This is a genomic window from Sulfitobacter sp. R18_1, from assembly GCF_017743915.1.
GTDB lineage: Bacteria > Pseudomonadota > Alphaproteobacteria > Rhodobacterales > Rhodobacteraceae > Sulfitobacter > Sulfitobacter faviae.
In genome coordinates, this window is record NZ_JAGHRG010000003.1 from 170785 (window position 1) to 286127 (window position 115343).

The following is a 115343-nucleotide window of genomic DNA, read 5'->3' on the forward strand; positions in this document are numbered from 1 at the left end:
AACGCCGATCTGGGGCGCGAACGGCTGGCTGGTGCCGCTGGACGACCTCAGCGAAGACTATGACGCAGACGATATCCTGCCCGCCATGGCCGGTGGTCTGAGCCACGACGGCACGCTTTACGCGGCACCCTTCTATGGCGAAAGCTCCATGATCATGTACCGCACTGATCTGATGGAAAAAGCCGGCATGGAAATGCCGAAAGACCCGACATGGGAATTCATCCGCGAAGCCGCCGCCGCCATGACCGATCGTGAGAACGACATCAACGGCATCTGCCTGCGCGGCAAGGCCGGTTGGGGCGAGGGCGGTGCGCTGATCACGGCGATGTCCAACTCCTTTGGCGCCCGCTGGTTCGATGAAGACTGGAACGCCCAGTTCGACACCGAGGCATGGGCCAATACGATCAACTTCTACAAAGACCTGATGGATGAAAGCGGCCCAGCGGGCTACGCCTCCAACGGCTTCAACGAGAATCTCTCGCTCTTCCAGCAGGGCAAATGCGGCATGTGGATCGACGCCACCGTGGCGGCGTCCTTCGTGACCAACCCCGACGATTCCACCGTGGCCGACAAGGTTGGTTTTGCGCTGGCACCGGACACGGGCCTTGGCAAACGCTCCAACTGGCTCTGGGCATGGGCGCTGGCAATCCCGGCAGGCACTCAAAAAGAAGATGCCGCGAAAGAGTTCATCGAATGGGCCACCTCAAAAGACTATATCGAGATGGTCGCCGAGAACGAAGGCTGGGCGAACGTCCCTCCCGGTGCGCGCAAGTCGCTTTACGAGAACCCCGAGTACCAGAAAGTGCCCTTCGCGCAGATGACGCTCGACTCGATCCTCTCGGCTGATCCTGAGAACTCCACCGTCGATCCGACGCCTTACGTCGGTGTTCAGTTCGCCGCGATCCCAGAGTTTGCAGGCATCGCGACCGACGTGAGCCAAGAGTTCTCTGCCGCCTATGCCGGTCAGCAGACCGTCGAAGAGGCACTTGAGAAGGCACAGGACCTGACCAACGACGCAATGGAAGCTGCTGGCTACCGCTAAGCCGCTGCTTCTCCGGCACAAAGGGCGGCGGGCACCGCCGCCCTTTTCCGCCTCACCACCTGATATGATACCCTTCACCTAAACGCGGCATCCGCCGCCTGCAGAGGAGATGTGCCCGATGGCTACCCAACATTCCCGATCAGCGGCACGCCTGATGATGGCCCCTGCGGTGGTCTTGCTCCTAGGATGGATGCTCATCCCGCTGACCATGACGCTCTATTTTTCCTTCAAGAAATACCTGCCGATGCGCGGCGGTGATCTGGGCTGGGTGGGGTTCGACAACTATGTGCGCTTCGTCACCTCCAGCTCTTTCTGGCCTTCGGTGATGACCACGCTGGTCATCGTTGGCGGTGTGCTGGCGATCACGGTCTGCCTCGGCATCCTGCTTGCCCTTCTGTTGAACCAGCCGATGTGGGGTCAGGGCTTTGTCCGCATCCTCGTCATCGCGCCCTTCTTCGTCATGCCCACCGTGTCGGCGCTGGTGTGGAAGAACATGTTCATGGACCCGAACTATGGTCTCTTCGCGCATCTGTGGGAGTTCTTTGGCGCCACCCCAGTGCAATGGATGAGCCAAGCCTCGCTCTCGTCGATCATCATCATCGTATCCTGGCAATGGCTGCCCTTCGCGACGCTGATCCTGCTCACCGCGATCCAGTCGCTCGACCGCGAGCAGCTTGACGCCGCCGAGATGGACGGCGCGCCGGTGACCAAACGTTTCGCCTATATCACCCTGCCGCATCTGGGCCGCGCGATCACCGTGGTGATCCTAATCCAGACGATCTTTCTCTTGTCGATCTTCGCGGAGATTTTCGTGACCACGGGCGGGGCCTTTGGCACCAAAACACTGACCTATCTCATCTTCCAGCGCGTGCTGGAAAGCCAGAACATCGGCCTCGGATCGGCGGGCGGTGTCTATGCAATCATTCTCGCCAATATCGTTGCCATCTTCCTGATGCGCATCGTCGGCAAGAACCTGGACGCCTGAGGAGGAGACATCATGGCACGCGCAGTCACCAGACAACGCAAGATCGTCAACACGGCCCTCGCATGGGGCATCGGTTTCCTGATCTTCTTCCCCATCCTTTGGACCATCCTTACCAGCTTCAAGACCGAAGCACAGGCCATCGCCGATCCGCCGATCTTCCTCGGTTTTGATTGGACGCTGGCGAATTACGAGGCGGTTTTGGAGCGGTCCAACTACGGGCGCTTTCTGTGGAACTCGATCATCATCGCCGGGGGCTCGACCGTCCTTGGCATCCTGATCGCGGTGCCTGCCGCGTGGTCGATGGCCTTTGTGCCCGGCAAGCGGACCAAAGACATCCTGCTCTGGATGCTCTCGACCAAGATGCTGCCCGCGGTGGGTGTGCTCTATCCGATCTATCTGCTTTGCATCCAGTTTGGCGTGCTCGACAGCAAGATCGCTTTGGTCATCATCTTGATGCTTATCAACCTGCCGATCATCGTCTGGATGCTCTACACCTACTTCCGCGAAATCCCCGGCGAGATCTTGGAAGCGGCACGGATGGATGGGGCAAGCCTGCGCGAAGAGGTGCTTTACGTCCTCACACCCATGGCGATCCCCGGCATTGCCTCCACCCTGCTGTTGAACTTCATCCTCGCATGGAACGAAGCCTTCTGGACGCTCAACCTCACCGCGGCCAAAGCGGCACCGCTCACCGCCTTCATCGCGAGCTATTCCAGCCCCGAAGGCCTTTTCTACGCGAAACTCAGCGCGGCCTCGACCATGGCCATCGCGCCAATCCTCATCCTCGGCTGGTTCAGCCAGAAACAACTCGTCAGCGGCCTGACTTTCGGCGCAGTCAAGTAAGCAAGGGACAGTCACATGGGACAAATCAAACTCAATCAGGTTTCCAAAAGCTTCGGCGATGTGGAAGTCATTCCGCCCCTTGATCTGACCATCGAAGATGGCGAGTTCACGGTCTTTGTCGGCCCCTCGGGCTGCGGGAAATCGACCCTGCTGCGGCTGATCGCCGGGCTGGAAGACATCACCTCGGGCCATATCGAGATCGACGGCACCGATGCGACCCATGTGCCGCCCGCGAAACGGGGCTTGGCGATGGTGTTCCAGTCCTACGCGCTTTACCCGCATATGTCGGTGCGCAAGAACATCGCCTTTCCGATGAAGATGGCGGGCGTTCCGGCGGAGGAACAGCAGCGCCGGATCGAAGCTGCGGCCAAGGCGCTGAACCTCACCGACTATCTTGACCGCCGTCCGGGCCAACTCTCGGGCGGTCAGCGCCAGAGGGTTGCCATTGGCCGTGCCATCGTGCGCGAACCTTCGGCTTTCCTTTTCGACGAGCCGCTGTCGAACCTCGACGCCGCGCTGCGGGTAGGTATGCGTCTTGAAATCAGCGAGTTGCACAAGCGGCTGGCCACGACGATGATCTACGTCACCCACGATCAGGTCGAAGCGATGACCATGGCCGACAAGATCGTCGTGCTGCGGGCGGGCCATATCGAACAGGTCGGCTCCCCGCTTGAGCTTTACTACAAGCCGCGCAACGAATTCGTCGCGGGCTTCATCGGCTCGCCCAAGATGAACCTGATCAAGGGCGCCGAAGCCGAAGCGCGCGGCGCGCCGACCATCGGCATCCGGCCCGAGCATTTCGACGTCTCCACCACCGAAGGCGCATGGGAGGGCACCATCGGCGTGGCCGAGCATCTGGGCTCGGACACCTTCTTGCACGTCCATGGCGTAGCGGGCTGCGACCCGATGACCGTGCGCGTGGATGGCGAATTGTCGGTCCGACATGGGGACAGGATTTTCCTGACCCCACAGGCGGACAAGCTGCACCGGTTCGACGCGCAGGGCCTTCGGGTCGAGTAATGCAAGCGGCAGGAATGACAGGCCGACCCCCGCACCCTATCCCCGGTGCGCGGCCCTTTAAGGACGTGGATCATGGATAAACTGGTAGACCTCTCGAACGCGACGCTGGGTGATCTCGACATCGCCCACCCCAGCTATGACCGCAGCGCCCTGACCCCCGGCATCGTGCATATCGGCGTGGGCAATTTCCACCGCGCGCATCAGGCGTGGTATCTGCACCGTTTGATGCAGAACGGCCAAGCGCATGACTGGGCGATCCTCGGCGCGGGCGTGCGCCCCTATGATGCGGCCATGCGCGAGAAGCTCTTGGCGCAAGACTGTCTGACGACGTTGATCGAACTCGACCCCGCGCAGACCTCTGCCGAGGTGGTGGGGTCCATGATCGACTACCTGCCGATCGAAGAAGGCAACGGCGCCCTGATCCGAGCAATGGCCGATCCGGCCATTCGCATCGTCGGGCTGACGGTCACGGAAAGCGGCTATTACATTGACCCGGTAAGCAAGGGGTTCGACGCGGCCCATGCGGATATCATCCATGACGCGGCGCATCCCGAGAGCCCGCGCACCGCCTTTGGGGCCATCGTCGCGGCCCTGCGGCTGCGCCGCGATGCGGGGCAGGGGCCGTTCACCGGGCTGAGCTGTGACAATCTGCAAGGCAACGGCGATATCCTGCGCCAAGCGGTCGTGTCGCTGGCGCGCATGTCCGACCCGGCGCTGGCCGATTGGATCGAGGCAAACGCCAGTTTCCCCAACTCCATGGTCGATTGCATCGCCCCGGCCACCGGCCCCGCCGAGATCGCGCAGGCGCGGGAGTTCGGCGTGAACGACGCCGCCCCCGTTACCCATGAAGCTTTCCGCCAGTGGGTGATCGAAGACGACTTCTGCGCGGGCCGCCCGGATTGGGATCAGGTAGGGGCGACCTTCTCGGACGAGGTGCACGCCTATGAGAAGATGAAGATCCGCATCCTCAACGCGGGCCATCAGGTCTTGGCCAATGTCGGTGAAGTGCTGGGGATCGAGACGATTTCCGGCACCATGGCGCATCCGGCGATCCGCGCGATGTTCCACCGCGTGCAGGCCGAAGAGATCACCCAGACGGTCGCCCCGGTGCCGGGCATGACGCCGCTGGCCTATCTCGACCTGATCGAACAGCGCTTCTCGAACCCGCGCATCGTCGATACCACCCGCCGCGTCGCCTTTGACGGCTCGGCGCGGCACACGGGCTTTGTCCTGCCGATCCTGCGGGATCAGCTGGTGGCGGGGCGCTCGGTTACTGGTTTGGCCTTGGTCGAAGCGCTCTGGGCGCGGATGTGTGCGGGCACGCGGGAAGATGGCACGGAGATTGCGGCGAATGATCCCATTTGGGACGCGTTGAAAGCCGTGGCGCAGGATGCGCGGGAACGGCCCGAGGCCTGGCTTGAGCAAGAGCGCCTCTACGGTGATCTGGCGCAAGCCGAGGCGTTCCGCGATGCCTTTGTCGCTTGGCTCTCGCTCATCTGGGACGCAGGCGCAGTCGCGGCGATTAACGCCTATACGCAGGCCGATGAAAGCAACGGTCGCGCCAGCAAGGTGGGCTGAGGGCTAACTCTGGTCGGGTTTCAAGAACCCGACCAGCAGCGCCGACAGGGCCACCATGATCGCCGCCGCGCCCAGCATCAAGGGCAGGCCGCCAATCTGATAGCTCAGCCCCGACATCAGCGTGCCCAAGAGCCGCCCGGCGGCATTGGCCATGTAGTAAAACCCCACATCCATCGTCACCCGCTCTGCCTTGGTGAAAGAGAGGATGAGGTAGGAATGCAGCGATGAGTTCACCGCAAAGACCGCGCCAAAGGCCAAGAGGCCGATCACAAGCGTCACGGTAAGCCAGCCCTGCGGCCCGTCGCTGAATAGCGCCGCCAGCGTCAGCGCCGCAGGCACGGCGGCAAGCGACCAAGCCCATCCCTTCGCGGCTGAGATCAGGTCGCCTGCCGGGCGGGATTTCGCGCGGAGCAGGCGTGGGGCGTAGATCTGCACCAGCCCGTAAAGTATCACCCAGACCGCCATAAAGGTGCCGATCATGAAGAAGGCCGCGCGGTTGCTTTCCTCCGTGCCATCCGAGAGGACCGCGTAGAAATAGATCGGGATGCCCACCACGAACCACACATCCCGCGCGCCGAAGAGAAACACCCGCGCCGCGCTGAGCCAGTTCACATTGGCGGATTTTGAGAAGACTTCCGAGAACTTCGCCCCCTTGCGGCCCTTGGGCAGGCCGGGCGGCATGGCGGTCAGCACGACGAGCAGGATCAGCGCAAGGATCGCGGCCATCCCGAGCACCGCCCAGACAAAGCCAAGCGTCGCCAGCAAAGCCGCGCCGAGCAGAAAGCCCAAGCCTTTGACCATGTTCTTGGAGCCGGTCAGCAGCGCCACCCAGCGAAACAGCCCGCCATCCTCAGCCGGGGCGAGCAGTTTGACGGCGGATTTCGACGACATCTTGGCCAAATCCTTGGCCACGCCGCTTGCACCCTGCACTAGCATGACGAAGACGACCGAGGCGCCAACCGCCCATGTGGGGTCAAGCTGCGCCAGCGCCAGCAGCGCCACGATCTGCAACCCCAGCCCGGCATAGAGCGTGGAGGCCAGCCCGAAGCGCGCCGCGATCCAGCCCGCGCAGAGGTTGGTAATGACGCCCGCGATCTCATAAAGCACAAAGAGATAGGCCAGCTGCACCGGCGAAAAGCCAAGCCGGTGGAAATGCAGCAACACCAACATGCGCAACGCACCATCGGTCAGCATGAAGGCCCAATAGGCCGCCGTGACCGCGATATAGGCCGAGAGCCCCTCGGGGCGGGTCGCGCTCTGGCTCACAGGCTTGCCCCGACCATCAGCGCCACATCGACCAGACGGTGGGCATAGCCCATCTCATTGTCGTACCACGCGTAGATTTTAACCTGCGTCCCGTTCACCACCATGGTGGAGGGCGCATCGACGATGCTGGAGCGCGGGTCATTGGTGTAATCGGTCGAGACCAGCGGGCGCTCCTCATAGCCAAGGATGTCTTTCAACTCTCCTTCGGCGGCAGCTTTGAACAGGCCGTTTACCTCTTCCACGGTCGTCTCCCGCTCCACCTCAAAGACACAGTCAGTCAGCGAGGCGTTCAGCAGCGGCACCCGCACCGCATGGCCGTTCAACCGGCCTTTAAGCTCGGGGTAGATCAGGGTGATCGCCGTGGCGCTGCCCGTGGTCGTCGGGATCAGGGAGTTCAGGGCCGAACGGGCGCGGCGCAGGTCTTTGGCGGGGCGGTCGACGATGGTCTGTGTGTTGGTCACATCGTGGATCGTGGTGATGGAGCCATGTTTGATCCGCAGCGCCTCATGGATGACCTTCACCACCGGGGCGAGGCAGTTGGTCGTGCAGCTTGCCGCCGTGACGATCCGGTGCCGTGCGGGATCATAGACATCGTCATTGACGCCATAGACGATATTGGCCGCATCCCCGTCTTTTACGGGGGCCGAGATCACCACCTTCTTCACCCCGGCTTCGAAATAGGGGGCGAGTTTCGCCTCGGTCTTGAAGACGCCGGTGCAGTCGATCACCACATCCACCCCGTCGAGCGGCAGCGCGCTGAGGTCACGCGTGCCGATGAAGGGCAGGCGGGTGCCGTTGATCGTCACGCTGTCGGCGTCATGGGCGAAATCGGCCTGCCAGCGCCCGTGCACCGTGTCGAATTCCAGCAGATGCGCGTGCATTTCCGGGTCGCCCACCGCATCGTTGATCCATGCAATCTCGGCCCCTTGATCCAGCAGGGGTTTCAGGGCGAGCTTGCCAATACGGCCAAGGCCGTTGATCGCGTAGGTGGTCATGCGGGAGTTCCTTCTTTGTCGGTTTGGCCAGCGTCATCCAGCGCCTTTTGCAGCGAGATACGGTCGAGCGAGCTAAGTGGCAGGCTGGTGAAGCCCAGCATCCGGTTGCGCAGGGTGCCATAGGCCTGCTGGAAAGCGAGGCTCTTTTCCGCGTCGGAGCCTTCCACCTTGACCGGATCGGGCAGGCCCCAATGGGCGGTGATCGGCTGGCCCGGCCATGTGGGGCATTCCTCATTGGCGGCCTGATTGCAGACGGTAAAGACGAAGTCGAAGGCAGGCGCATCCGCGGCCTGAAACTCAGAGATATGTTTTGACCTGAGGTGGGTCACCTCATGGCCCTTTTGTTCGAGCACTTCGACGGCGAATGGGTTCAGCTCAGACTGCGGGCGGGTGCCTGCGGAATAGACGTTGAACCGGTCCCCTGCGAGGTCGCGCAGGATGCTTTCGGCAAAGATCGACCGGGCGGAGTTGCCGGTGCAGATGAATAGGACGTTGAACTTGTCGTCGGTCATGGGGGCGTTTCCATCTGAAGAGGTGAGGGGGAGGCAAATTTCGGGCCGGCCACGGCAGCAGTCGTTCAGCAGGTAGCCGATGGTGTCCCGCGCGGCCTCGATATCGATCGCATAGCGCAGGGATGTGCCCTGCCGTTCTTGGCTCACCAACCCCGCCTGCATCAGCGCGCCGATATAGGTCGACAGGGTGTTGGGCTTGAGGCCGAGCGCCTGCGCCAGTTCGGTCGCGGGCACCCTGTCGGGGTAGCGGCGCATGAGCAGCCGAAACAGCGCGAGGCGCTGCGGATGGCCGAGGGTGGCAAGGCGGTTGGGGATTACTTGTTCCATAATTCATGAATTACAGAATTAATAAGCTTTGCGCCAGTGAAGTTTTTGTAACAGCGTCAAATCGCCTGCGCCCGTATCGCCCCTATCCGCGGCGATTCATCGAAACCTATAAATATTACCAGCTTTACAGATGCGCCCGGGCGCGCGCAGTCAAGAGGCGCCGGAAATTTAATCAAACTATAACAAATGCTTGAAGATCGCCGGCGCGAATCTTGCTATCCGAGTTTGCGGCTGTGCTGAATGGCCGTCAGACATAAGATGCGCGCTCAGGCTGACGCGACCTTTTGACAGGGCCTGCCATTTGGCTCTGTTTCGGTCCCCGCTTTCGGAAGCCGCGCCCCTGTCCGCTGTGTTGGACGATCGTGTTTTTGTAAGGGGCGCATTGGTTTTCGGGCGGGGGCCGCTTTATGCTCTGCACCGCTTCGCGGGCAGGCGGACGTGCCGACCTTTCATCGGGCGGCACTTTCGCTTGACCCTTGGTCATCGGGGCAAAATTGCAACGTTTTGGCCGGTTTCCCCTATTCCGAGAAATCATTCGACGGCGGGCATGTTCCCTCACTGGTTGAGGTGCCCTAACTGAATGCTCAGTTTTTAATCACATGAGCTTTTGAACGCCGCCCTATGGTGACACCGCTTTCCGACCGCTACCTCCTATTGAAAGAACAACGCCCCGACATCAAACCCGCCGAGATGTTGCAGGTCTTGGCGCAGGATATGGGGCTGAACAACCTGTCCTATCTGGGGTTTCACAAGACTGGCGCCAGTGGCAGTGATCCGGTCATTCACTCGACCTATGATCCCGCTTGGCTAACACGCTACCAAGAGGAAAACTACCATCTGATCGACCCGGTGGTCGACAAATCCCTCGAAGGCACTTTGCCGGTGGATTGGAGCGAGCTGCCCAAGGTCGACCGGACCACGCGCAATTTCTTTGGCGAGGCGATGGAGTTCGGCGTGCGCCAGAACGGTGTGTCGATCCCCATTCGGGACCACGCGCATGGCAAGGCGGTGCTGACGCTGAACTCTGACCTACGGATTCACGAGTGGCGCAAATACAAGCGCGGGATCATCGCCGATGCGATCTATCTGGGCTGTCTGATCCAAAGCGATATGGTGGCGGATATCGCCCCCGCCGCGCCGGGGCCACGGCTGAGCAACCGTGAGAAGGAAGTGCTGAAATGGGCCGCGGTGGGCAAAACGGCATGGGAGACGGCGCAGATCATGACGGTGGCGGCCAGCACGGTGAACCATCATCTGTATAACGCCTGCGCCAAGCTGGACGTGACCAACAAGACCCATGCGGTGGCCAAGGCGATCCGGGCGCAGATCATCACGATCTGACCGGGCGGGGCAGGGCTTGGCGGCGGCTTCGCCGCGCGGTAAGCCGCCTGCAACATAGGAGAGCGATATGGAACTGCGCGACAAACGTATTTTGGTCACCGGCGGCAGCGACGGGATCGGGCGCCACATCTGTTTGAAATTGGCGGAGACGGGTGCGCGGCTGGCCATTCTGGGCCGGGATGAGACACGTCTTCAGGCCGTTGCCGAAGCCTGCGAAGCCGCCGGCGCGGCAGAGGCAGTGGGGCTGACCTGCGATCTGCAAGACCCTTCGGCGATCGACCAGACCGCCGCGCAGGTGGTGGACCGTTTTGGCGGCTTGGACATCCTGATCAACAACGCAGGGATTTGGCACAAGGCAGGCCCGCTCGACACGATCGCGCCCGAAATGCTGCGAGCGACGGTGCAGACCAATTTGACCGGCCTCATGCAGATGACGCAGGCCACGCTGCCCGCGCTGCGCGACAATGACGAGGCGATCATCCTCAATGTCGTCTCCAAATCCGGTGTCGTGGCGCAGGCGGGGCAGTCGGTCTATACGGCCACGAAATACGGCGTGCGCGGCTTTACCGAGGTGCTGAAAGCGGATGAGGAAAACACCGGCGTGCGGGTTGGCGGGCTGTATCAGTCGGGCACCAACACCGGCATGTTCGCCAAGGCCGGAGAGGACGTGCCGAACCATATTTTCACCGAGCCGGATGATCTGGCCGATGTGGTGGTCTTTGTCCTGTCCCGCCCGCCGAAGCTTTGGATACACGATATCCGTATCGAACTCTAAGCGCGGGCGCGGCGCTCAGTCGGTGCTTTGCAACGCGCTTGGGGCGGCTTGCGGGGTGGTTTCTGCCCCGGCCCCGATGCCGAATTCGACATGGAAGGTCGATCCGACGCCGACTTCGCTTTCGTAAAATAGATCCCCCGCCATCTGCCGTGCCAGTTGGCGGGAGATATGCAGGCCGAGGCCGGAGCCTTGGGTCGATTTCTGCCCGTCGTCGTCAAGCTGTCCGAAACGGCCAAAGACCTTTTCCTCCATCCCCTCGGGAATGCCGCGCCCATGATCGCGGATCGAGACCCGCACGCGCCCGTTGTTGGTGGTCAGCGTGCCCTCCACCGTGTCCCCCACATTCGAGAATTTCACCGCGTTCGAAATCAGGTTGTCGACCACCTGCCGGATGGCAAAGGCATCGCCCAAGACCACGGCGGGCTGGCCGACACTGCCGATATCCAGCCGCACTCCGCGCTCATGGGCATACATGCGGTTTTCCTCGATGCTTTCGCGGAGCAGGGCAGGCAGGTCGACCGGCAGCCATTCAAGCGACAGCGCCTGCACCTCAAGCTTTTGCACCAGCAGGATATTATCGACCAGCCGCGACAGGCGCACCCCGTTGCGATGGGCAATGTCGAGCGAGGAGCGCAGCGGGCCTTTGATCTCACCCAGTTTGCCGCTGAGCGCCAAAGCCAGGCCGCCTTTCAATGAGGTCAGCGGCGTGCGCAGCTCATGGCTGACGACCGAGATGAATTCATCCTTGGCGCGGTTCGCCTCATCCGCCTCTCTCAGCGCCCGCTCTAGGGCCGTAGTGGTGGCGATCCGGTCGGTGACATCGACGAAAGTAACGCTCCAGCCGATGGCGGGGCCCGCGGGGGCGAGGGGGTTTTCAATGGGTTGAACGCGCGGCTCATACAGCCGTTCGCTACAGGTGATATGGGCCGAGCCGTTCTGCGCCATTTGTGCTTCGATCCCCGCGATCAGATCGTGGCCCAATGTCGGATCGGACAGAAGCCCGCTGCGCTTGGCCGCGGCGTTCGAGCGGATGACGCGGCGCCGCGCGTCCAATAGGATCAGCGGTTCGCTCATCGTGTCAAACAGGGTCGATTGCCCGACCGAGGGCATGTCCATTGTCTTGTTCGTGACCAGCAGCCACGAAAAGGCGAAGATGCCCAAGGTGAACATGAAGGCCGTCGGGTCAAGGCCGACGACAGTAAAACCAAGCAGCGCATAGGCCGCGTTCGCGCCCAATGGGATCAGCGTGATCACCACAAGCATCGTCAGCAGCGGCCAAGCGGCCCGTTTCGCGCGAAAGAACGCCCGGCCCAGCCAGATAAGCGTCGCCATCACGAAGCAATAGAGCACAGCAAGAACGAGGAAATACCCCGGCCCATGTTCAAAGGTGATCTGATCGTCGCCCGGCTGAAGCGCGGTCTCGGCGGTATAGATCAGGTGGTGCCAATCGTTCGTCGCGGCAAGGCCGAAGGCCGCAAGCGGCACGGCAATCAGGGCCAGAAGGCTCACCCATCCGCGCGACCGGCTGGAGGGGCCGACATATTCGAAGATAAAGAAAGACCACGCCACCGGCACCAGCCCATGCCCCAGCCACGCAAGCTGTGCCTGTTGCATCTGACAGGCGTAGGCGGGCGTTGCAGCTTCGGCCCCGACCATCATCAGGATCCAGATCATCCCCAAAAAGGTGAGCGCATAGTAAATTTTGCCATGGAACTCTTGGAACTTGAGCGTCCAAAAGGCGACAGCTGCGGCGATCGTGCTGACGGCGAGCACGGTCCAATAGACCGGGTCGAGCATCAGCCCTTGGAAACACGTTAGCATGGCGGAAATACCTATGAACCAAAATGAATGTGCGCAGACCAGCATTAAAATACGGCGCAAGTTTGGCGCTGTAGTGACGTATTATGGCCGGTAAATGCAACCCTTGGATGTGAATCACTCATTTTAGTACCGCCGTCCCCGCGGTTTGAATGCTGCGATTCCCCGCCCGGGCCGGGGCGAAAGGGCGCTTAGAGCGGGGATCGCGGCCCCTGCGGCGGCAGGGCAGGGCGGCGGTCTATCGGCTGGCGTGGCGCCTGCGCCCGTTGGGCCGGGCTGGAGTTTCATCAGATGAAATTACCGCCAAAAAGAACCCCCTCGAACACTGTTTCGACGCAATCCTTGCGCAACACTGGCCTCATTATCTTGAGGTTTAAAAATGCTGACTGTGGCTCATTCTATGCACTCGGACCACGATATGACGCTGGTCTTGCTTGCCGCGCTTTTGTGCGCATTCGGCAGCTGGGTGATCGCAAACCTTTACCGGCACGCGCTTAAACAAACGCCGCGACAGGCGTTGTTGTGGTATTTTCTGACCGCCGTGACCTCGGGCATCGCCATCTGGTGCACGCATTTCATCGCCATGCTGGCCTATCAGCCCGACGCGCCGGTCAGCTTTGATTTCGGGCTGACCTTCGCCTCGCTGTTGATCGCGATTATCGGGTCTACGGTGGGCATTTTGATCGCCGGGATGTTCCGCAGGCGGGTCACCACCGTAATTGGCGGGGTGATCTTGGGGCTGTCGATCTCGGCCATGCATTACACCGGGATGGTCGCCTATCGGATCGAGGGGGTCATCTTTTGGGACAAGACCTATCTCGTCGCCTCGGTTCTGCTGGCCATGGTGTTGTCGACCGTGGCTTTGTTCTTTGGTGCGCAAAATGGGAAATACGCCACGGGCAAGATGACGGGCAGCTTTGCGCTGGCGATCATCGGGCTGCATTTCACCGGCATGGCCGCCTTTCATGTGACGCCGACCTGTTTGACCGGCCATAGCAACCCGGATGAATTCAGATTGCTGGCGATGGTCATCGCGGGGACGGCTGCGATGATCGTAATGGGCGGGCTTTTCACCTATTTCATTGAAAACCGCACCCGGATGGAGAACATCGTCGAGCTGCGCCAAGCGCGGGATGAGGCTCGCGATGCCAGCCGCGCCAAGTCGGAGTTCATGAGTGTTCTGAGCCATGAGTTGCGCACGCCGCTGACCATCATCAACGGATATGCCAGCTTCCTGACCAACCTCAAAGGCCACACCATGGCCAAGCTGAAGCCGAACGAGCCGATCTCAAAGGTGCATTTCGATGAGTTGGGCGACCAGACAGAGCGCTACGGCGGGCGTATCAAATCGGCAGGCGACCATCTGTTGACGATCATTAACGAACTTCTCGACTATACGAGCATTGAATTGAATTCCGTCAAGCTCAACAAAACCACTTTTGCGGCGGGCGATTTGCTGGCCGAATTGGCAGAGCAATTTCAGGGGCTGGCCAAGGAAAAACAGGCGGTGCTGGAAATCGAATATGATGAATTCGACGTTTTCGCCGACCGCGGGCGCTGCAAACAGATCCTGATCAATCTCTTGGGCAACGCGCTGAAGTTCTCCTCGGCCTCCAGCATTCGCATGCGCGCCAAGCGGGTCGGCGATACATGCCGACTTGAGGTCGAAGACAACGGTTGCGGGATGCCGGCAGAGGATTTGCAGCGGATTTTCCAAGCCTTCATTCAAGCGGAAACAGCCAGCAAAAGCGCCGATGGCGGCACTGGTCTTGGCCTTGCGATCAGCAAAAAACTCACCGCCGCGCATGAGGGGGACATCCGGGTAGAGAGCACCGTTGGCATCGGGACGAAGTTCACCGTCGATCTGCCCCTCTGCGCCTCGGAAATCGCGGCAGAGGAAGCGCTTGTGGCCGCGTGATCGGCCCCTTCCCAATTCGGGGCGGGGCCTCTCCCTCTGAATACGCCCGTCGAGTAAGCGAATTTGCGCGGTCTTAATTCAATTGATGCGCTTTCGAGCACTGCGGCTTGAATTGGGATGCGAAAGCGACAATGGTCGGAAGAGGCGTCATTTATTCACCGGGGATGTCAAAAAAAGCGCCATTCATTCCCGGAATACATAGCTTATACAATTTTGCGCTGCCTACCGCCCTTCCTGTCTGGGCGCTTTGGCGCCGCTTAACTTAAATTAGTATCTCTTTGCTTTTATGTTCTAAATTATAGGACTACGGTAAATGCTAAAGATGATAAGTATTGGGAGGGGGGAGCTATGGGCGCGAGCAAATCGGCAAACGGGGGCGTGCCGAGATCTGCAATTTTTGCGGCGTCCCCCCATGGTTATCTTATTTTAGACACTGATTTGATCATCGTCGACGTGAATGACCGGTACTTATTCATGACCGGGTCAAAAGCGGAAGACCTTGTCGGGAAACATCTGTTCGACGCTTTCCCGGATGACCCTTCCGACGCGACGGCAGATGGCACCAATAATCTGGGCAAGTCGCTTGAGATCGTCGCCGCCACGGGCAAACAGCACCGCATGGCCGTGCAGAAGTACAATATTCCCATTCGCGACAGCGCCGACGGGGCCTTTGAAGAGAAATATTGGCAACCGTTGAACACGCCCGTGTTCGAAGATGGCAAGCTGGTCGCGCTGATCCACCATGTCGAGGATGTCACTTCGGAATTTATCGGTCGCCGTGATCAGGCGATACGGCTCAATCTGGCCAAGCAGGTGTCGGGGATCGGCTATGGTGAGTTGGATCTTGAGACGGGGACCGCGAACATCTCGCAGGAATTGGCCAGTCTTTTCGGCTATGCCGATACCGAGGGGACAATTCCCATGGCCAAGCTGTTCCGGCGTATCCATCCCGAGGATCTGGCGCATGTGAACCAAAGCTTGGGCGAAACGATGGCCAATGATGCCACCGTGAATGCCGATTATCGGATCGTCTTGCCCAATGGGGAAACCCGGTGGCTGAACACGCGCGGCGAAGTTCTTTTCGAACATGACAAGCCCGCGCGGTTCATCGGTGCCACGCTTGATCTGACCCATTCCAAGAAGCGCGAAGAGGTCTTGCAGAAGACCCTGACCGAGCGTGACAAGCTTCTTGAGCAGAAGGAAACACTGCTTGGCGATGTGAATCACCGGATCAAGAACAGCCTGCATCTGGTGTCGAGCATTCTGCGTCTCGAAGCCGCGTCGGTTGACAATGCCTCTGTGAAACACAGTCTGCAACAGGCTTCGCTCCGGGTGCATGCGGTAAGCTCCGTCCATGAACTTATCTATAAATCGCATAACGTTACCCATGTGGATGTCGGTGAATACATCCCGCAGCTTGTCGATTTCCTTTCAGCCAGCACCGAGACAGATAGCAAGCAGATCGAGACTGTCGTCGATGCGCAGTCGGTCATCGTGCCGACCGATTTGGCGATCAACCTTGCGCTGCTGATCAATGAGCTTGTGACCAACGCGCATAAACATGCCTTCGTCGCGCGGGAACAGGGCAGGGTTGATGTTCGTTTGCATCAAGAGGGAGCCCTTTTGACGTTAACGGTGTCGGACGATGGGATCGGCAACGCGGAGCGTGTAGGTAGGGTCGGTCTCGGTTCGAAGATCGTGGCGGGCATTGTCGACCAGCTTGGGGCGACGATGGATAAGAGGACAACAGAGCATGGTTATTGCGTTGAAATTGAGGTTCCCATGCCCGCCGGGTGATGCCCGGTGAATATTCTGATTGTCGAAGACGAATTCTTGATTGCCTTGGACCTTCAGATGCAGCTCGAACAGCTTCAACATTCCGTCCTTGGCCCGGTCAAGGATTTCGCGACCTGCCGGGAGGTGGTGACGCAGACCCGGCCCGATCTGGCCTTCATGGACCTGCGGCTCGCCAATGGCGATTCCGGTGAAGAGGTGGCGCAGTGGCTGCTGGCCGAACACAACATCCGCTGCGTCTTCATGAGCGGCAATCTGGACGATCTCACCCAGCAGCGGCTAAGCGCGCTTGAGCCTGTCGCCATGCTTGGCAAGCCGACCTTCCCGCACCTAATCGCCGCGGCGATCAAGGATTTTGCGCGCGCCTAGGTGTAGAGGGCCTAGGTGTAGAGGGCCTAGGTGCAGGAAAAAGTGGCGCTCCCTGAAGGATTCGAACCCTCGGCCTGCCGATTAGAAGTCGGCTGCTCTATCCAGCTGAGCTAAGGGAGCACTCGGCCGCTTATAGGGGCAAGCCTCGCCCTGCATCAAGAGGAACCCGACGCGGGCCGGGTGGGTTGAGCCGACATCGGACATATAACCCAAAGGAGGAAGCCATGTATCTGCGCAATATCCTACTCGGGGCCGCTTTGGCCACAACAGGCGCCGTGGCGGCGCAGGCCGAAAGCCATATGCAAACGGCGGCGACAGCTCAGGTCGCGGGCAATTCGAACGATATTTCAGGCAATGTTTCGCTGAACACGACTGCGTCGGGCCGCACCTTGGTCAAGATCGACGTGACCGGCGTGCCTGCGGGTACCCACGGCGTGCACTTGCATGAGACCGGTGATTGTTCGGCGGAGGATTTCAAATCCGCCGGTGGTCATATCGCGGGGGACCGCAAGCACGGTGTGCTGGTCGAAGGTGGGCCGCATCCCGGTGATATGCCCAATATGGCCGTGGGTGAAGATGGGGTGCTGGAAGCCGAAGTCTTTCTCGGCCTGCTCGATATTGAGACCATGATCAAAGATGATGACGGTGCGGCCTTCATCATTCACAGCGGCGCAGACGATTACGAATCGCAGCCTTCGGGCGACGCGGGTTCGCGTATCGCCTGTGGCGTGTTTGAGGCGTCGTGATTTGATGTGAGGTTTTGGCGCCTCCGTCCCGGGTTATCGGGGCGGGGGTGTCGATTCGATGTATAGAATAGGCGTGCAACGTAGGCTCTAAAGAAACGAGCGGCAGTCTTGTGGGGTGCAGCGATAATTAAGGGAGTTTCATGGTGCTACTGGAGAGAATTGAACTCTCGCACTCAGACTGACGCGCAGCGTCGGGCGTAAGTCGAGAGACCCGCGCTAATGCTAGACGTTACATATCTGGAAAAAAGGAAGGTTAATGGTGCTGCTGGAGAGAATTGAACTCTCGACCTCTCCCTTACCAAGGGAGTGCTCTACCTCTGAGCTACAGCAGCGCCGTGGGCGGGTGATTAGCCGCAATCGAAAGGGGGTGCAACCCCTGATCTGGACCCTTCTTGCCCCCTGCGCTAGATAGGCGGCATGGCAAAGCAAAACGCCCCGGAAAAGAACGCGAAAACACCCTCTGCGCGGGAGGCGCGGCTGAAGGCTGCGCTCAAGGCGAATATGGCGCGGCGCAAGGCGCAGGCGCGCGCGCGGGCCGAGGATGTGGCGCAGGATACAGGCAATGGTCCCGAGGGGCCGGAAAAGGACAGCTGAACGATGGATTCCATTCTGGTCAGGGGCGGCGGTGCGCTCAACGGGCAAATTCCCATCGCGGGTGCTAAAAACGCCTGTCTGGCGCTGATGCCCGCCACATTGCTGAGCGAAGAGCCGCTGACGCTGACCAATGCGCCGCGTCTGAGCGACATTCGCACGATGACGCAGCTTTTGCAGTCTCTCGGCGCCGAAGTGGCCGCGATGCAGGACGGCAAGGTCATCACCATGGCAAGCCATGGGGAGATCAATACACGGGCCGAATATGACATCGTGCGCAAGATGCGCGCGTCGAATCTGGTCTTGGGGCCGCTTTTGGCGCGGGAAGGCCATGCCGAAGTCTCGCTCCCCGGCGGATGCGCGATTGGTGCGCGCCCAATGGACATTCACACCGACGGTCTGGCCAAGATGGGCGCGGAGATCGACCTGCGGGACGGCTATCTTTATGCCAAGGCGGCGGGCGGCAAGCTGAAGGGGGCGGTGATCGACTTCCCCTTCGCCTCTGTCGGGGCGACCGAAAATATCTTGATGGCCGCGACCCTTGCCAAGGGGACGACCGTCATCAACAACGCGGCGCGTGAGCCCGAGATCGTCGATCTGGCGGATTGTCTGCGGGCCATGGGCGCGCAGATCGAAGGCGATGGCACGTCCAGCATCACCATTCAGGGCGTCGACAGCCTGCATGGCGCCACCCATAAGGTCGTGACCGACCGGATCGAGCTTGGCACCTATATGCTGGCCCCCGCCTTCTGCGGCGGTGAGGTCGAGCTTTTGGGCGGGCGAATCGACCTGCTGGAGGCATTTTGCGAAAAGCTCGACGCGGCGGGTATCGACGTGACCGAGACCGAAGCGGGCCTCAAGGTCGCACGGCGCAACGGGCGGATCTCGGCAGTGGATGTCACCACCGAGCCGTTCCCCGGCTTCCCGACCGATCTTCAGGCGCAGATGATGGCGCTGCTCTGTACGGCTGAAGGCACCTCGGTCCTGGAGGAGAAGATTTTCGAGAATCGTTTCATGCACGCGCCAGAACTGATCCGCATGGGCGCGCGGATTGATGTGCAGGGGGGTACGGCCAAGGTCACCGGGGTCGAAAAGCTCAAAGGGGCGCCGGTTATGGCGACCGATCTGCGGGCGTCGATTTCCCTCATCCTCGCCGGGTTGGCCGCCACTGGGGAGACTACGGTCAGCCGGGTCTACCACCTTGATCGCGGCTATGAGCATGTGGTCTCCAAACTGCGCGGCGTTGGGGCGGATATCGAAAGGATCAGCGACAAATGACCGAAGATGCACGTTTCGAAGATGGCCGCGAAGCGCCGTTGAACCTTGGTGCTTTGGATGCCGAGGATCTGACGGTGATCGCCTCGCTGACCCAAGACGCGGTCTTTCCCGCCTCCGAAATGCGCTGGCACCGCGCGGGCGCGCGCTTTGCGCTGCTGCTAAACCGGCTGCGGCATGAGGATACGGGGGCGGCGCGTCATGCGCCCGAACGGGTGCAATCGGTGCTGATGTTCAACAACGTGCAACGTGTCGCCAGCCAAGGTGTGCCGCAGGGCGATGCCGATACGATTCTGTCGCTGCTGGATATCGCGTTTGAAGAGGGCGACGCGCCCTCGGGCCATGTGACGCTGACATTGGCCGGAGACGGCGCGATCCGGCTGGAGGTCGAAGCGCTGGAGGTGACGCTCAAGGATGTGACCCGCCCCTATGTCGCCCCGTCCAAGAAACGGCCCGTTCACCCTGAGTGACGCCGCCGCATGGCGGGCAAGGATCGCAAGATGCCTGAACTGAAACAGAATAGATTTACCCGGGGCCGGATCACCGCGCTGTTGACCGAGATGTCCGGTTGGGCGCTGATCCTCTTGGGCTGCGTCTTGGGCGCGGTGCAACTCATCGCGTCGCTCTCTGTCGCGACTTTGGTGGTGCCGCTCGCGTTGGTCTCGGGCGGTCTCTCCGCCATTTTGGTGGCGCAGGTGGCGCGCGCGATCTTCGACAATGCCCAAGACACCCGCGCCATGCGACTGGCGCAGCGCTCCGCCCCCGCTGCCACCTCTAAAACCGCGGGCCTACGGGCCGAGCCGAGCCTGCGCCGCCCGCAGGCGTCTTAACATTTTCGGGCCAGCCCTGCGCGGCGGCCCCTCTACGAAAGCTTGAACCCATGCCCGTCACGCTCGATGCCTCCGCTGCCGATTTCGAAGCGGCTTTTGACAAACTGCTGAACGCTAAACGCGAGGACAGCCCCGATGTCGATGCCGTGGTGGCCGAGATCATTGCCGATGTGCGCGCCCGCGGCGATGCCGCCGTGATCGACCTGTCGCAGAAATTCGACCGCGTGACCCTGACCGCCGAAACCCTGCGCATCAGCGCGGAAGAGGTCGACGCCGCACTGGCCGAAGTCTCCCCCGAAGACCGCAAGGCGCTGGAACTCGCCGCCGACCGCATCCGCGCCTATCACGCCCGGCAATTGCCCGAGGATGCGGAGTGGACCGACCCCGATGGCGCGACCTTGGGCTGGCGCTGGACGCCGGTTTCCGCCGCGGGCCTCTATGTGCCCGGCGGCTTGGCGAGCTACCCGTCTTCGGTGCTGATGAACGCGGTCCCGGCCAAGGTGGCGGGGGTGGCGCGTCTGGCGATGGTCGTGCCGACGCCCGATGGCGTGCTGAACCCGCTTGTGCTGCTGGCCGCCCGCATCGCCGGGGTGGATGAGATTTACCGCATCGGCGGCGCGCAGGCCGTGGCGGCGCTGGCCTATGGCACCGAAACGATCCCCCCGGTGGACAAGATCACCGGCCCCGGCAACGCTTTCGTCGCCGCCGCCAAACGCCGCGTTTTTGGCAAGGTCGGCATCGACATGATCGCGGGGCCATCCGAGATCCTCGTCATCGCCGATGGAGAGAATGATCCAGATTTCATCGCCCTCGATCTGCTCAGCCAAGCCGAACATGACGAGAGCGCGCAGAGCATTCTGATCACCACTGACCCCGCCTTTGCCCGCGCGGTGGAAGAGGCGGTTGAGAAACGTCTGCTTACCCTCGAACGCCGCGCCATCGCGGGCGCAAGCTGGCGCGACAATGGGGCGATCATCACCGTGCCGGACCTCGACGCCGCCGCCGCCCTCAGCAACCGCATCGCGCCGGAGCACCTTGAGCTTTGCGTGGCGGACCCGAAGGCGCTGTCGGACAAGATCACCCATGCTGGGGCGATCTTCCTTGGCCAATGGACGCCCGAGGCGATTGGCGATTATGTCGGCGGGCCGAACCACGTGCTGCCCACGGCGCGCTCGGCGCGTTTCTCCTCTGGCCTGTCGGTGTTGGATTTCATGAAGCGGACGACGCTGGCGCAGATGTCGCCCGAGGCGCTCAAGGCCATCGGCCCCGCGGCAGAACGGCTGGCCCAGTCCGAAAGCCTTGAGGCGCATGGCCTGTCGGTCACCGCGCGTCTGCGCAAACTCAACGACTAGGGCAGGGGGCAGCGCTGCTGCCGCCTGCGCGCTCTCGGTCTTGCCGATGCTTCTGACGTATCGTCAAATGCGCTGACGGGGCGCAATCGCGGGCGCGCGTGCTCTCGCGCATTGCCCCCTCCCCACCGCTGCGCTATCCACGAAAGGGTATCGCCAGCAAAAAGGATGCGCCGATGACCCGCATCACCCATATCGCGCTTGATGACGCGAACATGCCGCCCCCCACGCCCGAGATCGATCAGGAGCGTAAGGTGGCCATGTTCGACCTGCTGGAAGAGAATAGTTTCATCCTGCCCGAACGCGAAAAGGGGCCGGTGCCCGAAGGGCCTTACCATCTGTCCCTGTCTATCCGCGACAAACGTCTGGTCTTTGACGTGCAGACCGAAGCGGCTGAAAAGGCAGCGGAATTTCACCTCTCCCTCGGCCCCTTCCGGCAGGTGGTGAAGGATTACTTCCAAATTTGCGAAAGCTATTTTGAAGCGGTCAAGAAACTGCCCCCCAGCCAGATCGAGACGATCGACATGGCCCGGCGTGGCATTCACAACGAAGGCTCCCGCGTGCTGCAAGAGCGGCTCTCGGGCAAGGCCGAGATCGACACCGACACCGCGCGGCGGCTATTTACCCTGATCTGCGTTCTGCATTTCGGCGGATAAATGACGCAGGTGCTGCCTCAATCCGTTCTCTTCTGCTGCGATCATAACGCCGTCCGCTCCCCCATGGCCGAGGGGTTGATGAAGAAGTTCTACGGCACCGGCACCTATGTCCAATCCGTTGGCGTCAAGAACGATATGGAGATTGACGGCTTCTCCATCGCCGTGTGCAGGGAGCTGGACGTGGAACTCGACCGCCACCGCAGCCGCAGTTTCGATGAGATGGAGGAATGGGGCGACGATCTGGGGTCATTCGACCTTGTGATCGCGCTTAGCCCTGCCAGCCAGCGCCGGGCGCTGGAACTGACGCGGTTCTATCATCTCGACGTGGAATATTGGCCGATCCTTGACCCCACGGGGCTGGGCGAGGGGCGCGAGGCCAAGCTCACCCAGTTTCGCGCCGCCCGCGATCAGATCGTCGGACGGCTGATTGACCGTTTTGGCCAGCCGCTCAGCCAAGACTGAGCAATCAGGTGTTGGAACAGGCCGCCGCGGCGCTTTGGCCGAAGGCTTTCCATGTGCTCCAGAAAGCGTTCTCGCTTTTGTTGTCGGATTGGCGCATTTCCTGCAAACGGTGCGGGTCGCGGAAAATCTTGGCACCTTGGCGCTGGTCCGAGCGCGAAAGCGTCTGATCCGCCACCGCCTGCACACAGCCGCAGCGCGCATGGCTGGAGCCGCGGCGCCCATCGGCCAGACAGGCCTTTTGGATCGGCCCCGTGGCGAAAAGAACCGGTGTGGGGGAGAAACGTCCTACGGCGGCATCGCTGGAATAACGTGTGCCGCCACAACCCGCCAAGATGGCGAGCGCCATCAAACTTGCAACTGTCCGCATTGATTTGCCCTATTGTTCTGGACCATGGGGTTTTCCCCTTGTCGGCCCGATCTGCTCTGCCCGTCATTATGCCGCAAAAGGGGGCGTCGCGCAATTCTCCATTGGGGGGCTGCGCCCTTCGACCCGCGATAAAGCGCCGTGACGTGCGGGCAGGGGGCATGGGCGCGTTCATGGCCAATTGACGCAGCCGCGGCTCTGCGCCATATCCCCTTGCATGACACCGCTTGAAAACATCCGCAACTTCTCCATCGTGGCGCATATCGACCACGGCAAATCCACGCTGGCCGACCGGTTGATCCAACTCACCGGCACGGTCGCCGAACGCGACATGCAAAGCCAGCTTCTGGACAACATGGATATCGAGCGGGAGCGGGGCATCACCATCAAGGCCAACACCGTCCGCATCGAATACCCGGCGAAAGACGGCAAGACCTATGTGTTGAACCTGATCGACACGCCCGGACACGTCGACTTCGCCTATGAGGTCGCGCGCTCCATGCAGGCGGTCGAGGGCTCGCTGCTGGTCGTGGACGCCACGCAGGGTGTCGAGGCGCAGACGCTGGCCAACGTCTATACCGCCATCGATGCGGATCATGAGATCGTGCCGGTGCTGAACAAGGTCGACCTGCCGGCCTCCGACCCCGACCGCGTGCGGGAACAGATCGAGGATGTGATCGGCATCGACGCCTCTGAGGCCTGTCTGATCTCGGCCAAAACCGGCGTCGGCATCCCGGACGTGCTGGAGGCCATCGTCAACAAGCTGCCCGCCCCCACGGGCGGCGACCCCGACGCGCCGCTCAAGGCGATGCTGGTGGACAGTAAATACGACCAATACCTTGGCGTCATTTGTATCGTGCGCATCGTGGAGGGCACCCTGAAGAAGGGCGACCGCATCCGCATGATGAAAACCGGCGGCACCTATGACGTGGACGACGTGGGCGTCTACCGGCCCAAGATGGTCGGCGTCGACAGTCTCGGCCCCGGCGAGATCGGCTATCTCAACGCCTCGATCAAACAGGTTCGCGACACCCGCGTCGGCGACACGATCACCCATGAGAAGCGCAAATGCGAAACCGCACTGCCGGGCTTTAAGCCTTCCGTGCCGGTGGTTTTCTGCGGCCTCTTCCCGGTCGACGCGAATGACTTCGAGGACATGCGCGAGGCGATCGAGAAGCTCGCCCTGAACGACGCCTCCTTTACTTACGAGATGGAGACTTCCGCCGCGCTTGGCTTCGGCTTTCGCTGCGGCTTCCTTGGCCTTTTGCACCTTGAGGTGATCCGCGACCGGCTTGAGCGCGAGTATGACATCGACCTCATCACCACCGCGCCTTCGGTGATCTATCACGTCCACATGAAGGATGGGGAGATGCAGGAGCTGCACAACCCTGCCGACATGCCCGACATGACGCTGGTGGACCATATGGAGGAGCCGCGCATCAAGGCGACGATCCTCGTGCCCGACGACTACCTCGGCGACGTGCTGAAGCTCTGCCAAGACCGCCGCGGCATTCAAGAAGACCTGACCTATGCCGGTTCGCGGGCGATGGTCGTTTATGACCTGCCGCTGAACGAGGTGGTGTTTGACTTCTACGACCGGCTGAAGTCGGTCACCAAGGGCTACGCCAGCTTCGACTACCAGATGATCGGCTACCGGCAGGACAATCTGGTCAAGATGCAGATCCTCGTGAACGATGAACCCGTCGACGCGCTCTCAACCATGGTGCACCGCGACCGCGCCGAGATGCGTGGCCGGGCGATGGTGGAAAAGCTCAAAGACCTGATCCCGCGCCACATGTTCAAGATCCCGATTCAGGCGGCCATCGGCGGCAAAGTGATTGCGCGCGAGACGCTTTCGGCGATGCGCAAGGACGTGACGGCGAAGTGCTACGGTGGCGACGCCACGCGGAAGAAGAAGCTGCTGGAGAAGCAGAAGGCCGGTAAAAAGAAGATGCGCCAGTTCGGGAAGGTGGATATCCCGCAGGAGGCGTTTATTTCCGCCCTAAAAATGGACAGCTAAAAGCTGGCCATTTTTAGGGCGCGCGGTCCCCAAAAACACCCGTAGGGTGCGTGCTCCGCACGCACCTTTCCAATCGCACCACCGCCCGCAAAACATACCGTCAACGCACGCGCCGCCCCGCATACAGAGGTGCGTGGGGACCACGCACCCTACGGGTCCGCATTTCGGTGGATGGACGACAGAGGCCAATCTTCCGGGTTTTCGACGTACCCGTGCTTGACGGGATTGTTCCAACAATACCGGACATGCGCGTCGAAGTCGCGTCGATCCCGAATGTGGTGCTCCCAGAAGCGGCGCTGCCAAAGGCCGCGTTCGCCGCGCCTTTCATGGCTCGACCGCGTTGCGCCTTTTGGCAAGACCCTTGAAAACCGCGCCTTGATCAATCGCCAGCGCAGCGAGTGATCGCAGTCGCCGGGAGGCAGGGTCCAAACGCAATGTAGATGATCCGGCAGCACCACGAAGGCGTCGATCCGGAACGGCCGTTCTGCCTTGGTTTGGCGTATCGCCATGCGCAGAAAATCTACGTGCCGGACCAGCAGGTCCGACCGGCGGTCGGCTAGGTTGACGGTGAAGAAGATGGTCGCACCGGCAATGCGGGGACGGCGATAGGAGGACATCCGTGGAGGTTGCCGCCAGGTGGTAAAGGAATGGTAAACCTCGTGCCAAACCCCCTCGGGGTTTAGCAGCGCCTGAGCCTTCCCAACCAGTGTACACCGCCCCCACCATATGCGACCCTGCGCACCAAACACTACAGGATCCCCACCCATGACCAGCCCCTGCATCCTCTGCGTCGCCATCACCGGCTCCGTGCCCACCAAAGCCGCCAACCCCGCCGTGCCGATCTCGATCGCCGAGCAGGTCGAGTCGACCCACGCAGCCTTCGAAGCCGGGGCGTCCATCTGCCACGCCCATGTGCGCAACGAGGACGAGACCCCGTCCTCGGACCCCGAGAGGTTCGCGCGGCTGATGGAAGGCGTGCAAAAGCACTGCCCCGGCATGATCATCCAGTTCTCCACCGGCGGGCGTTCGGGCGCGGGGCGGGAGCGGGGCGGGATGCTTTCGCTGCGGCCCGACATGGCCTCGCTCTCGGTCGGGTCCAACAATTTCCCGACGCGGGTTTACGAGAACCCGCCGGAATTGGTCGATTGGCTGGCGTCGGAGATGAAAACCCACGCGGTCAAACCCGAGATCGAAGCCTTCGATCTCAGCCACATCCACAAGGCCGCCGAGATGAACCGTGACGGGCGCATTCCGGGCCAGCTCTATGTGCAATTCGTCATGGGCGTGAAAAACGCCATGCCGGTGGACCGTGAGACCTTTGATTTCTATATCCAGACGCTCAACCGCTTGGCGCCCGATGCGCAGTGGTGTGCCGCCGGGATCGGGCCGAACCAGATCGTGCTGAACGAGTGGGCCATCGCGGCGGGCGGTCATACGCGGGCGGGGCTCGAGGACAACGTGCGGTTGGACCGTGAGACGCTGGCGCCCTCCAACGCGGCGCTGATCCAGCGCGCGGCGGATCTCTGCGCGAAATATGAGCGCCCCGTTGCCACGGCTGCACAAGCGCGTGAGATTCTCGGCCTGCGCCCCTCATAGGCTTGCCGCATGGCGGGTGCCGCGTTGAAATGCGGGGCGGGGCCGCTATGTCCCGTTCCAGCAACCAACAGGAGCCTGAAATGACCCAGACCCGCCGCCATTTCCTTGCCACCTCCGCCGCCGCCGCTGGCGTCGTGACCCTGCTGCCCTTCGCCGCCCGCGCCGCCACGCAGAGCGGCGATACCTTCGACACCGACGCAGGACCGATCACCGTACACCCCGTCGATCACGCCTCCATCGTGTTGGAGACGCCAAAGGGCGTGATCTATGTCGATCCGGTAGGCGAGCCCGCGCAATACAGCGATTTCCCGGCGGCGGATCTGATCCTCATCACCCATGAGCATGGCGATCACTACAACGCCGATACGCTGGCCGCACTGGCAGGCGATGACGTGCAGATCATCACCAACCCCGCCGTGTTCGACATGCTGCCCGAAGCGCTTGCCGCCAAGGCCAGCAAAATCGCCAATGGCGAGAATACCGAGTTCAACGGCCTGCCGATCAACGCGATCCCGGCCTATAACACCACCGAAGAGCGCAAGAAGTTCCACCCCGAGGGGCGCGACAACGGCTATATCCTCGGCTTCGACGGTTTCCGCGTTTATATCTCGGGCGATACCGAAGACACGCCCGAGATGCGCGGGCTGACCGATATCTCGCTGGCTTTCGTCTGCATGAACCTGCCCTTCACCATGGATTCCAACGCCGCCGCCTCGGCGGTGGCCGAGTTCAAGCCCGCTTACGTCTACCCCTATCACTTCCGGGGCAAAGACGGCGGCACCCAAGACCCGCAAGAGTTCGCCAAACGCGTCGGCACCGATGTCGAGGTCAAATTCGGCGACTGGTATTAAAGTTCAGCGGCCATGTCCTGAGCGGGCGTTGTCGCCTTTTCTACGGGCCGCTTGATCCGAGCAGCCGATTCCGGGGTGGAGTGGGGCTGTTCCACGCCTGCACCATCCTTCGGGAAATTTTCCCTTAACAAATTCAATAGCCTAACCGCTCTCCCTGCCGATGGCCGAAGTTTCGCTTGATCGCCTTCGGTCCGCGGACTAGCGTGACCTGCGACAAATGCGAAACAACGGTTCGCATTGCGAAACAAGTCTCTGGGAGGAGCCGACATGACAATTTTCAAACACCTGAGCTGCGCCGCAGCTCTGGCGCTGGCTGGTGGCGCGGTAAGCGCTGAAACCGTGTTGATTCATGGGGAAGCCGGGCCGAACCGCGGTGCGCGCGCGCAGGCGTTGCAGTGGTTCGCCGATCAGGTTGCCGAACGGTCCGAGGGCGATATGCGTCTCGACATCCAGTGGGGCGGGGCGCTTTTCAAAGCCAATGCTGCCGTGCAATCGCTGGCCGATGGCGTGGCCGACACCGGCTCGGTCATCGCGGTTTACTACCCGCAAGAGATGGCGGGCTACGGTATCGCCGACCTGCCGGTGAACAACCCCGACGCTTGGGTCGGCATGCGCGCCACGGATGAGCTGATGCGCAGCAACGAAGCCATTCAGGAAGACCTCGCCGACAAGAACCTCGTCTACATCGGCACTTGGACCACCTCTCAGGTGAACATCGGCTGCAAGGGCGGCGCGATCAAATCCGTCGACGACATTTCGGGCAAGAAGGTCCGCGGCGTGGGCGCCTATGGCAAGGTCTTTGGCGAGCAGGGCGCGAATATGGTCAACATGTCGATCTACGACGCCTACCAAGGTCTCGACACCGGGCTGATCGACTGCTCGCAGGGCTACAGCTATGCCGTCGCCGCGCTGAAACAGGCCGAGGTGATGGACAGCTACACGATCCTTGATTGGGGTCAGGTCGGCGGTCTTGGCATCTTCATGAACAAGGACATGCACGACAGCCTGACGGAAGAGCAGCAGGAGACGCTGGCCGAGGTTGGCGCGGACATGGCCGATGAATTCGGTCGTCTGATCACCACCGCCAACGAAAAGGCCATCGCCTCCATGAAAGAGCAGGGCGTCGAAGTCATCACCCTGCCCGAAGAAGACCGCGCGAAACTGGTCAAAGCCGGTGAGAAGTTCCTTGACGAATGGGTGCAAACGGCAAGCTCCGCCGGCCTGCCCGGTGAGGAACTGCTCGAAGAGTACAAGGCGCTCATCGCCAAATACACCGAAGAGCGTGACGCCAATGGCTACCCTTGGGACGCCGCCGGTAACTGATCGCTGACACTGGGGAGGGGCAGCATATGTTGGTAAATCTGGAGAAAATCCTGTTGGGACTGGGGGCCTTGGCGGTGATCGCCTTGGGGGTGTTGATCACCTCCAATGTGATCGCCCGCGCGCTCTTTGCCAGTCAGGTGCCCGATAGCGTGACCATGGTGCGAGAGCTCATGGTCGCCGCCATCCTGTTGCCCCTCGCCGCCGCCACCGCGGCCCGTGCCCATGTCTCGGTCGCCTTCGTGACCGACCGTTTCCCCGAACGCGCGCGTTCGGTGCTGATCGTTGCAGGCTCTGCCATCGGGATGCTGGCGCTGGCGCCTCTGATCTATTCCGGCGGGCGCGAATTCCTCTCCGTGGTGGAGAAGGGCAGCTTTTTCTATGGCGACCTGAACCTGCCCAAGTGGCCGGGGCGGTTGTTGTTCCTGATCGGGATGATCGCGACTTTCTTGCGGCTGGCCGAGCTGACATGGCGCGACGGGCGCACCGTGCTCGCAGGCGGCGTCGTCTCGGATGAGCAACATCATGCGGCTGACCTGATGGTTGAAGAGGACTTGCGCTAATGGATGCTTCGACCATCGGAATGATCGCCTTTGCCGCGGTGCTGATCATGTTGGCCCTGCGGGTGCCGATCGCCTTCACGCTGGCCTCGGTCGCGACCGTCGCCACCTTCTTCATCTTCGCCTTCCGCACTGGGACTTTCATGCCCGAGCGCGCGATCAAGGCGACCACTTCGATGGTGTTCTCGAACTCCTTCGACCTTATTCACTCCTACGATCTGTCGATGATCCCGCTCTTCGTGGCGCTTGGACATATCGCTTACCGCGCGGATATCACGACGAAAATCTACCACGCGGCCAAGGTCTGGCTGACCAAGCTGCCGGGTGGGGTGGCCATGGCCTCTGTCATGGGCTGCGGTGGGTTTTCCGCGATCACCGGCTCGTCGATCGCCTGCGCCTCGACCATGGGCAAGATCTGCACGCCCGAGATGCTGCGCATGGGCTATGACCCGCGCCTCGCCACCGCCTCGGTCGCGGCGGGGGGCACGCTGGGCTCGCTCATTCCGCCTTCGGTGCTGTTCATCATCTACGGCATCTTCACCGAGACCTCGATCTCCTCGCTCTTCCTCGCGGGTGTTCTGCCGGGGCTGCTGACGCTGGCGGGCTTTGTGCTGGTCATCGCCGTCTGGGTCTGGCGTGATCCATCGGTCGCCCCCTCGACCGACCAGCGCTACAGCGCCGGGGAGCGTTGGACCGCAGCGCTGGAAAGCTGGCCCGCGCTGCTGCTCTTCGTGCTCATCATCGGCGGCATCTACGGCGGCATCTTCACCGCGACCGAGGCCGCAGCCGTCTGCGTCGTCTCGGCCACGCTGATCGGTTTCGCGCAGAAAAAGCTCGACTGGGCCGGTCTTTGGGCCGCGGTCAAGGAAACCTGCGTGCAGACCTCCGCCATTTTCCTCATCGCCGCCTCGGCCAAGATCTTCGTGGCCTTCGTCGCGCTGACCGGCGTCGCGGGTACGATTGTGGGCTTCGTCTCTGACGCGCAGATGTCGCTGGTGGTCCTGATGCTCTGCATCGCGCTGATCTACCTGCTCTTGGGCATGTTCCTTGATCCCATCGGCATCATGGTGCTGACCCTGCCGCTGATGATCCCGCTGGTCGAAAGCTATGATCTGAACCTCATCTGGTTCGGCGTCGTGGTCATCAAGCTGCTGGAGATCGGCCTGATCACCCCGCCCGTCGGCCTCAACGTCTTCGTCATCGCCAACGTGGTGGGCCGCGAAGCGCCGATCGACAAGATCTTTGCCGGGATCACGCGCTTTCTCAGCGTCGACGTGATCGTGCTGATCCTGATCATGTCCTTCCCAATGATCTCGCTCCTGATCCCGATGGCGGCGCGATGAATCAGGCGGCATCCGATACCGGCACGGACCGCAAGTTCGCCAATACGCTGGCGCGGGGGCTTGGCATTCTGCGGGCCTTTCGCGCCAGCGACAGCGGGCTGAGCCATGCCCAGATTGCCGAGCGGACGGGGCTGCCGAAACCCACCGTGTCGCGGCTGACCTATACGCTTTGCGAGTTGGGGTATCTGGCGCATGGCGGGCGCAACGACAAGTTTCGGCTTGGGCCTGCGGCGATTGCGCTCGGCTCCGTCGCCTCTGTCGCGGTGAGTTTCGTGGATATGGCGTCGGATGCGATGCAGGAACTGGCGGATGAGACCCGCACGCTGGCGTTGATCGCCGTGCGCGATGGCGACCGGATGATGCTGGTACGCACTTGGCGGCCGCGCACGGCCTCCACGATCTGGCTGGAGCCGGGGCACCGCATTCCAGTCTATGGCTCCTCCTCGGGTCTGGCCACGCTGGCCAGCCTTGACGAAGACCGTTTCGAAGCGCTGGAACCCGATGACCGGCTGCGCGATTTCCGCCGTGAGGGCTATGAGCAACTGCTGGCGCAGGGCTTCGTGCTGGCCCCGCCTGACACCCGCTATGCCCGCAATGTAAACGCGGTCAGTGTGCCCTATTACGCCGGTGAGTTCGGAGAGCCGGTGTCCTTTAGCTGCGGCGCGCTGCCGGCGGACTTGCCCGACGACCGCATTCTGTCACAAGTGGGGCCAGCCCTGCGCGACGTGGTCAGCGGCATCGAACAACGCACCGGACGGGCGCCCGCCCTGTCACGGCGCGGATAAAGACAAGGAGACATCACATGACCGACAAGATCGCCTATTCCCGCCACGATGACATCGTCGTGCTGCGCATCGAAAACCCGCCCGTCAACGCGCTGAGCCAAGCCGTGCGGCAGGGGCTGGCGGACGGCATGGACCGCGCCGAGGCCGAGGACGGCGTGCGCGCCGTGATGATCGTGGGCGAGGGCCGCGCCTTTATCGCCGGGGCCGACATCACCGAGTTCGGCAAGCCGCCGATGGAGCCGCATCTGCCCAACCTCTGCAACCGCATCGAAGCCTCGCCGCTTCTGGTCGTGGCCTCCATGCATGGCGTGAGCCTCGGCGGCGGTCTCGAAGTGGCGCTTTCTACGCATTACCGCATCGCTCAGCCCTCGGCCCGCGTCGGCCTGCCCGAAGTGCACCTTGGCCTCATCCCCGGCGCCGGTGGCACCCAGCGTTTGCCGCGCCTGATCGGCGTGGAGCCCGCGCTCGACGCGATCACCACGGGCCGCCACATCAAGGCACCGCAGGCGCTGGAGATGGGCATCCTCGACCGCGTGGAGGAGGGTGATCCGCAGGAGGTTGGCCTCGCTTACGTCCGCGAGTTGCTCGACAGCGGTGCCGAGCGCCGTCCGATCTGCGAGATGCCCGCGCCCGCGCCCATCGACTGGGACGCCGCCTATGAGGCGGTGCTGAAGAAAGGCCGCGGCCAGATTTCCCCGGCCGAGGCGGTGCGCGCCGTGCAGGCAGGTGTCGAAAAACCCTTCGAAGAAGGCATGAAGGCCGAGCGCCGCATCTTCTCGGAACTGATGAACACCGACCAGCGGCAGGGCATGATCCACGCGTTTTTCTCCGAACGCGCGGTCAGCAACCTGCCGGAACTTAAAGGCGTCGAACCGCGCGCGCTGAAAGCCATCGGCGTCATCGGCGGCGGCACCATGGGCGCGGGCATCGCCACGGCGGCCCTGCTCTCGGGCTTTTCGGTCGTGCTGATCGAGATGAAGGAAGAGGCCGCCAAGGCCGCGCATGAGCGTATCTCCGGCAACCTCCAAGGCGCGCTGAAACGAGGCAAGATCGATCAGGCGAAGTTCGATCACCTGACCGGCACCGCGCTCACCGTCTCCACCGAATACGACAGCCTGCGGGATGTCGATCTGGTGGTCGAAGCGGTCTTTGAGGATATGGACGTGAAAAAGGACGTCTTCGGCAAGCTCGACGCGGTCTGCAAGCCGGGCTGCGTGCTGGCCTCCAACACCTCCTATCTCGACGTGAACGAGATCGCCGCCTCCACCAAGCGCCCCGAGGACGTGATCGGGCTGCACTTCTTCTCGCCCGCGCATGTGATGAAACTGCTCGAGGTCGTCGTCGCCGACAAGACCGCGAAAGATGTGGTCGCCACGGGTTTTGCGCTCGGCAAGGCACTTGGCAAGGTCAGCGTTCGCGCGGGCGTCTGCGACGGCTTCATCGGCAACCGCATCCTCGCCACTTACCGCACCGCGGCGGATCATATGGTGTTGGACGGCGCCAGCCCCTACAAGATCGACGCAGCGCTTGAGAAATTCGGCTTTGCCATGGGTCCCTTCGCCGTGGCCGACCTCGCCGGGCTCGACATCGGCTGGGCCACGCGCAAGCGCAAGGCGGCGACACGCCACCCCGAGGAGCGCGTGCCCACCTATATCGACCGTCTCTGCGAACAGGGCCACTTCGGCCAGAAGACCGGCGAAGGCTATTACATCTACGAAAAGGGCAAGCGCGGCGGCACGCCGAACCCGGAAGTCACCCGCCTGATCGAGGAAGAGCAAAAGGAACGCGGCATCACCCCGCGCGAGTTCACTGACGCCGAGATCGTGCGCCGCTACATGTGCGCCATGGTCAACGAGGCCGCCAAAGTGCTGGAAGAGGGCATCGCCAAACGCCCGCTCGACATCGATATGACGCTGCTCTTCGGCTACGGCTTCCCGCGCTACTGGGGCGGCCCGATGAAATGGGCCGACATTCAGGGCCTGCCCAACGTGCTGGCGGCGATCGAAGGGTTCGCCGAGCAGGACCCTTGGTTCTGGAAACCCGCGCCGCTGCTGGCCGAACTGGTCAAGACCAACCGCAACTTTGATGATCTGAACAAGGAAGCTGCCAAATGAAACAGGCCGTAATCGTCTCCGCCGTCCGCACCGGGCTGGCCAAATCCTTCCGCGGGTCATTCAACATGACCCATGGTGCCACCATGGGCGGCCATGTCGTCGCCGAGGCCGTGAAACGCGCGGGCGTGGAGCCTTCGGCCATCGAAGACGTGATGATCGGCTGCGGCTACCCCGAGGGGGCGACCGGCTCGAACATCGCGCGCCAGATCGCGCTGCGCGCGGGCCTGCCGGTGACCGCCTCGGGCGTCACCGTGAACCGCTTCTGCTCCTCGGGCCTGCAGACCGTTGCCATGGCCGCCAACGCCATCTGCATGGAGGGCGCGGGCCCGATGGTCGCGGGCGGGGTCGAGAGCATCTCGCTGATCCAGCCCGACGTCAAATCGGTCAAGGAAGCCTGGCTGAAAGAGCACAAGCCCGAGGTCTACATGGCGATGATCGACACCGCCGACATCGTGGCCAAACGCTACAACATCAGCCGCGAGGATCAGGACGCCTACGGTCTGCGCAGCCAGCAACTCATCGCCAAGGCGCAGGAGGCCGGTCTTTTCGACGACGAGATCGTGCCGATGCAGACCACCATGGGCGTGCAGGACAAGGAAACCAAGGAGATCTCCACCCGCGAGGTCACCGTGGACCGCGACGAATGCAACCGCCCCGGTACCACGATGGAGGGGCTTGCGGGCCTCACCCCGGTGCGCGGCGAGGGGGCCTTCATCACCGCCGGTAACGCCAGCCAGCTCTCGGACGGTGCCGCAGCGCTGGTGCTGATGGACAGCAAGCAAGCCGAGCAGCAGGGCCTTCAGGCCATGGGCGCCTTCCGCGGCTTTGCGGTCGCGGGCTGCGAGCCCGACGAGATGGGCATCGGCCCGGTCTTCGCCGTGCCCCGCCTCTTGGAACGCCACGGTCTCAGCGTCGATGACATCGACATCTGGGAGTTGAACGAGGCATTCGCGAGCCAAGCGCTTTACTGCCGCGACCGTCTGGGCATCGACCCGGACAAGTGCAACGTGAACGGCGGATCCATCGCCATCGGCCATCCCTTCGGCATGACCGGGGCGCGGATGACCGGCCACATCCTGCGCGAAGGCCACCGCCGCGGCGCGAAACTGAGCGTCGTGACGATGTGCATCGGCGGCGGCATGGGGGCGGCTGGCCTCTTCGAAATCTACTAAAGGGGGCCGAGATGGACCTGAGCTATACAGACGAAGAACGCGCCTTCCGCGAGGAGGTGCGTCAATTCCTCGCCGAGAAACTGCCGAAAGAGCTCTCCGAGAAGGTGCGCCGCGGGCAGGAGCTCTCGAAGGATGACCACGAACGCTGGCACGCGATCCTGAACGAACAGGGCTGGCTGGCCACCAACTGGCCCAAGGAATTTGGCGGGGCCGCGTGGAACGCCGTGCAGCGCCACATCTTCGAGGAAGAAGCCGCCGCCCACCACGCGCCGCGCATCGTGCCCTTCGGCCTGTCGATGCTGGCGCCGGTGTTGCAGAAGTTCGGCTCGAAAGAGCAGCAGGACTACTGGCTGCCGCGCATCCTCTCGGGCGAAGACTGGTGGTGTCAGGGCTATTCCGAGCCCGGCGCCGGGTCGGACCTCGCCTCATTGAAGACCACCGCGGTGAAGGACGGCGATCACTACGTGGTCAACGGCCAGAAGACATGGACCACGCTCGGCCAGCACGCCAACATGATCTTCTGCCTCGTGCGCACGGACAAAGACGTGAAACAGCAAGAGGGCATCTCCTTCCTGCTGATCGACATGGAGACGCCGGGCATCACCGTGCGCCCGATCATTCTGCTGGATGGCGGCGCCGAGGTGAACGAGGTCTTCTTCGACAACGTGAAAGTGCCTGCCGAGAACCTCGTCGGCGAGGAGAACAAGGGCTGGACCTACGCCAAGTACCTGCTGACACATGAGCGCACCAACATCGCGGGCGTGGGCTTCTCCCAAGCCGGTCTTCAGGCCGTGAAACGCATCGCCCGCTCCGAGATGGCCGGGGGGCGCCCGCTGATCGAGAACCCGCATTTCGCCGCCCGCGTGGCGCAGGCGGAGATCGACCTGATGGCGATGGCCACGACCAACCTGCGCATCATCTCGAAAGCCGCGGCAGGGCAGGCGCCGGGCGTGGAAAGCTCGATGCTGAAGGTGAAAGGCACGATCATCCGGCAGGAGATCAACGATCTCGCGCGCCGCGCCGCTGGCGTCTACGCCATGCCCTTTGCCTCGGAAGCGGTGGCAGGCAGCAACGACGCGCTGCCCGATCCCAATGATGCGGGCCCCGTGGCCGCGCAATATTTCAACAATCGCAAGCTGTCGATCTTCGGCGGCTCCAACGAGATCCAGCGTGGGATCATCGCCAAGACCATGCTGGGAGGTGGCAAATGAATTTCGACCTGACCGATGAACGCCAGATGTTGCAGGACAGCCTGCGGCGGTTCCTGCGCGACAAATACGACACCGAGACCCGCAACCGCATCCTCGAGAGCGAGACCGGCTATTCGACCGAGATCTGGGAAGGTCTGGCCGAACTGGGCGTGATCGGCGCGCTCTTCACCGAGGAACAGGGCGGTTTTGGCGGCGCGGGTTTCGACCTTGCCGTGGTCTTCGAAGAGCTGGGCCGCGCCGGTGTGGTCGAGCCCTTGCTCGACAGCGCCGTGCTTGCTGGCGGCTTGATCGCCGACCTCGGGACCGAAGACCAGCAGGAGCACATCGAGCAATTGATTGGCGGCGCGCTGCAACTGGCCTTTGCCCATGGCGAACCGGGCAGCCGCTATGACCTCGAGCGCGTCACCACCTCGGCCACCGCGAGCGGCGACCAGATCGTGCTCAGCGGTCGCAAGGCCGTGGTGGCGAATGCCGAGGCCGCCGACATGCTCGTCGTCTCCGCCCGCGAAAGCGGTGAGGCAGGGGACCGCGACGGCATCTCGCTCTTCCTCGTGCCCGCGGATGCCAAAGGGCTGACCGTCACCGGCTATGCGCTCTTGGCCGGTGGCCGCGCCGCCGAGGTGACGCTGGACGACGTGACCCTGCCGGAAAGCGCCCGTCTGGGCGCGCCGGGCAAGGCGTTTGACGCCATCGAGACCCGCACCGCCATGGCCACCGCCACGCTCTGCGCCGAAACGCTCGGCGCGATGGAGACCGCCTGCGACCTCACGCGCGAATACCTCGGCACCCGCAAGCAGTTTGGCCGCCCCATCGGCAGCTTCCAAGCACTGGCGCATCGCATGGCGGACCTGCTCATCGACCTTGAACAGGCGCGCTCTGCCGTGATCAACGCGGCGGGCCATCTGGAGGACGACCGCGAAAGCCGCGAGCGTCACGTCTCGGCCGCCAAGAACCTGATGGGCCGCGTCGGCCGTCTGGTCGCGGAGGACACGATCCAGATGCATGGCGGCATTGCCATGACGCAGGAGTACGAACTGGCGCATATCGCTAAGCGCATCACCATGGCGGACCACCGCTTTGGCGATGTTGACCATCATCTGGAGCGGTTCATTGCACTATCCGCCGCATGATGCACCGACCAGCGGGGTTCAGCAGCTGATCGGGTTTACCCCCGACCTGTCGAACCCCGATGGCAGCACCCGCGTGACGCTCGACCTCGGCCCGCAGCACCTCAATGTCTCGGGCGTGCTGCACGGCGGGCTGCATACGCTGATGCTCGACGTCGCCGCCGGTTTCGCCTGCGCGCGGCACTGCGCGATGAGCGGACCTTTCGTGCCGATGCTGACGCTCTCGCTGACCACCGACTACATCGGCGCGGTCCGCGAGGGGCAGATCATCGCCACGGGGCGCGTCACCGGTGGGGGCTTCAAGGTTCTCTACGCCGAGGCGCAGTTGCACGATGCCGAAGGCCGCTTGCTGTCGCGCGCCACCGGCGTATTCAAGAGGGCCAAGACATGAGCGCACGTATCGAGGACCGCGGCGACCGGCTGATCGTCTGGAACGGCAACGCAGAGAAACGCGGCGCGCTGACGCCCGCGCTCTACGACGCCATCGCCGAGGCGATGCGACTGGCCGAGGAGCCGCGCATCCGCGCGGTGATCCTGACCTCCGAGGGGCGGTTCTTCTGCGCCGGGGGCGACCTCAACGTGCTGATCGAACGCCGCAAGCTGACCGAGGAAGTCCGCCGTGAGCGGGTCGATGCGCTGCATGATCTGGTGCGGTCGATCCGCGCCTGCCCGGTGCCCGTCATTGCCGCCGTCGAAGGCGGTGCCGCGGGCGCGGGCCTGTCGCTGGCACTGGCCTGCGACATGATCGTGGCCTGCGAGGACGCGCAGTTCACCGCCGCCTACGTCAAGGCCGGGCTTGTGCCCGATGCGGGGCTGACGGCGTCACTCGCACGGCTCCTGCCGCGCCCCTTGGCGATGGAGATGTGCTTGCTGGGCCGCCCGGTCATGGCCATGCGCTTTGCCGAACTGGGCGCGGTCAACCGCATCTGCCCCAATGGCCGCGCGCTCGACGAAGCGCTGATGCTGGCCGACACGCTGGCCGCGGGTCCGCGCGCGGCGCAGGGCACGATCCGGGCCTTGGTCGGGCAGGCCTATGAGACTGACGAGGCCGCGCAGCTCGACGCCGAGCGCAACGCCATGGCCCGCGCCGCGGGCGGCGACGAGGCCGCCGAGGGCATCGCGGCCTTTTTGGAAAAACGAAAGCCCCGGTTCTAGCCGGGCGGCGGCTGCCGGAGGAGGGGGCCGCTATTAGGCAGGAGGAGACACCCATGAATGCCAGGGTACAGGATTTTCTAGCTGAGCAATTGGCGACCCGCCCAGAGGCACCAGCGCTGAGTGACGCGAGCGGCGCGGCTTGGAGCTTTGCCGATCTGGACCGCGCGCGTCGGGCTTTGGCGGCGGAGTTGCGGGCCGCGGGGGTGCAGGCGGGCGACCGCGTGCTGTTGATGGTGGAAAACTGCGTTTCCGCCGTGGCCGGGCTCTATGCCGCATGGGAGTTGGATGCGGTGGCGATCCCCGTCAACGCCCGCCAGAGCGAGGCCGAGGTCACCCGCATCATCAACCACGCCACCCCGGCGGCGGTTCTGCTGACCTGCGAGGTCTCGCCCGAGGCGGCGGCCCATGCAGCGCGGCTGGACGCACGCGAGATTGCGGGCGATTTCGGCAGCTTGCATCTGGCCACGCCACAGCCCAGCAGCCCGGACGCCGATCTGCATGATGTGGCGGTGCTGCTTTATACCACCGGCACCACGGGCGACCCCAAGGGCGTGATGCTGACCCATTCCAACCTGCGCTTCGGCGCGCGGGCCTCTGCCGATCTGCGGCAGATGGTGCCGGGGGATGTGGTCTATGGTGTCTTGCCGATGACCCATGTCTTCGGCCTCGTCTCGGTCCTGATGGCCGCCGTCAGCGCGGGCGCGAAGGTGCGGCAGGAGAGCCGCTTTTCCGCCGCGAAACTCCATGCCGCGACCCATGAGGATGTCACGATCCTGCCGGCGGTGCCGCAGATGCACGCGCTGGTCATGCAATACTCGCGCGAGCGCGGCATGCCGAAACTGGAAAGCCCGACCCTGCGCTATGTCTCCTCCGGCGGTGCGCCGCTTGACCCTGCGTGGAAGCGCAAGGCCGAGGCCTTCTACGAACTGCCCTTGCAAAACGGTTTCGGCATGACCGAGACCTGCTCGGGCGCCTCGGCCACGACCAATGCGCTTGGCTCCCCCGATACCTCCGTCGGGCCGGTGACGCCGGGGACTGAGTGCAAGATCGACGACCAAGCCCCCGGCGGCAATGGCGCGGGCGAGGGCGAGGTGCTGGTGCGCGGCCCGCATGTGATGAAGGGCTATTACCGCAACCCGACCGAGACCGACAAAGCCATCGACGCCGAGGGCTGGCTGCATACCGGCGATCTGGGCAAGCTCGATGAGGAGGAGCGGCTGCACATCCTCGGACGCTCGAAAGAATTGATCATCCACGGCGGTTTCAACGTCTACCCGCCTGAGGTGGAAGCCGCGTTGAACGATCACCCGCGCGTGGTGCAATCGGCGGTGGTCGGACGGCGACGCGAGGGCGATGAAGAGGTGCTGGCCTTCGTGCAAGTGGCACCGGGGGACGAGGTCACGGCAGAGGAGTTGCGCGGTTTCGTCAAGGACGGCTCACCGGCTACAAACGGCCTGCGCAGATCATCGTGGCCACTGATCTCCCGGCAGCGCCCACGGGCAAGATCCTGAAGCACCGCTTGCTGACGGCCTTTGCCGATCAATTGGCGTGACGGGGCGGGGCGCAGAGGCGCCCCGCATCTTTATCAGACGTAGGTGCCCTCGGCGGCGGCGCGGATCGCGCGGATGTTCTCGCCGTAGGGCGCCGGATCGCTGACCGAGCCGCCTTTGAAGACGGCGGAACCCGCCACCAGCACATCGGCCCCGGCCTCAGCCACCAGCGGCGCGGTCTTGGGATCGACGCCGCCGTCGATCTCGATATGCACGGGCCGGTCGCCGATCATGCTACGCAGCTCGCGGATCTTGGCGGTCATGTCGATGAACTTCTGCCCGCCGAAACCGGGGTTCACGGTCATCACGCAGACCAGATCGACCATGTCGAGGATCTCGGCCACGGCGCTCGCCGGGGTGCCGGGGTTCAGCGCCACGCCTGCCTTCGCACCCGCGCCGCGGATCGCTTGCAGGGTGCGGTGGATATGCGGGCCAGCCTCGACATGGGCGGTGATGAAATCGGCGCCCGCCTTGGCGAAGGCTTCGATATAGGGATCGACCGGGGCGATCATCAGATGCACGTCCATCACGCCCTTGATATGGGGCCGGATCGCCGCGCAGGTGGCGGGGCCGAAGGTGATGTTGGGCACGAAATGCCCGTCCATCACATCCACATGCACCCAGTCGGCGCCTTGGGCTTCGATGGCTTCACATTCGGCGCCGAAATTGGCGAAATCGGCGGCAAGGATGGAGGGGGCGATCTTGATCGAACGGTCGAAAGTCATGGGGGCAGGCCTTTGTTACGAGGGTTGGCCCCTCATAACGGCTGACCGCCCCCGGGGAAAGAGGGCTAGAGGTCCAGCTCCAGCACCCCGCCGGGCTGCGCTGCGCGGGACTGGCAGAGGATGATGGCCCCCTCGCGTTGCTTGGCCGAGAGCACGAAGTCGCGGTGCTCCACCTCGCCGCCGCGCAACCCGCATTTGCAGACGCCACAGATGCCGTCGGAGCATTTCAGATTCACCGGCACCCCCGCCGCGATCAGCGCCTCGGCGGCGGTCTCCTCGGGCCCGACCTCGATCTCGCGGCCCGAGGAGAGTTTGAGCTTGAAGGGGTGGTTTTCGTAATCTGGCACCTCGGGGGTGGAGAAATATTCCAGATGCCGTGCGTCTTCGGGGATGCCTGCGCCCTCGGCAGCGGCCATGACCGATTGCATATAGGCGTCCGCCCCGCAGGTGTAGACATGGGTGCCTTCGGGCGCGCGGGCCATGATCGCGGGCAGGTCGGCGCGGGTGCCCTCGGTGGAGATATGCAGATGCACCCGGTCGGCCCATGGCATCGCGGCCAGTTCCTTGGCGAAGGCCGCGGCCTCGCGGGTCGAGGCGGAGTAATGCAGATCGAAGGGCCGCCCGAGCGCATGCAGACGATGCGCGAAGGCGATCATCGGCGTGATGCCGATGCCGCCGCCCATCAGCAGGCTGTGGGGGGCGTCTTCAATGAGTTCGAAATGGTTCACCGGCTTGCCGACGAAGATGCGCCGCCCCTTAGAGAACACCCGGTGCAACAGCGCCGAGCCGCCGCGGCCTTCGTCCTCGCGCAGCACGGCGATGCGGTAGCGGCTGCGGTCCTCGGGGTCGCCCAAGAGCGAATAGGGGCGCAGGTATTCGGGGGCCACCACCAGATCGAGATGCGCGCCTGCGGTCCATGCGGGCAGGTCATGCCCCTCGGGGTGGGCGATGTCGTAAAGCCGGGTCGTGGCGTTCAATTCCTCCACCGCGGTGATCCGCAGGTCGAGCACCGGGGTGTCGCTGCCGACTTTGTAGAGATGCAGGTGCTCGGTCTCCCCCGCTGCCGTCTTGCGGCGGTGTTCGTCGGCGCTGATCAGCGCGGCATGGGCCTTGATCCCGGCCTCGCGGTTCATCGGGTCGGGATAGGGCCACGGGTGCGGGGCCAGCGGGGCGGGGTAGACGGCGAGGGTCTGGTCTTCAAACTTGAGGTCCAACTCCGGTTGCAGGTCGCGCGCGTTCACGGGTTGCGCGGGGGTATCGAACTGGCCCGAGGGCTTGCGCTCGATGTCCCACCACCATTTTTTCACCGGGTTCAGGCGGCCCTTGCCGACCTTGTCGTCGAGCTTGGCCAAGAGCGGTGCGGCGGCGGGAATGTTCGAGGCGGCCCATCGGAAGGGCGCCTCGGCAAAGAGTCCTTCGAGGTTCCACGGGCAGGTCTTCATGCAGCGCCCGCACATCGCGCCGCCTTGGTTGGTGATCCGGTAGGTGGCGCATTTCTGGCTGTCGGATTTCCAGATCTCGTAGCCGTTGAACATCTTCTTCGGCCCGGCGGTGATCGCGCCCGAAGGGCATTCGCGGGCGCATTTGTTGCAGGCCTCGCAGAACTTTTGCAGGCCGAAGTCGATGGGCTTGTCGGGGGCCACGGGCAGGGTGGTGGTGACCACGCCGGATTTCAGCCGTGGGCCGAGGAAGGGGTTCAGGATCACCTCCCCGATGCGGGAGACTTCGCCCAAGCCCGCCAGCAGCAACAGCGGCGGTTGCAGCACGTCGCCGTCCATCACAGTATGCGCCTTGGCAGAATGGCCGAGGTTGCGCAGATGCTGCGCCAGCACGCCGCCGAGCATTGAGAACCGCAAATAGGCGCGCATGGATTGCGACACGGCGATCCAATCGTCGCCCGAAGACCCCTCCATCGTGTCAAAGCCTTGGTCAATGATCAGGCTCAGCGCTTGGTCATGCGGCGGGGTGATCGGGGTGCCGGTGGCGTCGTGGCTGTACCATGTCCAGTCCGGGCAGGCCGAGAGGCCCGCGGCATCGGCGCCGAGGAAATAGCTCGCCGCCTTGAGGTTCGCCGCGTTGCGGGCGGCATCCCCGGCCTCGGGGGCGTCTTCGTTCACCGGCCCGTCCTGCAACAGGATCAGCGCGCCCAGCAGGCGGCGCTGTGCGGCGGAGGGGGCGGATTTGATCACGTGATGCCCGCCCTTCATGGCGTTCTGCACCTTCGGCCCCATGTCGCCGAACTGCCCGCGCGCAAAAAGGTCACCGCGTTTTGGCACGCGGGGGACGTTGGCGGCGTCGATGTAGGTGGTGGGCTCCTCGACCCGCTTCAGCGTCTCGAAAGGATGCGGCCCCATGGCATAGCCGCGCCGGGCGTAGGGGTCGACGTCGCGGGCGCTGAGCCCGCCGTGGGTGCCCAACTGCCAACGCGGCCCTTTCAGCACCGACCACGGCTGGTCGGTCAGCGGCGCGAGCGGCAGGTCGGGCGCGAGGGCCATGTCGGTCGTCACCACCGCAAGGCCGAAGCGCGGGCCGATCCATGGCGCTTGCAGGCTGCCGTCCTCCACCACCGCCAGCCCCGCCGCCACGGCCAGTTGGCCGAGGTTCACGTCGGAGGTGGTGGCCGAATGCACCTTGGCCGCGAAGCCCAACTGGCGGATGTATTCGGCGAGCACGGTGGCGTTCTCGGTGCCGCGCAGGCAGGCGCGCTCGGCTTGCGCGTCCATGATCCAGTCGCTGCCCGGCTCGCCCTCGCGCGGGTCGCGGGGGTAGGCGGTGAGGATCACCAGCGCATGACTGTGGCCGTCGATCGGGGTTTCTGGCGCATCCACGGCGTCGCGCAGGTTGGCCATAATGACATCGACGCCCGCGGCCAGCGTCTTGGTCTGGCGGCTGCGCAGACCTTCGGCCAGTTGCGCGGTGCCTTGGCTGCGGCGCGGGTAGGGTAGCCGCGCCTCGCGCGGCAGGGCGCAGATGCCCATCATCGAGGCATCGTTGTAATAGCCAAAGGATTTCAGATGGTTGGCCCGTTCCTGCGGGCTGTCGGGGATCACCGCGCCCGCCCTGTTGACCGGCCCGTCGCGCAGCACGTCCATCATCGCCTGAAAGGGAGCCATGGCGTTGCAGATGCTCTGCGGCGTCTCGGGCCGCTCGAACCGCAGTTCCGGCTCGGGCGTCTTGGGCAGCCGGTCATGCGGTGCCTGCAACCGGCGCAGCCGTTCCAGCGGAAAGGGGCCGAGGTGCATGGGGCGGGTCTTGGATGAAAAGAGCTTCATGGGCAAATCGATGCCACGCTTTGGGATGATATGCTAGTCTTGGTTGTATCGGTAAATACCGCTCTCGCTTGACTTTTTGCGCAGCCGCCGACCATGCTGCGGCAAAATTGGAGGAGTAAGACCATGACCCTGTTCACCCGCCGTCAGGCCATCGCAACTTTGGGCGCCGCAACGGCTGTGGGGCTGGCGGCACCGGCTCTGGCGCAGAACCGCAAGATCACCCTGGGCGCGCTGCGTTTCACCAGCCACGCGGGCAGCTTCGTCGGCTTTGAACGGGACTATTTCAAAGAGGCCGGTCTCGATGTCGAGCTGCGCTTCTTCGAGGCCGCGCAGCCGATGGCCGTGGCGATTGCCAGCGGCGATGTGGACTATGCAATCACGGCGATTTCCGGCGGGCTGGTGTCGCTGGCGCAAAAGGGCGCGGTCAAGGTGATCGGCGGCGGCCTGCAAGAAGAGCAGGGCATCGACGGGCAAAAGGTCCTCGTCTCCGACGCGGCCTATCAGGCGGGCATCACCGCGCCGGGCATGTTGGACGGCAAGAGCTTTGGCATGACGCAGGCGGGGTCGTCCTTCCACTACATGGGCTCCAAAATGGCCGCGGCTGAGGGGATCGACCTCAAGTTCAAGCCGCTGCAAAAGGTCGGCGCGGTGATCGGCGCGCTGAAGTCGGGCCAGATCGACGCATGGTCGATCGTGCCGCATATCGCCAAGCCGCTGGCCGGGTCGGGTGCCGTGCATATCATCGGCGATGTGGCGACCTATCTGCCGGATTATCAGGTGACCACGGTCTTCACCTCGACCAAGAACGCCACGGACGAGCAGGAGATGACCAAGAATTTCCTTGCCGGTTATTCCAAAGGCGTCGCCGATTACAACGCCGCGATGATCGCTAAGGAAGGCGGCGATGCGGGCGTGGATGAGATGATCGATTTGATCCACAAATATGTCTACACCGACCGCCCGCGCGACAAGGCCGCGCCTTCGATCATCAATGGCACCATGCGCCTGAACGAAGGGGCCAAGCTGAACGTCGCCTCGGTCCGCGATCAGTTGGAGTGGTTCCAGTCCGAAGGGTTGGTCGATGCCGACATCACTTTGGAGACGCTGATCGATACCTCTTATGTCGAGACGGCGGGCAGCTAAACGCTCGACCTTTTGAAGGCTACACTGTGCAAGGCGCGCTCCCCACGGGCGCGCCTTTTGCTTTGCGGCCTGCAAGGGGATTTCCGCCCCGCATGACTGGCAATGCCGACGCGCCAAGATACCTGTGATGCTGATATGGGGCCAAGCCCCTGAGCAGAAAACGGGAATCGGCAATGAGCGACGGCAGTTTTTTCGCCCTGAACGGCTATCATTTCGCATTGGGGGCCGTGGGGGCGGTGGTCATCCTTGCCCATTGGCTGCCCCGCTTTTTCAGCCGTCGTGAGCCTGCGGCCTCGGGCTTGTTGATCCTGCTCGGCATGGGGGTTTTCGCCCTAGTCCCCGGCATGCCGAGATTCCCCGACCCCCGCGCGATGCCCTTTCCATGGGAGGTCGTCTCGGAGCTTTGCGTGATCGTCGCGCTTTTCGCGACGGGGCTAAGGATCGACCGGCTTTCGGATTGGTCCCGCTGGGGGCCGACGGCGCGGTTGCTGGCGCTGACCATGCCGTTGACGATCCTGTCGGTCGCGCTGATGGGCTGGGCCTTTGCGGGGATGACCGCGGCGGGCGCGATCCTCTTGGGGGCGGTGATGGCGCCCACCGATCCGGTTCTGGCCGCCGATGTGCAGGTCGGCCCGCCGCATGAGGGCGGCGAGCACCCGGTGCGTTTCGCGCTGACGACCGAGGCGGCGTTGAATGATGGCTTGGCCTTTCCTTTCGTCTACCTCGGCATTCTGGTCGCCGCCGAGGGGTTGGCCCCGGCGTCTTGGGGCGTGGAATGGCTGGCGCGTGACGTTTTCTGGCGCATCGCCGTGGGGGCCGCCATGGGGGCTGCGGGGGGCTGGGCCTTGGGGCAGGTTCTGTTTGCGGTGCCGCGGCATGCGGTACTGGCCGAAACCTCCTCGGGCGTGGTGGCCTTGGCGGGGGTGCTGTTGTGCTATGGCACCACCGAATTGGCCGAGGGCTATGGCTTTATCGCCGTGGCAATGGCCGGTCTGGTGATCCGGCGGGTCGAGGCGGATCACGCATTCCACCGCCGTTTGCATGACTTCACCGCCGCTGTCGAACATGCGCTGACGGCGCTTTTGCTGGTGGCGATCGGCGCGGTTCTGCCAGCCTTGCTGGGCGATCTGACCCTTGCAGGCGCGGTGATCGTGCTGGCGCTGATCTTTGTCGTGCGCCCCTTGGCGGGGTGGCTGTCGCTTATGGGCACGCCGCTTGAGACGCGCCCCCGCTGGGTTATCGCGCTCTATGGGATACGGGGGATCGGGTCGATCTATTACCTTGCCTATGCGGCGGGGAAGGTTGAGTTTCTGGACGAGGAGCCGCTGTGGGCGATGGTGGGTTTTGCCATCCTTCTGTCGACCTTGGTGCATGGGTTCACCGCCGGGATCGCGGTGGACGGGCTGCGCGGCAAGGGGGAGCCGCCCTCCTAACCGACCCCGCGGGGCAGGGCGGTCGCGCCCTCTTGCGGATCGCACATTGCGCGCGGGGCGTTTTTGCTGAAAAAGGGCGGCATGGACCTCAAGCTTTCCTCCGTCAGCCATTACTATGGTGAAACCCAAGTGTTGCGTGACATCACGCTCGACATTCCATCCGGCCAGATCGTCTGCATCGTTGGCCCGTCGGGCTGTGGCAAATCCACTTTGCTGCGGATGCTGGGCGGGTTGGAGCGCCCCAGCGAAGGCCGGGTGCTGCAAATGGGCGATGCGCCCGAGGGCTGTTTGAACCCGCTGACCTATATTTTTCAGGACTTCGCCCTGCTGCCTTGGCGCAGCGTGCGCGGCAATGTGGCGCTGGTGCTGGAGGGGCATGGGCTGGGCACGGCGCGGCGCGAGGCGATCATCGCCGATGTCTTGGCGCGGACCAAGCTGACCGATTTCGCCGATGCGCTGCCCAAGCAGTTGTCGGGCGGGATGAAACAGCGGGTGGCGATTGCCCGGGCGCTGGCGGTGAACCCCGCCGTGATGCTGATGGATGAGCCGCTGAGCGCGCTCGACAGCCAGACCCGCGAATTGCTGATGGATGACCTCGTGGCGCTCTGGACGCGGCAGCCTTTCACGGCGGTCTATGTGACCCACAACCTCGCCGAGGCTGTGCGGCTGGGGCATAAGATCGTCGTCCTGTCGCGCCGTCCGGGTGAGCTGCGTGAGGTGGTGGAGTTGGACATGCCACTGGCCGAGCGGCGCCACGGCGACCCGGCATTGGAGGCGCAGCAACAGCACCTTTGGGGCTTGATGCGTAATGAAGCCGCGGCGGCAGATGCGGAGTTGATCGATGGCTGAAATGACGGATGTGAATGCCCGCGAGGTCACTTTTCGCGGCGGTGGCTTCCAGCCCGGCACCCGGCGCGGCGTGGGGCTTGCGGTTTTCGTGGTGCTGATCCTGCTGGCGGAATGGGGCACGCGCAGCGGCTTCATCTCACCCCTGACCCTGCCGCGGCCCAGCGATGTCTTGCTGACCTTTCAAGAGCTTTATCAGTCGGGGATGCTGTTCAAACACCTCGGCCCCTCGCTGACCCGTCTGGCGGTGGGCGCGCTGATCGGTGCCTCATTGGGCATTGGCATTGGCGTGTTGATCGGGTTGTTCTCTTTGGTCCGCGCGGGGTTGGTGCCGCTGGTGGCGGCGATCTTCCCGATCCCCAAGATCGCGCTGTTGCCGCTCTTCGTGATTTGGTTCGGCATTGATGAGGCCAGCAAATACGCGCTGATCGCCTTTGGCACTTTCACGCCCACGGTGGTGGCGACCTATGCGGCGGTCGACAATGTGGACCGGGTGCTGATCCGCATGGGGCAGAGTTTCGGCCTCGGCTGGTGGTCGATCGTGTCCAAGATCGTGGTGCCCGGCGCGATGCCGGGGATTCTGTCCGGCTTGCGTATTTCGCTGACCATCGCGATCATCCTGCTGGTGGCGGCAGAGATGCTGGGCGCGGAATATGGGATTGGGGCGTATATCCTGCAGGCGGGGAGCTTGTATGATCTGGAGCGGCTTTTCGCGGGGGTGGTGATCCTGTCGCTGCTGGGCGTGGCGGTCTCTGCGGCTGTGGCCTTTGTGGAGCGTCGCGTGTTGAGCTGGCGGGTATAGCACAAGGGCCATCGCCTGCCCGCGGGTGGGCGATCTGACGGTCCCTCGTACCACTTTATGGTTCAACCGTGATAAGACCTCGCCAGGGCGGGCCTAGCCTCACCAAATCGCCTACCCGTCCGGGCGGGCAGGCGATGGCCCGGCGCCTGCGGCCGGGCTTGGGGTGGTAGTCAATACCGGGGGAGGGCCGGGCGCCAAACACTCAGTTCCGGGCCGGGGTGGTAAGAGCGCATCATTTGCGTATCAATAGCGCCTACCGCCCTCATCAACGGACCCCCATCATGACCGAACACACCACCACCCACGCCGCCGACGAAGACGCCCGCAACCGCGACATCAAGATCTATGTCAACGGCGACATCCTGCACCGCGACGAAGCTAAAGTTTCGGTCTATGACGCGGGCTTTATGCTGGGCGACGGCATTTGGGAAGGCATGCGCCTCTACAACGGCACATGGGCCTTCTTCGACGAGCATATGGACCGCTTCTTCAACTCCTGCAAAGCGATCTCGCTCGATGTGGGGATGGACAAGGCCGGCATCGCCGACGCTCTGCGCCGCACGGCCGAGGCGAACGACATGCATGATGACGTGCACTGCCGCCTGATGCTGACCCGCGGGATCAAGGACAAACCCTTTCAGCACCCGTCACTCAGCACCACCGGGCCGACGCTGGTGATCATCATGGAGCATTCCAAACCCGTCGACCGGCTGCAGTCCAAGGGCATCCGGCTGGCCTCGGTCCCGCAGGTGCGCGGCCTGCCGCACAGCCAAGATCCGAAGCTCAACAGTCATTCCAAGCTCAACTGCATCATCGCCTGCCTTCAGGCCGAAGAAGCGGGCGCGGATGAAGCGCTGATGCTCGACCCGCATGGTTTCGTGAACACCACCAATGCCTGCAACTTCTTCATCGTGCGCCGGGGCGAGGTTTGGACCTCGACCGGCGACTACTGCATGAACGGCGTGACGCGGCAGAAGGTCATCGACCTCTGCCACGCGAATGGCATCCCGATGAAGGAAAAGAACTTCTCGGTCTACGAGGCTTACGGCGCGGATGAGGCTTTCCTCACCGGCACCTTCGGCGCGCAGACCCCGGTGGCCGAGATTGACGGCAAACCCATCGGCACGGGCGAGCGGCCTGTCACCAAACGCATCCAAGTGCTGTACAAAGAGCTGATCAAACAGCACACGGCCTGAACGCCGCGAGGGTGCCCGCCCCCGCGAAGAGGGGCGGGCGGCATCTTAGGAGACCATGCGCTTGAGCGCGGGCACGCGGCGGAGCAGGAGCCAATCCAGCAGACCCACGACCAGCAGGGTGACCCCCGCCATCGGAAAGGCCAGCGCCACCACCAGACCGACCACAACCGCGCCTTTCCACAGCGTCATATTGCGCGGGGCGGGCGGGGCAGAGAGCCAACCGGCAGGATTTGCCGGGCGGCGTTTCCACCACATCACCACGCCGGAGACGCAGAGAAAGATCACCGACAGGCAAAACAGCGTATTGGCCAAAACGCTCGGCCAACCCAAGGTGCCCATATGCAGCGCGATGCCTACGGCCATCGCCTTGCCGGCCAGCGAATAATCCTCATAGCGCACATCGGCGAGGATCTTGCCCGTGTGCCGGTCGATATGCACCGTCCGGTCGCTGGTGGGGTCTTCGGCATCGGTGTTCATCGAATCCCGGCTCAGCGTCCAAACACCGTCTTCGCCGCGCGGCAGGTTCATCTGATAGCGCGCGTCAAGGCCGATCTGCCGGGCCAGCGCGTCGATGGTGTCAAGTGTGGCGGGCGTGCCTTCGGCCAATCCTGCCACCCCGGCATCGCTGCCTGAGGCGGGCATCGGGGTCTGCTCCAGCGCCCAAGGCACCTCCTTGGGCCCGTGGTTCATGCTGGCGTGGAGGTCATCCGACAGCGGGGCCTCCCATTTCTCCGCCGGGAACTGGCTCCATGCCTGCACCATCTTTTCACCCCAGATACCGGCCCAAGAGAGGCCCGAGATCAGGAAGAAAAACAGCACGACCGACACCCAAAGCCCGATCGCCCCGTGCAGAGATTTCCACAAGGCGCGCCCACGGCCAAGTCGCGGCAGCAGTGCCGCGCGCAAACCGGTGCCGCGCGGCCACCAGAGGTAGAGCCCCGTGGCGATCAGCACCATGCCAAGCGAGGCCGCGATCTCGATCATGCGGTCGCCGGTCACGCCTAATAGCAGGCTGCCGTGGATGTTGTCGGCCATGTCGTACCAGCCGCTGCGGCGTGGGAAGCTGGCGAGCACTTCGGCGGTATAGGGATCGACGGCGACCATGGTCGCTACGTCATGCGCGTCCACCCGAAAGATCGCGGCCAGATCATCGGCGCGGGGGGCGACATATTGCACAAGGGTGCCACCTTCGATGCTGGCCTGCGCGGCGGCGGCCTGATCGGAGAGGGCAAGGGGCGCGTCTTGGGGCGTGACGGCAATCCGCTCTCCGTCCCGCCCACCGATGAAGGCAATCCAGAGCATCACAAGCCCCGTTAGGGCGAGCATGATGAAAAAGGGGATGACATAGACCCCGGCATAGAAATGCCAGCGCCAAGCGGCGCGGTAAAAGCTGTTCGCACGTTGCGTATTGTCGTTTTGCAGGGCTGCCGCGCCTGCAGGATCGATGGAAACCATGTGTTTGGTCCTCTGACTGAATTGATATGTGGTTTGGAGGTCAGAGAACCCGTGGCGGTGCCCTTGCGCGTTTGACAGAGGCACGGCGCGGTTTGGGCTGTGTGGCAGGGGCAGGGGGCAGCGGTGGCGCCGGGTGAAAGGTAACGGCCAAGGGCTGCACCGCCAGCCCCCTGCGTAGGGCCGCGAGGGAGTGCTGGTTCCAATCGCAGGGCTTGTGCTCGGGCTGCACCGGTTCGCCATCCGGCCCGATGGTCACCGTCTCCACCCCGTAGCCCGTGCACAGCACCATGGTCAGCGCGCCTTGCTGGCGCTCTGGCATGGTTCCGGGCGCGAGCGCCGAGAACGCCCCAAACAACAACACCACCGCCCAGAGGCAGAGGTGTTGAAGCGGGCCGGTCAACGCCTTGCGGCGCATCCTGCGATGGGCTTGGGCTTAGTGTTTATGCTCGTGCGAGGAGTGATCCATTCCGCCCGCGTCATGCCCGCGGCGGCTTTCGACATTGAACGTCACATCCAAGGTCCCGGCCTTTTCAAAGGTCAGGGTGGCGGGGATTTTCTCGCCTTCCTCAAAAGGGTCACCGTCGAGGCCCATGAACATCACATGCAGCCCCCCGGGTTTGAGGGTGACAGTCTCACCCGCGGGCAGGTCGATGCCGTCCACATGGGACATGCGCGCGACGCCCATGTCATCGGTGGTCGTCTCGTGGAGAGAGACTTCGTCAAAGCCCTCGGCGCTGATGCTGACAAGACGATCGGCAGTGTCGCCGCCATTGGTGATCGTCAGATAGCCGCCGCCCACGCGGGCGGTTTTTGGGGTCTCATAGGCCACCGGGTGATCGACGGTCAAAGCGCCCGCGGTGTACTCATGCGCGGCGGCGGGCAGGGCGAGGAGGGCAGCCAAAGCTGCGGAATAGAAAGATTTCATTGTCATGTTCCATTGTCTGAGATGTGCAAGAAGGGTGGTGGCTCAGACGAAAGGAGGCCCCCTGACAGGCGGTGGCGCCCCGGCGGGACTGCGTGGTGCGCCCAAGGCGCGGGTCAGGCGGGGCATGGCAAAGTGCTGCGCCGCGCGCGGCAGCAAGACATCCGCCGGGCTGGGCAAGATCAGCGCGTTGACGATGCGGCAGGCTTCGCAATCCAATGCCGCATGGTTCTGCCCTTCGACCGGCCCGTCGCAGAGATCGCTCAACGTGCCGCCCGCTTGGATAAAGGCGATGAACGCCGGATCCTGCTGCACCTGCGCGGTCGCCCGATGGGCGAAAGGCAAGCTGGCAAGTGCCAGCAGCAGCAAGAGGGTCAGACTGACCCGAAGCGAGGATATGCGCGAAACGGCGGACATACGCCCTGATACCCCGGCTGTCGCGACAAGGCTATAGGGTGCTTTGATCTGCGACGCGATGTCGTAGGCCGGGCGCTGTGCGGGGGTGTCTATCGGGGGAGAGTGTTGGCTGGGATGGTAGGATACCCACCAAAACACACCGAAATTATAAGTCACATATTTTTCAGAGGGTTAGGTCTAGGGTGTGCAATCCGGAGCGATGATTTGTGTGAACTCTTGTGTAACCTCTTTCTACCAGGGCGAGCCCGGCCAGTCCACAGTCACAGTGGCCTAACGAGATGATTTGCCTTTCCATTAACTTCTCAATGGAGAGGGACAGAGCATCCAGCCCATACAGGGAGAGCCGCAGCGAGTAGTGATCAAGAGAAGCTGCCGAATTCATCTCCATCTCTCGCGTTTAAACCCTCGTACTATAACGAAATTTCTCAACCTGTAGCGCTTGAAGGTAGGATGTGCCGTCGGTTGGGTCCTGCCTTAGGATAGGTAAAACCGAACAGCGAGGGCCGTTCAAGCTCCTCAAGCCTCCGTAGATGGTCCCGCAGCGTCGTGGCCCGCTCTTGCGTCAGGCTCGGGGTGGACGGGCCCGCTGTGGAACACTGTTGAGCAGCGGCAGCAACTCACCGTCTAACGAAAAGGTCGGATCGCTCTCATCCAGGCCAAGAACGGTGCGGTGGGAAGTTGCTTTAGGCCCGGTACGTTCGTCTTCGACGCGAGCCAAGAACGATCCAGGTCTTGTGCATGAGAACGATCGGCTTCGGCGTAAGATACTGCTTTCATAAGAAGGGTTGAGAGATCCTAAAGGACGCACTGCAGTTCTTCGCGGGGCAATAGTCATGAGGTCCTGGTTTGCAGTTGAGCATCGTCGCGCCGTTAGCACCAAGCGTATATGTGATGGGCTGTAGGTCAGCACTCTAGGTTTGCGAACCTATCTCATCCAAGAAAGGGTACCCGGAAGCTCCGGCTTCAAGCGGTCCAGTATCGAGGGGGCAAAGTCACAATCAATATTCCAATCCCGGTGGTTTTCCTTCGCTGCTGCTCAAGAGTTCTGAAATGCGGTCGGCTGAAAGCTCGCGTTCTTCAGCCATCGTTTCCGCGATTCGAAGCACATCTTCCCGGTAGGTCTGGATGATCTTACGGGCGGTTTCCTCCGCCGATCCTAAACAATCCTCCACATCGGAGTTGGCAGCTTGGGCTGTCCCGTACCGCTGTGTGATATCGATCGGGATGTGCGCAAGCTGAGTACCCAAGCCCCATTCAAAGAGGGCGCGACCAGCGAGGCGTGTTGCTTCGGCGAGGTCCGAGCTGGGCCCGAGCCCGGCTCCATTAGAAACAGTGCCCAAGATAACCTGTTCCGCGGCTCGCCCGGCCATCAGTGTCGCAATCCGGTTCCGGAAAGTTGTTTGGCATTCGAAAGGACTTTCCGGAAATTCGACTGATCCGCCGGTGTTTGTCAGCATAGCTTTTCTGGCGGGCGGGAGGCCGAGATGATGGGCAACGACGATATGACCGGTTTCGTGGACCGCCATGCGCCAGAGCACGTCTTGATCATGAGGCGGCGCAAACTTCGATGCGGCTTCCCCCAGGTGTTTCTCTTGCAGCTCAACACCTTCGGATCGAGCCAATCCGCGCGCTTCGCGAACAATTCCTACAACCTGGGCCCCGGATCCTCCCAGCAGCTGATCTGCGAGCGGCGCAAGGTCAAACTGGCCTGCGCCCTTTCCAATGGCCTTCTCGAAGATGCGGATGATTGCTGCGCGCTCCGGATGGCCGATCTCTAAATGGGTGTCGAAGCGTCCGGTGCGGATGATCGCCGGGTCAATCATTTCACGGTAGTTCGTGGCCCCCATCACAACCACCCCCGGCGTATCGTTGAGCACCGACAGGTGTTCGAGCAACCCATTCACCACGCCAACAATGTAATCGTTTCGGCGGCTTGGCATGTTCCGGTGAGCGAAGGAGTCCAATTCGTCGAGAAAGAATACACTCGGGGCGTTCCGGATAGCTTCCTGGACCTTGTCAGACAGTGCGCGAAGCATGTCACCCTGATGGCCATGCCGCTGACAATCGGAATAGCTTGTCGAGATCAGAGGCACCTCGAGGGAACCCGCCAATGCCGCTGCGAGCAACGTCTTACCGTTTCCCGGCGGGCCATACAGTAGGACGGAAGCGGAGAGCTCCGACCACGCCAGGTTTCCGGAACGCCAGGCTCTGATGTCGGCGACCAATCGGTCCATGCGGTCGCGTGCGGTGGCATTCAGCACAACATCCTCAAGGGTTTTCCGGGTAGGTTTCCGGATGCGGGCCGCTGCGTCTGCAAGGGCTTTCGCGGCAGCGAGCGTCGTCGGTTCGCGGCATGCGCCCTCAATGACTGCGAGCGGCAAGGCGGCAAGAGAAGTGGACTCCGAAAGCAGCGCGCGGAGATTTTCCGTGGCAACCTCGCCAGTCGCAGAATGCGTGACCCGCAGGACCTCAATTGAGATTTCGGGTGATAGCGGCGGGAGCTGTAGCGTGTTTTGACACATTGCGCGTCCGACAGGGGGAAGAGAAGCAAGGCCCTGTGTGAGAACGATAACTTTCATGCCCTTGCACACTGCAGAAGCAATGGCATTCTCAAAATGCTCTTCCCGCTTGTCTGTCTCGCTTTTTGATCCCGTCAGCGCTTCTTGTTGAACGACAATTTCGAAGCCACGCCACCGGCTATCCAGATGATTTTCCAGATCTGAAAGCCACTCCAAGATGCGCTCAATTTCGCGCCGTACAACTTTGAGATCTTGGGGTGATGCAACCGCAAGCTGGGTGAAAGACCGCGGCGTCGTAAAGACTTCGATATCTCTGTCGCTTTGGAGCAAAGCTGCAAAGCGCGCGGCATAGAGCAATGAGGCCACGGGGGGCTGAGGTAGAGGGCTGGTGCGATGGGTGTCGATTTCTTCAGCCCACGGGTCAAAGCCCTCTCCGATGGCCTCCGCGACCTCGCTGTCGGTCATTCCGGAGGCTGCTGGTGTCGCAGAGTAAAGCGCGTCGAAACGCGACTGGGGCGGCAAGAGCATCGCATCAAAACTGGGCGGTACGCCAGTACCGACGGCGAGGTCACAGTTCCCCTCGTCAAAATTTGCAGGCGAGCCGCTGATGACGCGGGATTCCGCGATACGGTCGCGATGCCAGAGTGCAATGCGACGCAAAAGAGGGCGCATGATCGAGAGAACATGCGGAGAGAGCGCGCTCGCGCGCGGGCTCAATGATGAAGGTGGCATGAGGGAAGGTTCCGAAGCTTTGGGAGGGAGGGCGCCGCGCAGGGCGCGGCTTTGCTTAGGTATCAGTGGTGGTTCAAAATGGGGGCTTGCCCGAACTCGGATCCCAACCTGCGAGAACGGCGTCGAGAAGGTCGGAAATAAAGGCCTCCGCACGATGATCATAGATTTCACTGCTGGTACGGAGGCATCGTTCGAAATTCTCGGGCGGCACGATCAGATCAGGCCAAGATGCTGAGATGAAGGAGTGCAGTGCTTTTTCGATGCGCACAGCTTGGTGTCCCGTCGCCACCGGGATGTCCCGAATGACGGCCCCCCGCGTAACTAAAAGGTCGTGCTGGACTTGCCGCATCCGGAATTCCGGATTGTTGCTGTACCCCAGCTTGATCACCATACCTTTCGGAAGGTGAAAGCGGAGGAGGTAGATCTTGCTTGGCTTAGATGTCCAGCTCTCACCGCAGCCAGCACAATCGACGTCGCCGTGTCGCATGTTCGCAATCGTGACGTCTTGCTGATGGCCGCATACGTGTTCGTAACGACGGTAACTTGCACCCTTACGTTTCGCTTTGCCGATCAGCTGCCAACCTTGCGCTTCAGCCTCTGCCGCATGTCGTGCTTTCAAACAGATATCGCAACGCAGTTCGTGGTGACCGGCGGCGGCTTTCTTAACGCATCCAGGCTGGCGACGACCAGTATGACCGCAGGGTAGTTTGTAGAGGCGGTACTTCCGGTCTCCTTCTGGGTCAGGGCCGAGATGAAGGGCTCCATAGTCCAGTGCGACATTTCCACGGCGCTCCTGAATACAGTGAGAACATTTTGGGTTGCCATCGCGAACATGGCTGACCCGCGCTACGGTCGGGAGCCCGCAGGTCTGACATCCAAGAACGAGATGTTCGTGACTGACGGCGCGACCGACGATGGTGAATCCATTTGCGGCTGCTCGGTCGCGCCAGAGCTTGTAGATGGGCCCGTGGTGGATACGTCGGAATTTCCCATCAATTGGAAAGGCGTAGATAGAATTGGTGATAGGCATACAGGTCTCCAGTTGGATCCGAGACGCGCCAACGGACGGCCCGGCCCTTCAGTGTGCTGTGAGAAATGGAGAGCTGCCGCAATTTTGCAGCGGGGGCTGCTACAAAATGGCAGGTGCGGCAGCTGAGTTCGCGTCGGGTCAGCGCAGGCTCATGACGACCAAGTTGGCGCTGTAAGCTTCAAGAAGGCAAAACGCTTCTTCCAGCAGGTCGGCCACTTCAGGGCACGCCTTTTTGTGCTTCTTAGCGCTCGACAGGATGTACGCGCCTTGGAGGCTGACGAAAGTCGCTTTCGGGGCCTGTTCCGGAATGGTCTCAAGCATCTGTGCCGCGGCTGCTTTCAGATCCGGATGTCCGTCTGGCATATTTTGGACGGTGTGCAGCGATTGAATGCAGGCTGCCCATACCGATGCTGCGGCATGGCCCAGTTCTGCGCGGTCTGCAGCATCCGAAGGTGCCGCGAAATACTCCCAATCCGCACGGAGCGCCGCGAAAAGAAGATCCAGAGTATTCCGGAATTCCAGACAGTGGGGAGCCTTGCTGTCATCAAGCGCCTCCGCAGGCTGCGACAAACGTTTGAATGAGGTTTCACTACCCTCACGATTAAGGTCTTTGTCAATATGAAAGTTCCACATATAATTAAACGCCTCCGAGCTGTAGCAGCCTTCCAGCCAGCTGCTGATTGCGAGCATTCTCGAACCATCGAGCAAGCGCTACTCAGCAATAGGTCGGGAGGGCCACCTTTTCGTTTCAGCAAGAAACTGGCTTTATTTTTCGCAGTGGCTTAGATTGACCGGAATCAATACCACGCTTGCGTATAGCGAAATTGTCAGGCTATTTTTCGCAATCGCTAATCGTGGCAGCGTGGCAACACCCCTCCATTTTTAGCAATGCAGGCCGGAAAGTCGCTTCTAACGGACGGCAATCTTCCGATCGCCGATCTCTCGAGCAGAGCGGGATTGATAGGGCGGATCGCTGAGGTGTAGGCTGCGCGGCGAAGGCAAGAGAGATAGTATCTCTTTCCGGAGCGTACTTTTGAGATCGCCGATGCTAAGGTTTATAGCGATCCCGCATTCCTTTTTCGAACTTGGCCATGTCGAGGGCGAATGAGGAGAAGACAAGCTCTCGGGATCCGATCGAGTAGCGCCAAGATCGGGCATCAAGCTCCGCCAATTGTTTGGAAGCGATAGACTTCGGGCCAAGATATGTAGTGAGGTCGGCGGTTTGGAAATTGGGCCCGAGCCAGAATGAAAGGCTCTCCTCTTTCGGCCCGTTTCTCGTGGCGATCCGTCCGCTCTCTAGCACATTCACCAGTTCGTGTGCTTGCCGTATTGGATGTCCATTGAGACTTGCGCCGTGGAACACCCGGTTTGCAATGACGATGCCGGTGTGAACCGCACACTTGGAACCGTCTTTCCACCCAAGCCTTTTAAATAGCTGTGACTGGTTCGCTGGGTCCACTAAGATGTCCTGGCGATTGTCGAGTTGCTTCGCGGCGCTGCGGATGTGCTCCCAACTGTTCCGGATCTCATGAACAGACACTGGGTGATAAGCGTTTTTGCACTCGAGAAGTATGAGCATGTCATCGCGCCTTGCGACGATATCCAGTTCCAATTTCTGACCGGCGATCTTCGCGGTCAAGTCGCTTTCGACCTCGAACCCTGCGGACCGGAGCGCTTCGGTGACAGAGTGAACCATGAGGTCCTTCGAACCAATCGCTGCTGACCGGAGGCCGTTGGCGACGATGGTGTTGCGGACGAGGTTGGAGACCGCCACAACATGCGGGGCGACCATATAGAAGTCACCAATGTCTACGAATGGACGATACTGGAGATCGAGATGCCCATCTCCAGGAACCATCTTCAAAAGTCCGATAACTTCACGTGCCTTGTCCTCGTTGCCGAGGATGAGCCGCATTTGTTCAACCATCGCATCATGCGGAATAGCCAAGAGTGTCGACGTTAGAGTCAACTCTTCGCGCTCGACTAGGTCTTGGGTGTCTTCCAGTCGACGCTGGTACGCGCAACTTATAAATTTGAAGTAGCGCTGCACCTTGAGAACGTCCAGCGATGAGATTTGGTCTGTGATGGGGAAGACAAGGTCGTCGAACGTACCGAAGTGGTCGACGTCTAGTTCCATGAGCATCTGGATCTCATCTCGAAACAGCTTATTGGTTGCGAACCAGGCATCGAAGACTGCCGGTACTTTAGGCATCTTCAGGATCAGGCGTCTTACGGGATGATCTTTCACCTCAAGCAGATTATCGAAGCTGCCGCGGTCAAACCCCGTGTCTATCAGCGTTTGGATAGAGATTGGCTGGTCTGCTTCCTGCAGGTGGAACTGCCGAATAATAGCTTGGGTTCGCTGTTGTATGAAGCCAAGGCGCACCGCACGCTCGACGTCCGGATCAATTGAGGAGATCGTGACCTCCTCCCCTTTGCGGTCCGCACGGTATGGCAACCCATCGATGAGTTGCTCCGCCTCCCTGAATTTCGCCAGACGAATTGCGGCGACCAACAGTCGTTCATAGATGAGCGCATTTTTTCCCGCGGCATCGGTGTCCACATGCGCGAAGGACAAACCATCGACCGGGAACATCGACGCATAGACGTAAAATATGAACGATGCTGCCTCAGCGTACTCCTCGGAAGTGTAACGCCTACTATCTAATGAACTGGCTTCGTGGTCGTTAATCCATTCACGATAGAAAAGATTGTTGATCAATACGAAGACGGTTTTCAGCACCACCGAACGGTGCGCCCTCACCTTCATCTCGATTTCTTTTTTCAGCGTTCGGGCGTTTCCCGCGACGCACGTCAGTGCCTCGACTGACTCCAGGTAAGCGATCCGATCCGGCGACATGGCGAAAACGTCACGGACGCCGAGTACCGCCTTAGCGATCCTGCCAATCAGGGAACCTCTGTATTCGTATCGCGACGCACGGAGCACGCCATTGCGCCGCATACATGAAATGGCGTGGTCGGGTTCGAGGAAGATCATCGCCAGTGCTGTCGCTATCGCCTCACGCGGTCGATTTTCATCTAGGTGCCTCGCGAGCACAGACACATGCGCCTTTACGTCTTTCGAAAGCGCCTTTGTCACTGGCGGTTTCTCCTCCTTTCGGAGCAACAACGCCATGGACGCTTGGGGCTTGACTGAAAGCAGACGGCTTATGAGGTCGGTGACTAACGACGTCTGGATCATTTTGTCCTCTTTAGATTAGCCAGTGGTGCTTTCAGTGCGATTCGTGATTCCATCGCTCTACGGGCCCGACTAAAATCTACTGCCAAGGTAGGCTCCTAAACGAGCGTATAATACACCCATCTAGTTGCCTCGTACCGAGCGAGTCGCTGTTCTAACAGTCGCGGAGCGTGACCAACGGCGTCTTATAAGGTTACCGCCGAGCCGTTAGTCTAGCGGGTTCACAGTTCATCGCCACTGCTCCCAAAGCCCGGGGTGAAAAGGCGCTTATACAGCCGCTCGGCGTAGCTGTCTGTCATCCCGGCGACGTAGTCACATACGCGGCGCTCCGTGGAGCTTTCCGTACACCCATCTTGCCAAGATGACTGAGGAATCAACTTCTCAGGATCTGAGAGCAATGCATCAAACAGTCGCGCTACAACCATATGACCTCTCCGCTCCAGTTGCTGTACTTTCGCCTTCCGGATAACGAGTTTGTAGGCAAGCCCTTTAAGGGCTTTCAGGAGTTTCTGATGACGGTCGGGTAGGGCAGCGTTGAACCTAAGGATTGGGTGCTCGTATGACTTGTCCTCTGTGATCGTCACATTTGTGATAAACAAATTTACGAGCCCGGAAATCATCTGCTTTCTCTGGAAGCTGTCTGAAAGTAGGCCATCGCATACTGACTTGGCATCAAAACCATCTAAGCAAGAACCACCAATTTTCTCGAACGCTTTGGTTATCTCGTCTTGAACTTCACTTTCTGTCGCTAGTCCTCGAGCGACAATATCTTCGATGTCATGAATGCCGTACGCAATGTCATCAGCGAGTTCGAGAATACTGCAGTCAAGGCTATGGTGGGCCCCGTTGCCGTCAGCAGATTGCATCAGCCTATCTTTATCTGCGGTAGCGAAGCCTTCAGTCGCCCATTCTACAATATCTACCTCGTCTTCATGGAACGACTTCGGTGGCTTCGTTGTATATTCATCAAGGTTGAACGATCCTATAGATCGCGGATACTTCAAAATCCCGAGAACCAATCGACGAGTTGGATACAGCCCTTTGCCTCGTTTCTTATACTTCTCAAGTTTCGTGAGAATTCGAAGCGTTTGGCCGTTTCCTTCGAATCCTCCATGGCGCAACATTGCGCTGTGAAGTGCTTGCTCCCCTCTGTGACCAAAGGGAGGATGTCCAAGATCGTGTGCAAGGCAGGCTGCTTCAATCAAATCACGCGGTGGCAGCCAATCTTGCACATGCCTATGAAAAGTTGCTTTCTTGAATTGTAAAGCCTCCAATAGGCCATAACCAATTTGGGCCACTTCGATGGAATGCGTCAATCGAGTACGATGAAAATCACCTTCTCCAGCTCCCATCACTTGCGTCTTGCCTTGCAACCGTCGAAATGCCGCCGAGTGCATTATGCGCGCTCGGTCTCGCTGGAACGGTGACCGGTTGTCCTTTGCGCGGTTGGTTTGATCTTCGTACAGCCGAGTTTCAAAATACGTAAAATTGGAAATCATCAATTCTTCCTGGATATAATAGCAGGATTTGAGGCTAGGTCGAAAGCTAAAGTCTTTCAATGGAAGCTATGGGATAACTCTGGAGGCCTTGCTGTGAGACGGGCGACTGGGACCAAGTCTCGATACGGCTTTGGGCAGCGACCGCGACGGCAGCATGTGAAGGCGAACACCATACTGCTCAGAATGACCGTGTGGCGCATTATCGCAGACTGGGCTGGCTCGAAAGAGCCAAGGCTGCAAATCTTGTTATGTCGACCATGCGAGAGCCGTGCTCACGAACAATTCCGCCGCCGAAGCCTTTTCGGCCAATCGAAGACAAAGTTCTTCTGCGCGAGGCATTGGACGCTCTCATCTTCGACCGCGTATCGTGGAAGCTTTGGCTCGCAGCGAAAAATAAGCACAGAAGTTTGTCCACATCTCCCAGGTGTCATGTTCGCGTGGAGATCAACAGACTGTTGGACATACAACATGAAGTAGCGCTATGTGAATGTTTGAGCAAATCATGAAAAATCTCGCCAGTACAGGCAGAGACGGAGGGGCAGAAATATGGGAACTAGTAAGGAGGCCTTCCGTTTCGTCGACCTGTTCGCTGGGCTGGGTGGGTTCCACGTCGCCCTCGACGAACTAGAGGGGCGAGCTGTTTTCGCAGCAGAGAGGGAGCCCAAACTGAAGGCTCTCTACAAGGTCAATTTCGGCGTCGATGCTTGGGGTGACCTCAATGAGTTGAGCAGCGACGAAATCATAGCCCTGAGCGTCCCCGATCACGATATCCTTACCGCGGGTTTCCCGTGCCAACCGTTCTCTAAAGCCGGTGACCAACTGGGCTTTAAGGACACAAAGCAGGGCAATCTTTTCTTCAAGGTCCATGACATTTTGCGAGTCAAACGGCCAGCACACTTCATCTTGGAGAATGTGCCAAATATCCTGAAGCACGACGGCGGTCGCACCAAGATCACGATCATTCGCTTGTTGGAGGACCTTGGCTACTCCGTGGAAGTGGAGCATTTCTCGCCCCACGATTTCGGCATTCCACAGGTGCGAGACCGCGCATACTTCGTAGGATCACTTAATGGTCTCGACCATTTTGAGTGGCCAGAGAAGCATAAAGATCCCACTGAAATCCAATGGGTATTGCGCCACCAAGGGTATTCCGGGCGCGCCATCCCGGAGCAGACGCTGCGTGCCATCAATATGTGGGGTGATTTTCTGCGGCGGTCGCCAGCTTCGCTGAAGCTGCCCTCTTTCCCGATCTGGTCGATGGAATTTGGGGCAACCTATCCCTACCTAGACGAGACCCCAGCAGGGGTTTGGAGACGCAGACCCGTGCGGGGCCTTAGCCGGATGGGTTTCAGGGGCAGCTTCGGCCAGTCCCTCGATTGCTCGCTCGACGAGCAACTTGAAAGAATACCTAGCCACGCTAACCGCCTAGGCGACTTGCATTTCCCTCAGTGGAAGCGTGCTTATATCAGACAAAACCGCGAGTTTTACGAAGCCAACCGCCACTGGATCGATCCTTGGATCGCAAGATGGAGCCCGCAAGGCTTTCCGTCTAGCTTTCAGAAGATGGAGTGGAACGCGCAAGGTGAGGAGCGTGATATCGATAACTTCGTATTGCAGGTGCGTGCATCAGGTCTGCGAGTCAAACGTCCCACTACCTCCCCAAGTCTCGTCTCCTTCACGCAGACCCAAGTGCCCATCCTCGGTGCTAATCTGGCCGGCGAACGACGCTACATGACACCAGCCGAATGCGCTGAGCTTCAGAGCCTTGGAGGCATCCAGTTGCCTTCGTCGGACATCGACGCCTACAAAGCCTTGGGAAACGCAGTAAACGCTCGCGTTGTCAAAGCAATAGCCGAACGATTGCTAAACGGGCTCATCCGGCCCACGTCGATCATAACCTCCGACCTCGAACCCTTAAGAGCTGCTGAATGACTGATCACATCGCAAATGAAAACGACTTCGACGAGGAAGATCCGCGGGGCCTCTTTCTTGAGAGCATCGCGGAAGGGTTGGCTAGTCTTTCCGAGGCTTCGGATACGCCCAACGGCGTTCGCCCTGTCTCGTCGATGTTCAGCAACAGTGACGTTGACTTCGACTCCGACTCCTGGATGAACAAACTCGCTGACGTTCAAGGGTGGCTGAGCCTCAGCGAGGATCTCCCGCACACGGGAGGTGAACCATTCCTTCAGGCACTAATCGCTGAATTCAACCTTGACCCCACCGACCTTCTTGCTTCCGAAGGTACCCACCCGCCGCTGAGCCTTCGAGCGCTCGAGCGCCTAAACGAGCGCGTAGAGGCAGCCGTACGGCTTCAGGGGAGTTTTTTTGAAGAGCTTGATGCCAAGGGCACCAGCCGCGGAACCGCTACCCAGTCATGGGCAGACTCTTGGGCCGAGATCGACGGGATCGAGGAAGTGGTAAGCCCAGAGCCTGTCACGGCGAAGGCCGACGTATGGCCGATCTACCAGCTCACCATGAGGGCGCCCAACCTAACGCCGTCGTACCAGCGTGGTGATGTATGGACCAACAGCGACCGTCAGTCCTTGCTGGAGTCCATCCTGCGTGGCGTACCTTTGCCATCCATCATTTTGCTGCGAACCGGACCTTCGACACCCCATGAAGTCGTTGACGGCAAGCAGAGGCTCACGGCCATTCTACGGTTTGTAGGAAAACACCCTGTCGCGAAGCAGAAGGTGGCGGAGGTCACAGCTCGGCACAAAGATAAAAGATTCAACGAACAAGGACGTCTTGATGACCAGGGTAAAAAAAATCTGACAGATCTTTTCAACGACGATTACCCTGCGTTTCGCCGTGCATGGAAAGCGCTAGAAGGTAGCCCGCTCAAATCCGCAGATGAGAACGAATACTACTTTCCATTCAAGCTGCGAACGACGGGAGACGGCGGGCTGGTTGGCTCCTACCTTGAGCCTCTCCGTGGAAAGTATTACACGCAAATCAAGACGCAAGTGATCGACGTCGCCGGTGAGCAAACCACCATTGAGTACCTGTTTGAGGGAACCGCACAGTACAAGATTCCCGTCATCGAATATACCAAGGCCAGTCAAGCCCAGATCCATGAGGTCTTTCGCCTCTACAACAAGCAGGGCGTACACCTGAATGCTGAAGAGATCCGTAACGCCGTCTACCATGAGGTCGAACTTACCCGCGCAACTCTTGCCGCCGCCGGCGATGCTGACCCGAATACCGATGTCGCAAAGATCTCCAAATCGCTTGCCGGTATTGACGATCTTGGCCGCCTAGGTGACGCGCTGACAGACTACGGTTTTGGGGGCACGCGCTACAAGCGCACTAAGGTTCTCGCTTGGGTCATCTCGATCTTGGTACATGACACCAAAGATAAAGACTTGGCATCGACTAGCCGTAACATCGATCAGTTGCTGATCGCGATTCAGAAGAACAAGCTGCACCCGTTAGCCGACTCGTCGACGTTGAATAAGCTGTTCAGGCTGCTGCTAGATGCTGTCGAACTACACTCATCGCATGATGAGTTGTGGTCGGATCAATTCAAGGATGGAGGTAAGGGGGCCAAGTGGCAGGAGCTTCAACTCGTTGGTTCCCTAGTCGGCATCACCATGGCTCTAGCGGCCTCGCCAGACGACATCGAGGACCGCATCGAGGCAAATAGTGATGCTATCCGAACGGCGAGCGAGGAATCCGCAGATTGGGAACGCCCTGAAAAGACCCAGACAAAAACCCAGTGGGACTACATCGCCAAGATCACTAAGAGTCTCCTCGAACTTTTGGGCCTGGACCCCGATCAAGCGGCTGAAGCAATACGTCTGCAATTCGGGACCTCTGGGTACGCATCGTTGCAGCGGATGCGCATTAAACCGAAAAGTTGAGAGCGGTGAAAATGAATTTCCCACTCGTCGAGCACGTCTACTTCAATCCACCCTCTCCAAAAGAAGCGGAATCGTGGTGGGAAAGGTACAGGGCTCAACTTGTCGGTTTGACTGACACAGCGCGTGCATCTGTTGAAGCGGACTCCCGCTACATTCTGCAGCGCGGGATATTGGCAGCCGATACTACGAAGCCCGAAGATTGGCCATCCAGCCGCTCACGCTCAGGCCTTGTCATGGGCTCGGTCCAGTCTGGTAAGACTGCTTCTATGCTGGGTGTCTCAGCCTTGGCTATCGACCACGGCCTCGACATCATCGTCGTACTCGCCGGTACCCGCCTTTCCTTGTGGCGCCAGACCTATGAGAGACTAGTGCAGCAGTTGGACTCGGGCGAGGAAAATGCACAGAAAATTAAGCGCCGCCTGCTATGTCCTAAGCCTGGGATTGCTCTGGCAGAACAGACCCACCCGCTGAGAACCACTTACCGTTTGCCGTCGGCAGAGGTTCGAACACGGCTAAGTCAGGGCAGGCCTCTCATCATCGTGGCGATGAAGCAGACTGACCATCTGCATGCGTTGGGAGCAAGCCTCCGCGACAGCGTTTTCAAAGAAGTCAAGAAGCTTGGTCGGCCCGTCCACATGCTCGTACTTGACGATGAGGCTGACGATGGCTCGATCCTCGATGCCATCGTTGAGTCCTCGCAAGACCCCATCTACGGCAACCTAAAGCAGATCCCACGCGCAATCGCCAACCTCTGGGATCCTCCCCAAGGGTCCCCTGAAAATCTGTTCTCGACCTATATCGCCTACACAGCGACGCCCCAGGCCAACCTCCTTCAGGAGGATCACAACCCCCTGGCGCCACGAGACTTCCTAATCTCTCTTCGGACGCCACTCGACGTCGGCCATCCAGTAGATACAGCCAACCCTGGCAATCTCGATGCCCCTCGTACGTCGACTTACCCCGAGGCGGCTGGAATGCGTTCTTGCTACACCGGCGGTGAGGTATTCTACCGCCGAGCAGAAGCGGCCAAACTGTGCGTGCCCACCACCAACTCCGTACAGCATGACCTCGCCGACGCCGTCCGAGCGTTCTTGGTGGCAGGCGCCATCCGCCTGTACCGTTCAGGCAGACTGGGCCCAATGTCTGCGCTCGCAAAGCAGTTTGACACCAGGGAAGAAGCTCTTGCCGAAGCGGCGTCGCCGCACTCGATGCTGTACCACCCTTCTGCGGCGATCCAGCACCATTTCCAAGGTGCTGAGGATCTGTTGATCTGGGCGGGAATTCAGAATCGAGCGACGGCTCGAGAAATGCTCGATGCGGGAGATGCCAGGCTTCCGCAGGCGTTGGTGGAAAAACTACTGGCAGACCCAGCTCCGTGGGCGCAATGGCTTGAAAAGTATCGCGCCTCCGCCAGAATAATCGAGGAGGAGTTCGGCGTCCTGCCACCGCCAAGTTTCCCGGATTGGCAGACGGTCGAAGACCTATTAGTCAGAGAGGTGATCCCCGGTACCAGGATCGCCGTGGTCAACAGCGACCCTAACGCTGACGATCGCCCTGCCTACGCACCGATCCAGGATGCGGACACCGGAAAATGGAGAGCAGCGCGCGACCTCTGCACGATCTTCGTTTCAGGGAATGTCATGGCCCGGGGACTGACGCTGGAAGGGATGACCACGGCATTGTTTCAGCGTTCATCGGCCAATCCGCTGGCCGACACCCAGATGCAAATGCAGCGCTGGTTTGGTTACCGCGGATCATATATCGAACTTTGCCGCGTCTTCGCCTCTAGTGACCAGCTCTCCCTCTTCCGTGACTATCACTATGTCGATGAAGCGGTTCGAACAGCCATCACCGAGCGCATGATGGGTGACGCCCCTGAACCTACTGTCTTGCAGGGCCTAAATTTCGAAGCCACAGGCAAAATCGCAGGCGTTGGCAACCTTCCACTATCACCAGGCGCACGCCCCTTCATTACAGTCATCAATGATAGCGGACAGCAGGATCCGAATGCAGAAATCTTGGCCAGCCTCTTCCGCCGGCCCTCCAATGACCTCACTGTCGCCAACGTGCTGCGGGGCCGCATCCTAGATGCTCCACTCGAACTGGCCGAGGCTGCCGACGTCTTAGATCGCCTCACATACGCAGATTACCGCCCTGGAAGTGAGGGGGTTCACGCAGACATCTGGAGTGGTATCGAAGCCCGGGCAAACGCGGTCGCCACACTGACCGATGCACCTCTCTATCGCCCTCCAGTGAGGGATGGTAGGGGAGACCAGCCAAGGCGTGCCTGCCCTTATGCCATCGCCGCCTACCTTAGACTTTGGTCGGCTAGTCTCACCCGGTCGATTACCGGCCTATTTGTCACCGGCCAGCCCGGGGAACGATGGTCCTACGCCGACCTTACGCGCAAGAACGCTGAGCAGCCACGTTTTTGGGTCGGCATTCGTTACGGAGATGGCGCCACCGTATGCAAAGGCCCTCTGGGACGGCTCCCATTTAACATACGCGCCACCACAAAGAGGGTGGCCGGAGGCGAACTTAAGACCACTTGGGGTGCGAGTGACCCCAACGCCGGTCCGGGACAATATCGCGGTGACGTCTACTTCGACTACTACCACCGCTACGCTGACGTACCGTCGAGCAACAATACTGGGTGGCGACCCAGCGGCTCCGACGGTCAAATCCTCTTCTATGTCAATCAACATCCGGACGACGAGCACCCCACGGTCGCAGTTGGTGTCTGTCTACCTGCGGGAGGTCCGGAGCAGTTTTCAGCCACCCGTGCTGGGGCGACCATCGTTTAGAAGGAACTCCCATGACCAGCTACGAAGCAGTCCTAAACCAAATCAAAGCCGTTCCATCGGGCGCAATCGGAGATGACCGAACCATAAATTGGTTGACTGATGCGAATGTAGTCGGAATCGCTCGGAATAGTCGCGGTCACTTGGAGCTGTTCCTTGCAGGCAACGAGTTAAGGCCCCGGACCGGCACCGTGAAAACTGCGTTGCGCTACCACTCCTGGCACCGTGACAGCCTGCCTCCACTGAGAGCCAACCGCATTTTCTTACCCGCTCTGGGGCATTTCGACCAGGTTGGTGCATTTATTGCCGCTGAACTGCTGCGCGAGAAGGCCGACGTTAATTTGGAGCGCGCCTTTGCCGTCACCGAACCGCTGATCGAACTCGCCATCAATCGCATGGAGATCTCTGAGAACGCGATCCTCGGTCTCGTCGGGGAACTGCTCCTACTCGACGCTCTTTGTCGCCGCGCGACCGATCCTCAGGTCGGACCAATCGTTCAGGCTTGGGATGGCTGGCGCCGCTCGGCAAGGGACTTCACATGGGAAGGTATGGGCGTAGAGGTAAAAACCACTACTCGCGCCACCTCATCTCACGCTATCCACGGCGTCCACCAAATCGAACCTATCCCTGCCAGTGATGACTCAACGGGGGAAGCGCGCCTGCTCCTCGTAAGCATTGGCCTGTGCGAAGCAGATTTCGATACGCCTTCGTTGTCGATTCCTGCCTTGGTGGAGAGTATCGTTGAGCGTCTCAACGCCTCTGGGGCTAGCGGCGTAGTCGATCAATTTCTCTCGCGGGTGTCAACGTACGGTACAGAGTCGGGCATCGGATACGAGCATGCCACGATGATCAACGACGCGCCGTTCACGACCAAATTTGGCGTAACCTTCGTCCGTGGGTACGACATGGCAGACCCGGCAATCGAGGTCTTGAGGCGCGATGACGTCGTAACCCATCAGCATGTCGATGCCCAGTCGGTCACTTTCCGCGTAGAACTTCCCGCAACAATTAGCTTGCAAAATCCCATCGTAGGTCCCCGACGCGTCGTGGAAGAGATCTTGGGACTGCACAGTTAGAAACTGTTGAATTCGGCAGGAACCTGACCCTCAAGGAACTGTTTCTCTCGGCTTAAATAGCCACCCTGCGCGCGGCTATGGAAGTTTATTCCAAGGATTGAACCGAACCCACTGCGAAACCGCCAATAACCGTAGATGCCCGCGCGTAACGGACGAGATAGCTGCCCAGTGATCTAGGTTAATAAAATACCAGAGCAGGTCACTGCAATCGAAGTAAAACTTCGCAGAGGGTTGATTGCGCGGCTGTTCGGGCCGGTATGATCGCATCTCGCTGACGTGGGAATCAATTCCAGCTTCGAGTCGTTCGATGACCGATGGATGGATCGCCAAAGCAGCGCTCACTTCGCGCGGAACTATCTGGAGCGGGCGGACCGGCCCGCGCTGCCTGAGGATTTTGCGGCGCTGTGACAGGTCGGCTTTACCACGCCCGCGCATATCAACCGGCTGGTGTTCAAAGGCATCGGCGAGGTGGCGCCGCCCACGTCCGTGCAGACCGAGAACAGCAAGGTAGTCCGCGCGCTGGTGCTAGGCGGCATGGGGGGTGGCGCGGTTTTCCGACTAATGGTGGTCGCCGACCTCGCGGCAGGACAGCCGGTGGAACTGTTCTCGCGCCAGCTCGTCACGGCTTCGCTCGACATCACTGCGCTCTACCTCACGCGCATCTCCAGCCTGCGACGGCTTTCCGTGTTTCTCGATTGGCTGAGCGAGGTGCTGCCGGACGAAGCTTGAGGGACCTCGCAGGTCCTATCGCTGCCAATGGCCTGCACGATCCTTGCGGATCAAGAATATCCATACAGGTCTTGTCTCATGGTTCAGCCAAATGGATCAGAACGCGCGGGAATTTGCCAAATAGTTTAGGGCTTCTTTTCATTGTTGGGGGCAAGCGACATGCCCCCGAAGTTTCTCTGCGGCCTCTTGATCCGCACGGGGATCACCGAGGAGTGAACTCCAAGCATTTAAAAACACTGCGTTTCTAGGCCTCTTGCGGGTTCGGTGCGACCTGTTCGAACCGTGGTTATCCACACCTGATACTTCGGCGATCCTTTCTCGGGGCAACCCTCTGAGCGATTTTGGTTTTGCTAAATAAACGATCAGCGTTTGCCGCAGATCAAGAATCCGCAACAGGGCCAACTAGGGAAATTGCACTGATGAAACGTCGAACTCGGGCCGACGAGAAAACGCAGCCGCGGAAGGTGTCCCTGACGGACGCTGAGTGGAAGCAAATCAAGCAGCAGGCCGATCGGAAGGGCGTATCGCGGTCAAGGTACATCGCCGAACGGACATTGGGATCCGGTGGGAACACCAGCGCCAGTGAGGACATTTTTGACTTGCTCTTTGCATATCGCGAAGCGGTTGGCGCATTGGACACTTTGCTAGAGGCCGTCTTAGCCTCACCGAACGAGATCGACATTTTGTTTGTCGTGCAGAGGCTGGATCGACTTTACGAAAGCCTCTGGCTTGGCCTGCAGTTTGCAGTTGGAAACGGCTGGACGGACGGGAGCGATGCGCGGTGAAGCTGCTCTGGTCGCCTCATTCCACCGGGTCTGCGGCTCGCGTGGTCAGCTACCTGATGTCTGACAGCCACGTGGCACAGATCGCGGGAAGGCGGGAGGTCGTATTGAGGGATCCGGCGCCCGAGCTCCTAGCGGGGGACAGGCACCTGGTCGCTGCATGTATTGAGGCGCTGGAAACGCGCCATCGGTACAGCTGCGCAACGTTGTCGTTTGCTCCAGACGAAATCGATATGGCCGCATGGCGGTCAGGCGACCGAGACCTGAGGCGGCGGATCGATGCGGCGCTAGCTCTTTGGATGGAAGTGGCGTGGTCTGGCATTGCGCCGGAAGCGCGCCCGCCAATGCTGGCTGGCACACATCTTCATGCCGGTCACCTTGAGATCAATATTCTGGTGCCAAGGGCAGTCTTTCGGAAAGTTTGCACGAAGGTCGTGTCGAGGTCGTGGAACCCACATCCACCAACCGGCGAGAGTTGCAGGATCTGGGATGCGTATCAGGATACGGTCAACCATGCGAATAGATGGTATGGCCCTGAGGATCCCCATAGAGCGGCAGCGATCAGTGGTCCCTCTTGGGTGCTAAAACGGGCTGCAGCATTGGATCGCTGGGCGGGCTGCCTCTTCACCCCTCATGGCGACATCGCTGGTGGGGACGCTGATCGCGTGGCTGCCGAGGACCCGAAGGTCCAGATCATGCTTGCGGCCCGCATTCTGGCGCGCTGCGGTGTCGGCAATCGCGAGGCGCTGTTGTCTGGGATTAAGCCCGTGCTTGCCGATCTCGGGTGGCGCATCGATCATCTCCGCCCCGATTCAATCGCCCTGTGCTCGGAGCGTGAGGGACGCGATCAGCAGTTGATCCTGCAGGGAACACTTTGCCATCCGACCCCGCCGACACCGGACCCAGCCATGGCGCTGGCGCGACGTCGCATCCTTTCGCTTGCTTCGGGGCACCTGGCAGAGGCAATGGACAGGCGGGCGGATGATGCACGCCGCATCCTTCACCGCGCATTCTGTCGGCCACCTTCTCCGGCGGACCCTATGGGCATCCTGCGCGGCCCAAGACCGACCTCTCACTCCATCCGGGATCGCCTAGCTAGGCGTGTCAGAGATATTCTCGATCGGATCGCTGCAATGCTTCAGCAGGCGCAGGTCACGGATGCCTTGACCCGTTGGGCTGAACGTCCCGGCGGCGGCTTCGGAGCAGCCCGCGACCAGATTTCGGAGCTGGCGAATATGCCGCCCATCAACCTTCCCGACTTCCACAATCCACAGCAAACACCTGCACCCTCGGCCGAACACGATACGGAGACCCCGACACCATGACAGATACTGAAATCCTCTACCGCGACCTGCGCCGCCTCTTGGATGCGATTGAGGCGCTGTTGGAGCGCGGTGCGTCACCGATCGCCGCTCCGATCGAGCAGATGCTCGCAGACCTTCATGCGATCCAGACCGATCTCGAGGTCTGCGTCACCGCGATGTTCAGGACCGCCGAAGCTGTCCAGGCACTTGCAAACCGCATCGATCCGACGGACGAAATCGCCCGGCTGCATCGTCGGCTGGACAAGATGGGGGTCCCGGAGTGCTGAGGACGGGTGCGACACTCGTGAAGGAGGTAGAGTCTGCACCCAGCCTCTACCTTTCTTTAGGCCCAGACGCGCAGAAAAGATTGAAAATTGTGGATAACCGCTCCGGTGCGTTGTCGCTGCGCATAGGTGTAATCTGCGACAACAAGGAATGGGATCGACAATTATGAGCCGGAAGGCCAATCACACTGACCGGGAGCTGGACAAACGCATCACTGATTTCTTCGGCAAAGCAGGTCGTAAACCGACATATTCGGAGATCAAGGAGATGTGTCCCCTTGGGGTGTCCAATGACAGGATCTCGTCAGCGCTGAGCCGGGCAGAAGATTGTGGCTACATCACCGGCAAGGCAGGTGGAGCCGATACTAGGCATGTTCCCACGGCCCCGCCGGGGGTGCTTAGGAAAGTCATGGATGAATTCTTCCGGGAGTTCGAAACACAACAGGAAATGATTCAGAAGCTCCAGGCCGAGAACAGCGCACTTCGCGCGTCACAAGAACGCATTCTTGCTCGGCGCTCGGCAGATATCGCAAAGGCTGTCGAAGAGGTGCGCGAGAAGGCTGAAGGACAGCTTAACGCCATGGCGCGTGCATTTCTTAAGGTAGGTCTCGAAGACTGATCGCGCTCACCTAGAACGGTGATGGGCATGGACGAACGAGGAGATTGGCCCATTCCACCGTCAGGACGCCATCTGCCACGAGATGCCGCAGACGCTCCGAAGAGCCAGTCTTGTTGCAGTTCTGATCGCTGGACGCAGCTCGACCGGGGAGCATTTTAGGTAAGGCCATCGCTTGAGTTAATTCATTTGTGGCGTCCCAGACGGCCACCTGCGATGGATCAAGTCCGCCTGCTTGGCAAGCGACCACGTTGCCGACCGCCCGTTCGAACTCGAAACTGTCCTGGGGGCGGCGCCACAGCCCTAGGATTTGTGCTGATTCAGAACACCCGGGGCAAACGATCGATTGCCGCTTTCTTCAGCTCGAACGGCATCCCATTCACATCCCCATACACCTCCTCGTTGAGGTCCGCTCCGGCGTGCGCTGGTTGAAACTGTGGCGCAGGCTAGGGCCATCAAGACCTTTTGGGTTGCCACCCAACTGCCCTTCACGGAGCGGCACGAGTACGTGAAAACTCCACTTTGGCATTTGCCAATTTGCGAAGGTCTGGCACTCTGCCATGTTCGTATTTCTTGAAGGGATTAGAATACACTTTAGCTGACTGCCAGGATTTTTGAGACCGCTTCAGTTTACCGATCAGAACAGGCGCGGCAGGGTCAGGATGGCCTGATACAATGGGCCGAGAGGTTTCTCTGCCCGGCGGTACGTCGCCAAATTCACATCCTTCGGCTTGTGCCCCAGTAGATCGAGTCGATCGATGTCAGGAATGGCGAGACTGATGCCGTCGTCCTGCCGAAGGCTGATGAAGTGATCATTCACGTAATGCCGGAAGCCGTGGCAGGACAATTTGCGGGGGTTGCCATTCAGCGCCTTTTCGAGCGAGGTGCGCAGCATGTAATCCAGAACGTCACCAAACTTGGGGTCGTGGACATCTTTATGCTCTGTCGTGTTATGGGCCAAATGGCGGATATTCTCCGGGACAGCCTGCGGAAAGAGGGCGACCCAGTTGCGCTTCCGCGCAGCCTCCACGAACTCTGCAAAACCCAGTTCCATGAGGTGCGGATGAAGCGGAATCCGTCGACGCGCCGCGGCGTTCTTAAGGCCTCGCAAATGGTTGGGCCGAATATGTACGTATGGGATCTCGTTCGCGAGGCCGAGGTCGTCCACCAGCAATCCCGCGATTTCCGCGCGCCGGGCGCCCGTGTAGCCCAACAGTAGGTTCACCCAGTAGTGGTGATCCTGAATTACCAGGCTGCCGGGTTTCTGCCGGAATTTTCGCGATTGGCAGCCTTGCCAAAGCGTATGGGCAAAAAGGGATTGCATTTCACCTAGGGTGAACGGTTCCCGCTTTTCATCGTCGGATCGTTCGTCAACGGGTATCAGCCCGTTCTTATTAAGAACGAAATCAGTCACATTTCCTTCGGACCGGGCGTGTTCCAGAAGAGCCGCAAGGGTGTCCACGTGGCGCTGAATGGTTGCAGGCTTCATACCACAGGTCTTCCCCAATCGCGTGGCCTCCTCAATCAGTTCATGGCTGGTCATCTCGAATTCCAGCTTTCTCTTCCAGTACGTCGGTGGCATCCGGGTTTCGAGCAGCTTGGAGAAACTATCGAAATGGTGCTGCCGGATGTTGGACATCCTCTGAACCCCGGTCAGGTACATGAAGAGCGTAACAGATTTCAGCTTCTGCTCTTTCGTGTCTTCCTGAGCCGTCGACCGCCATATCATCCGGACGGCGGTGCCGGCGATGTCATCACCGAAGCTGCGCTCGACAACCACGTTCTCTGCGGAACCGTCGAAATCCACGTCCTTGGGCTGCTGACGCGCGACGTCGAACTGCTTGATGATTGCGTTCCCGGTCATGCGCCCTTCAATAAGGGAAACACCTGGTGTCAAGAGTGGCTTTATCGGCGACGAAGCGTACGGAAGTTTTGCTGGCGACGAGTGTGGCTCCACGGGGACCGAAGGCAAATGCGGTTCGATTATGGTTGTGCTGACAGGCGCTACGCCGCCCACGGCTTCCTGCATCAAAGTGCGCAACATTGATACCGCACTGTCTCGGGCTCCTTTGGCATTGTGAAGTGGCACGGTCTCTGCAGCCTCATGCGCGGCCATCCGTGCTTCTACTGCGGCCCATCGCAGTTGAAGGACCTCCAATTGGCTCAGACCACTCTCTGCCTTTGCACGCATCTGAACTCCAGCGTTGAATCCCGGCGAAATGAATTCACGGAAAAGACTGGCCTGAATATCTTGAGCGATGGGCTTCTCATCTTCCTCAAGAAGGTGCAGTCGTTCGGCTGCGATGTCTTCCGACAAACCGTGTTCGACCATGCCGCGCAGGACGAAGGTCTCCAGGCGATTTCGCTGCATCTTTTTAGCCGTCAGGCTGCCATCCATACGCTCGACCATCCGCATGCGATGCACCGATGCAACGCAACGGGCGAGCTCAGCCTTGAAAAAGGCTGACACATCCGCCGTGGGCAAGTCGATATGAAGGTTGTTGTCGAGCATTCGGTCCATGTGTGCGGTCAGTTGCACGCATAACCTAGTCGCTGCCGAGTGATCCGTCGTCCCCAAGGAGACCATCACGGGCATATGATATGTGGAAAACTTCGGGATCCGCCGGCGGAAGTAGAACCGCCCGCGTCTGGTGCAGAGATAGGGGATAGTGACCATGACGACCGCCTTTCAAGTCGGTCATCGCCCGGGACGGCGTGGCGGACTACCCGCACGGTCTGTGCGACCTCGTGTGTAAACGCCAGTGTAACCTGCTCTTCAGCCCTACTGAGCTGATAAGGCTAAGTCTCTAAAAAACTAGGTATTCTCGGAAGTGTTGGCTGGGATGGTAGGATTCGAACCTACGGTACACTGTACCAAAAACAGTTGCCTTACCACTTGGCTACATCCCAACACAGGGCGCTAACTAAAGTTCTCTGGCCCGGGGTGCAAGACCCGTTTTAAAGAAATTAGCCTATTCTTCGGCTGCATCAACAGAGAGCAGGTCTTTGCTAGGCAATTCGGCACGTTCCTGCGCGACGATGCGGGTCAATTCCCGCTCGGTTTGGGGCTCGACGGGCTGGGCGGCGGCCGGATTCGTGGGGGCGGCTGCCGTTTGCGGCGAATCGACGGGGGCGTCGGAGGGGGATTCGCTTTGAGAGAGCAGCTGATAGGCCGGTGGCCCCGCAGTGAGGCCCGCCGCATCGAAAGCTGAGAGGGTCAGGCGAATCGCTTCGCTGCGGGCGGCGACCAAATCGGTGCTTTCTTGATTGATCCAACCGGCGAATTGCATGTTGATCCAGTGATCGGCGACCTCGTCCACCCAAGCGGCGGCTTCGGGGCTGGATAGGACAAAGGGTAGGTCGTTCAGCACCTCCAGCGCTAAATCACGGGCGCGGGCCAGATCGGCGTCGCTGGCGACCGAGAGGGTAAAGGTGAACCGCCGTTCGGCGTTGCGTGAATAGTTGGTGATCCGGCTTTTAAAGACGGTGGCATTGGGGATGCGCAGGTGATTGCCGTCAAAGGTCAGCAGGATCGTGGCACGGCTGGTCAGGCGGATCACCTTGCCGGTGTCGCCGTCGATCTCGACCGTGTCGTTGGGGCGAAAGGGCTGGCGGATCGACAGCATGATTGAGGCGATGAAATTCTCGACCGTGTCGCGCACCGCGAAACCGATGGCGAGGCCGACGATCCCCGCCGCGCCAAGGATGCCCGAGAGCAGCGCCGTGGCGCCGAGGATATCCAGCGCCACCACCAGTGCGGCGATGACAAAGGCCAGCCGGATGATCTGGCGGTAAATGCCAGCGATGAACGCGTTGGGAGCGAGCCGATCCCACGGGTTGCGCAGCCGCGCCAGCGCCAGCCCGGCCACGACGATCAGGCCAAAGACCCCAAGCGCCACCAAGGCCAGCGGCAGGAAGGCCACGGCCTGCGCCATCCGGTCCCGAAAGCGCTCTACGGCGGGGTTGAGCCGCTCGGCCACATCGGTGCTTTCGCGCACCTCGTTGCGGATCGCCACCACCCCTTCGACACGGCCCGCCAAATCGTTCAGCCGCGCGGCGCTGGCGGTGTCGAGCGTGGTGCCGGTCAGCGTGACGATGCCGGAGGCGACAGAGACGCGGACCTTCTCGAACCCCTCAAGCTCGCGCAGGATGGCGCGGATGCGTTTGGCGATGGCGGCGTCCGCCGTGGCATCGCCTTCGACGGCGATGGTGCCCTCGGGCTGGTCACTCGTTTGCGCAAAGGCCGGGGTGAGGGGCAGCGCGCAGCTTAGCAGCAGGCAGAGGAACAGGCGGGGCAGGGCGGCGGTGAGGCGCATGGGGGGAACTCCGTCAGCGGGATGGGCCACCGCCCCCGGGCGACGGGGACGGCAGCTTGGCCAATTAGCGTGTTACCCCTGACAATCGAGCAGCACCGCCCCGCTGCGCTGTCCGGCCTCGACCAACTCATGGGCGCGGGCGGCCTCAGAAAGCGGCAAGACCGTGTCGACGGGGCAGCGCAGGGCGCCGTCCTCCAGCGCGTGGTGCAACCGGTTGATTGCCTGTTCGCGCGGGCCTGCGGGCAGCAGGTAGATCAGGATGATGTCGATGGTGACCGCTTTGAACAGCAGCGGATAGAAGGGCAGCACCGGCGACATTTCCGCCGCCGAGCCATAGGCGGCGATGCGGCCATTGGGGGCGATGACCTCGGTGTCGGTGGTGATGTTCAGGCCGAACTCCGTCTCGACGATGGTGTCGACCGGCTTGCCGCCATTGGCATCAAGCACGGCGGCGGCGAGATCGGGGTCGGCGTAGTTGAATACGGCATCGGCACCTGCGTCGCGCAGCAGATCGTTGTCGCGGGGGCTACAGGTGGCGATCACCTTGGCCCCGCCCCATTTGGCCAGCTGCACAGCAAGATAGCCCACCGTGCCTGCCCCGCCTTGGATCAGCACCGTTTCCCCGGCCACCCCGCCGCCGCCAAAGACGGCGTGGCAGGCGGTGAGCCCCGGAATGCCAAGCTGCGCGCCGACTTCGGACGAGACGCCATCGGGCAGGGGCACGGCTTGATGGGCAGGCAGGGTGATCTGCTCAGCCGCCGTGCCAAAGCCGCGTTGCCACTGGCCGTTCCAGATCCAGACCTTCTGGCCCACGCGGCTCGCATCGACGCCCGCACCCACGGCGATGATCTCTCCCGCGCCATCGCTATGGGGGATGACCTGCGGGAAGGGTGGTTTGGTCACGCCGGGGCGGGTGCCTGCGCGGGCCTTCACGTCCGACGGGTTCACGCCCGAATGGCTGAGCGCGACGCAGACCTCTCCGGCTTGCGGGGCGGGGCTGTCGACCTCCGACAGGCGCAGCACGTCGGCGGCGGCTCCGAATTGGTCATAGGTGATGGCTTGCATGGCGCTCTCTCCGGCTTGAATTTTGCCGGCAGAGTGGCGCATGCGCCGGGATCATGCAATTGCGGCGAGGGCGGGGTGCGCTACTCGCGCAGTTCCTTGGGGCCAACACCCCAGAGCCGCACCTTGGGCGCCCAGCCGGTGAAACCGCCCGAGCGCAGTTCGCACCATTCCAGCGTGCATTCGCCCAGACGGGCCACCACGCCGAGTTCCAACCGTGCCACCACGGCGGCTTTGGGGTCGGGATTGATGCGCAGTTGCAGCATGTCCTGTTCGACCAGCACCGTGCGGGTGCCCGACAAAAGCGAGTAGTGGACCCAGCCGCCCATGCCGTCGCGGTCTTCGACCCGGCGCCAATGGCCATGTTCGGCGGTGATCCTCAGCGGCAGGTCGCGGCGTTTGTAGACCCAGTCGATCCGGTGTGACAGGGACGGGCCGCGGCGCACATTGCCTTCGGAGGCTTTCATCGAAACGAAACGGGGCAGGGGCAGGTTCGTGACCTGACCACGCGCCTCTTCTGCAAGGCCGGAGGTCGGCTGTGCCAAAAGCAGCGCGCCCACCATCAGGGCGCTGCGAAAGAAAGCGGTTATCATTGAATTGCCTGCTATGCGGTTCACTGCTGTGGGTCGGTGCTGTGCAAATCTGCGGGTTATTGTTGCTCTTTTTCCGGCGCGAGTTCTTGTGCCTCGTCGCTGCATGAGACACCATGCCCGCGAAACGAGGCGACGCCAAGACCGGGAGAGCAGGCATGTCAAAGAAGCGGTTGAGTGTTGTAGTGACGCGACGGTTGCCAGAGGCCGTGGAAACACGGCTGTCAGAGCTGTTTGACGTGACCCTACGCGAAGATGACAGGCCCATGACCCGCGAGGAATTGGGCGTGGCGATGCGCCAAGCAGATGTGCTGGTGCCCACCATCACCGATGAGATCGACGCGCCGCTAATCACCCAAGCGGGCGAACGGCTCAAGCTGATCGCCAACTACGGGGCCGGGGTCGATCACATTGATGTGGCCACCGCGCGCCAGCGCGGCGTGCTGGTGTCGAACACCCCCGGCGTGCTGACCGACGATACCGCCGATATGACCATGGCGCTGATCCTTGCCGTGACCCGCCGCATGCCCGAGGGCATGGCGGTGATGCAATCGGGCAATTGGGACGGCTGGGCGCCCACGGCACTCTTGGGGGGCCGCGTTGGCGGGCGCCGTTTGGGCATTCTGGGCATGGGCCGCATCGGTCAGGCCGTGGCGCGCCGGGCGCGGGCCTTTGGCATGCAGGTGCATTACCACAACCGCAAACGCCTGCGCGAAGAGATCGAGGGCGAGCTAGAGGCCACCTATTGGGAAAGCCTTGATCAGATGGTCAGCCGGATGGACGTGATCAGCATCAACTGCCCCCATACCCCTAGCACCTTCCATCTGATGAACGCGCGCCGTTTGGGTCTGATGAAGCCCGACGCGGTGATCGTGAACACCTCCCGCGGGGAGGTGATCGACGAGAACGCGCTGACGAGGATGCTGCGCTCGGGCGATATCAAGGGCGCGGGACTGGACGTCTATGAACATGGTCGCGAGATCAATCCGCGCCTGCGCGAGCTAAAGAACGTCGTGCTGCTGCCGCATATGGGCTCCGCCACATTGGAAGGGCGGATCGAGATGGGCGAGAAAGTCCTGATCAACATCAAGACCTTCGATGACGGCCACCGCCCGCCGGATCAGGTTGTGCCCTCCATGCTCTGACCCACGGGCGGCTGCGGCAACGCGGGCCTTTCGGGTGATTAATTTACAAAGATGCCGCCGCAAGATTTTGCGGCGTGAGGATGCTATTGGGAGATAAGACGTGACCAAGATCGCAGATTTGCCGCGAAATGAGGTGGGGATCACCGCCGCGCTGGACGAGTTGCAACAAGCCTTCGGGGACAATCTGCTGACCGGCCAAGCCATTCGCGAACAGCACGGCCACACAACCACATGGATCGACACGCAGGCGCCTGACGCGGTGGTCATGGCGCGATCGACCGAAGAGGTGGCGCAGGCGGTGCGTATCTGCGCCGCCCATCGGGTGCCTGTGATCCCCTTCGGCACGGGCACCTCTCTCGAAGGGCATGTGAACGCCCCGGCGGGCGGGATTTGCATCGATGTCATGCAGATGGACCGCGTGCTTGAGGTCAATGCGGGCGATCTGGATTGCCGGGTGCAGCCCGGCGTGACCCGCGAGGCGCTCAACACCCATCTGCGCGATCAGGGGCTGTTCTTTCCGATCGACCCCGGCGCCAATGCGTCGCTCGGGGGGATGACCGCGACGCGGGCCAGCGGCACCAATGCGGTGCGCTATGGCACGATGAAGGACAACGTCCTGAGCCTTGAGGTGGTTCTGGCCGATGGCCGGGTGATCCGCACCGGCGGGCGGGCGCGGAAGTCTTCGGCGGGCTACGATTTGACGCGGCTTTTCGTGGGCTCGGAAGGGACGCTGGGGATCATCACCGAGATCACCCTGCGCCTGCAAGGCATCCCCGAGGCGATGTCCTCGGCCTGCTGTTCCTTCCCGACGGTACAGGCCGCCTGCGAGACCGTGATGGCGGTCATCCAATACGGCCTGCCCGTGGCGCGGATCGAGCTTTTGGACGCCGATGTGGTCAAGGCTGTGAACGCCTATTCCAAGCTGACCCTGCCCGAAACACCGCTTTTGCTGCTGGAATTCCACGGCTCCGAGGCGGGCGTGGTGGAACAGGCCGAGACCTTTGGCATGTTGGCCGAAGAATTCGGCGGCAACGGCTATGCGGCGACCACAACGCCCGAAGAACGCAACAAACTTTGGCAGGCGCGGCATGATGGCTATTGGGCGGTGATGGCCCTGAGGCCGGGCTGCAAGGCCGTGGCCACCGATGTCTGCGTGCCGATCTCGCGGCTCGCCGATGCCGTGGTGGCGGCCCAAGCGCGGGCGGAAGAGTTGCAGTTGATCGCCCCCATCGTGGGCCATGCAGGGGACGGGAATTTCCATGCGTCCTTGTTGATCGACATGGACGACCCCGAAGAAGTCGCGCGCGGCGAGGCCTTCGTCAGCTGGTTGGCGGAACTGGCGATTTCGATGGACGGGACCTGCACCGGCGAACATGGGATCGGGCAGGGCAAGCGGCCCTATCTGCGCAAGGAATTGGGGGCTGCGGTGGATGTGATGGCGACCCTAAAGGCGGCGCTGGATCCGCAGAATATTTTGAACCCGGGGAAGATTTTGCCGGGGTGAGATTGGGTGTTTTGCCCTGATGTTGTGCGGCGGGAAGGGTCGTGCAGGGTATTTGGGAAAGGATGAAGGTGGGGGCGGTGTGGTCTGCCTAGGTGTGGTGCGGCAGGAGAGGTGGTGCAGGGTATTTGAGAAAGGATGAAGGTGGGGCGCGCGCGCTTGGGCTGAGGTGGCGCTTTGGGTGAGCGGGTGAGGTCGGTTTTTGGCGATGTTGGGTCGGCTGCTGCCTGCGGGGCGTGGTGCTGCTGCGTACAACGGGAGTGGGCCTAGCGCAGGGGGATTGGCAGATGAAAACGCAAGTCAAAGCATTGGTTGTCGGGGGCGGGGCGGTTGGCACGTCGATCGCCTATCATCTGGCGAAGGCCGGTTGGGATGATGTGATGCTCTTGGAACGGGACGAGTTGACCTCTGGCTCGACTTGGCATGCGGCGGGGCTGTTGCCCTTGTTCAACATGTCTTATGCGACGACCCATATTCATCAGTATTCGGTCGAGTTTTATAAGACGCTGGAGGCGGAGACGGGGTTGAACGCGGGCTTTGCCGTGGTGGGCAATCTGCGCATGGCCCAGACGGATGCGCGGATGGATGAGTATATGCTCTATGCCTCTACCGCCGAAACCTGTGGTGTGCTCTATCAGTGGCTTACCCCCGATGAGATCAAGGCGAAGTGGCCCCTGATCGAGACATCGGATTTGAAGGGCGCGCTTTATCATCAGACTGATGGCTATATTAACCCCGCCGATGTGACCATGGCGATGGCCAAGGGCGCGCGGCAGCGTGGTGTGGCGATCGAGCGCAAGTGGCAGGCGGATGGGTTCCATTGGAATGGGACGCATTGGGAGGTGACCTGCACCAAGATGGTCGAGAAGGGCGGCAACCTTGTGCCGTCGGACGAGCAGATCGTCATCACGGCGGAACATGTGGTGACCGCGAGCGGCAACCATGCGCAGCGCACGGCGCGGATGCTGGGCATCAAGATGCCAGCGATTCCCGTGGAACATCAGTTCATCGTCATGGACCGCGATCCGGCCTTGGTCGATTACCGGGCGGCGGGCAACGGGGAGCATCCGGTGATCCGCGATGCCGATGCGCAGAGCTATGTGCGCGAAGAGCGTGGTGGCTGGATCCTTGGGGTTTATGAGAAGGGCGCGCCGGCGCGGTTTGAATATGGGGTGCCGGACAGTTTCCGGGCCGATCTGTTTCAGCTCGATCTTGAGCGGATCGAAGAACAATATATGGCGATGAACCACCGCATCCCCTCGGCTGAGGATTGCGGGCTGAAGGATGATTTCAACGGGCCGATTTGCTATACGCCCGATGGCAACCCCTTGGTGGGGCCAGCGCCGGGGCTGCGCAATATGTGGCTGGCGGAAGGGTTTTCCTTTGGGATCACGGCGGCGGGCGGCACCGGCTATTATCTGGCGCAGATGATGGTGGAGGGCGAGGCCGAGATCGATATGGCGAGCCTCGATCCCAAACGCTACGGCGATTGGATGACCACGGAATATGCCGCGCGCAAGAACGAGGAAGCCTACGACCACGTTTATATCTTGCACCATCCTGATGAGGAGCGGCCCGCGTGCCGTCCGCTGCGCACCTCGCCTGCCTATGACCGGCAGGCGGCGCGGGGGGCGCAGTTCGGGCAGGTGAATGGCTGGGAGCGGCCGAATTATTTTGCGCCGAAGGGGTTTAGTGATCATGACAGCCGCTCGTTCCGGCGCGGGGGCTGGTGGCAATATGCGGTGGAAGAGGCGAAAGCCATCCGCGAGGGTGTCGGGTTGATCGATGCCACGGCCTTTACCAAACATCTGGTCCGCGGGCCGGGGGCGACGGCGTTTCTGGAGTGGTTCACCTGCAACAAGCTGCCTTCGGTGGGGCGTATCAACCTGACCTATGCCTTGACCGGGGCGGGGACAACGCGGACGGAATATACCATCGTGCGTTTGGCGCAGGACGAATATTACCTCGTCTCGGCGGGGGCATGGACGGCCTATGACAGCGATTATCTGCGCAAGGCGATTGCCGATAAGATGCCTGAGCTGGGTTATATCGAGTGCCATGACGTGACCACGCAGTGGGGTGTCTTCGCGATTGCCGGGCCGAAGTCACGCGATGTTTTGGGTGCTTTGGTGCGGGATGCGGCGCCGGAGACGGTGTTGGGCAACAAGCGGTTCCCATGGCTCACCATGCGCGACATCGAGTTGGGCATGGTGCCGGTGCGCGCGATCCGGGTGGCCTATACCGGGGAGCTCGGCTGGGAGTTGCATCACCCGATCGAGATGCAGAACCATCTGTTCGACCAGTTGGAGAAGGCAGGCAAGCCGCATGGGATGAAGCTGGTCGGCGCGCGGGCGCAGAACTGGCTGAGGCAGGAGAAGAGCTATCGCGCCTTTGGGCATGAGTTGGGCCGGGATGCGACGCCTTTGGAAGCGGATTTGCCGCGCTTCGTCGACCTGAACAAGAAGTTTCACGGGAAGCAGGCGATGGTCGATCACGGCATCCGCGCGAAATGCGTGACCGTGCTGATCGATGGGCCGGAGGATGCCGCCCCTTGGGGCCGTGAGGTGCTTTACAATGGTGAGACCCGGACCGGGCGGCTGACCTCGGGGGGCTATTCCGTGGCCTTCGGCAAGAGCATCGGCATGGGCTATGTCAAACCCGAGGATGCGGTGGTAGGCACGAGGCTGAAGGTAAAGATGCTTGATCAACTGTGGGAGGCCGAGGTGGTCGAAGACAGCCCCTATGATCCGAAGAACCAGCGCATCCGGGCGGACGGTTGATCCGGCGGGGGCTGCTTGCACTCTTTTGCGTAATGGCGCTGACTGCGGCGCTGCTGCGCGACAATCCCGTGGTCGGCGCGGCGCAGGGCTATGCCGCGGATGTGGCGACCACGGCGGCGGCTTCCTATGTCACGCTGCGCACGTTGAATGCCTTTCTCTCCACCGCGCAGGAGATCGAGGTGGGGCTGTCCTTCATTGCCTCCGGCTCGGCGCGGCCTCTAAAGGTGTTGGAGCCGATTGACGACACGGTCGAGCGGATCGCGGGGCTGGTTTTCGGTGTCATGGTGGCCACGGGGGTGATCGCGGTGGCACTTGGTCCGGTGAGTGCGATCGGGTTGGGGCTGTTGTCTGTCGCACTGGCGGTTTGGGCTTTGAGCAAGCGCGGTCATGCCGGGCTGCCCCGGCGGTTGGCGTGGTATGGCGGGTTTCTGGGGCTGGCGCTTCCGCTTGCCTTGGTTGTGTCTGAGCCGCTGGCGGGGGCGCTCACCGAAGGGGTCTATCTGCGGAACATGGAGGTGATCGAGGAGATCACCGCACATGTCGGCGGCAGCGAGGCTTTGGGTGAGGAAGAACCGGGTTTGACGGAGTATCGGCAGCTTGCCAGCAACCTTTGGAGCCGCGCGGATGAGTTGATCGGCGCGCTTTTGGCGGTGCTCGGGGTGCATGTATTTCGGATATTCTTGTTGCCGCTTTTGTTGGTGGGCGGGCTGTTCGTTGTGGCGCGGTATTATGCGCGGGGGTGAAGGCTGGCGTGGCGTCTGGGGTGGATGTTGTGCAGAGGTATTTGGGAAAGGATGAAGCGGGCGGGGTGGCGTTTCTGTTGGAGGCGTTTGGTTTGGGGGGAACCGATCGCGTCGCTTTTGCGGCGGGGTGGCGCAGAGGTATTTGAGAAAGGATGAAGGAGGGGGAGGGGCGCCCTCCCGTTAGTTTTAGCGCAGGGCGCGGGTGGCGACCCAGTTTTGCCAGTCGGCGCGGCTGCCGGAGAAGGCGTTGAGGTCCACGTCGCCGCCGATGCCCGCGACGATGCCCGTGGCGCTGTATTGCCAGAAGCGCCATGTTTGGCCGGGGTAGGTTTCGGCTGGGGTCTTGGCGGTGGTGCGCAGCCAGAAGTCGTATCCCCGGAAGCGTTCAAGGTCGTTCTCACGGTAGAATTTGGGTGTGGTGTAAATGATGGGGCGTTGGCCGTAGTGGGCTTCGACCAGGCGCAGCCAGCGGTGCATTTGATCGCGGACGTCGGCGGCGGGCGGGCGGACATGGGCGCAGGTGGGGGAGAATGGGTTCCATTCCATGTCGAGCACCGGGGGCAGCATGCCGCCTGATTTTGGCACGTTGCGGATGAACCAGCGGGCCTGATCCTCGGGCGGTGTGCAGAAATAGTAGAAATGATAGGCGCCGCGTTTCACGGCGGCTTGGCCCGCGCCTTGCCAGTGGCTATCGAAGTTGATGTCTTTGAGGTCGCCGCCTTCGGTGGCCTTGATGAAGGCGAAGTTGACGCCCGCGCGTCGGGCGGTGTTCCAGTCGATATCGTTTTGGAAACGGGCCACGTCGATGCCGTGCACGGGGTAGGCGGCGGGGGTGCGGCCATTGAAACTCACCGGATCGCTGTCGCCGAAGGCGGCGGGAAAGAGCACGCCGGGCGCGGCCGGGGGCGGGCTGCCGGGGGAGCCGCAGGCGGCGAGGGCGAGGAGCGACAGGATCAGGGCGCGGCGGAGGATCATGGGCTGGGCTTTCTGGCGATGAAGGCGAGGTTGTTGGCGGGCATGTCCACTTCGTCGATCGGGCTGAAGGCTGCATCGCTCAGCCAGCGGGCCATCTCGGTATTGTCCTTATAGCCGATCGCGGGGTCGGCGGCGCGCAGCTGGGCGTCAAAGCGGGTGTCGCCGGGGGAGGTGGTTTGGCCGTCGCGTTTGAACGGGCCGTAGAGGATCAGCGTGCCGCCGGGGGCGAGGCCTGCGGAGGCTTCATCGATCAGGCACCGGGTGGCGGGGGTCGAGATCAGATGCAGCAAATTGGCCAGCATGATCAGGTCGAAGGGGCCGTGTTCGCCCGCCCAGCCGGGCGCGGTCGCGTCGAGTGGCAGGGCGGGGGCGATATTGGGCATGGCGGCCTCGGCTGCATAGGCGTTGATGCTGGCGCGGCGGGCGGTGTCGATGTCGCTGGGTTGCCAGCTAAGGCCCGGCAGGCGTTTGGCGAAGCCCACGACATGCTGGCCGGTGCCGCTGGCGATTTCCAGCGCACGGCCCCGGGGCGGGGCATGGGCGGCTAGCAGGTCGCAAAGCGCGTCGAGATTGCGCGCGGCGGCGGGGGCGAAGAGGCGGTCGCCGCCTGCGTCTTCAGCGACGCTGGCGTTGGGGGGCAGGCGGCTCATGCCTGCTCTTCCAGCCGGTCGGTGGCCGGGGGCGGTGTGGGCGACAGGGCCGAGATGGCGGCGTAGGTCTGCGGCGTCATTAGGTAGGTCAGCGCGGCGAGCGACGGCTCTAGTTGGGCCAAGGAGCGGGCCGAGATGATCGGCGTCGGCTTCGTGGGATGGGCCGCCGCCCAAGCCACGGCGAGGGTTGCGGGATGGGTGCCCAGATCACGCGCGAGGGCGGCAAGACCGGCAGCGGCGCCGTGCATCCTCTCTTGCCCGTAGCGGGCGGCATAGCGTTCATCCTCGCTCAGGCGGCCAGTGCCGCCCTCAGCGTATTTCCCGGTCAATAGCCCACCGCCCAGCGGGGAGTAGGGGGCGACCAATATGTCGAGGTCATGGGCCATCGGCAGGATCTCGACCTCGGCCTGACGTTTGACGAGGTTGTACATCGGTTGGATCACCGCGATCTCAAGCCCGAAGTCGGCGGCGATATGGGCGGCTTTGACGGCCTGCCATGCGGCGAAGTTCGATAGGCCCACTTGGCGGATATGGCCCTGTTGTTGCAGGTCGGCCAGCGCGGCGAAGCTTTCGGTCAGCGGGGTCTCGGGATCGAAGCGGTGGAAGTAGAGCACATCGAGCGTATCAAGCTGCATCCGCTGGCGGGATGTCTCGGCAGAGGCGAGGATATTGGCCCGGCCCGCGCCGCCGGTATAGGCGGCTTTGGTGGCGATGATCAGGCTTTCGCGGCGGTCTTGGACGAACTGGCCCAACAGCCGCTCTGACGCCCCGTCGGTATAGACATGGGCCGTGTCGAAATGGGTGATCCCGGCCTCGATACAGGCGTCGAACATCGCGCGGGAGGCTGCCGCATCGGCGCGCCCGCCGAACTGCATGGTGCCGAAGGCGAGGCGGCTGGCGGGGGTGCCATCAAGGCTGGTGAGCATCTGTGTCATGCCAGATTGGTGGCATGTGCGCTGCCTGCGCGCAATGGGTTTACGCTGGGGCAGGCGGCGGGGCGCTTGGGGACTGCGCGCGTGAGGCCCCGACCGGGGCGGCGACGAAAAAGGGGCGCGCGGTTGCCCGTGCGCCCCTGTCGTCGGAGAGCCGGTTCGGCTTATTCAGGAATGGTGCCCTCGATGCCTTCGACATAGAAGTTCATGCCCGCCAGCGTGCCGTCATCTGCGGTCTCGCCTTCGGCCAGCCATGCGGAACCGTCCTGTTTGTTGATCGGACCGGTGAAGGGGTGGTACTCGCCCGATGCGATTTTCTCTTTCAGTTCCAGCGCTTCGGCTTTCACATCTGCGGGCACGGCGTCGGTGATCTCACCAATGCCGACCATGCCCGGCCCGATGCCGTCCCATGTGTCTTGGCTTTCCCATGTGCCGTCCATCACCGCTTTGACGCGGTCGATGTAATAGGGCGCCCAGTTGTCGATGATCGAGGACACGCGCGGCTTGGGCGCATATTGCGCCATGTCGGAGGCTTGGCCAAAGGTGATCACGTTGCCCGCTTCCTGTGCAGCCGCTTGGGGTGCTGTGGAATCGGTGTGTTGCAGCACCACGTCGGCGCCCTGTTCGATCAGAACCTTGGCGGCGTCGGCTTCCTTGGCCGGGTCAAACCACGTGTAGGCCCAGACGATTTTGAACTGAACGTCGGGGTTTACCTTCTTGGCGTGGAGATAGGCGGAGTTGATGCCGCGGATCACTTCCGGGATCGGGAAGGAGCCGATGTAGCCGATGATGTTGCTCTCGGTCATGGAGCCCGCGATGTGGCCCTGAATGGCGCGGCCTTCGTAGAAACGCGCGGAATAGGTCGAGACGTTGTCGGCGCGTTTGTAGCCGGTGGCGTGCTCGAATTTCACATCGGGGAATTTCTTGGCCACGTTGATGGTGGGGTCCATGTAGCCAAAGGAGGTGGTGAAGATCAGATCGGCACCGTCGAGCGCCATCTGCGTCATCACACGTTCGGAATCGGGGCCCTCGGCGACGCTTTCGACGAAGACGGTTTCGACCTTGTCGCCGAACTCTTCTTCGACGGCCAAACGGCCTTCGTTATGCTCATAGGTCCAGCCGCCGTCGCCCACGGGGCCGACAAAGACGAAGCCGACCTTGGTCTTGTCTTGGGCCACAGCGCCCGAAGCAAGGCCGAGCGCAAGGGCCGCGCTGGTCATAAGGGTGGTTAGTTTCATGAGGTTTCCCCTGTTTACGTGCCCCTTGCCGGGGCTTGATGTGCGGCGCAGGGCCGCGTGACGTGATGCCCCTAGTTCGAGGCGTGGAAGGTGCGGCCCAGCGAGGCCGGCGCGGCGCTTTTGTCCGCCGACAGCACCACCAGAACGATGATGGTGATGATATAAGGCGACATTGCCAGATACTCTACCGGAATGGCAACGCCCGCGCCTTGCAAGTTCAACTGCAACTGGGTGATGCCGCCGAAAAGATAGGCACCCAAAAGCGCGCGCCATGGCTGCCACGAGGCGAAGACGACAAGGGCGAGGGCGATCCAGCCGATCCCGGCGGTCATGCCTTCGGTCCATTGCGGCACGCGGATGAGGCTGATGTAAGCCCCGCCCAGGCCCGCGCAGGCGCCGCCGAAGAGGATCGCGGCGGTGCGGATGCGCTTGACCTTGTAGCCGAGCGCATGGGCCGCGTCGTGGCTTTCGCCAACCGCGCGCAGGATCAGGCCCGCGCGGGTGAATTTCAGCACCGCCCAGACCCCGGCAACCAGCGCGATGCCGAGGTAGAGGATGATGTCATGGGTGAAGAGGATTGGCCCGATCACGGGGATATCGGCCAGCGGGCCGAAGTCGATGTCACCCAGCCGCGGCGGTTTGATCCCGACGTAGCTTTGCCCGATCAGGGCCGAGAGGCCGAGGCCGAAGAGCGTGAGCGACAGGCCCGAGGCCACCTGATTGGCCAGCGCCACTTGGGTCAGGAAGGCGAAGAGCAGGCTGAGCACGGCACCGCCCGCGGCGGCGGCGGCGAAGCCCAAAAGCGGCGATCCGGTCTCGACCGCCGTGGCAAAGCCGCAGATCGCCCCGGTGATCATCATGCCTTCGACGCCGAGGTTCAGAACGCCGGATTTCTCGACGACCAATTCGCCGATGGCGGCGAAAATCAGCGGTGTCGCGGCCACGAGGAAACCTGCGACGAACAAAAGCGGGTTGATTGCGGAAAGATCCATCAGGCAGCCTCCGCCGCGCCAAAGCGCAGCCGGTAATGAGTGAAAACGTCCAGCGCGAGCAGGAAGAACAGGAGCATGCCTTGAAACACCTGAATGGCGGCGGCAGGCAGGCCAAGGTTGGACTGCGCGATATCCCCGCCGATGTAGGTCAGCGCCATCAGCGCCCCGGCGAGCAGGATGCCAATCGGGTGCAACCGGCCAAGGAAAGCCACAATGATCGCGGTGAAGCCATAGCCCACGTTAAAGTCGATGGTCACCTGACCCGAGGGGCCAGCGACCTCGAACATGCCCGCAAGACCGGCGAGCAGGCCAGAGGTGCCGAGGCAAAACAGCACCAGCCGCGCCGGGTTCACGCCGGAAAAACGCGCGGCGCGGGGCGCCTCCCCGGTGACGCGGATGGCAAAGCCCAGACGGTGCCGCGCCAGCAGGACATAGGCAAAGATCACCGCGATCAGTGCTGCGACCACGCCCCAGTGCATGCCAGAGCCTGCGAAGAGTTCGGCGTTATGGGCAGAAGCGTATTGTTGCAGGTTGCGCGAGCCGGGAAAGCCGTAGCCCTCGGGATTTTTCAGTAATCCCAGTGACATGGAGGCAAGGAATTGTTCCGCCACATAGACCAGCATCAGCGAGACGAGGATTTCATTGGTGCCGAAACGCACCTTGAGAAGGGCCGGGATCATCGCCCAGAGCCAACCGCCGAGCGCCCCGGCGAGGACCATCAGCGGGAAGATATACCACGCCTCAAGCGGGTAGAATGCCAGCCCCACGCCCGCGCCAAAGAGGGCGCCCATGATATACTGCCCCTCGGCCCCGATATTCCAGATGCCCGCTTTGAACCCAAGGCTGAGGCCGATGGCGATCAGCACCAAGGGCGCGCCTTTGATCAGCAGTTGGGGGCGGTAATAAAAAGCGTAATCGCCAAACAGGGGCTGCCAGAAGATCGTTTGCAGCGCCTCGATCGGGTCTTTGCCCAAGGCCGCGAACAAAAGCCCGCCGAAGATGAAAGTGGCCAGCACCGCCATGATCGGTGTCGACAGCGAGAGGGCCCGACTGGGCTGCGGACGCTTTTCAAGGCGGATCACAGATCACCCCCAATGGTCAGAGTGAAAAATGCGAGGTTGGGCTTAGACATGCGCGACCTCCATACCATGTGCCCCGCCCATCATCAGGCCGATCTCTTCGACGGTCAGCCCCTGCGCGGGGCGAGACGGCGACAGGCGGCCTTCGTTCAGGGCGGCGAAATTGTCGGAAATCTCCATCAACTCATCAAGGTCTTGGCTGATGACGATCACGGCGGTCCCACCCGAGGCGAGATCCAAAAGCGCCTGCCGGATCGCGGCGGCGGCAGAGGCATCGACCCCCCATGTGGGCTGGTTCACCACCAAAAGCTCGGGCCGTTGCAGCACCTCGCGCCCGATGACGAATTTTTGCAGGTTGCCGCCTGAAAGCGAGCGGGCCGCGTTGGCGGGGCCCGGGGTGCGCACGTCGAAGGTCTTGATGATCTTCTCGGCAAAGCTGCGCGCCTTGCCCCAGTCGAGCATGCCGCCGCGCTCCAGCCCCTCACGGGCGGCCCCGGTCAGCATGGCGTTTTCCGACAGCGACATATCCGGCACGGCGGCATGGCCGAGCCGCTCCTCGGGGGCGGTCAAGACGCCAAGCGCGCGGCGGGCGGTGGGGCTGAGCAGCCCAATGTCGCGCCCGTCAAAGGTGATCATGCCCGCGCTGACCAGTGTTTCGCCCGAGAGCGCGTTGAGTAATTCGTCCTGCCCGTTGCCCGCGACGCCGCCGATGCCCAGCACCTCGCCGCGCCGCACCTCGACGGAAATATCGCGCAGCGGCATGCCAAAGGCATGGGCCGACCGGGCCGAGAGGTTGTTCAGCGTCAGCGCCACTTCGCCCGGTTCCTTGCTGTCGCGGGTGGGCGTTTTCAGCGCGGAGCCGACCATCATCTCGGCCATGTCGCGGGCCGATGTCTCCCGCGGGGTGCAATGGCCGACGACCTTGCCCAAGCGCAGGATCGTGGCGCTGTCGCACAGGCTGCGGATTTCTTCGAGCTTGTGCGAGATATAGAGGATCGCGGTGCCTTCGGCGCTGAGTTTGCGCAGGGTTTTGAAAAGGATTTCAACCTCTTGTGGCGTCAGGACCGAGGTCGGCTCGTCCATGATCAACAGCTTCGGCTCTTGCAGCAAACAGCGGATGATCTCAACCCGCTGACGTTCCCCCGCTGAAAGGTCACCGACGGTGCGGTCCGGCGCAAGCGGCAGGCCGTAGGTGTCCGACACATCGCGAATCTGTTGGCTAAGCTCGCGCATCCGCGGCGGGTTTTCCATGCCAAGCGCGATGTTTTCCGCCACGCTGAGCGCGTCGAAAAGCGAGAAATGTTGAAACACCATGCCCACGCCCGCCTGCCGTGCGGCGTGCGGGTCGGTGGGGGCAAAGCTCTCGCCCCGCATCTGCATCTGGCCCGCGTCTGGTTTGACCAGCCCGTAGATCATTTTAACCAAGGTGGATTTGCCCGCGCCGTTCTCGCCCAGCAGGGCGTGAACCTCGCCCGGAGCAATCCGCAGGGAAACGTCATCGTTCGCGACGACGCCGGGGTAGGCCTTGGTCAACCCGGTGAGGTCGAGAAGTGAATCAGTCATGCGGAAACCTTTGTCTGGGTCCGGGCGATGAGGGCGATCAGCGCGCCATGGGCAATTTGCGCAGGCAGCTTGCCCAGCGATTTATCGCCAATTGGACAGGTGATGCCAGAGGGATCCAACCCCATGTCACGCAAGCGGCGGGAAAACCGTGACTTTTTTGTGTCAGAGCCGATCAGCCCGACGCTCGCAGCCCCGCGGTTGAGCAAGGCGGCACAGAGTGCGAGGTCGATGTCATGGGAATAGGTGAAGATCAGGTGATGCGCCTCGCGCGGCGCATGGGCGGCGAGCCGTGGCATGTCGGCGGCGGGGGTGACGGTGACATGGGGCGGGACGTGATCGGGGAAGCGGTCGCGGGCGCTATCGACCCATGTGATGGCAAAGGCGCGGGGCGGGCAGGCTGCCACCACCGCCCGGCCCACATGCCCCGCGCCCCAGAGCCAGAGCGGCACGTCGCTTTGTACATCCGGCAGGGGCAGGGGGGTGGCCGCGTCCAGCGGGCGCGGAGTGGTGGTGTAGCGCAGGCTGACCGCGCCGCCGCAGCATTGGCCCAGACCGGGGCCGAGCGGCAGGGTCTGGCTGTCTTCGCACCGGCCCTCGGCCAGCATCGCGCGGGCATGGGCGATGGCCTGATGCTCCAGCGCGCCGCCGCCGATGGTGCCCGCGATTGTATCAAGCGTCACCTTCATCGCCGTGCCCGCATCCCGCGGGGCCGATCCGCGCGTGGCGGTGACCTCGACGAAAATCGCGGTCATTTTGCCGATCCGCCGCTTTGCGCGCGCCCGACTGCCGCCAGCACCGCCTCGGCGGTGGCCGGGGCCTGCAGGTCGCCGTAATGCGGACCGCAGGCCGAGACCGCATCCGACAGCGCCATGAAGGCCGAGATGCCCAGCATGAAGGGTGGCTCGCCCACGGCCTTGGAACGGTAGACCGTCTGCGCCGGGTTCGGCTGGTCCCAGAGCGCCACGTTGAAGACCGGCGGGCGGTCCGAACAGGCGGGGATCTTGTAGGTCGAGGGCGCATGGGTGCGCAGGGTGCCAGTCTCGTCCCAGACCAGTTCCTCGGTTGTCAGCCAGCCCGCGCCCTGCACGTAGCCGCCTTCGATCTGGCCGATGTCGAGCGCGGGGTTCAGCGAGGCCCCGGCGTCATGCAGGATGTCGGTGCGCAGGATGCGGTTCTCGCCGGTGAGCGTGTCGATCACCACCTCGGTGCAGGCCGCGCCATAGGCGAAATAGTAGAATGGCCGCCCGCGCCCGGCGATGCGGTCCCATTCGATGTCGGGCGTCTTGTAGTAGCCGGTGGCGGAAAGGCTCACGCGGTTCTCATAGGCCGAAGCGGCGGCGGCGGCGAAGGTAATCTCCTCTCCGCCGATGCGCACCATGCCGTCGGCGAATACCACCTGATCGGGGGTGGTCTGGTAACGCTCGGCCAGATGCGCGGCCATGCGGTCGCGGATCGTGTCGCAGGCGTTCTGCGCCGCCATGCCGTTGAGGTCCGAGCCCGAAGAGGCCGCCGTGGCCGAGGTGTTGGGCACCTTGGCGGTGTCGGTGGCGGTGATCTTGACCAGTTCGGGCGAGACGCCAAAGCGCGAGGCGGCGACTTGGGCGACCTTCTGGAACAGCCCTTGCCCCATCTCGGTGCCGCCGTGGTTCAGGTGGATTGAACCGTCCTGATAGACATGCACCAGCGCGCCCGCCTGGTTGAGGTGGGTGAGCGTGAAGGAAATGCCGAATTTCACCGGGGTGATCGCGATGCCGCGTTTTAGCAGCGGGTTCTTCGCGTTCCACGCGGCGATGGCGGCACGGCGCGCCTCGTAATCGCAGCTCTCGACCAGCCGGTCGGTCAGCGCGTTAACGATGCAGTCGGTGACCGGCTGCTGGTAGGGCGTGGTCTGTACGTCCGAGGGGGTGGCCGGGATCGACGGTTGCGCGCCGGGCGCAGGGGGCGCGCCGCGCGACGAGAGATCGGCCTCGGCATCCGGCGGGGTGCGGTTGTCGATCGCGGTGCCGGTGTTCTCCACCTCGGTCGGGCGGTGGGCGTTGTCGCTGTAGTAATTCGCCCGGCGCACGGCGAGCGGATCGAGGCCCAGCTCATGCGCGATATGGTCCATCACCCGTTCGATACCCACGATCCCCTGCGGGCCGCCGAAGCCGCGGAAGGCGGTGGCGCTGGCGGTATTGGTCCGCAGCCGGTGCGAGGTGATCCGGATGTCGCGCAAGTGATAGGCGTTGTCGGCATGCAGCATGGCGCGGTCGGCCACGGGCAGCGACAGGTCCATTGACCAGCCGCAGCGGGTGTAATGGGTCACGTCCAGCGCGGTGATGCGGCCTGCGTCGTCGAAGCCCACATCGTAGCTGATGCGGAAGTCGTGCCGTTTGCCGGTGACGATCATGTCGTCATCGCGGTCATAGCGCATCTTGCAGGGCTTGCCGGTCATTGCCGCAGCGACCGAACAGGCCACCGCCAGCGCGTTGCCTTGACTTTCCTTGCCGCCGAAACCGCCGCCCATGCGCCGGGTCTCGACCCGGACGGCATGCATCGGGCGGCCGATGGCATGGGCGACTTTATGCTGAATCTCGGTCGGGTGCTGGGTCGAGGAATGCACCAGCATGTCGCCGTTGTCTTGCGGCAACGCCATGGCGGCCTGACCCTCGAGGTAGAAATGCTCCTGCCCGCCCATCTCGATCTGGCCCGAGAGGCGGCGGCTGGCTTTTGACAGCGCGGTCTCGGCATCGCCCTTCTGGTAGATGCGCGGGCCATCCTCGAAACGGCTGTTGGCGTCGAGCGCCTGTTCCACCGTCAGGATCGGATCGCGCGGGGTGATCTGCGGCTTGCCCAACTGGGCGGCGCGGCGCGCGGCGAGGTGGCTGGTGGCCACCACCAGATAGAGCGGCTGGCCCGCGTAATGCACCTGATCGGTCGCCAGAAGCGGCTCGTCATGGTTCGAGGGTGAGGTGTCGCAATCATGCGCAAGGTCATCGGCGGTCAGAACCGCGACGACGCCGGGCGCCTCGCGCACCGCCCGAAGGTCCAGACCGGTCAACGCACCCGCCGCGACGGGGCTGAGGCCAAAGGCCAGATGCAGCGTGCCGCGCGGGGTGGGGATGTCGTCGACATAGCGCGCGGCACCGGTGACATGCAGCTTCGCGGCGTCATGGGGAAGGGGCTTTGCAACGCTCATGCCGAGACCTCCGCTAGGTTGGTGGGGGTGCCATTGGCATCGTGGAAATAGCGTAGCAGCATGTTCTGCGCCGCCTGCATCCGGTAAGCGGCCGAGGCGCGCATGTCCGAAAGCGGGGTGAAGTCGTCGCGCATCGCCTCCATCGCCTTGCGGATGGTCTCTTCGTTCCATGGTTGGCCGACAAGGGCGGCCTCCGCCGCCGCGGCGCGTTTCGGGGTGGCGGCCATGCCGCCGAAGGCCACGCGGGCGGTGAGGATTTCAGAGCCATTGCCGGTGATCGAGATACAGCCGCAGACCGCGGAGATGTCCTGATCAAAACGTTTGGACAGCTTGTAGCAGCGCAGGGTGTCGTGCTGGCGCGGCACGGTGATCGCCTCGACAAATTCGCCCGGCGCGCGGTCCTGCTTGCCGTAGTCGAGGAAGAAGTCCTCCAGCGGCAGTTCGCGCCGCGCATCGCCGCGGCGCAGGTGCAGCGTGGCGCCAAGCGCGATCAGCGCGGGCGGGCCGTCGCCGATGGGCGAGCCATTGGCGATATTGCCGCCCAAAGTCGCCGCATTGCGCACCTGCGTCGAGCCGTAGCGCCGCAGCATCACGCCCAAGCTGGGGAAGAGGGGGGAAAGCTTTGCCTCCACTTCGGTCAGGGTCGTCATGGCCCCGATGCGCAGGCCGGTCTCGTCCTCGGTGATGCCGCGCAGATCGGCGCATCGGTTGAGGAAAGCCACGGCGCCCAGATCGCGGAAGCCCTTGGTGACCCAAAGGCCCACGTCCGTCGCCCCGGCGATCAGCGTCGCGTCGGGGTGGTCGAGATACCACGCGGCCAACGCGTCGCTGCTCTCGGGCTGCACATGCGGCGCGCCCTCGGCCTTGGCGGGGGCGGGGACGTCCTGCGCGAGCTTCGATTTGAGACCCAGCAGATGGTCTGGCACGGGCTTGTCCACCGCGGCTTCGGCCGCGCGGATGATCGGCGCGTAGCCGGTACAGCGGCAGAGGTTGCCGGCAAGCTGCACGTCATGGTCCCGGGCGCCGTTGAGATGCGCCGTGGCCATCGAGACCACGAAGCCCGGCGTGCAGAAGCCGCATTGGCTGCCGTGATGCGCGACCATGGTCTCCTGCACCGGGTGCAGCCTGCCGTCGGCGCTTGCCATGCCCTCGACCGTGGTGACGGCCTTGCCGTTGATCTGCGGCAGGAACAGAATACAGCCGTTCAGCGCGCGGTGCCCGCTTTCGTCGCTGATCATGACCGAACAGGCCCCGCAATCGCCCTCGTTACAGCCCTCTTTCGTCCCCGTCAGGCCACGCTCTTCGCGCAGCCAGTCAAGCAGGGTGGTGGTCGGGGACACGTTGGAGAGTGACACGACTTCTCCATTGAGAAGAAAAGTGATGTCCATTGGTTCTCATCCGCCGCGGTACAAAGTGGCCCGTAAACATGCGCGGGGTTCGATGCGGCGTAGAACCGGGCGCGGGCGAGGTAGAGGTCAGGCTAGCGGGGCGGGGGGCGTTTTGGCAAGAAAAAATACCTTGGGCGAAAAATGCAGCACTGCCGCATCCGGCGCTGGTGCCGGGCAGGCGGCTGGCATAGTTTGCGCCCATGTCAAATGCTCCCCGATTCATTCACCTGCGCAGCCATTCCGAGTATTCCCTGCTGGAAGGCGCGCTGCGGCTGAAAAAGCTGCCCGGCATGTGCCGTGACGCGGAAATGCCCGCGCTGGCGCTGACCGATACCAACAACATGTTCGCCGCGCTGGAATTCTCCGTCGCTATGGCCGGGGCGGGCGTGCAGCCGATCATCGGTTGTCAGGTCGATGTGGCCTATGTCGAGGTGCAGCCGGGCGAGAAACCGCGCCCGCCCGCGCCGGTGGTGCTGCTGGCGCAGAGTGAATTGGGCTACGAGAACCTGATGAAGCTGAACTCCTGCCTCTATCTCGACAAGGGCGGGGCGGCGGCGGAGGTCACGCTGGCGGAACTCGAGGCGCTGAGTGCCGATCTTATCTGTCTCACCGGCGGCCCTTCGGGGCCGGTGGGGATGCTTTTGCAGGGTGGCCAGCGCCCGGCGGCGGAGGCGCTGATGGCGCGGCTGCACAAGGCTTTCGGCGACCGGCTCTACGTCGAGTTGCAGCGCCATCCGGAAGACGGCGGCCAACCCGAGTCCGAGCGCCTGACCGAGCGCGGCTTTGTCGAGATGGCCTATGCCATGGACATCCCGCTGGTCGCGACCAACGATGTGTATTTCCCCAAGCCCGACATGTACGAGGCCCATGACGCGCTGATCTGCATCGCCGAAGGCGCCTATGTCGACCAGAGCCAGCCGCGCCGCCGTCTGACCGCGCAGCATTACTTCAAGTCGCAGGCCGAGATGGCGACGCTCTTTGCCGACCTGCCCGAGGCGCTGAGCAATACCGTCGAGATCGCCAAGCGCTGCGCCTTTATGGCCTATCGCCGCGATCCGATCCTGCCCAAGTTCGCCGACGATGAGGTCGCCGAGTTGCGCCGCATGGCCAACGAAGGCCTGCAAGCGCGTCTGGCGGTGATCCCCCACGCGGTGAGCGTGGAGGAATACCAAAAACGTCTCGATTTCGAACTGGGCATCATCGAAGGCATGGGCTTCCCCGGCTACTTCCTGATCGTTGCCGACTTCATCCAATGGGCCAAGGACAACGACATCCCGGTTGGTCCGGGGCGGGGCTCGGGCGCGGGCTCGCTGGTGGCCTATGCGCTCACGATCACCGACCTCGATCCTTTGCGCTATTCGCTGCTCTTCGAGCGCTTCCTCAACCCCGAGCGGGTCTCCATGCCCGACTTCGACATCGACTTCTGCATGGACCGCCGCGAGGAGGTGATCCGTTACGTGCAAGAGAAATACGGCCGCGACAAGGTGGGACAGATCATCACCTTCGGTGCGCTCTTGTCCAAGGCCGCGGTGCGCGACATCGGGCGCGTGCTGCAGATGCCCTACGGGCAGGTGGATCGCCTCTCGAAGATGATCCCGGTGGAGGGGGTGAAACCCGTCTCCATCGAGAAGGCGCTGGCAGACGAGCCGCGCCTGCGCGAGGAGGCCAAGAATGAGGAGGTCGTTGACCGGCTGCTGACCTACGGCCAGCAGGTTGAGGGGCTCTTGCGCAACGCCTCGACCCACGCCGCGGGCGTGGTGATCGGCGACCGACCGCTGGATCATCTGGTGCCGCTTTATCAGGACCCGCGTTCGGACATGCCGGCGACGCAGTTCAACATGAAATGGGTCGAACAGGCCGGGCTGGTGAAGTTCGACTTTCTGGGTCTGAAGACCCTGACCGTGATCCAGAACGCGCTCGATCAAATCAAGGCCGGCGGGCGGCATCTGCATATCGCCGCGGACGGACGACAGATCTACGAGCCGCCCGAGGGCCATGTCGACGACGTGGCCACCATCCCGCTCGACGACAAGGCGACCTACGACCTTTATTCCAGCGCCAAGACCGTCGCGGTCTTTCAGGTGGAATCGAGCGGCATGATGGATGCCCTCAAGCGCATGAAGCCGACCTGTATCGAGGACATCGTTGCCCTTGTGGCGCTCTATCGTCCTGGCCCGATGGAGAACATCCCGGTCTATTGCGAGGTCAAGAACGGCAAACGCGAGTTGGAATCGGTGCACCCCAGCATCGACTACATCCTCGAAGAGACCCAAGGCATCATCGTTTACCAAGAACAGGTGATGCAGATCGCGCAGGTCATGGCGGGCTATTCGCTCGGCGGTGCGGACCTGTTGCGCCGCGCCATGGGTAAAAAGATCGCCGAGGAGATGGCCAAGGAGCGCCCCAAGTTCGAAAAGGGCGCGATGGCCAATGGCGTCGACAAGAAGAAGGCGGCGGAGGTCTTCGATCTTCTGGAGAAATTCGCCAACTACGGCTTCAACAAGTCCCACGCCGCGGCCTATGCGGTGGTCAGCTACCAGACCGCATGGCTGAAGGCGAACCACCCCGTGGAGTTCATGGCCGGGGTGATGAACTGCGATATCCACCTCACCGACAAGCTGGCGATCTATTTCGAGGAGGTGCGCAAGCATCTTGAACTGCCCTGGGTGCCGCCCTGCGTGAACCGCTCGGATGCGACCTTCAAAGTGGTCGATGGCGCGCTGGTCTATGCGCTGGGCGCGCTGAAGAATGTCGGGCTGGAGGCGATGAGGCTGGTGACCGAGGGGCGCAAGGTGGATGGCGTCGACAAGCCCTTCGCGACGCTCTTCGACCTCGCCCGCCGGGTGGACCTCAAGCGCGTGGGCAAGCGCCCGCTGGAGATGCTGGTGCGCTCGGGCGCCTTCGACCAGCTCGACAGCAACCGGCGGCGGGTTTTCCAGTCGCTCGACGGGCTGGTGAGCTATTCGGCGGCGATCCACGAACAAAAGGCCAGCAATCAGGTCTCGCTCTTCGGGGAGGCGGGCGACGACCTGCCCGAGCCGCGGATGCTGCCCTGTGACGACTGGCAGTCGGCGGAGCGTCTGGCCGAGGAGTTCAAGGCCGTGGGCTTCTACCTCTCGGGCCACCCGCTGGACGACTACATGCCGCCTTTAAAACGCAAATGGGCGCGGGAGACGGGGCTGCCCTTCCTCACGCTGGATGAGCTCAACGAAAAGGTCTCGACCCGCGGCGCGATGAACGCGCGGCTCGCGGGCGTGGTGGCGGGCCGGCAGGAGCGCAAGTCGGCGCGGGGCAACCGCTTTGCCTTTGCGCAACTCTCCGACCCCACGGGCGGCTACGAGGTGACGATCTTCTCCGACGTGCTCGAAGCCTCGCGCGATCATCTTGAGGTTGGCTCCAAGGTGGTGGTCACCGTGGAGGCCACCATGGAGAGCGACCAGTTGAAGCTCTTGGCCCGCGGCATCGGGCCGATCGACGCGGCGGTGGCGGATGCGGGCAGCATGGGGCTGCGGGTCTTCATCGACGGGCCGGGGGCGATCCAATCGGTGGCCGATGTGCTCGCCGGGGCGCGGCAGGCGGTGAAAGCGGCGGGCAAAGGTCCGGTGCAATTTTGCCTGATGGACCCAAGCCTGCCCGGTGAGGTCGAGGTCGATCTGGGGCGCGAATTCCCGGTCACGCCGCAGATCAAGGGCGCGATCCGCTCGCTCGACGGGGTGATGGAGGTTGAGGAGATCTGACTCCCGCGCCGCCCGCTGCTGCATCCAGTGGACGGCGGCGGGTGGCTGCGCTACCTGCCTGCCAAGCAATGGGGAGCAGAGCATGAAACGACGCATCGGCCTTTTGATTGTGGGGACGTTGCTCTCCGCCTGCGCCATGGCCCCCACCGCGCCGAACCCGCAGGTTTCCGAGGTTTCATTCGGCACCGTTCTGCCGTTTGGCGAGGTGGCCCGTGTCTGCGGTCTGGATCTGAGCGAATTCGGGCAACTGGTCGAGGAACCGGCGGCGCGGGGCTACCGGTTGTTCGATTCGCAGCCGGGCAGCGGTGGCGCGCGTAGCTTCTACATCACCGGCTTTGCGGATGATTGCGCGCGTCAGTTGACGGCGGCCAATGTGCTGTTCGGCACACCATCGGTCTATGAACAACTGCACTACGGCCCGGGGGGAGAGAACCTGCCCACCGCCGAGACCGACGCGGCCTATGAGGCGATCAAGGCCCGCGTCTGCGGTGCGGGGCGCGGGAAACCCTGCGGGCGGCAGATCGGCAAACTCGACAAGACCACCTTTTTCGTCAGCGCCTATGAGCGTTTGGGCCAGACCGCGCGCTGGTCCGAAGTGCTGGTGCATGACGGGGCCGTCGCCGCAGTGGCAATGAAATCAGCCAATTGACGGGTGCGCGGCGCTGCCGCTCAGTAATGCGGGGGGCGCTCATCGCCCAAAAGCACCGCGCCACCGCCCGAGGCGTCCCGCTCTCCTTCGCGCTGCATCAGCATATGGACGCGGCGGTTCAGGGTGACGATCTCGGCCTCCTGACGGGTGACGATCTCTGACATATCGTCGACCGCGCGGGTCAGATGGGCGATCTGCTCTTCGAGGCGGCTGATATGTTCGGCTGTTTGGTCTGGGGTGTGATCAGGGCTTTGGTCAGTCATGGCGCGCATCCTTTTTGCGCGATCTAGCACGGACCGGCGGCGCGGGACAGGGGCGGGATGCCGCGTTGCTTGCTCTTGCGGGGGGCTTGGGCTAGACGCGAGGCCAATTGATGCACCGAGGATCCTTGCCATGGCAAAGCCCAAGAAACCCCCCCGTCCCAAGGCGCAAACCCCGAAAGGGTTCCGCGATTATTTCGGGACCGAGGTGACCCATCGGGCCGAGATGCTGAACAAGATCGCCGCCGTTTATCACCGCTATGGGTTCGACGCGCTGGAAAGCTCAGGCGTGGAGACGGTCGAGGCGCTTGGCAAGTTCCTGCCCGACGTTGACCGCCCGAACGAGGGCGTCTTTGCGTGGCAAGAGGATGCCGAGGGCGATAAGCCCGGTGACTGGCTCGCGCTGCGCTATGATCTGACCGCACCCTTGGCGCGGGTCTATGCCCAGCACCGCAATGATCTGCCGATGCCCTACCGCCGCTACGCCATGGGCCCGGTCTGGCGCAATGAGAAGCCCGGGCCGGGGCGGTTCCGGCAGTTCTACCAGTGCGACGCCGATACCGTGGGCGCGCCCTCGGTCGCTGCCGATGCGGAGATCTGCGCCATGCTGGCCGATTGCCTTGAGGAAGTGGGCATCGCGCGCGGCGACTATGTGGTGCGGGTGAACAACCGCAAGGTGCTGAACGGCGTGCTCGAAGTGGCCGGGCTTGCGGGCGACGACAAGGAAGCCGAGCGCGGCATCGTGCTGCGCGCCATCGACAAGCTCGACCGGCTGGGGCCGGAGGGCGTGCGCGCGCTGCTGGGTGAGGGCCGCAAGGACGAGAGCGGCGATTTCACCAAGGGCGCGGGGCTGGGCGAGGCGCAGGCCGAGGTCGTGATGGGCTTCATGCAGGCCAAGCGTGAGACCGGTGCCGATACCGTGGCGCGGCTGCGCGACTTGGTGGCAGGCTCTGAGGTCGGCGTCCAGGGCGTGGATGAGTTACAACTCATCTCGGACCTGCTGGCGGCGGGCGGCTATGGCCCCGACCGGGTTGAGATCGACCCCTCGGTCGTGCGCGGCCTTGGCTATTACACAGGCCCGGTCTTCGAGGCCGAACTGACCTTCGAGATTAAAGACGAAAAGGGCCGCGCGCGGAACTTCGGCTCGGTCGCGGGCGGCGGACGCTATGACGATCTGGTGAAACGCTTCACCGGGCAGGAAGTGCCAGCGACCGGCGTCTCCATCGGTGTCGACCGTCTGCTCGCCGCGCTGGCCGCCAAGGGGCGGCTTGAGGCCGAAGCGACCGGCCCCGTTGTCGTCACCGTGATGGACCGCGACCGCATGGCCGATTATCAGGCCATGGTGGCCGAGCTGCGGCAGGCGGGCATCCGGGCGGAGGTTTATCTGGGCAATCCGAAGAACTTCGGCAACCAGATGAAATACGCCGACAAGCGGCAAAGCCCCGTGGTGGTCATCGAAGGCGGTGACGAGAAGGACCGCGGCGTGGTGCAGATCAAGGACATGGTGCTGGGCGCGCAACTGGCGCAAGAGGCCAGCCATGACGAGTGGAAAGAGCGCCCCAACCAATATGAGGTGCCGCGCGGCGATCTGATCAAAGCGGTGCGCGATATTCTGGATCGGACAAGCTGATGCCCACACGTTCCGAAACGCTGGCGCGCGCGGCCTCCCTGCGCGCGATTTTCGAGGGGCAGGGCGCCGTTCTGGTCGAGCCGCCGATCTTGCAACCGGCGGACACGCTGCTGGACCTCTATGGCGAGGATATCCGTGCGCGCGCCTATGTCACCTCGGACGCGCTGCGCGGTGAGCAGATGCTGCGCCCCGATTTCACCGTGCCCGTGGTGCAGATGCATATGGCCCATGGGGCCGAGCCCGCGCGCTACACCTATTCAGGCGAGGTTTTCCGCCGTCAGGAACACGACCCGAACCGCGCCAATGAGTATATTCAGGTGGGTTTCGAGGTCTTCGACCGCGCCGATCCGGCGGCGGCGGATGCCGAGGTTTTCGCCCTGATCGCCGAGGCGATACAGGGGCTGCCGGTGCGCCCGGTGACCGGCGACATCGGCGTGCTGATGGCGGCGGTGCAGGGCTTGGGCACATCGCCTGCGCGCAAACAGGCGTTGATGCGTCACATCTGGCGCCCGCGCCGTTTTCGCGCGCTGCTTGACCGGTATGCCGGGCGCAGCCCGGTGCCCGCGGGGCGCAAGGCGTTGCTGGCCGAGACCGAGGTGACATGCGACGCGCCGATGGTGGGGCTGCGCTCCCGCGCCGAGATCGAAGCCCGCGTCGCGGCCCTGCGCGAGGATGCGAAGACGCCGCCGATCTCTGCACAGCAGGTCGACCTTTTCGAGGCGCTGTTGGAGGTGCGGGAAACCCTGCCCAATGCGCTGAGCCGCCTGCGCGATCTGGCTGTCGACATGCCCGCCATCGGCGATGCCGTGGCCCGTGTCGCGGCCCGCGCCGATGCGATGCGCGCCCGCGGGATCGACACCGACGCGCTGCTCTTTGAAGCCAGCCATGGCCGGTCTTCGATGGAATATTACGACGGTTTCGTCTTTGCCTTCCGCGCCGCCTCACGGCCCGATCTGCCGAGCATCGCCTCTGGCGGGCGCTATGATGCGCTGACCCGGCGGCTGGGGCAGGGCGATGAAATCCCGGCGGTGGGCGGTGTGATGCGCCCCGGCCTGATGCTGGAACTGGAGGCCGGGCAATGACGCTGAAACTGGGTGTGCCGTCTAAGGGGCGGCTGATGGAGAAGACCTTTGAATGGTTCGGCGCGCGCGGCGTCAGCCTGCAACGGACCGGGTCCGACCGCGAATATGCGGGCAAGGTCGAGGGGATCGAGGATGTCTCGCTCGTGCTGCTCTCGGCGGGTGAAATCCCGCGCGAACTCTCGGCAGGGCGGATCCATCTGGGCGTCACCGGCACCGATCTGGTGCAGGAAAAACTGGCGCTTTGGGATCAGTTGGTCGAACCGCTGGAAGAGTTGAACTTCGGCCATGCCGACCTGATCATCGCCGTGCCGCAGGCTTGGGTCGATGTCGACACGCTGGACGATCTCGACGCCGCCGCCGCCGCCTTCCGTGCCGAACACGGCTTCCGCCTGCGCATCGCCACCAAGTATCACCGGCTGGTGCGGGAATTCCTGCGCACCCATGGCGTGGCCGACTACGCGCTGGTCGACAGCCAAGGCGCGACCGAGGGCACGGTGCTGAACGAGACCGCCGAGGCCATCGCCGATATCACCTCCAGCGGGGAGACCCTGCGCGCCAATCACCTGAAGATCCTCAGTGACGGGCTGATCCTGCAATCGCAGGCGACGCTTTGGCGCTCGCGCATGGCGCCCCTAGAGGATCACAGCCGCAAAGCGCTGAAAACCCTGATCGCACAGCTGACCTGACGTAGCGTCACAGCCCCGGGTTTTTCCCATCCCTTCCATGGCATTGCACCTTCCGAGCCGCTCCGGCGCGGGGGCGCTTTGCCGCGCGTCTTATCGAAAGACTTGCGAGATGCCGCGCTTCGGATAGGGTGAAAGGGTCAACAGGCCGATACCACAAGCACCGCCAAAAGGGGCAGGGGTCGGGACATAGGGAGGATCCGTCGATGATCGGATGTCACGCGCCCCTTGCGGGGGGCCGCAGCCGTCGCCGCATGGGAGTGGGCGATTGCTGAGGGTTGAGGATTTGCATCTGTCCTTTGGCGGCATCAAGGCGCTGCAGGGGGTGAATTTCGAAGCCAAGGCCGGAGAGATCACCGGGGTGATCGGCCCCAACGGCGCGGGCAAAACCTCACTTTTCAATGCGATTTCAGGGTTTTACAGGCCCGACCGGGGCAGCGTGTCCTTTGATGGTCAGGATATCACGACGCTCAGCCCCGACAAGCGCGCGGGGCTTGGCCTCGCGCGGACCTTTCAGAACATCGCGCTGTTTCGCGGCATGACCGTGCTCGATAATATCAAACTTGGTGGGCACACGCGGCTCAAAACCAATGTCTGGCAGGCGCTGCGCTATTTCGGCGCGGCGCAGAAGGCCGAGCTGGAGCTGCGCCGCGAGATCGAGGAGCAGGTGATTGATTTTCTCGAGATCGACCACATCCGCAAATATCCCATCACCATGCTGCCCTACGGCCTGCAAAAACGGGTCGAACTGGGCCGTGCATTGGCGATGCGCCCGCGCGTGCTGCTGCTGGACGAGCCGGTGGCGGGCATGAACCGCGAGGAAACCGCCGACATGGCGCGTTTCATCCTCGACGTGCAGGAGCAATTCGGCACCACGATCCTGCTGGTGGAACACGACATGCACATGGTGATGGACATCTGTAGCCGCATCGTCGTGCTGAACTTCGGCCAGCAAATCGCCAGCGGCACGCCCGAGGAGGTCTCGAACAACCCGGCGGTGATCGAAGCCTATCTGGGGGCCGCGGCATGACGATTTCTTTGAAAGAAATCGGCCCGGAATTTTTGAAAAATTCCGAAGCTAAGGAAAGGGAGGCGCTCTGATGGGGCAGTTCGTGCAATTTGCGATCAACGGGCTGATGGCCGGGGCGATCTACGCGCTGATCGCCGTGGGGATCGTGAGCGTCTACAAGGCCACCAAGGTGGTGAATTTCGCCCATGGCTACCTGATCATGTTCGGGGCCTATTTCTATTTCACCTTCGCCGTGATCGTTCCCGCCCAGCCTTGGGCGCCCGCATGGCTGGCTTCGTGGCAGCCCGGCTGGATGGTCGAGATGCGGGGCGATTTGCCGATGTTTTCGCCCGTGGCGGCAGTGCTCGACTGGGTGGCGAACCTGCCGCGCATCCTCTTGGGGCTGGCGGGGGCGCTGGTCTGCAACGCGATCCTTGGCCGGGTGATCGAGCGGGTGCTGATGCGCCCGCTGATGGGGCAGTCAATCTTCGCCATGATCATGGTGACCGTGGGGTTGATCTCGATCCTCTCGGGCGCGGCGCAGTTGATCTGGACGGCGGATGCGGCAAGCGTGCCCTATATCGCGCCCAACATGCCGATCCGCTTCGAACTGTTCGGCACGATGATCTTCCTCTTCGGCACCGATCTTGTGAACATGGCCGTGGCGCTGCTGCTGTTTGGCGGAATGGTCGCCTTCGTGAAGTTCACCAAGGGCGGCATCGCCATCCGCGCCACGGCCGAGGACCAGTCGACCGCCTATTCCATGGGTATTTCAGTGCCCAAGGTTTTCTCCCGCGCCTGGGTGCTGGCCAGCACCACCGGGGCCATCGCGGGGGCGATCCTCGCCACCCGCAACGGCATTTCGCCGAGCCTCGGCCTCTTCGGTTTCTCGGTGCTGGCGATCGTGCTGATGGGCGGGCTGGATAGCTACGTGGGCGTGCTGATCGCCGCGATGGTCGTCGGCGTGCTTGAGGCGATGACCCAGTGGCAGATGGGCGGCGGCTGGGCCGAGATCGTGCCTTATGTCACCGTTCTGGTGGTGCTGATCTGGCGGCCGCACGGGCTGATGGGGCAAAAGGAGGTCGAGCGGATATGATCAACGCCAACCTGAAGTCCAGCTATGCCGCCGACGAGCGGGTGCTGAACAATCGCTACAAACAGGCCTTCGTTTACGGGTCGATCCTTGCGCTTGTGCTGTTCACGCTGTTCGGGAACGACTACCTCATCCTGATCGCGAGCCAGATGGGCATCCTGCTGATCGCGGTTGTGGGGATCAACATCCTGACGGGCTATACCGGTCTGGTGTCGCTGGGCCACGGTGCCTTCGTCGCCATCGGAGCCTATGCGGTGACGATCTTCGGCAACCTCGGGGCGGGGGTGATCCCGGCGGGGCTGATGCCCTTCGTCTCGGTGCCCTTGGCGGTGGCGCTGGCGGCAGCCGTGGGCGTGCTGGTCGGCCTGCCGAGCCTGCGGGTGAAGGGGCTCTACCTCGCCGTGGCGACGCTGGCGGCGAATTTCATCGTGATCTTCCTGATCGAGGAAGACCTCTTTGCCCCCTGGACCGGTGGCATGGTGGGGCTCAACACCAATGTGCCCAACCTGCTGGGCTGGGAGCTGGATACCAAGCGCGAGATGTTCGGCCTGATCGCAGTGGTGGGGCTGATCTCGCTACTTGCGGCGCAGAACCTGATCCGCACACGGGTGGGTCGCGCCTTCATCGCCATTCGTGACCGCGACTATTCCGCCGAGATCCTCGGTATCTCGCTCTTGCGCTACAAGTTGATGAGCTTTGCCCTCTCGGCCGCGTATTGTGGCCTAGCGGGGGCGCTTTTCGCCTATTTCTACGCCCGCATCCTGCCCGAACAGTTCGAACTGGCGCTGTCGCTGAACCTTGTGGCGGCGCTGATCATCGGTGGCATGGGGCGCACGATGGGGCCGGTTTTCGGGGTCATCATCGTGGTGATGGTGCCCGAACTTATCAAAGTGCTCTTTGGCGCGCTGGCCGGTGACAGCGCCGGCGCGGGGCAATTGCGCGCGCCCTTGCAGCAGATCGCTTTCGGCGTGCTGCTGGTGTTGTTCCTGCTCAAGGAACCCTTGGGCATCAACCAGATCGTCGACCGTATCCTGCGCGCCGCAAACCGTTGGCCGTTTGCGCGCGGGTAAGAATTCACAAGGCCACATCAGGGAGAAGACCAGATGACCATGAACCGCCGATCCTTCCTCGCCACCACCGCCGCCGCGACGGCGGCCATGGGCACGCCGATGATCCTGCGCGCCCAGCCCAAGGAATACGTGCTCGGCGCCTCGCTGCCGCTCACCGGGCCCTTCGCCACAGCGGGGCAGTTGGTCGCGCCTGCCTTCGCCATGGCTGCGAAACTGTTCAACGACGAGGGCGGCGTGGCCGGTGTGCCCATCCGCTTCGTCACCGAGGATTCGGGCTACGTGCCGCAGAACGCGCTCAATAACTACCAGCGCGCGCTGGCCTCGGAGGGCAAGAACATGATTGGCTATTTCGCCGACAGCACCGGCGCGATGAAGCTGATCGCGCCTGAACTCAAGGGCGAGAACGCCCGCATCATGGGCTCGACCTCCTTTGCCTCGGAACTGGCCAACCCCGAGACGCACCCCTACCAGTATCTCTCGGGTCCGACCTATCAGAGCCAGTTCGATATCCTGCTGCAGAACATCAAGAACGAGGGCGGGCAGAAGGTGGCCTTCATCTTCTCTAACACCGAGTTCGGGCGCGATCCGATCGAGCATGGCCGCAAGACCGCCGAGGAGCTTGGCCTCGAGGTCGTGCTCGAGGAAAGCACCAAGGCCGAGGGCGCCGACATTCCCACCCATGTCACCAAGCTGGCGCAATCCGGCGCGGATCACTGCATCCTGCAGGGCTATGTCACCGGCGTCTGGCCGCAGTTGATCGGCGGCGCGCGGCAGTTTGGTCTGCCGGTCAAGTTCAAAGGCACCTTCTGGGGCATGGAGAAGCTGATCGCCGACCGGATCACCGCCGAGGCCGGTCCATTCCTTGCGGGCTACGAGGGCGTCATGCCCTACCGCTATTTCTACGACCGCGAAGACGCGCCGCGTTATCAGCAGTATGCGGAACTCAGCAAGCAGATGTTCGCGGGCACGCCCCTGGAGAACTACATGTCGACATGGGCGATCCAGACCATGTGCGGGCTTGAGATTGCCATGAAGGCCTTCCGCGACACCGCCGAGGCCGGGCTGGAATTGACCCCGGACAATATCGCCGAGAAGCTCTCGGGCATCTCAAACTGGGATTCGAGCGGTTTCTTCGGCGGGCCGGTGAGCATGGAGAACAACGCCATCGGGACCGGCCGGGTCTATGGCTACAACCCCGAGGATGGGCTGTTCACGCCAAAATCGGACTGGTTCACCGTTTGATAATGCGGGGCGTCCCGCGGGCGCCCCACACCCTAGAAAAAGGAGCGCCCGTGCTGACCATCGAGAACATCGAAGTGACCTATCACCACACGGTGCAGGCGCTGCGCGGGCTGTCGCTCGAGGTGCCGGACGGTAAAATCGTCACGCTTCTGGGCACCAATGGCGCGGGCAAAACCACGACGTTGAAGGCGGCGAGCAATCTGCTGGCGCTGGAGAACGGCGAGGTCGGCGAGGGGCGGATTTCCTTCAAGGGCCAGTCGATCATGTCGATCCAGCCCGACCGTCTGGTGCAGCAGGGGCTGTTTCACGTGCGCGAAGGGCGGCGGATCTTCAGCGAGATGACGGTGGAGGACAATTTGATTGCCGCCTCATACGCATTGGACCGGCGGCAGGCGAAGGCGGATTACGACAAGGTCTATGCTTTCTTCCCGCGGCTGAAGGAGCGGCGGCGGCAGATCGCGGGCTATCTCTCGGGCGGGGAGCAGCAGATGCTGGCCTTCGGCCGGGCGATGATCGCGCGGCCCGAGTTGATCCTGATGGACGAGCCGTCGCTCGGCCTCGCGCCCAAGGTGGTGGCGGAGATTTTCGACACGATCAAGCGGCTGAACCAGGAGGACGGCACCGCGATCCTGCTGGTGGAACAGAACGCCGGGGTGGCGTTTTCGGTGGCCGACTACGGCTACATCATGGAAAGCGGCCAGATCGTCATGGAGGGCGATGTCGAAAAACTGCGCGGCGACAAGGACATCCAGTCCTTCTACCTCGGCATGGGCGAGGAGGGCGGCGCGCGGCAGTCCTTCCGCGACGTGAAACATTACAAGCGCCGCAAACGCTGGCTCAGCTAGGGAGGCCCGTGATGGCATTCGACGAGTTCAAGGGCGATTTCGCGCCGCTGGTGCGCATGGTGCACAACCATGCCAAGAACCGCCCCGACGGGGTGGCGATGCGGCAAAAGGAATTCGGCATCTGGAACGAGATCACCTGGGCGGGCCTGCAGGAGATCATGCAGGCCGCGGCGGCAGGGCTTGTCGATCTGGGGCTGACCGCGGGCGATCACGTCGGCATCCTGAGCGAGAACCGCAGCGAATGGGTGCAGGCGCAGTTCGGCATCAACGCCGCGTCAGGCGTCGTCGTGGGCATGTATCCCACCAGCCCGGCGGCAGAGCTGGAGCATCTGATCAACGCCTCGGACAGCACGGTGCTGTTCATCGAGGATCAGGAACAGCTCGACAAGATCAAGGAGTTGGGTGACCGGGTGCCGCAGCTGCGCCAACTGGTGATCTTTAACCCCAAGGGCACGCGGGGCGAGGATCTGCTGGGGCTGATCAGTTTCGACGATCTGCTCGACCGGGGCCGGGCGCGGCTTTCGGAATTGCAAGACGACCTGCGCGCGCGGCAGGCGGGGATCGAGCCCGATGACACCGCCATGATGGTCTTCACCTCCGGCTCCACCGGCCTGCCCAAGGCGGCGGAGATTTCCTATGGCAACATCCACGCGGGCGTGGGCGTGGCGCGGGATGTCTTCGGCGACTACCCGCCCGGGACGGATGTGCTGAGCTACCTGCCCTTGTGCCACATCGCGGAACAGGCGGTGACGGTGATCAACGGGTTGGCGCAGCAATTCGTGATGAACTTTGGCGAAAGCCTGAGGACCATCACGCTCGATCTGCGGGAGGTCGCGCCGCAGGTCTTTTTCGGCGTGCCGCGGATCTGGGAAAAGATGCAGGCGGGCGTGCTGGTGCAGGCGCAGACCGCCGGGCGCATCAAGGGGCCGATGACGCTGATGGCGCTGAAGGGCGCGCAGCGGCGCGGCATGATCCGACGCGACAAATGGAGCGCCGGGGACCGGCTGGCCCATGCCTTCTGGGACGCGCTGATCTACCGTCATATCCGCAGCTATCTGGGCCTCGGGCGGACCAATTTCGCGATCTCCGCCGCCGCACCGATCAGCGCCGAGCTTCTGGGGTTCATGCGCGGTATCGGCGTGAATATCCGCGAGGCTTGGGGCATGTCGGAGACCTCGGGTGTGGGCACGATCCAGCCCTCCTGGGGCCAATGTGACGGCCGCATTGGCTTCCCGGTCAGCGGGGTGCGCACTAAGATCGCCGAGGATGGCGAGGTGCTGTTCTCGGGCGGGACCATCTTCAAGGGCTATTACAAGAACCCCAAGGCCACCGCCGATACGCTCCGCGACGGCTGGCTGCACACCGGCGATGTGGGCCGCGAGGAGGCCGACGGTTCGATCACGCTGATCGACCGCAAGAAGGACATCATGATCAACGCCGCGGGCAAGAACCTCGCGCCCGCGCATATCGAGAATGTCATCAAGGCTAGCCCCTTCATCAAGGAGGTCGTCGCCGTGGCCGACAAGCGGCCCTATGTGACAGCACTGGTGCAGATCGACATGGATACGGTGCGGCTCTGGGCCGAAGGGCAGGGGATCGCCTATACCACTTTCCGCTCGCTCGCCGAACACCCCAAGGTGCAGGAATTGATTGACGCGGAAGTGGCCAAGCAGAACCGCGATCTGGCGCGAGTCGAGCAGGTCAAAAAGGTCTGGCTGATGCGCAAGGAGCTTGACCACGACGACGGCGAGGTGACCGCGACGATGAAGGTGCGCCGAGCCAAAGTCTACGAACTCTATGGGGATCAGATCGAGGCGCTCTACGCCGACTGAGGCTCAGAGCACGCCGATCTCGGCCAGGGCGCGGTTCAATTCCACGGGCAGTTCCGCCTCGGCCTCGCGGCCCTCGGGCAGGTCGGGCGGGGCATCCTCGGGCTTGAGGTAGCGCCAGCCCTGAAAGGCGCGGCGCAGGCTGTTCTGGGTGCGGATGATCTCGGGGTCCAGCACGATGGCGCAGCGCCGGATGCCGTCGGCGCGGGTGACCTCCTCCAGCCGGACGATGCGCTGGCGGGCTTGGATCACACCCTTGATAACCCAATAGATCGAGCCGCCGTTGAGAATCTCGGCCTCGCGCTTGGGCCACATGCGGGTCACATGGCGCGGCAGCCCGTCATGCGTGCGCACGTCCTTGCGCGCCTGCCATTTGGCAAGGCTTTCGACGCCTTCGGTGCCGACCGAAAGTTTGATTAGATTGATGTAGTTATCCAAAAGTTCCCCCGGAGCGCTGCCTGAGAATGCGCCTTTATATAGTAGTTTCTCCTTCGGAGCTAGCAAGGTATTGTGGTAGGCTGAAGAATAAATTCCAGCCGATCTGCATTTTCGGCGTTGAGAAATCAGCCCGGCCTGTTGTATCGATGCCAACTCTTAAGTCGCATTCGTGCTGCCCTCACGACTCAAAGGAACCGTTGTATGTCCCGCTTTACCGCCCCGATCGCCGAACAAATCTGGGATATGAAATACCGTTTTAAAGGGGCCGATGGCACCCCGAAGGACGTCACGGTGGAGGACACATGGCGCCGCATCGCCCGCGACCTCGCGCAGGTCGAATCGAAGGCGGACGTCTGGGAAGACAAGTTTTTCAACGCGCTGGAGGATTTCAAATACCTCCCCGCGGGCCGCATCACCGCAGGCGCCGGCACCGCGCGCCGCGTGACGCTGTTCAACTGCTTCGTCATGGGCACCGTGCCCGACAGCATGTCCGGCATCTTCGACATGCTGAAAGAGGCCGCGCTGACCATGCAGCAGGGCGGGGGAATCGGCTATGACTTCTCCACCATCCGGCCGCGCGGCGCGGATGTGCTGGGCGTCTCGGCGGATGCCTCCGGCCCGCTGTCCTTCATGGATGTCTGGGACGCCATGTGCCGCACCATCATGTCCGCAGGCTCCCGCCGCGGCGCGATGATGGCGACCATGCGCTGCGACCACCCGGATGTGGAGGATTTCATCGCCGCCAAGTCCGACCCCGCGCGTCTGCGCATGTTCAACATGTCCGTGCTGGTCACCGACCCCTTCATGGAGGCCGTGAAGGCCGACGGCTCGTGGGACCTCCTCTTTGGCGACAAGGTTTACAAGACCGTGCAGGCGCGCGATCTGTGGAACAAGATCATGCAGGCGACCTATGATTACGCCGAGCCGGGCGTGATCTTTATCGACCGCATCAACGCCGCGAACAACCTGAACTATTGCGAGACCATCGCCGCCACCAACCCCTGTGGCGAGCAGCCCCTGCCGCCCTATGGCGCCTGCCTTCTGGGCTCGATCAACCTTGCCCGTCTGGTCGCACAGCCTTTCGAGGACGACGCCCATCTCGACCAAGACGCGATGAGCGAGTTGGTCGCCACCGCCGTTCGCATGATGGACAATGTGGTCGATGTGTCGAACTTCCCGCTGCCCGAACAGGCTGCCGAGGCGCAGAACAAGCGCCGCATCGGTCTGGGCGTCACCGGCCTTGCCGATGCGCTGTTGATGGTCGGCCTGCGCTACGGCTCTGACGAGGCGGCGGCCCAGACTGAGGCATGGCTCAAAGCCATCGCCCGCGCCTCCTATCTGGCGAGCGTGGATCTGGCGAAAGAGAAGGGGGCCTTCCCGCTCTTCGATGCCGAGAAGTTCCTCGCCTCCGGCACCATGCAGCAGATGGACGACGACGTGCGCGAGGCGATCCGCGAACACGGTATCCGCAACGCGCTTTTGACCTCCATCGCGCCCACCGGCACGATCAGCCTCTACGCGGGCAACGTGTCCTCGGGGATCGAGCCGGTCTTTGCCTATGCCTACACCCGCAAGGTGCTGCAAAAAGATGGCAGCCGGACCGAGGAAGAGGTCGTCGACTACGCCGTGCAGATGTGGCGCGAGCTGAAGGGTGACGCGCCGCTGCCCGACTATTTCGTCAACGCCCAGACCCTGCCGCCCGCCGATCACGTCAAGATGCAGGCCGCGGCGCAGAAATGGATCGACAGTTCGATCTCCAAGACCATCAACTGCCCCGAGGACATCTCCTTCGATGCCTTCAAGGACGTCTACATGCAGGCGTGGGACACAGGCTGCAAAGGCTGCACCACCTATCGCCCCAACGATGTAACCGGTTCGGTTCTGAGCGTCTCTTCCGAGAAGAGCGACAAGGCCCCCGCCGACAGTCCCGATCAGGTCAGCGAAGGCGGCGAGATCGTCTATATGTCCGATCCGCTGGACCGCCCCGCCGAGTTGGAGGGCAACACCTATAAGGTTAAATGGCCCGACAGCGAGCACGCGCTTTACATCACCATCAACGATATCGTGCTAAACGGTCATCGTCGCCCCTTCGAGGTCTTCATCAACTCCAAGAACATGGAGCATTTCGCCTGGACCGTGGCGCTGACGCGCATGGTCTCGGCCGTGTTCCGCCGTGGCGGCGATGTCTCCTTCGTGGTGGAAGAGCTGAAAGCCGTCTTCGACCCGCGCGGCGGGGCTTGGATGCAGGGCAAATACATCCCCTCGATCCTCGCGGCCATCGGCGGCGTGATCGAGCGCCACATGATCGCCACCGGCTTCATCGCGGGAGAGGGCATGGGTCTGAAGACCGACCCGCAGGCGAAGGTCGTCGGCCTCGACGCCCCGCGCGGCAAGTCCTGCCCGTCTTGCGGTCAGTTCGACATGCGGATGGTCGAAGGCTGCATGACCTGCGGGAGCTGCGGGCATAGTAAGTGTGGGTGATATAATGCGCCTTATTGTAGGTGTGATGTGACAGCGGGCAATTGAGAGCCATTTGACCCACAGAAACGACCTTTGGGTGGGGCTTAAATGACCACTGAAAGCTAAGTCATTGAAATTGTTGAAACTGAGAAATGCCGATCCGACAGGGTCGGCATTTTCGTTTCAGGGCTGAACTCCCGGAGCGGAGGTTGACTGACCCCACAAAATGTTCTCATTACGTTCTTATGGATCCGGATCCTCTTGTTGAAACCCTTGGCAGCTACACGCTGCCAGATGCTGGCTGCCCAAAAGATGGGCGGGCCGGTTCAGAGAGGACACCAAATGCCGCGCATTCAATTTGCCGAGGTCAGTTTCCCTGATCCCAACCTGCCTTCGGCCTACGACATCGAAGTCCGTTTAAAGAAGTTCCTGGACAGCTTCCGAGAACGGATTGGTAGCCCAAAATTTGACTACGCGCTGTCCGAAGCCGACCGGCTAAAAATCAAACGGAGATCGGCGGCATACCTCAGCGCCGTTTCACGCAACTCTGGCATGGACCACCTTGACCCGAAGGATCGTGCGCGACTCGAGGTGTTCCGAAATGGCGCACAAGTACAGCTAGTGGAGACCGAGCACCGCGCCGACGAAATCGCCAGTTGTCTCCACACGGAGATGCCGTGGATGGCTCCTGCAACAGAACGTCTTTGGCACGACATGCGGGCTTCGGTCCGCAACGGCGATCCTGCCCCCTTTGTCCGGCCAATGCTCCTCGTCGGTCCGCCAGGGATCGGCAAGAGCCACTGGTCTCGCCTGCTGGGCGCGCAGCTCTCCGTGCCGACGACAATCATAGAAGCCACGGGTGAGCCCGCCTCATTCGTT

Annotated in this window: 95 protein-coding genes, 3 tRNA genes and 1 pseudogene (2 of these 99 only partly in view); 63 read left to right on the top strand and 36 right to left on the bottom strand. The window is 62.3% G+C overall.

Annotated elements, in window-relative coordinates:
• From J7392_RS08345 to J7392_RS08365, 5 genes are all read left to right on the top strand, one after another.
• On the top strand, positions 1 to 1042 hold the 3' portion of the coding sequence (locus J7392_RS08345) for a sugar ABC transporter substrate-binding protein (protein WP_209217130.1). 263 nt of this gene lie to the left of the window's left edge; 1042 of the gene's 1305 nt are visible here — the last part of the coding sequence; its start codon lies beyond the left edge, outside the window; its stop codon occupies positions 1040 to 1042.
• Between the two features lie 118 nt (positions 1043 to 1160).
• Positions 1161 to 2027: a sugar ABC transporter permease gene (locus tag J7392_RS08350; protein WP_209217131.1), complete on the top strand. Its 867-nt coding sequence runs from the start codon at positions 1161 to 1163 to the stop codon at positions 2025 to 2027.
• Positions 2028 to 2039: 12 nt separating this feature from the next.
• On the top strand, positions 2040 to 2870 hold the full coding sequence (locus J7392_RS08355; RefSeq protein ID WP_067625898.1) for a carbohydrate ABC transporter permease: 831 nt from the start codon (positions 2040 to 2042) through the stop codon (positions 2868 to 2870).
• A gap of 15 nt (positions 2871 to 2885) precedes the next feature.
• On the top strand, positions 2886 to 3890 hold the full coding sequence (locus J7392_RS08360; RefSeq protein ID WP_209217132.1) for an ABC transporter ATP-binding protein: 1005 nt from the start codon (positions 2886 to 2888) through the stop codon (positions 3888 to 3890).
• Between the two features lie 72 nt (positions 3891 to 3962).
• On the top strand, positions 3963 to 5468 hold the full coding sequence (locus J7392_RS08365) for a mannitol dehydrogenase family protein (protein ID WP_209217133.1): 1506 nt from the start codon (positions 3963 to 3965) through the stop codon (positions 5466 to 5468).
• Positions 5469 to 5471: 3 nt separating this feature from the next.
• Here J7392_RS08365 and arsJ read toward each other — a convergent pair whose 3' ends face one another.
• Genes arsJ through J7392_RS08380 form a run of 3 tightly spaced genes read right to left on the bottom strand, consistent with a single transcriptional unit; the run spans position 5472 to position 8568 of the window.
• Positions 5472 to 6734: an organoarsenical effux MFS transporter ArsJ gene (arsJ, locus tag J7392_RS08370; protein WP_209217134.1), complete on the bottom strand. Its 1263-nt coding sequence runs from the start codon at positions 6732 to 6734 to the stop codon at positions 5472 to 5474.
• Complete coding sequence (locus J7392_RS08375) at positions 6731 to 7729, bottom strand: ArsJ-associated glyceraldehyde-3-phosphate dehydrogenase (RefSeq protein ID WP_209217135.1); 999 nt, start codon at positions 7727 to 7729, stop codon at positions 6731 to 6733. The genes arsJ and J7392_RS08375 overlap by 4 nt, the downstream gene beginning before the upstream one ends.
• Positions 7726 to 8568: a helix-turn-helix domain-containing protein gene (locus J7392_RS08380; protein ID WP_209217136.1), complete on the bottom strand. Its 843-nt coding sequence runs from the start codon at positions 8566 to 8568 to the stop codon at positions 7726 to 7728. Before J7392_RS08380 ends, J7392_RS08375 begins: the two co-directional genes overlap by 4 nt.
• 621 nt (positions 8569 to 9189) lie before the next feature.
• Between J7392_RS08380 and J7392_RS08385 the strand changes: the two genes are divergently transcribed.
• Entirely contained in the window at positions 9190 to 9909 is a 720-nt protein-coding gene (locus J7392_RS08385) for a LuxR family transcriptional regulator (protein WP_168612790.1), read from the top strand.
• A 67-nt stretch (positions 9910 to 9976) separates the two neighbouring features.
• Positions 9977 to 10684 (top strand): SDR family oxidoreductase, encoded by a 708-nt coding sequence (locus J7392_RS08390; protein ID WP_209217137.1) that lies wholly within the window; start codon positions 9977 to 9979, stop codon positions 10682 to 10684.
• A gap of 15 nt (positions 10685 to 10699) precedes the next feature.
• Here the strand turns inward: J7392_RS08390 and J7392_RS08395 are convergent, their stop codons facing one another.
• The gene (locus J7392_RS08395; protein ID WP_247744509.1) at positions 10700 to 12505 is read right to left on the bottom strand and encodes a histidine kinase N-terminal 7TM domain-containing protein; all 1806 of its coding nucleotides are present in this window, start codon (positions 12503 to 12505) and stop codon (positions 10700 to 10702) included.
• 415 nt (positions 12506 to 12920) lie between these two features.
• Here J7392_RS08395 and J7392_RS08400 point away from each other — a divergent pair, with 415 nt between their 5' ends.
• From J7392_RS08400 to J7392_RS08410, 3 genes are all read left to right on the top strand, one after another.
• Positions 12921 to 14420 (top strand): MHYT domain-containing protein, encoded by a 1500-nt coding sequence (locus J7392_RS08400; protein WP_247744510.1) that lies wholly within the window; start codon positions 12921 to 12923, stop codon positions 14418 to 14420.
• A 348-nt stretch (positions 14421 to 14768) separates the two neighbouring features.
• The gene (locus J7392_RS08405; RefSeq protein ID WP_209217139.1) at positions 14769 to 16217 is read left to right on the top strand and encodes a histidine kinase dimerization/phosphoacceptor domain -containing protein; all 1449 of its coding nucleotides are present in this window, start codon (positions 14769 to 14771) and stop codon (positions 16215 to 16217) included.
• 6 nt (positions 16218 to 16223) lie between these two features.
• Entirely contained in the window at positions 16224 to 16583 is a 360-nt protein-coding gene (locus J7392_RS08410; protein WP_209217140.1) for a response regulator, read from the top strand.
• Positions 16584 to 16626: 43 nt separating this feature from the next.
• Here J7392_RS08410 and J7392_RS08415 read toward each other — a convergent pair.
• Positions 16627 to 16703: transfer RNA gene (locus J7392_RS08415), tRNA-Arg, on the bottom strand.
• 104 nt (positions 16704 to 16807) lie between these two features.
• Here J7392_RS08415 and J7392_RS08420 point away from each other — a divergent pair.
• Positions 16808 to 17329 (top strand): superoxide dismutase family protein, encoded by a 522-nt coding sequence (locus tag J7392_RS08420; protein ID WP_209217141.1) that lies wholly within the window; start codon positions 16808 to 16810, stop codon positions 17327 to 17329.
• Positions 17330 to 17586: 257 nt separating this feature from the next.
• On the opposite strand, the gene J7392_RS08425 is transcribed toward J7392_RS08420, so the two are convergent.
• Positions 17587 to 17661: transfer RNA gene (locus J7392_RS08425), tRNA-Thr, on the bottom strand.
• An 85-nt stretch (positions 17662 to 17746) separates the two neighbouring features.
• Here J7392_RS08425 and J7392_RS08430 point away from each other — a divergent pair.
• The 7 genes from J7392_RS08430 to J7392_RS08460 all read left to right on the top strand — a co-directional run bounded on the left by J7392_RS08430 (position 17747) and on the right by J7392_RS08460 (position 22492).
• A complete protein-coding gene (locus J7392_RS08430) occupies positions 17747 to 17923 on the top strand; it encodes a hypothetical protein (RefSeq protein WP_168612795.1) in 177 nt (58 codons plus the stop codon).
• Between the two features lie 3 nt (positions 17924 to 17926).
• Positions 17927 to 19198 (top strand): UDP-N-acetylglucosamine 1-carboxyvinyltransferase, encoded by a 1272-nt coding sequence (gene murA, locus J7392_RS08435; RefSeq protein WP_209217142.1) that lies wholly within the window; start codon positions 17927 to 17929, stop codon positions 19196 to 19198.
• Positions 19195 to 19665 carry a DUF2948 family protein gene (locus J7392_RS08440; protein ID WP_067266611.1) on the top strand — a complete coding sequence of 157 codons (471 nt, stop codon included), beginning with the start codon at positions 19195 to 19197 and terminating at the stop codon, positions 19663 to 19665. Before murA ends, J7392_RS08440 begins: the two co-directional genes overlap by 4 nt.
• Positions 19666 to 19695: 30 nt before the next feature.
• Complete coding sequence (locus J7392_RS08445) at positions 19696 to 20025, top strand: hypothetical protein (RefSeq protein ID WP_209217143.1); 330 nt, start codon at positions 19696 to 19698, stop codon at positions 20023 to 20025.
• Between the two features lie 50 nt (positions 20026 to 20075).
• Positions 20076 to 21377 (top strand): histidinol dehydrogenase, encoded by a 1302-nt coding sequence (gene hisD, locus J7392_RS08450; RefSeq protein WP_209217144.1) that lies wholly within the window; start codon positions 20076 to 20078, stop codon positions 21375 to 21377.
• A 149-nt stretch (positions 21378 to 21526) separates the two neighbouring features.
• Positions 21527 to 22030: a UPF0262 family protein gene (locus J7392_RS08455; RefSeq protein WP_269451601.1), complete on the top strand. Its 504-nt coding sequence runs from the start codon at positions 21527 to 21529 to the stop codon at positions 22028 to 22030.
• Positions 22031 to 22492, top strand: a complete 462-nt coding sequence (locus tag J7392_RS08460; RefSeq protein WP_067266605.1) for a low molecular weight phosphatase family protein — start codon at positions 22031 to 22033, stop codon at positions 22490 to 22492.
• Positions 22493 to 22496: 4 nt separating this feature from the next.
• On the opposite strand, the gene J7392_RS08465 is transcribed toward J7392_RS08460, so the two are convergent.
• Positions 22497 to 22859: a hypothetical protein gene (locus J7392_RS08465; RefSeq protein ID WP_067266603.1), complete on the bottom strand. Its 363-nt coding sequence runs from the start codon at positions 22857 to 22859 to the stop codon at positions 22497 to 22499.
• Between the two features lie 214 nt (positions 22860 to 23073).
• Here J7392_RS08465 and lepA point away from each other — a divergent pair, with 214 nt between their 5' ends.
• Positions 23074 to 24876 (top strand): translation elongation factor 4, encoded by a 1803-nt coding sequence (lepA, locus tag J7392_RS08470; RefSeq protein WP_067266602.1) that lies wholly within the window; start codon positions 23074 to 23076, stop codon positions 24874 to 24876.
• Positions 24877 to 25025: 149 nt separating this feature from the next.
• Here the strand turns inward: lepA and J7392_RS08475 are convergent, their stop codons facing one another.
• Positions 25026 to 25493 (bottom strand): transposase, encoded by a 468-nt coding sequence (locus J7392_RS08475; protein ID WP_209217145.1) that lies wholly within the window; start codon positions 25491 to 25493, stop codon positions 25026 to 25028.
• A 148-nt stretch (positions 25494 to 25641) separates the two neighbouring features.
• Between J7392_RS08475 and J7392_RS08480 the strand changes: the two genes are divergently transcribed.
• From J7392_RS08480 to J7392_RS08540, 13 genes and pseudogenes are all read left to right on the top strand, one after another.
• Positions 25642 to 26472, top strand: coding sequence for a 3-keto-5-aminohexanoate cleavage protein (locus J7392_RS08480; RefSeq protein ID WP_209217146.1), 831 nt, complete (start codon positions 25642 to 25644; stop codon positions 26470 to 26472).
• Positions 26473 to 26552: 80 nt separating this feature from the next.
• Positions 26553 to 27323 carry an MBL fold metallo-hydrolase gene (locus tag J7392_RS08485; protein ID WP_209217147.1) on the top strand — a complete coding sequence of 257 codons (771 nt, stop codon included), beginning with the start codon at positions 26553 to 26555 and terminating at the stop codon, positions 27321 to 27323.
• 267 nt (positions 27324 to 27590) lie between these two features.
• The gene (locus J7392_RS08490; protein ID WP_209217148.1) at positions 27591 to 28646 is read left to right on the top strand and encodes a C4-dicarboxylate TRAP transporter substrate-binding protein; all 1056 of its coding nucleotides are present in this window, start codon (positions 27591 to 27593) and stop codon (positions 28644 to 28646) included.
• Between the two features lie 26 nt (positions 28647 to 28672).
• Positions 28673 to 29206 (top strand): TRAP transporter small permease subunit, encoded by a 534-nt coding sequence (locus tag J7392_RS08495; RefSeq protein ID WP_067267049.1) that lies wholly within the window; start codon positions 28673 to 28675, stop codon positions 29204 to 29206.
• On the top strand, positions 29206 to 30546 hold the full coding sequence (locus J7392_RS08500) for a TRAP transporter large permease (RefSeq protein ID WP_209217149.1): 1341 nt from the start codon (positions 29206 to 29208) through the stop codon (positions 30544 to 30546). Before J7392_RS08495 ends, J7392_RS08500 begins: the two co-directional genes overlap by 1 nt.
• Complete coding sequence (locus J7392_RS08505; RefSeq protein ID WP_067267052.1) at positions 30543 to 31331, top strand: IclR family transcriptional regulator; 789 nt, start codon at positions 30543 to 30545, stop codon at positions 31329 to 31331. The genes J7392_RS08500 and J7392_RS08505 overlap by 4 nt, the downstream gene beginning before the upstream one ends.
• A gap of 17 nt (positions 31332 to 31348) precedes the next feature.
• A complete protein-coding gene (locus tag J7392_RS08510; protein WP_209217150.1) occupies positions 31349 to 33445 on the top strand; it encodes a 3-hydroxyacyl-CoA dehydrogenase NAD-binding domain-containing protein in 2097 nt (698 codons plus the stop codon).
• The gene (locus J7392_RS08515) at positions 33442 to 34617 is read left to right on the top strand and encodes an acetyl-CoA C-acyltransferase (protein ID WP_209217151.1); all 1176 of its coding nucleotides are present in this window, start codon (positions 33442 to 33444) and stop codon (positions 34615 to 34617) included. Before J7392_RS08510 ends, J7392_RS08515 begins: the two co-directional genes overlap by 4 nt.
• An 11-nt stretch (positions 34618 to 34628) precedes the next feature.
• Positions 34629 to 35828 (top strand): acyl-CoA dehydrogenase family protein, encoded by a 1200-nt coding sequence (locus J7392_RS08520; RefSeq protein ID WP_209217152.1) that lies wholly within the window; start codon positions 34629 to 34631, stop codon positions 35826 to 35828.
• Positions 35825 to 36958, top strand: coding sequence for an acyl-CoA dehydrogenase (locus tag J7392_RS08525; RefSeq protein WP_209217153.1), 1134 nt, complete (start codon positions 35825 to 35827; stop codon positions 36956 to 36958). Before J7392_RS08520 ends, J7392_RS08525 begins: the two co-directional genes overlap by 4 nt.
• Positions 36939 to 37346 (top strand): PaaI family thioesterase, encoded by a 408-nt coding sequence (locus J7392_RS08530; RefSeq protein ID WP_247744511.1) that lies wholly within the window; start codon positions 36939 to 36941, stop codon positions 37344 to 37346. Before J7392_RS08525 ends, J7392_RS08530 begins: the two co-directional genes overlap by 20 nt.
• Positions 37343 to 38110: an enoyl-CoA hydratase family protein gene (locus J7392_RS08535; RefSeq protein ID WP_209217155.1), complete on the top strand. Its 768-nt coding sequence runs from the start codon at positions 37343 to 37345 to the stop codon at positions 38108 to 38110. Before J7392_RS08530 ends, J7392_RS08535 begins: the two co-directional genes overlap by 4 nt.
• 53 nt (positions 38111 to 38163) lie before the next feature.
• A pseudogene (locus tag J7392_RS08540) lies at positions 38164 to 39662 on the top strand (class I adenylate-forming enzyme family protein).
• 33 nt (positions 39663 to 39695) lie between these two features.
• Here the strand turns inward: J7392_RS08540 and rpe are convergent.
• Together rpe and J7392_RS08550 are read right to left on the bottom strand one after the other, a co-directional pair.
• Entirely contained in the window at positions 39696 to 40385 is a 690-nt protein-coding gene (gene rpe / locus J7392_RS08545) for a ribulose-phosphate 3-epimerase (protein ID WP_209217156.1), read from the bottom strand.
• Positions 40386 to 40450: 65 nt separating this feature from the next.
• Positions 40451 to 43657, bottom strand: a complete 3207-nt coding sequence (locus J7392_RS08550) for a 2Fe-2S iron-sulfur cluster-binding protein (protein ID WP_209217157.1) — start codon at positions 43655 to 43657, stop codon at positions 40451 to 40453.
• A gap of 123 nt (positions 43658 to 43780) precedes the next feature.
• On the opposite strand from J7392_RS08550, the gene J7392_RS08555 reads away from it, so the two are divergent.
• The 5 genes from J7392_RS08555 (at position 43781) to J7392_RS08575 (ending at position 49077) form a co-directional block, all read left to right on the top strand.
• Positions 43781 to 44800 carry an ABC transporter substrate-binding protein gene (locus J7392_RS08555; RefSeq protein ID WP_209217158.1) on the top strand — a complete coding sequence of 340 codons (1020 nt, stop codon included), beginning with the start codon at positions 43781 to 43783 and terminating at the stop codon, positions 44798 to 44800.
• 173 nt (positions 44801 to 44973) lie between these two features.
• Positions 44974 to 46233, top strand: coding sequence for a cation:proton antiporter (locus J7392_RS08560; RefSeq protein WP_209217159.1), 1260 nt, complete (start codon positions 44974 to 44976; stop codon positions 46231 to 46233).
• 81 nt (positions 46234 to 46314) lie between these two features.
• Entirely contained in the window at positions 46315 to 47082 is a 768-nt protein-coding gene (locus J7392_RS08565) for an ABC transporter ATP-binding protein (protein ID WP_209217160.1), read from the top strand.
• The gene (locus J7392_RS08570) at positions 47075 to 47881 is read left to right on the top strand and encodes an ABC transporter permease (RefSeq protein ID WP_209217161.1); all 807 of its coding nucleotides are present in this window, start codon (positions 47075 to 47077) and stop codon (positions 47879 to 47881) included. Before J7392_RS08565 ends, J7392_RS08570 begins: the two co-directional genes overlap by 8 nt.
• Positions 47882 to 48162: 281 nt before the next feature.
• Positions 48163 to 49077: a D-amino acid aminotransferase gene (locus J7392_RS08575; protein ID WP_209217162.1), complete on the top strand. Its 915-nt coding sequence runs from the start codon at positions 48163 to 48165 to the stop codon at positions 49075 to 49077.
• 45 nt (positions 49078 to 49122) lie between these two features.
• Here the strand turns inward: J7392_RS08575 and J7392_RS08580 are convergent, their stop codons facing one another.
• From J7392_RS08580 to J7392_RS08620, 9 genes are all read right to left on the bottom strand, one after another.
• Entirely contained in the window at positions 49123 to 50532 is a 1410-nt protein-coding gene (locus tag J7392_RS08580) for a PepSY domain-containing protein (RefSeq protein WP_209217163.1), read from the bottom strand.
• 40 nt (positions 50533 to 50572) lie between these two features.
• Positions 50573 to 50932 carry a hypothetical protein gene (locus J7392_RS08585; RefSeq protein WP_168612334.1) on the bottom strand — a complete coding sequence of 120 codons (360 nt, stop codon included), beginning with the start codon at positions 50930 to 50932 and terminating at the stop codon, positions 50573 to 50575.
• Positions 50933 to 50965: 33 nt separating this feature from the next.
• Positions 50966 to 51457 carry a copper chaperone PCu(A)C gene (locus tag J7392_RS08590; protein WP_209217164.1) on the bottom strand — a complete coding sequence of 164 codons (492 nt, stop codon included), beginning with the start codon at positions 51455 to 51457 and terminating at the stop codon, positions 50966 to 50968.
• A gap of 42 nt (positions 51458 to 51499) precedes the next feature.
• Positions 51500 to 51871, bottom strand: coding sequence for a polyketide synthase (locus J7392_RS08595; RefSeq protein ID WP_209217165.1), 372 nt, complete (start codon positions 51869 to 51871; stop codon positions 51500 to 51502).
• Positions 51872 to 52869: 998 nt separating this feature from the next.
• Positions 52870 to 55122: an AAA family ATPase gene (locus J7392_RS08600; RefSeq protein ID WP_209217166.1), complete on the bottom strand. Its 2253-nt coding sequence runs from the start codon at positions 55120 to 55122 to the stop codon at positions 52870 to 52872.
• A gap of 73 nt (positions 55123 to 55195) precedes the next feature.
• On the bottom strand, positions 55196 to 56152 hold the full coding sequence (locus J7392_RS08605; protein WP_209217167.1) for a hypothetical protein: 957 nt from the start codon (positions 56150 to 56152) through the stop codon (positions 55196 to 55198).
• Between the two features lie 138 nt (positions 56153 to 56290).
• Positions 56291 to 56842: a hypothetical protein gene (locus tag J7392_RS08610; protein WP_209217168.1), complete on the bottom strand. Its 552-nt coding sequence runs from the start codon at positions 56840 to 56842 to the stop codon at positions 56291 to 56293.
• Between the two features lie 358 nt (positions 56843 to 57200).
• Positions 57201 to 59354 carry a hypothetical protein gene (locus J7392_RS08615; protein WP_209217169.1) on the bottom strand — a complete coding sequence of 718 codons (2154 nt, stop codon included), beginning with the start codon at positions 59352 to 59354 and terminating at the stop codon, positions 57201 to 57203.
• A gap of 218 nt (positions 59355 to 59572) precedes the next feature.
• Positions 59573 to 60850 (bottom strand): anti-phage deoxyguanosine triphosphatase, encoded by a 1278-nt coding sequence (locus J7392_RS08620; RefSeq protein WP_209217170.1) that lies wholly within the window; start codon positions 60848 to 60850, stop codon positions 59573 to 59575.
• Between the two features lie 546 nt (positions 60851 to 61396).
• Here J7392_RS08620 and dcm point away from each other — a divergent pair.
• The 9 genes from dcm (at position 61397) to J7392_RS08665 (ending at position 72308) form a co-directional block, all read left to right on the top strand.
• A complete protein-coding gene (dcm, locus tag J7392_RS08625; protein ID WP_209217171.1) occupies positions 61397 to 62782 on the top strand; it encodes a DNA (cytosine-5-)-methyltransferase in 1386 nt (461 codons plus the stop codon).
• Positions 62779 to 64713: a DUF262 domain-containing protein gene (locus J7392_RS08630; protein WP_209217172.1), complete on the top strand. Its 1935-nt coding sequence runs from the start codon at positions 62779 to 62781 to the stop codon at positions 64711 to 64713. Before dcm ends, J7392_RS08630 begins: the two co-directional genes overlap by 4 nt.
• Positions 64714 to 64979: 266 nt before the next feature.
• Complete coding sequence (locus tag J7392_RS08635) at positions 64980 to 67517, top strand: Z1 domain-containing protein (RefSeq protein ID WP_209217173.1); 2538 nt, start codon at positions 64980 to 64982, stop codon at positions 67515 to 67517.
• Between the two features lie 11 nt (positions 67518 to 67528).
• Entirely contained in the window at positions 67529 to 68590 is a 1062-nt protein-coding gene (locus J7392_RS08640; RefSeq protein ID WP_209217174.1) for a PD-(D/E)XK motif protein, read from the top strand.
• Positions 68591 to 69037: 447 nt separating this feature from the next.
• Positions 69038 to 69319: a hypothetical protein gene (locus tag J7392_RS08645; RefSeq protein ID WP_209217175.1), complete on the top strand. Its 282-nt coding sequence runs from the start codon at positions 69038 to 69040 to the stop codon at positions 69317 to 69319.
• A gap of 419 nt (positions 69320 to 69738) precedes the next feature.
• Positions 69739 to 70104, top strand: a complete 366-nt coding sequence (locus tag J7392_RS08650; protein ID WP_209217176.1) for a hypothetical protein — start codon at positions 69739 to 69741, stop codon at positions 70102 to 70104.
• A 596-nt stretch (positions 70105 to 70700) separates the two neighbouring features.
• The gene (locus tag J7392_RS08655; protein WP_209217177.1) at positions 70701 to 71426 is read left to right on the top strand and encodes a hypothetical protein; all 726 of its coding nucleotides are present in this window, start codon (positions 70701 to 70703) and stop codon (positions 71424 to 71426) included.
• The gene (locus J7392_RS08660; RefSeq protein WP_209217178.1) at positions 71423 to 71692 is read left to right on the top strand and encodes a hypothetical protein; all 270 of its coding nucleotides are present in this window, start codon (positions 71423 to 71425) and stop codon (positions 71690 to 71692) included. The genes J7392_RS08655 and J7392_RS08660 overlap by 4 nt, the downstream gene beginning before the upstream one ends.
• 163 nt (positions 71693 to 71855) lie before the next feature.
• Positions 71856 to 72308 carry a hypothetical protein gene (locus tag J7392_RS08665; RefSeq protein ID WP_209217179.1) on the top strand — a complete coding sequence of 151 codons (453 nt, stop codon included), beginning with the start codon at positions 71856 to 71858 and terminating at the stop codon, positions 72306 to 72308.
• Between the two features lie 634 nt (positions 72309 to 72942).
• On the opposite strand, the gene J7392_RS08670 is transcribed toward J7392_RS08665, so the two are convergent.
• From J7392_RS08670 to J7392_RS08690, 5 genes are all read right to left on the bottom strand, one after another.
• Positions 72943 to 74826 (bottom strand): hypothetical protein, encoded by a 1884-nt coding sequence (locus J7392_RS08670; protein WP_209217180.1) that lies wholly within the window; start codon positions 74824 to 74826, stop codon positions 72943 to 72945.
• Positions 74827 to 75140: 314 nt separating this feature from the next.
• Positions 75141 to 75215: transfer RNA gene (locus J7392_RS08675), tRNA-Gln, on the bottom strand.
• A 62-nt stretch (positions 75216 to 75277) separates the two neighbouring features.
• Positions 75278 to 76621, bottom strand: a complete 1344-nt coding sequence (locus tag J7392_RS08680) for a mechanosensitive ion channel family protein (RefSeq protein ID WP_209217181.1) — start codon at positions 76619 to 76621, stop codon at positions 75278 to 75280.
• Between the two features lie 72 nt (positions 76622 to 76693).
• On the bottom strand, positions 76694 to 77686 hold the full coding sequence (locus J7392_RS08685; RefSeq protein ID WP_209217300.1) for an NADPH:quinone reductase: 993 nt from the start codon (positions 77684 to 77686) through the stop codon (positions 76694 to 76696).
• Between the two features lie 80 nt (positions 77687 to 77766).
• On the bottom strand, positions 77767 to 78246 hold the full coding sequence (locus J7392_RS08690) for an SH3 domain-containing protein (protein ID WP_067263001.1): 480 nt from the start codon (positions 78244 to 78246) through the stop codon (positions 77767 to 77769).
• Positions 78247 to 78431: 185 nt separating this feature from the next.
• Here J7392_RS08690 and J7392_RS08695 point away from each other — a divergent pair, with 185 nt between their 5' ends.
• The 4 genes from J7392_RS08695 (at position 78432) to J7392_RS08710 (ending at position 84442) form a co-directional block, all read left to right on the top strand.
• A complete protein-coding gene (locus tag J7392_RS08695) occupies positions 78432 to 79418 on the top strand; it encodes a D-glycerate dehydrogenase (protein WP_209217301.1) in 987 nt (328 codons plus the stop codon).
• 100 nt (positions 79419 to 79518) lie between these two features.
• Positions 79519 to 80922: an FAD-linked oxidase C-terminal domain-containing protein gene (locus tag J7392_RS08700; protein WP_209217182.1), complete on the top strand. Its 1404-nt coding sequence runs from the start codon at positions 79519 to 79521 to the stop codon at positions 80920 to 80922.
• Positions 80923 to 81206: 284 nt separating this feature from the next.
• Entirely contained in the window at positions 81207 to 83699 is a 2493-nt protein-coding gene (locus J7392_RS08705) for an FAD-dependent oxidoreductase (protein ID WP_209217183.1), read from the top strand.
• Positions 83700 to 83731: 32 nt separating this feature from the next.
• The gene (locus J7392_RS08710; RefSeq protein ID WP_209217184.1) at positions 83732 to 84442 is read left to right on the top strand and encodes a hypothetical protein; all 711 of its coding nucleotides are present in this window, start codon (positions 83732 to 83734) and stop codon (positions 84440 to 84442) included.
• A gap of 186 nt (positions 84443 to 84628) precedes the next feature.
• On the opposite strand, the gene J7392_RS08715 is transcribed toward J7392_RS08710, so the two are convergent.
• The 10 genes from J7392_RS08715 to xdhA all read right to left on the bottom strand — a co-directional run bounded on the left by J7392_RS08715 (position 84629) and on the right by xdhA (position 96437).
• Positions 84629 to 85417: a GH25 family lysozyme gene (locus J7392_RS08715; protein ID WP_209217185.1), complete on the bottom strand. Its 789-nt coding sequence runs from the start codon at positions 85415 to 85417 to the stop codon at positions 84629 to 84631.
• Positions 85414 to 86067, bottom strand: coding sequence for a DUF938 domain-containing protein (locus tag J7392_RS08720; RefSeq protein ID WP_209217186.1), 654 nt, complete (start codon positions 86065 to 86067; stop codon positions 85414 to 85416). The genes J7392_RS08715 and J7392_RS08720 overlap by 4 nt, the downstream gene beginning before the upstream one ends.
• Positions 86064 to 87002, bottom strand: a complete 939-nt coding sequence (locus J7392_RS08725; protein WP_209217187.1) for an aldo/keto reductase — start codon at positions 87000 to 87002, stop codon at positions 86064 to 86066. The genes J7392_RS08720 and J7392_RS08725 overlap by 4 nt, the downstream gene beginning before the upstream one ends.
• A 161-nt stretch (positions 87003 to 87163) precedes the next feature.
• On the bottom strand, positions 87164 to 88237 hold the full coding sequence (locus J7392_RS08730; protein ID WP_209217188.1) for a BMP family ABC transporter substrate-binding protein: 1074 nt from the start codon (positions 88235 to 88237) through the stop codon (positions 87164 to 87166).
• A gap of 71 nt (positions 88238 to 88308) precedes the next feature.
• Entirely contained in the window at positions 88309 to 89229 is a 921-nt protein-coding gene (locus J7392_RS08735; protein WP_209217189.1) for an ABC transporter permease, read from the bottom strand.
• Positions 89229 to 90311, bottom strand: coding sequence for an ABC transporter permease (locus J7392_RS08740; protein ID WP_209217190.1), 1083 nt, complete (start codon positions 90309 to 90311; stop codon positions 89229 to 89231). Before J7392_RS08740 ends, J7392_RS08735 begins: the two co-directional genes overlap by 1 nt.
• 42 nt (positions 90312 to 90353) lie before the next feature.
• A complete protein-coding gene (locus J7392_RS08745; RefSeq protein ID WP_209217191.1) occupies positions 90354 to 91871 on the bottom strand; it encodes an ABC transporter ATP-binding protein in 1518 nt (505 codons plus the stop codon).
• The gene (gene xdhC, locus J7392_RS08750; RefSeq protein WP_209217192.1) at positions 91868 to 92623 is read right to left on the bottom strand and encodes a xanthine dehydrogenase accessory protein XdhC; all 756 of its coding nucleotides are present in this window, start codon (positions 92621 to 92623) and stop codon (positions 91868 to 91870) included. The genes J7392_RS08745 and xdhC overlap by 4 nt, the downstream gene beginning before the upstream one ends.
• Positions 92620 to 95049, bottom strand: a complete 2430-nt coding sequence (gene xdhB, locus J7392_RS08755) for a xanthine dehydrogenase molybdopterin binding subunit (RefSeq protein WP_209217193.1) — start codon at positions 95047 to 95049, stop codon at positions 92620 to 92622. The genes xdhC and xdhB overlap by 4 nt, the downstream gene beginning before the upstream one ends.
• Positions 95046 to 96437, bottom strand: coding sequence for a xanthine dehydrogenase small subunit (gene xdhA / locus J7392_RS08760; protein WP_209217194.1), 1392 nt, complete (start codon positions 96435 to 96437; stop codon positions 95046 to 95048). The genes xdhB and xdhA overlap by 4 nt, the downstream gene beginning before the upstream one ends.
• A gap of 200 nt (positions 96438 to 96637) precedes the next feature.
• Between xdhA and dnaE the strand changes: the two genes are divergently transcribed.
• Both dnaE and J7392_RS08770 read left to right on the top strand, forming a co-directional pair.
• Positions 96638 to 100174 carry a DNA polymerase III subunit alpha gene (gene dnaE, locus J7392_RS08765; RefSeq protein WP_209217195.1) on the top strand — a complete coding sequence of 1179 codons (3537 nt, stop codon included), beginning with the start codon at positions 96638 to 96640 and terminating at the stop codon, positions 100172 to 100174.
• A gap of 82 nt (positions 100175 to 100256) precedes the next feature.
• The gene (locus J7392_RS08770) at positions 100257 to 100823 is read left to right on the top strand and encodes a hypothetical protein (RefSeq protein ID WP_209217196.1); all 567 of its coding nucleotides are present in this window, start codon (positions 100257 to 100259) and stop codon (positions 100821 to 100823) included.
• A gap of 20 nt (positions 100824 to 100843) precedes the next feature.
• Here J7392_RS08770 and J7392_RS08775 read toward each other — a convergent pair whose 3' ends face one another.
• Positions 100844 to 101038 (bottom strand): SlyX family protein, encoded by a 195-nt coding sequence (locus tag J7392_RS08775; RefSeq protein WP_082851915.1) that lies wholly within the window; start codon positions 101036 to 101038, stop codon positions 100844 to 100846.
• Positions 101039 to 101216: 178 nt separating this feature from the next.
• Between J7392_RS08775 and hisS the strand changes: the two genes are divergently transcribed.
• From hisS to J7392_RS08820, 9 genes are all read left to right on the top strand, one after another.
• Entirely contained in the window at positions 101217 to 102713 is a 1497-nt protein-coding gene (hisS, locus tag J7392_RS08780) for a histidine--tRNA ligase (protein ID WP_209217197.1), read from the top strand.
• Positions 102713 to 103795: an ATP phosphoribosyltransferase regulatory subunit gene (locus J7392_RS08785; RefSeq protein ID WP_209217198.1), complete on the top strand. Its 1083-nt coding sequence runs from the start codon at positions 102713 to 102715 to the stop codon at positions 103793 to 103795. Before hisS ends, J7392_RS08785 begins: the two co-directional genes overlap by 1 nt.
• Positions 103792 to 104481 (top strand): ATP phosphoribosyltransferase, encoded by a 690-nt coding sequence (hisG, locus tag J7392_RS08790; RefSeq protein WP_067624598.1) that lies wholly within the window; start codon positions 103792 to 103794, stop codon positions 104479 to 104481. Before J7392_RS08785 ends, hisG begins: the two co-directional genes overlap by 4 nt.
• Positions 104482 to 104692: 211 nt before the next feature.
• Positions 104693 to 105508, top strand: coding sequence for an ABC transporter ATP-binding protein (locus J7392_RS08795; RefSeq protein ID WP_209217199.1), 816 nt, complete (start codon positions 104693 to 104695; stop codon positions 105506 to 105508).
• A 70-nt stretch (positions 105509 to 105578) separates the two neighbouring features.
• Entirely contained in the window at positions 105579 to 106583 is a 1005-nt protein-coding gene (locus tag J7392_RS08800; RefSeq protein ID WP_209217200.1) for a branched-chain amino acid ABC transporter permease, read from the top strand.
• Positions 106580 to 107650, top strand: coding sequence for a branched-chain amino acid ABC transporter permease (locus tag J7392_RS08805; RefSeq protein ID WP_209217201.1), 1071 nt, complete (start codon positions 106580 to 106582; stop codon positions 107648 to 107650). Before J7392_RS08800 ends, J7392_RS08805 begins: the two co-directional genes overlap by 4 nt.
• Before the next feature lie 33 nt (positions 107651 to 107683).
• Positions 107684 to 108892: an ABC transporter substrate-binding protein gene (locus J7392_RS08810; protein WP_247744512.1), complete on the top strand. Its 1209-nt coding sequence runs from the start codon at positions 107684 to 107686 to the stop codon at positions 108890 to 108892.
• Positions 108893 to 108894: 2 nt separating this feature from the next.
• A complete protein-coding gene (locus J7392_RS08815) occupies positions 108895 to 109737 on the top strand; it encodes an ABC transporter ATP-binding protein (protein ID WP_209217202.1) in 843 nt (280 codons plus the stop codon).
• 11 nt (positions 109738 to 109748) lie between these two features.
• Entirely contained in the window at positions 109749 to 111569 is a 1821-nt protein-coding gene (locus J7392_RS08820) for a long-chain fatty acid--CoA ligase (protein WP_209217203.1), read from the top strand.
• Between the two features lie 3 nt (positions 111570 to 111572).
• On the opposite strand, the gene J7392_RS08825 is transcribed toward J7392_RS08820, so the two are convergent.
• Positions 111573 to 112004 carry a DUF1489 domain-containing protein gene (locus J7392_RS08825; protein WP_209217204.1) on the bottom strand — a complete coding sequence of 144 codons (432 nt, stop codon included), beginning with the start codon at positions 112002 to 112004 and terminating at the stop codon, positions 111573 to 111575.
• 201 nt (positions 112005 to 112205) lie between these two features.
• Between J7392_RS08825 and J7392_RS08830 the strand changes: the two genes are divergently transcribed.
• Positions 112206 to 114485 carry an adenosylcobalamin-dependent ribonucleoside-diphosphate reductase gene (locus tag J7392_RS08830; protein WP_209217205.1) on the top strand — a complete coding sequence of 760 codons (2280 nt, stop codon included), beginning with the start codon at positions 112206 to 112208 and terminating at the stop codon, positions 114483 to 114485.
• 321 nt (positions 114486 to 114806) lie between these two features.
• Positions 114807 to 115343, top strand: partial view of an AAA family ATPase gene (locus J7392_RS08835; protein ID WP_209217206.1) — the 5' portion only. It continues 513 nt past the right edge of the window; the window shows 537 of its 1050 coding nt (coding positions 1–537); the start codon lies at positions 114807 to 114809; its stop codon lies beyond the right edge, outside the window.

What these genes read in the sequence shown, in the direction of transcription:
- J7392_RS08350 (WP_209217131.1), top strand. Translation starts at nt 1,161, where the DNA reads ATGGCTACCCAACATTCCCGATCAGCGGCACGCCTGATGATGGCCCCT.
- J7392_RS08355 (WP_067625898.1), top strand. Translation starts at nt 2,040, where the DNA reads ATGGCACGCGCAGTCACCAGACAACGCAAGATCGTCAACACGGCCCTC.
- J7392_RS08360 (WP_209217132.1), top strand. Translation starts at nt 2,886, where the DNA reads ATGGGACAAATCAAACTCAATCAGGTTTCCAAAAGCTTCGGCGATGTG.
- J7392_RS08365 (WP_209217133.1), top strand. Translation starts at nt 3,963, where the DNA reads ATGGATAAACTGGTAGACCTCTCGAACGCGACGCTGGGTGATCTCGAC.
- J7392_RS08375 (WP_209217135.1), bottom strand. Translation starts at nt 7,729, where the DNA reads ATGACCACCTACGCGATCAACGGCCTTGGCCGTATTGGCAAGCTCGCC.
- J7392_RS08380 (WP_209217136.1), bottom strand. Translation starts at nt 8,568, where the DNA reads ATGGAACAAGTAATCCCCAACCGCCTTGCCACCCTCGGCCATCCGCAG.
- J7392_RS08385 (WP_168612790.1), top strand. Translation starts at nt 9,190, where the DNA reads ATGGTGACACCGCTTTCCGACCGCTACCTCCTATTGAAAGAACAACGC.
- J7392_RS08390 (WP_209217137.1), top strand. Translation starts at nt 9,977, where the DNA reads ATGGAACTGCGCGACAAACGTATTTTGGTCACCGGCGGCAGCGACGGG.
- J7392_RS08395 (WP_247744509.1), bottom strand. Translation starts at nt 12,505, where the DNA reads ATGCTAACGTGTTTCCAAGGGCTGATGCTCGACCCGGTCTATTGGACC.
- J7392_RS08400 (WP_247744510.1), top strand. Translation starts at nt 12,921, where the DNA reads ATGACGCTGGTCTTGCTTGCCGCGCTTTTGTGCGCATTCGGCAGCTGG.
- J7392_RS08405 (WP_209217139.1), top strand. Translation starts at nt 14,769, where the DNA reads ATGGGCGCGAGCAAATCGGCAAACGGGGGCGTGCCGAGATCTGCAATT.
- J7392_RS08420 (WP_209217141.1), top strand. Translation starts at nt 16,808, where the DNA reads ATGTATCTGCGCAATATCCTACTCGGGGCCGCTTTGGCCACAACAGGC.
- J7392_RS08430 (WP_168612795.1), top strand. Translation starts at nt 17,747, where the DNA reads ATGGCAAAGCAAAACGCCCCGGAAAAGAACGCGAAAACACCCTCTGCG.
- murA (WP_209217142.1), top strand. Translation starts at nt 17,927, where the DNA reads ATGGATTCCATTCTGGTCAGGGGCGGCGGTGCGCTCAACGGGCAAATT.
- J7392_RS08440 (WP_067266611.1), top strand. Translation starts at nt 19,195, where the DNA reads ATGACCGAAGATGCACGTTTCGAAGATGGCCGCGAAGCGCCGTTGAAC.
- J7392_RS08445 (WP_209217143.1), top strand. Translation starts at nt 19,696, where the DNA reads ATGCCTGAACTGAAACAGAATAGATTTACCCGGGGCCGGATCACCGCG.
- hisD (WP_209217144.1), top strand. Translation starts at nt 20,076, where the DNA reads ATGCCCGTCACGCTCGATGCCTCCGCTGCCGATTTCGAAGCGGCTTTT.
- J7392_RS08460 (WP_067266605.1), top strand. Translation starts at nt 22,031, where the DNA reads ATGACGCAGGTGCTGCCTCAATCCGTTCTCTTCTGCTGCGATCATAAC.
- J7392_RS08465 (WP_067266603.1), bottom strand. Translation starts at nt 22,859, where the DNA reads ATGCGGACAGTTGCAAGTTTGATGGCGCTCGCCATCTTGGCGGGTTGT.
- lepA (WP_067266602.1), top strand. Translation starts at nt 23,074, where the DNA reads ATGACACCGCTTGAAAACATCCGCAACTTCTCCATCGTGGCGCATATC.
- J7392_RS08475 (WP_209217145.1), bottom strand. Translation starts at nt 25,493, where the DNA reads ATGTCCTCCTATCGCCGTCCCCGCATTGCCGGTGCGACCATCTTCTTC.
- J7392_RS08480 (WP_209217146.1), top strand. Translation starts at nt 25,642, where the DNA reads ATGACCAGCCCCTGCATCCTCTGCGTCGCCATCACCGGCTCCGTGCCC.
- J7392_RS08485 (WP_209217147.1), top strand. Translation starts at nt 26,553, where the DNA reads ATGACCCAGACCCGCCGCCATTTCCTTGCCACCTCCGCCGCCGCCGCT.
- J7392_RS08490 (WP_209217148.1), top strand. Translation starts at nt 27,591, where the DNA reads ATGACAATTTTCAAACACCTGAGCTGCGCCGCAGCTCTGGCGCTGGCT.
- J7392_RS08495 (WP_067267049.1), top strand. Translation starts at nt 28,673, where the DNA reads ATGTTGGTAAATCTGGAGAAAATCCTGTTGGGACTGGGGGCCTTGGCG.
- J7392_RS08500 (WP_209217149.1), top strand. Translation starts at nt 29,206, where the DNA reads ATGGATGCTTCGACCATCGGAATGATCGCCTTTGCCGCGGTGCTGATC.
- J7392_RS08505 (WP_067267052.1), top strand. Translation starts at nt 30,543, where the DNA reads ATGAATCAGGCGGCATCCGATACCGGCACGGACCGCAAGTTCGCCAAT.
- J7392_RS08510 (WP_209217150.1), top strand. Translation starts at nt 31,349, where the DNA reads ATGACCGACAAGATCGCCTATTCCCGCCACGATGACATCGTCGTGCTG.
- J7392_RS08515 (WP_209217151.1), top strand. Translation starts at nt 33,442, where the DNA reads ATGAAACAGGCCGTAATCGTCTCCGCCGTCCGCACCGGGCTGGCCAAA.
- J7392_RS08520 (WP_209217152.1), top strand. Translation starts at nt 34,629, where the DNA reads ATGGACCTGAGCTATACAGACGAAGAACGCGCCTTCCGCGAGGAGGTG.
- J7392_RS08525 (WP_209217153.1), top strand. Translation starts at nt 35,825, where the DNA reads ATGAATTTCGACCTGACCGATGAACGCCAGATGTTGCAGGACAGCCTG.
- J7392_RS08535 (WP_209217155.1), top strand. Translation starts at nt 37,343, where the DNA reads ATGAGCGCACGTATCGAGGACCGCGGCGACCGGCTGATCGTCTGGAAC.
- rpe (WP_209217156.1), bottom strand. Translation starts at nt 40,385, where the DNA reads ATGACTTTCGACCGTTCGATCAAGATCGCCCCCTCCATCCTTGCCGCC.
- J7392_RS08550 (WP_209217157.1), bottom strand. Translation starts at nt 43,657, where the DNA reads ATGAAGCTCTTTTCATCCAAGACCCGCCCCATGCACCTCGGCCCCTTT.
- J7392_RS08555 (WP_209217158.1), top strand. Translation starts at nt 43,781, where the DNA reads ATGACCCTGTTCACCCGCCGTCAGGCCATCGCAACTTTGGGCGCCGCA.
- J7392_RS08560 (WP_209217159.1), top strand. Translation starts at nt 44,974, where the DNA reads ATGAGCGACGGCAGTTTTTTCGCCCTGAACGGCTATCATTTCGCATTG.
- J7392_RS08565 (WP_209217160.1), top strand. Translation starts at nt 46,315, where the DNA reads ATGGACCTCAAGCTTTCCTCCGTCAGCCATTACTATGGTGAAACCCAA.
- J7392_RS08570 (WP_209217161.1), top strand. Translation starts at nt 47,075, where the DNA reads ATGGCTGAAATGACGGATGTGAATGCCCGCGAGGTCACTTTTCGCGGC.
- J7392_RS08575 (WP_209217162.1), top strand. Translation starts at nt 48,163, where the DNA reads ATGACCGAACACACCACCACCCACGCCGCCGACGAAGACGCCCGCAAC.
- J7392_RS08580 (WP_209217163.1), bottom strand. Translation starts at nt 50,532, where the DNA reads ATGGTTTCCATCGATCCTGCAGGCGCGGCAGCCCTGCAAAACGACAAT.
- J7392_RS08590 (WP_209217164.1), bottom strand. Translation starts at nt 51,457, where the DNA reads ATGAAATCTTTCTATTCCGCAGCTTTGGCTGCCCTCCTCGCCCTGCCC.
- J7392_RS08595 (WP_209217165.1), bottom strand. Translation starts at nt 51,871, where the DNA reads ATGTCCGCCGTTTCGCGCATATCCTCGCTTCGGGTCAGTCTGACCCTC.
- J7392_RS08600 (WP_209217166.1), bottom strand. Translation starts at nt 55,122, where the DNA reads ATGCCACCTTCATCATTGAGCCCGCGCGCGAGCGCGCTCTCTCCGCAT.
- J7392_RS08605 (WP_209217167.1), bottom strand. Translation starts at nt 56,152, where the DNA reads ATGCCTATCACCAATTCTATCTACGCCTTTCCAATTGATGGGAAATTC.
- J7392_RS08610 (WP_209217168.1), bottom strand. Translation starts at nt 56,842, where the DNA reads ATGCTCGCAATCAGCAGCTGGCTGGAAGGCTGCTACAGCTCGGAGGCG.
- J7392_RS08615 (WP_209217169.1), bottom strand. Translation starts at nt 59,354, where the DNA reads ATGATCCAGACGTCGTTAGTCACCGACCTCATAAGCCGTCTGCTTTCA.
- J7392_RS08620 (WP_209217170.1), bottom strand. Translation starts at nt 60,850, where the DNA reads ATGATTTCCAATTTTACGTATTTTGAAACTCGGCTGTACGAAGATCAA.
- dcm (WP_209217171.1), top strand. Translation starts at nt 61,397, where the DNA reads ATGGGAACTAGTAAGGAGGCCTTCCGTTTCGTCGACCTGTTCGCTGGG.
- J7392_RS08630 (WP_209217172.1), top strand. Translation starts at nt 62,779, where the DNA reads ATGACTGATCACATCGCAAATGAAAACGACTTCGACGAGGAAGATCCG.
- J7392_RS08635 (WP_209217173.1), top strand. Translation starts at nt 64,980, where the DNA reads ATGCTGGGTGTCTCAGCCTTGGCTATCGACCACGGCCTCGACATCATC.
- J7392_RS08640 (WP_209217174.1), top strand. Translation starts at nt 67,529, where the DNA reads ATGACCAGCTACGAAGCAGTCCTAAACCAAATCAAAGCCGTTCCATCG.
- J7392_RS08650 (WP_209217176.1), top strand. Translation starts at nt 69,739, where the DNA reads ATGAAACGTCGAACTCGGGCCGACGAGAAAACGCAGCCGCGGAAGGTG.
- J7392_RS08660 (WP_209217178.1), top strand. Translation starts at nt 71,423, where the DNA reads ATGACAGATACTGAAATCCTCTACCGCGACCTGCGCCGCCTCTTGGAT.
- J7392_RS08665 (WP_209217179.1), top strand. Translation starts at nt 71,856, where the DNA reads ATGAGCCGGAAGGCCAATCACACTGACCGGGAGCTGGACAAACGCATC.
- J7392_RS08670 (WP_209217180.1), bottom strand. Translation starts at nt 74,826, where the DNA reads ATGGACCGAATGCTCGACAACAACCTTCATATCGACTTGCCCACGGCG.
- J7392_RS08680 (WP_209217181.1), bottom strand. Translation starts at nt 76,621, where the DNA reads ATGCGCCTCACCGCCGCCCTGCCCCGCCTGTTCCTCTGCCTGCTGCTA.
- J7392_RS08685 (WP_209217300.1), bottom strand. Translation starts at nt 77,686, where the DNA reads ATGCAAGCCATCACCTATGACCAATTCGGAGCCGCCGCCGACGTGCTG.
- J7392_RS08690 (WP_067263001.1), bottom strand. Translation starts at nt 78,246, where the DNA reads ATGGTGGGCGCGCTGCTTTTGGCACAGCCGACCTCCGGCCTTGCAGAA.
- J7392_RS08695 (WP_209217301.1), top strand. Translation starts at nt 78,432, where the DNA reads ATGTCAAAGAAGCGGTTGAGTGTTGTAGTGACGCGACGGTTGCCAGAG.
- J7392_RS08705 (WP_209217183.1), top strand. Translation starts at nt 81,207, where the DNA reads ATGAAAACGCAAGTCAAAGCATTGGTTGTCGGGGGCGGGGCGGTTGGC.
- J7392_RS08710 (WP_209217184.1), top strand. Translation starts at nt 83,732, where the DNA reads ATGGCGCTGACTGCGGCGCTGCTGCGCGACAATCCCGTGGTCGGCGCG.
- J7392_RS08715 (WP_209217185.1), bottom strand. Translation starts at nt 85,417, where the DNA reads ATGATCCTCCGCCGCGCCCTGATCCTGTCGCTCCTCGCCCTCGCCGCC.
- J7392_RS08720 (WP_209217186.1), bottom strand. Translation starts at nt 86,067, where the DNA reads ATGAGCCGCCTGCCCCCCAACGCCAGCGTCGCTGAAGACGCAGGCGGC.
- J7392_RS08725 (WP_209217187.1), bottom strand. Translation starts at nt 87,002, where the DNA reads ATGACACAGATGCTCACCAGCCTTGATGGCACCCCCGCCAGCCGCCTC.
- J7392_RS08730 (WP_209217188.1), bottom strand. Translation starts at nt 88,237, where the DNA reads ATGAAACTAACCACCCTTATGACCAGCGCGGCCCTTGCGCTCGGCCTT.
- J7392_RS08735 (WP_209217189.1), bottom strand. Translation starts at nt 89,229, where the DNA reads ATGGATCTTTCCGCAATCAACCCGCTTTTGTTCGTCGCAGGTTTCCTC.
- J7392_RS08745 (WP_209217191.1), bottom strand. Translation starts at nt 91,871, where the DNA reads ATGACTGATTCACTTCTCGACCTCACCGGGTTGACCAAGGCCTACCCC.
- xdhC (WP_209217192.1), bottom strand. Translation starts at nt 92,623, where the DNA reads ATGACCGCGATTTTCGTCGAGGTCACCGCCACGCGCGGATCGGCCCCG.
- xdhB (WP_209217193.1), bottom strand. Translation starts at nt 95,049, where the DNA reads ATGAGCGTTGCAAAGCCCCTTCCCCATGACGCCGCGAAGCTGCATGTC.
- xdhA (WP_209217194.1), bottom strand. Translation starts at nt 96,437, where the DNA reads ATGGACATCACTTTTCTTCTCAATGGAGAAGTCGTGTCACTCTCCAAC.
- dnaE (WP_209217195.1), top strand. Translation starts at nt 96,638, where the DNA reads ATGTCAAATGCTCCCCGATTCATTCACCTGCGCAGCCATTCCGAGTAT.
- J7392_RS08770 (WP_209217196.1), top strand. Translation starts at nt 100,257, where the DNA reads ATGAAACGACGCATCGGCCTTTTGATTGTGGGGACGTTGCTCTCCGCC.
- hisS (WP_209217197.1), top strand. Translation starts at nt 101,217, where the DNA reads ATGGCAAAGCCCAAGAAACCCCCCCGTCCCAAGGCGCAAACCCCGAAA.
- J7392_RS08785 (WP_209217198.1), top strand. Translation starts at nt 102,713, where the DNA reads ATGCCCACACGTTCCGAAACGCTGGCGCGCGCGGCCTCCCTGCGCGCG.
- hisG (WP_067624598.1), top strand. Translation starts at nt 103,792, where the DNA reads ATGACGCTGAAACTGGGTGTGCCGTCTAAGGGGCGGCTGATGGAGAAG.
- J7392_RS08795 (WP_209217199.1), top strand. Translation starts at nt 104,693, where the DNA reads ATGTCACGCGCCCCTTGCGGGGGGCCGCAGCCGTCGCCGCATGGGAGT.
- J7392_RS08800 (WP_209217200.1), top strand. Translation starts at nt 105,579, where the DNA reads ATGGGGCAGTTCGTGCAATTTGCGATCAACGGGCTGATGGCCGGGGCG.
- J7392_RS08805 (WP_209217201.1), top strand. Translation starts at nt 106,580, where the DNA reads ATGATCAACGCCAACCTGAAGTCCAGCTATGCCGCCGACGAGCGGGTG.
- J7392_RS08810 (WP_247744512.1), top strand. Translation starts at nt 107,684, where the DNA reads ATGACCATGAACCGCCGATCCTTCCTCGCCACCACCGCCGCCGCGACG.
- J7392_RS08815 (WP_209217202.1), top strand. Translation starts at nt 108,895, where the DNA reads ATGCGGGGCGTCCCGCGGGCGCCCCACACCCTAGAAAAAGGAGCGCCC.
- J7392_RS08820 (WP_209217203.1), top strand. Translation starts at nt 109,749, where the DNA reads ATGGCATTCGACGAGTTCAAGGGCGATTTCGCGCCGCTGGTGCGCATG.
- J7392_RS08830 (WP_209217205.1), top strand. Translation starts at nt 112,206, where the DNA reads ATGTCCCGCTTTACCGCCCCGATCGCCGAACAAATCTGGGATATGAAA.